Source organism: Streptomyces sp. Z26 (assembly GCF_003665095.1).
Lineage (GTDB): Bacteria > Actinomycetota > Actinomycetes > Streptomycetales > Streptomycetaceae > Streptomyces > Streptomyces phytohabitans.
On sequence record NZ_RCHV01000002.1, the window covers coordinates 569,808 to 685,150 of the forward strand.

The following is a 115,343-nucleotide window of genomic DNA, read 5'->3' on the forward strand; positions in this document are numbered from 1 at the left end:
CCGGATATTCCGGCGGGCGCTTCCGGTTCCTGCCCCGGAGCACAATTCGGTGTCCGTGAATGCCCGTTCCGGTGCCTCGTCGGGGGCGGGTGGGCATGCGGAAACGGGCACGGGGAGCGGGGGACGTGCCCGTTTCGACGCCCGGTCCGCACGTTCGCCGCCCGTACGGGGACCGTGGCACGTCTCCGGTGCGTGCCGGGACGAACTCCCGCGCAACGGACACCGTTCACCCTGCGGTCCCAGTGCGGGCACCCACGGTGACGCCCGCCCGGTGACGGAAATCGGCTCCGGTGGGACGACGGAACGGCGCACCCCGGACGGTCACCGCGACGGTGACACCCTCGGCCACCTCGGGCGACATGACGGATTTCCTCCGGATCGGGCCCTGTTCGCCCCGTTCCCGCCCTCCGCGCGCGCGGAGGGCAGGTACACGTACGGAGGGGAGGCACCTACGGGACGGGCGGGTGCCGCGCGGCCGGGCGCGCTCCGCGCGCGCGGAGGGCGAAGTGCCGGGCGGCCGCGTCCGGTCACCGGCTCCCGGCGGCCCGCACGCGCCGAGGGCGCGGCGGCGCGGGTCCCGCGATTCCGCTTGCGGCAGCGCGGCGGGTGGCGCGACCGGGCCGGCAGGAGACACCTCGACCCAATGGAATACGCGCGACGGGGAATTGGCGACGGTGACGCCGTACCGCAAAATCCATTCTGTGATACGCACCGCCGCGCACCCGGCGAATGTTCCGCACCGGGTATTCCCGGCACGTGCCGCCGCGCGCCGGAGCCGGACCGCGGTCACTGCCGCCCGGCACGTGCGACACGGGGCGTACGACCCGTTCCGGCGCAGGTCCGGGCACCTTCCGCCGTCCGCGGATATCGGCGCGAACACTCCCCGGCCGACCCGGGATCGGGCACCATGAGGCATGCTTCGCGAAGAGTGGCACGTGATCGGTCACGTGGCCGAGTTCCACGCCCGCGCCGGGGAATTCCTGCGCTCCCGGCCCGCCCGGCACAACACCGTGCTGACGGACGTCGAGAGACTTCGGGTACGCGGCGCACACCAGGAGGGCGGCGAAAGCGGCGTGTTCGGCGTTCTGGAGTCGGGCGGCGAGATCCGCGCGGCCTTCCACCCCACCCCGCGCGGTTACGTGGGCGCCACCCCGCTCACCCCCGGGCAGGCCGACGCCGCCGCCGCGCTCCTGCACCGCCTCGGCGCCACCCCGGCGGGCGTCGTCGCGGACCACGCGACGGCCGCCGCGTTCGCCCGCGCGTGGCAGGCGCGTACGGGCGCGGCGCCCGAGCCGTTCTGGCGTACGCACCTCTACCGCCTCGGCACGCTCACCCCGCCCCGCTCCCCCGCGCCGGGCCGGGGCCGCGCGGCGGGCGCGGCGGACCGGGAGCCCGGCGGGCACGTCGTGCGCTGGTGCCGGGCGTTCTGCGCCGAGGTCGGGGAGCGGGTCTCCCTCGACCTGATCGACGACGGCCGCTGGGCCGCGTCGCGTTTCGGGGACCGGCACTTCACGTTCTGGGAGACCCCGGAGGGCGTACCCGCCGCCATGGCGGCGACGACGGCGCCGACCGGCGGCATGGTCCGCGTGGACCCCGTCTACACCCCGCCGGAGCTACGGGGCCGTGGTTACGCGGCGGCCGTCACGACCGAGGTGAGCCGGGCCGCGCGGGAGGCGGGCGCGGCGGAGGTCGTGCTGTACGCGGACCCGGCCAACCCGGTGAGCAACGCCCTCTACCGGCGCCTCGGTTACACGCGCCTCGCGGACTTCAGCGGCTACCGCTTCCCCGCCACCTGACCCGCCGGTCCGTCCCGTTCGACCGTTCCGCTGTCCGGCCGTTCGGCGCGCGGTGGCGCACCTCCGGCCCCCGCGCGGGCCGCCTCCTACGGTCGGACCGCGCTGCGCCCTCTCCCCCGTGGCGTTCGCCAAGGCGGTGCGGGGGTTCGCGAGCGGCGCCACCGGGTCGGCGTTCGCCCGGCGCCTCCGCCGGGCAGCGCGCCCCCGGGCGACCACCCCGAGCGGGGCACCGGCCCCGGCCCGTCCCTCGGCGTCGACGCCACCACCTTCGGCCGCTGGCCCTCGCGGGGAACGCCTGGACGGGCGGGTGCGGGAGAGCCGGAGCGACGGGTGAACGGGCGTGCGCGGACAGGAGGTTCGGGGAGCCGGGCGGCGCGCGGGACCGTACGCCGTACGCGGCCGGACGGCGCGCTGCGTAGGCTCCCCCGCATGGACGGTGCGGAGGGTATGGACGGCGCGGGCGGGCTGCGGGAGCGGAAGAAGCGGCTGATGTACGGGCGGTTGTCGGACACGGCGATCGCGCTGTTCCTGGAGCGGGGCTTCGACCGGGTGACCGTCGCGGACGTCGCGGCGGCGGTCGACATCTCCAAGCCGACGCTGTTCCGGTACTTCCCCGCCAAGGAGGACCTGGTGCTGCACCGGTTCGCGGACCACGAGGGCGAGGCGGCCCGCGTGGTCGCGGGCCGCCCCGAGGGCCGCGCGCCGCTGGAGGCGCTGCGGCGGCACCTGTTGGACGGGCTGGACCGGCGCGACCCGGTGACCGGCCTCAACGACCACCCCGACGTCCTCGCCTTCCACCGGCTGCTGCACGCGACGCCGTCGCTCGTGGCGCGCCTGCACACGTACGGGGAACGGGACGAGGCCGCGCTCGCCGCCGCGCTCGCCCCCGCGTACGGCCCGGCGGGTGACGGGGAGCCGGACCCGGCGCTCCGGGCGCGACTGGCCGCTGGTCAGGTCGTCGCCGTCCAGCGGGTCCTCGCGTGGGAGAACTGGTCGCGGATCACCGGGGGCGGCAGCGCCGACGCCCGGTACGGGGCGGCCGTGGCCGCCGCCGAGGTGGCGTTCGCACAACTGGCGGCGGGACTGCCGGAGTTGGCCTGAGCACGGGGCGCGTCGACCCGCACAAACAAAACCAAGTCAAAAACGTTACCGGGTTGCATTATCGTGGCGGCATGCCACCCTCCGACCCGCTCCCCGCCCTGCCCGAGCCACCCGCCCCGCCGCTCGCGCCCGCCGCTCTCGACGACGCCCTCACCCGCGAACGCGCCCACCACGACACCTGCCGAGCCGCCCTGGACGCCATGGTCGCGGGCGCGCGCGAACAGGTCGTCGTCGGCGAGAACGCGTCCGCCTCCGGCGCCGACGCCGAAGTGCTCGGGTACCAACTGCGCAGCCAGGCCAAGGAGATGGCGGAGCTGCCCCCGGGCCCACTGTTCTTCGGGCGGCTCGACTTCGCCCCCGACCCGCGCGCGGCGGGCGACCACGCCGGGCAGGCGTACCACGTCGGCCGCATGCGCGTCGCCCGCGACCCGGCCGTACCCCCACTGGCCGTCGACTGGCGCGCGCCGGTCGCGCGCGCCTTCTACCAGGCGAGCGCCCGCGACCCGCGCGGCGTCGCCGTCCGGCGCCGCTTCGGCTGGGCGCCCGGCAGCCGGGGCGACTCGGCGGACCTGACCGCGCTGGAGGACGAGCACCTCGGCCGCGGCGAGACGCGTACGAGCGCGCTGCTGGCAGGCGAGATCGAGCGCCCCCGCGTCGGCCCCATGCGGGACATCGCCGCCACCATCCAGCCGGAGCAGGACGACCTCGTCCGCGCGGACCTGGCCGTCTCCCTCTGCGTGCAGGGCGCCCCCGGTACGGGCAAGACCGCCGTCGGGCTGCACCGCGTCGCGTACCTCCTCTACACCCACCACCAGCGCGTACGGCGCGGCGGCATGCTGATCCTCGGCCCCAACCGGGCCTTCCTCGCGTACATCGCCGCCGTGCTGCCCGCGCTCGGGGAGACGGGCGTACGGCAGGCCACCCTGCACGAGGAGATCGCCCGCCACCCCGTCACGGCGCGGGACGACGACACGGCCGCACGCGTCAAGCACGACGTGCGCATGGCGGAGGTCCTGCGTCGGGCGCTGTACGGGCGGGTGCACGCCGACGCGTCGGAGCCGTTGGTCGTGCCCGACGGGTCGTACCGGTGGCGGGTGCCCGCCGACGAGGTGGCGGCGCTCGTGCGGGACGTACGCGCCGAGGAACCGCCGTACGCCACCGGGCGCGAGCGCGTCCGTACCCGCCTCGTCCGCGCCGTACAGCGGCGGGCGGAGCACCGCGCCGGGCCGCGTACCGCCGCGTGGACGCGGCGGATCTCCCGGGCGCGGCCGGTCGCGGAGCTGCTCGACGCGGTCTGGCCCGACGCGGTGCCGGAGCAGGTGCTGGCTGAACTCCTGGCGGATCCCGGAGCGTTGGCGGTCGCGGCGGACGGACTGCTGGACGCCGACGAGCAGCGGGCCCTGCGGTGGGCCGCGCCGCCGCGCACGTACCGGTCGGCCCGCTGGTCGGCGGCGGACGCGGTGCTGCTCGACGAGGTGGCGGGGCTGGTCGAGCGGCCCGCCGGGTACGGGCACGTCGTGGTCGACGAGGCGCAGGACCTGTCGCCCATGGAGTGCCGGGCGGTGGCACGCCGTTCCCCGTTCGGTTCGCTGACCGTCCTCGGGGACCTCGCGCAGGGCACCACCCCGTGGGCGGCGCGGGACTGGCCGCGCTTCCTGGCCCACCTGGGGAAGCCGGACGCGGTGGTGGCACCGCTCAGCACGGGCTTCCGCGTGCCGGGCGCGGTCGCCGTACTCGCCAACGGCCTGCTGGGGCATCTCGGCGTGGACGTACCGCCCGCCCGTTCGCTGCGCCGTGACGGGGAGGCGCGGATCGAGCCGGTCGACGACGTGGCCGAGGCGACGGTCGCGGCGGTGAACTCGGCGCTGGCACGCGCCGGTTCGGTCGCCGTCGTGGCCGCCGACGACACGGCGCCGGAGCTGCGCGCGGCGCTGCGCGCGGCGGGCGTGGACGCCCACGGCCCCGACTCCGCCGGGGCCCGCGTCACCGTGGTGCCCGCCTCGGCGGTGAAGGGGCTGGAGTACGACCACGTGGTGGTGGCCGAACCGGCGGCGATCGTACGGGCCGAACCCCGGGGCCTCAACCGTCTCTACGTGGCGCTCACCCGGGCCGTCTCCCGCCTGCACGTCGTCCACGCCGAGCCGCTGCCCCCGGCGCTCGACCCCGGGCCCGGCTCCGGCTTCGGCTCCGGCTCCGGCTCCGGCTCCGGCTCCGGCTTCGCAGGGTGAACGGGCGTGCGCGGGACGGGGGTTCGGGCGCCTCGGCGGTGGTTCAGGCGGCGCGGCGACGGCGGGCGGGGTCGGCGAGCACGGCGGCGCCGTAGCCGGTGTCCTCGGGGTTGAGGTCCGTGCCGGGGGCCACGACGCGGTCGACCCGGTCGAGCACGTCGGCGTCGAGGACGAGGTCGGCCGCGCTCAGCTGGCTGTGCAGGTGGGCGGCGGTACGGGGCCCGACGACCGCCGCGGTGACCGCCGGGTGGGTGGTCACGAAGGCCAACGCCAGCTGGATGAGCGTCAGTCCGGCCTCGGCGGCGACGGCGGCCAGCTCGGTGGCGGCGTCCAGCTTGGCCTGGTTGCCGGGGATCTCCAGGTCGTAGTGGGCGGTGGTGGTACGGAACGGCATCGTGCGGGTGCGGTGGCTGGACGTGTCGGCGGCGCCCCGGTGCCAGCGCCCGGACAGCCAGCCCCCGGCGAGCGGGCTCCAGGCGAGGACGCCCATGCCGTACGTCTCGCAGGTGGGCAGCACGTCGGCCTCGACGCCGCGCGCGAGCAGCGAGTACGGGGGCTGTTCGCAGACGAAGCGCTCGCGGCCGCGCCGTTCGGCGGTCCACTGGGCCCGGACGAGGGAGGACGGGGGGAACGTGGAGGAGCCCGCGTAGCGGATCTTGCCCGCGCGGACGAGGTCGGTGAGGGCGCCGAGGGTCTCGTCCGGGTCGGTGGCGGGGTCCGGGCGGTGCACCTGGTAGAGGTCGATGTGGTCGGCGCCCAGGCGGCGGAGGCTGTCCTCGCAGGCCCGGATGATCCAACGGCGGGACGCGCCGCGCTCGTTGGGGCCGGGGCCCATGGGGCTGGACACCTTGGTGGCGAGGACGACGTCGTCGCGGCGTCCGGCGATGGCCTTGCCGACGAGGGTCTCGGACTCGCCGTCGGAGTAGACGTCGGCGGTGTCGACGAGGTTGACGCCCGCGTCGAGCGCGGTGCGGACGAGGGCGACGCAGTCGCCGGGGTCGGTGTTGCCCCACTTCCCGAGCATCATGGTGCCCAGGCAGAGGTTGCTGACCTGTACTCCGGTGGTTCCGAGCGTGCGGTAGCGCATGGCGGCGGTCCTTCCGAGGGGTGGGGCGAGGGGTGGAGGAGGGCGGAGCGGCCGGGGCGTACGGGCACACGGGTGCCTGCTACCGTTCCGGCATCCGACAGGCGGAGTCGGCTCCGCTTCTCCGGACGATAAGCGGAGCCGGCTCCGGATAGCAAGCGGTGCGGCGCCGCGAGCCGCCCCGCCCCGGACCGCCCCGGGAACCGCGAGGACCGCAGGAGGGCACCCCGTATGACCGCACCGTCCCCCCGTCCGGCCCGCGCCGACGCGCGCGCCAACGAGGACAAGCTCCTCGCCGCCGCCGCGACGGCCTTCGCGCGGGACGGCGCCGACGCCACCCTGAAGCAGATCGCGAAGGACGCGGGCGTCGGCATCGGCACCCTCTACCGGCGCTTCCCCACCCGCGAGCAACTGGTCGACGCCACCTACCGCTACGAGACCGCACGCCTCGCCGCCCGCGCCACGCCCCTCCTCGCCGAACTGCCCGCCGACCGGGCCCTGCGTGCGTGGATGTCCGAGGTCCTGGACTACCTCGCGGCCAAGCACGGCATGGCGGGGACGCTCCAGACCCTGCTGCGCGGCGACGCGCGGCTCGGCTCCCTGACCCGCGAGCAACTGACCGCCGCCGTCGAGGAGTTCCGCGTCGCGGGCGCCGAACAGGGCACCGTGCGCGGGGACGTGCCCGCCGAGGACGTCCTGGCCGCCCTGGCGGGCGTCACCCTCACCGCCGGTACGCGGGCCCAACGGGCTCAGGCGGAACGGCTGTTGGACCTCGTCCTGGACGGCGTGACCCGTACGGACAGCTGGCGCGGCACCCGGGAACGACCGTGACCACCACCGGCGACGGCGCGCGCGTACGGGATCGTCACAGGGCGGCCTAGACCACCGGGATCCGCTCCGGCCGCTCCGCCGGGTGGAACGCGGAGTCGCGGACCGGCCCGCCCGGCGGGCGCACGCGCTTCCGTCCGCCCGCCGCACCCGCTCGCCGTACGGTCGACGGCTGGGACCGACCGCGCAGGGCTGACCGTACGGCGGACGGTGCGGCGCACCCCGGGACGGGCGCGTACGGCCGCGTCCCGGGGGTCGGTGTCGCCGCCGCGCCTACGCGTCGGCGCCGTCCGCCGCCATGCTCTCCGCGAGGCTGCGCGGGCGCATGTCGGTCCAGTTGGCCTCGATGTGATCGAGGCACTCCTGGCGCGGCGCCGGTCCGTGCGCGACGGTCCAGCCCTCGGGGACGTCCGCGAAGTCGGGCCACAGGCTGTGCTGGCCCTCGTCGTTGACGAGTACGGAGTAGGTGCCGTCGGGGTTCTCGAACGGGTTCGTCACGGTGCTTCCTCGTGTTCTCTCGCGGTGTGGTGCGGGCGGTCGGGTGGGTCAGGGGGTCAGCCGGTGCCGCGCAGGGCTCCGGCGCGGTCGACCAGCGCGCCGAGCGCGCGGAACCAGGTCTCGGCCAGGTCCCGTACGGCCTCCTCCGGCAGTACGCCGGGCGCGAAGGTCCAGTGGGCGGACAGTTCGGGGCCGCCGGGGCGGTCCTCGGTCAGGGAGTTGACGGTCAGGGCGTGGGACAGCGGCATGTCCGGGTCGGCTTCGAGGTCCGCGGCGTCCGCCTCGGGGGCGTACGACCAGTCGGTGGCCTCCGGGACGCCGAACCGGCCCATGTAGTTGAACTCGATCTGCGGCGTGCCCAGTCGGGCCAGTCGCGCGCCCGCCTCCGGGTTGAGGTGGCGCAGCAGGCCGTGCCCGACACCGGCGTCGGGCAGGGCGGAGAGCCGTTCCCGTACGCGTTCCAGGGCCGTGTCCAGGGCGGGTCCGCCCGCGAACGCGTCGGCCAGGTCCAGCGGCCCGGGGTCGAGCCGTACGGGGACGACGCTGGTGAACCAGCCGACCGTACGCGACAGGTCCGCGTCACCCGCCAACTCCGCCTCGCGGCCGTGGCCTTCGAGGTCCACGAGCACCGAACGGCCGCCCGTGGCCGGGCCGTCGGGCGCGTCCGCGCCGTCCGCCGGGCCCGCCTCCGTACGCCGTCGGCGCCAGTCGGCGACGGCCAGCGCGAGGGCGGTGAGCAGCACGTCGTTGACGGTCGCCCCGTACGCGCTCGGCACCCGGCTGAGCAGTGGCGCCGTACGGTCGGCCGGGAGCGTCAGCGACACGTGCCGGGAGGCGGCGGTGACGTCGACGGACGGGTCGAGGGGGCGGGTCAGGGGCAGCGGGTCGGCGTCGGCCAACATCCGTGTCCACAGCGGGAGTTCGTCCTCGCGGGCCGGGTCGAGGGCGCGTTCCGCGAGCGTCGTGGACCAGCGCCGGAACGACAGGCCGACGGGGGCGAGGGACGGTTCCCGGCCCCCGGACACGTCGCGCCAGGCGGCGGCCAGGTCGGGCAGCAGCACCCGCCAGGACACGCCGTCCACCACGAGGTGGTGGATCAGCAGCAGCAGCCGCCCGGGCCGGTCGCGTCCCCGGTCGAACCAGACGCCGCGGATCATGGCGCCCGCGTCCGGGTCGAGGCCGCGTTGCGCCTCGCGGGCGTGCGCGGCGACGGTCTCCCACAGGGCGGCCTCGTCGGCGTCGGCCGCGTCGACCCGTACGAGCCACGCCGCCGGGTCGAGCGTACCCACGGCGGGCACGTGCAGCGCCCAACCCGCTCGCCCGTCACGGCCGGCCGCGGCGCCGTCGGCGGCCGAAGCGGACCGGTCGAGGCGGGCGCGGAGCAGGTCGTGCCGGTCGGTGACGGCGCGCAGCACGGTCCGCAGCGCGGCCTCGTCCACCTCGGCGGGCGTCTGCACGAACGCCGCCTGGTGGTATCCGGCGATCGGGCCGCCCTGCTCGCGCAGCGCGTGCATGATCGGCGTCAGCGGGACCGTGCCCGTGCCGTCGTCGTGCGCCGGTGCCGCCGCGGCCGGGTCCACCTCGGTGGCGACCTCGGCCAGCGCGGCGACCGTACGCCGCTGGAACACCTGGCGCGGTGTCACCCGCAGGCCCGCCGCGCGGGCCCGGCTGACCAGCTGCATGGCGACGATGCTGTCCCCGCCGAGGGCGAAGAAGTCGTCGTCGGCGCCGGTCGCGGGCAGGCCCAGCGCCTCCGCGAAGAGGTCGGCCAGGGCGCGTTCCACGCCGTCGGCCGGGGCGCGTCCGCCCGCGAGGGTGAACTCCGGCGCGGGCAGCGCCTTCCGGTCGAGCTTGCCGTTGGAGAGCAGCGGCAGCCCGTCCAGGACGACGACGGCCGCCGGGACCATGTAGTCGGGCAGCAGGGACGCGGCGTGGGCGCGGAGCGCGGCCGGGTCGGCGCCGGAACCCTCGGAGACCTGGGCTCCCTCGGCGTCCTCCGCCGGGACGACGTACGCCGCGAGCTGCCGTACGCGCGGCCGGTCCTCGCGGGCCACGACCACCACCTGGCCGACCGCCGGGTGGCTGTCCAACGCGGCCTCGATCTCGGCCAGTTCGACGCGGAAACCGCGGATCTTCACCTGGTCGTCGGTGCGCCCGCGCAGGTCGATCCGCCCGTCCCGGGTCCAGCGCGCCAGGTCGCCCGTACGGTACATGCGGGTGCCGGGCGGCCCGTACGGGTCGGCCGTGAACCGTTCGGCGGTCAGCGCGGGCCGCTCCAGGTAGCCGCGCGCCAGACCGTCACCGGCGAGGTACAACTCGCCGGTGACGCCCGGCGGTACGGGCCGCAGCGCCGCGTCCAGCACGTACGCGCGGGCGTTGCCCACGGGGCGGCCGACCAGCGGCCGGGCGCTGTCGGCGACGCGGGCGGCGAGGGCGTCGACGGTGGCCTCGGTGGGGCCGTAGAGGTTGTACGCGTCGGTGGACCGCAGTCGGGACAGCTCGGCCCACAGCGAGTCCGGTACGGCCTCGCCACCGACGCCGACGGCCGCCAGCGGGCAGTCGCCGTCCGCGAGCAGCCCGGTGTCCGCCATGCGCGCCAGGAACGACGGCGTGACCTCGATGAAGTCCAGCTCGCGCGTACGGATCGCCGCCGCCGCCAGCTCCGGGTCGCGGCGGGTGTCGTCGTCCAGGACGTGCAGCGCGTGCCCGTCGAGCAGCCACAGCTGCGGCTGCCAGGACGCGTCGAACGAGAACGACCAGGCGTGCCCGACCCGCAGGTGGCGGCGGCCCGTGCGGGCCTTCGCCGGGTCGTGCAGGTCGCGCCGGTGGCTGTGGAAGAGGTTGACGACGCTCGCGTGGGCGACGAGGACGCCCTTGGGGCGGCCGGTGGAGCCGGACGTGTAGATGACGTACGCCGGGTGCCTCGGGTCGGGGCCCGTGGCCAGGTCGTCGCCGGACCGGGCGGCGAGCTGGTCGGCGGTGCCGGGTCCGTCCAGCAGCAGGCGCGGCACACCGTACGGTCCGTCCTCGGCCGGGAGCGCGTCCGCGAGCGCCCGCGTGGTGACGGCCAGCACGGGGCGGGCGTCGTCCAGCATGGCGCGTACGCGCTCGGCGGGCAGGTCGGCGTCCACGGGCAGGTACGCGGCGCCCGCCTTGAGGACGGCGAGCATCGCCGTCAGGAAGTCCGCCGTGCGCGGCAGCGCCAGCGCGACGAGGCGTTCCGGGCCCGCGCCGCGCTCGGCCAGCAGCCGGGCGAGGCGGTTGGCGCGCGCGTTCAGCTCCGCGAACGTCCAGGTCACGTCGCCCGCCACCACCGCCACCGCGTCCGGGCTCTCCGCCGCCCGCGCCTCGAACAGGGCCGGTACGGTCGCGGGCGCGCCGGGTGCGACGGGCAGCGCGGTGTCGTTCCAGCCGTGCAGGGCGGCGTGCCGGTCCCGCTGCGTGAGGGTGTCGACGCGCCCCACCGGCTGCGCCGTGTCGGCGGCCATCGCCTCGAAGACGCGCACCATCGCGGCGGTGATCCGCTCGGCGTCGACCCGGTCGAACAGGTCCGTGCGGTACTCGGCGGTCAGCCGCAGCCGTTCCTCCGGCTCGACGGCCCACGTGAACGGGTAGTGCGTGGAGTCCAAATGCTCCCGTACGGCGGCGCGCAGCCGCGCGTCGGACCGGGCGCCGTCCGACGCGCCGGGCACGTCCGGGGTCAGGGGCACGTCGGGGTACGACTCGAACACCACGAGCGTGTCGAAGAGTTCACCGAGCCCGGCCCGGCGCTGGATGTCCGCCAGCCCGAGGTGCTGGTGCGCCAGCAGCCGCGACTGCTCGTCCTGGAGGCGGTCCAGGAAGGCGGCGAGCGGCTCCCGTTCGTCGATCCGGACCCGTACGGGCACGGTGTTGATGAACAGGCCGATCATCGACTCCACACCGGCCAGCTCCGGCGGGCGGCCGGAGACCGTCGCGCCGAACACCACGTCGTGGCGGCCGGTGAGCCGGGACAGGACGACGCTCCACGCCGCCTGGACGAGGGAGTTGACGGTCAGCCCACGGGACCGGGCGAGGCCGGTGAGGGCGTCGGTCAGCTCCGGCGTCAGCCGGGTGGTGAGCGTGGCGGGCACCGCCGGGGCCCGGTTGGGGTCGGCGGGCACGAGGTGGACGGGCTCCTCCAGCCCGTCCAGCGCCTCCGCCCAGGCGGCGGCGGACGCCTCCCGGTCCTGGCGGGCGAGCCAGGCGAGGTAGTCGCGGAAGGGCGGCGCGGCGGGCGGCGTCTCGCCCGCGTACAGCGCGGACAGCTCGCCCATCAGCCGGGGCACGGACCAGCCGTCCAGCAGCAGGTGCTGGTGCGACAGCACCAGCCGGTGCCGCTCCGGCCCGAACCGCACCAGCGCCAGCCGCAGCAGCGGCGGGGCGGCCGGGTCGAACCGGCGGCGCTCCTGCTCCAGGCAGCGGAGCCAGCGGCGTTCGCGTACGGCGTCGGGGGCGGCCTCCGTGCCGTCGGGGCCGTACGCCTCGGAGTCCGCACCGTCCACCGGGTCCGTCAGGTCCAGCTCGCGCCACGGCAGCGCGGCCGTGCGCGGGACGAGGGCGACGGGACGGCCGGACGACAGGTACCGGAAGGCGGCCCGCAGGTTGGCGTGCCGGTCCAGCAGGGCCTGCCCGGCGCGGCGCAGCCGGGCGGCGTCCACGGGGCCTTCGAGGTCGTACGCCACCTGCACGGTGTAGACGTCCGGGCTGTCGGCGCCCGAGTCGAACGAGGCGTGGAACAGCAGCCCCGACTGGAGCGGCGACAGGGGCAGCACCTCGGTGGCGCCGAGGGCGGCCAGTTCGGCGCGTTCGTCGTCCGTGGGCGTGAACAGGGCTTCCGTACCGGGCGCGTGGGACGGTCCGTCCCCGTCCAGGACACCCGCGACGGCGGCGAGCCCGGCCGGGCCCTTGTGCCGGAACACGTCGCGCGGCGTGACCGCCAGCCCGGCGGCGCGGGCGCGCGCGACGAGCTGCATGGCGACGATGCTGTCCCCGCCGAGGGCGAAGAAGTCGTCGTCGGCGCCGACGCGTTCGAGGCCGAGGACGTCCGCGAACAGGTCGCAGAACAGCTGCTCGTGGGGTGTGCGGGGGGCGGTGTCGCCGGTCTCGGCGGCGAAGTCCGGGGCGGGGAGGGCCTTACGGTCCAGCTTGCCGTTGGCCGTCAACGGCAACGCGTCCAGGACCACCACGGCGGCCGGGACCATGTGCTCCGGCAGCACCCCACCCACATGCGCACGCAACGCCCCGGAGTCCGGGGCCTGTTCGGGCGCCGGGACCACATACGCCACCAACCGACCGTCACGGGCGATCACCGACGCGTGGGCCACGGAGTCGTGCGCGGTCAGAACGGTCTCGATCTCACCCGGCTCCACACGGAAACCACGCACCTTCACCTGATCGTCCGTACGACCCAGATACTCCAACGTGCCATCCGCGTTCCACCGCGCCAGGTCACCCGTGCGATACATCCGCTCACCCGGCGCCCCGAACGGATCAGCCGTGAACCGCTCCGCCGTCAACCCCGGCCGCGACAGGTACCCACGGGCCAACTGCACACCCGCCACATACAGTTCACCCGCCACACCCACCGGCACCGGACACAAGCCAGCGTCCAACACATACGTGCGCGTGTTCCACACCGGACGACCGATCGACACCCGCTCCACACCCGCCGCCACCTCGACAGCGGTCACATCCACCGACACCTCCGTCGGCCCGTACAAGTTGTGCAACCCCACACCCGGCAACACCTCATGCACCCGCCCGGCCACCGCCACCGGCAACGCCTCACCACTGCACACCACACGCCGCAGACCGACGCACTCACCCGTGGTCGGTTCGTCGAGGAAGGCGCGCAGCATGGACGGTACGAAGTGGGCGGTGGTGACGCCCTGTTCGCGGATGAGTCGGGCGAGGTACGCGGCGTCCTTGTGACCCTCCGGCTTCGCCAGGACCAGCGAGGCGCCGGTGATCAGGGGCCAGAAGAACTCCCACACGCTGACGTCGAAGCTGGCAGGCGTCTTCTGCAACACCCGATCCGACGCGGCGAGTTGATACGTGTCCTGCATCCACAACAACCGGTTCACGATCCCGCCATGCGGCACCACCACACCCTTCGGCGTACCCGTCGAACCCGACGTGTAGATCACATACGCCGCACCCAACACGTCATACGCAGCAGGCAACTCACCCTCAGGCCCCTCCGGAAGCCCACCCTCGACCACACACACCACACCCGCGTCACGCAACATCCACGCACGACGCTCCACCGGATACCCCGGATCAACCGGCAGATACGCGGCCCCCGCACGATGCACCGCGAGCAACGCCACCACCAACTCCACCGAACGCGGCAACACCACCCCCACCACGCACCCCGCACCCACACCAGCCCCAGCCAACACCCGCGCCGAACGCTCCACCCACGCATCCAACTCCGCATACGACAACGCCTGATCCTCAAAGACCACCGCCACCGCATCCGGCGTACGCGACACCTGCGCACGGAACAACTCCGGCAACGTCGTCGCAGGCACCTCACGCCCCGTCGCGTTCCACTCCCCCACCACCACAGAACGCTCCGCGTCCCCCAACACCACCAGATCCCGCACCACACCATCCGGCGCCACCACCACCTGCCCCAACAACCCGACCAGACGGGCTGCGAGGCGTTCGACGGTCTCGTGGTCGAAGAGGTCGGCGCTGTACTCGATCCAGCTCTCGATGCCCTCGCCCTCGCCCTGTTCGACGAAGTCGAAGCTCAGGTCGAACTTGGCGTTCTGCTGGCCGAGCGGTTCGCGCGCGGCGTGCAGACCGGGGAACTCCGGTGCGGCGCCCGGGGAGTCGAGGTGGACGACCATGACCTGGAAGAGGGGGTGGCGGGCCAGCGAACGTGTCGGGTTGGCCGCTTCCACCAGCCGCTCGAACGGCAGGTCCTGGTGCTCGTACGCGGCGAGGTCGGTGTCGCGTACGCGTGTCAGCAGCTCCGCGAACGTCGGGTCGCCGGACACGTCGGTGCGCAGCACCAACGTGTTCACGAAGAACCCGACCAGGTCCTCCAGTTGCTCGTCGGAGCGGCCGGAGATGGGCGCGCCGAGCGGGATGTCGTCGCCCGCGCCCAGCCGGTGCAGCAAAGTCGCCGTCGCCGCCTGGAAGACCATGAACATGCTGACGCCGTGCTCGTGGGCCAGCGCGCGCAGGCCGCGCGTCAGCTCGGCGTCGAGGGTGAACCCGACGGCGCCGCCCCGGCGGGTGCTCTCCTGCGGGCGCGACCGGTCGGTGGGAAGCGCCAGCTCCTCCGGCAGCCCGGCGAGTGTCCGCTGCCAGTAAGCGAGTTGACGTGCCTGCGGTCCGTCGTCGTCCGCGCCGTCCCCTCCGGTACCTTCCCCGGCACCGGCAGGGGCGGCGCCGCCGAGCAGCTGGTGCTGCCAGCGCGCGTAGTCCGCGTACTGCACGGGCAGCGGCGCCCACTCCGGCGCCTCGCCCGCGCGGCGCGCGCGGTAAGCCGTGGACAGGTCCCGCCACAGCGGCCCCTCGGACCACTCGTCGGTGGCGATGTGGTGGACGACGAGCAGCAGCACGTGCTCGTCCGCCGCCAGCGTGAACAGGTGGGCGCGCAGGGGCACTTCGGTGTCGAGCGCGAACCCGGCACCGGTGGCCTCCGCCAGCCGTGCGGGCAGCTGCTCGGCGGTGACCCGTTCGTACCGTACGAGGTCACCGATCTCCGCCGGGTCCCGTACGACCTGGTGGGCGCGGCCGTCGCGTTCGGGGAAGACCGTGCGCAGGCTCTCGTGCCGTGTGACGAGGTCGCGCAGGGCGGCGGCCAGCGCGTCGCGGTCCAGGTCGCCGGTGAGGCGCCAGGCGGCGGGGATGTTGTACGTGCCGTCGGGGCCGTCGATGCGGTCGAGCAGCCACAGGCGCTGCTGGGCGAACGACAGCGGGAGCGTGTCGGGGCGTTCGCCCGCGGCCAGTACGGGCAGGGCTCCGCCGTCGGCGGACCGTTGCGCGTCGGCCGCGCGCGCGGCGAGGCGTACGGCGAGGCGCGCGGCCGTGGGAGCTTCGAAGACGTCCCGTACGGTCAGCTCGGCGCCGAACGCAGTACGGACGCGGCTGGCGAGGCGCATCGCGAGCAGCGAGTGGCCGCCGAGGGCGAAGAAGTCGTCGTCGGCGCCGACGCGTTCGAGGCCGAGGACGTTCGCGAGGAGTCCGCAGAGGATCTCCGTACGCGGGTCGTGGGGTGTGCGGGGGGCGGTGTCGCCGGTCTCGGCGGCGAAGTCGGGGGCGGGGAGGGCCTTACGGTCCAGCTTGCCGTTGGCCGTCAACGGCAACGCGTCGAGGACGACCACGGCGGCCGGGACCATGTGCTCCGGCAACACCCCACCCACATGCCCACGCAACACCGCACTGTCCGGGGCCTGTTCGGGCGCCGGGACCACATACGCCACCAACCGACCCTCACGAGCCACCACGGACGCGTGGGCCACGGAACCGTGCGCGGTCAGAACGGTCTCGATCTCACCCGGCTCCACACGGAAACCGCGCACCTTCACCTGATCATCCGTACGGCCCAGGTACTCCAACGTGCCATCCGCGTTCCACCGCGCCAGGTCACCCGTGCGATACATCCGCTCACCCGGCGCCCCGAACGGATCAGCCGTGAACCGCTCCGCCGTCAACCCCGGCCGCGACAGGTACCCACGGGCCAACTGCACACCCGCCACATACAGTTCACCCACCACACCCACCGGCACCGGACACAAGCCAGCGTCCAACACATACGTGCGCGTGTTCCACACCGGACGACCGATCGACACCCGCTCCACACCCGCCGCCACCTCGACAGCGGTCACATCCACCGACGCCTCCGTCGGCCCGTACAAGTTGTGCAACCCCACACCCGGCAACACCTCATGCACCCGCCCGGCCACCGCCACCGGCAACGCCTCACCACTGCACACCACACGCCGCAGGCTGGAGCAGTGGGCGGCGGTGGGCTCCTCCAGGAAGAGCTGGAGCATGGAGGGCACGAAGTGCACCGTGGTGACGGCCTGTTCGCGGATGAGTGCGGCCAGATAGGCCGGGTCCTTGTGGCCTTCGGGCCGGGCGAGTACGAGTCCCGCGCCGGTGATCAGGGGCCAGAAGAACTCCCACACGCTGACGTCGAAGCTGGCAGGCGTCTTCTGCAACACCCGATCCGACGCGGCGAGTTGATACGTGTCCTGCATCCACAACAACCGGTTCACGATCCCCCGATGCGGCACCACCACACCCTTCGGCGTCCCCGTCGAACCCGACGTGTAGATCACATACGCCGCACCCAACACGTCGTACGAGCCAGGGAGTTCACCCTCAGGCCCCTCCGGAAGCCCACCCTCGACCACACACACCACACCCGCGTCACGCAACATCCACGCACGACGCTCCACCGGATACCCCGGATCAACCGGCAGATACGCGGCCCCCGCACGATGCACCGCGAGCAACGCCACCACCAACTCCACCGAACGCGGCAACACCACCCCCACCACGCACCCCGCACCCACACCAGCCCCAGCCAACACCCGCGCCGAACGCTCCACCCACGCATCCAACTCCGCATACGACAACGCCTGATCCTCAAAGACCACCGCCACCGCATCCGGCGTACGCGACACCTGCGCACGGAACAACTCCGGCAACGTCGTCGCAGGCACCTCACGCCCCGTCGCGTTCCACTCCCCCACCACCACAGAACGCTCCGCGTCCCCCAACACCACCAGATCCCGCACCACACCATCCGGCGCCACCACCACCTGCCCCAACAACCCGACGAGACGCGACACCAGTCGCTCCGCCGTGGTGTCGTCGCACAGGTCGGTGGCGTACTCCAGGAGGAGCACCAGTCGGTCGTGGCCCGGTTCGTCGACGAAGGTGAAGTGGAGGTCGAACTTGGCCATGCCGGTGTCCATGTCGAACCACTCGGTCGGCAGGTCGATCACGTCGGGGTCGCCGTCGGGCCGGTAGTGGTAGCCGATCATGACCTGGAACAGCGGGTTGCGGCCCGCGCGCCGTACGGGGTTGACGGCCTCGACGACCTGGTCGAACGGCAGGTCCTGGTGGGCGAACGCCTCCAGGGCCGATTCCCGTACGCGCGCGAGGAGTTCACGGAACGTCGGGTCGCCGGACACGTCGGTGCGCAGCACCAACGTGTTCACGAAGAACCCGACCAGGTCGCCGAGCGCGTCGTCCGTGCGGCCCGCGATGGGCGCGCCGAGCGGGATGTCGTCGCCCGCGCCGAGCCGGTGCAGCAAAGTCGCCGTCGCCGCCTGGAAGACCATGAACATGCTGGTGCCGGTGGCCGTCGCCAGGTCGCGGAGCGCCTGCCCGGTGCCGTCGGGCAGCTCCACGCGGACCTTCGCGCTGCGGCCGGTGGCGTCGGCCTCGCGCGGGCGGGTCCGGTCGACGGGCAGCGGCAGTTCCTCGGGGAGGTCGCGCAACGCGTGGGTCCAGTAGGCGAGTTGCTCGTCACCGACCTGCGCCAGCAGGGTGTCCTGCCACAGGGTGTAGTCGGCGTACTGCACGGGCAGCGGCGCCCACCGCGGCGCCTCGCCCGCGCACCGGGCGCGGTAGGCGGTGCCGAGGTCCGTGAGGAACGGGCGGTCGGACCACTCGTCGGTGGCGACGTGGTGCAGGACGAGCGCCACGACGTGGTCGTCCGCGTCGACACGGAACACCTCGCAGCGCAGCGGGAGTTCACGCGTCAGGTCGAACGGGCGGCGCTGCGCCCCGGCGACCAGGCGGCGCAGCGCGGCGTCCGTGCCGCCCTCGTCCGACTCGTCCCCGGGACCGGCGACCTCCGTGACCGTGAACTCCGGTTCCGCCTCCTCGGCCGGGACGATCCGCTGGTACGGCTGCCCGTCGGCGTCCGGCAGCAGGGTGCGCAGCACCTCGTGCCGCCCGGCCACGTCCCGTACGGCGGCGCGCAGCGCGTCCGTGTCGAGCGGGCCGCGCAGCCGTACGACCAGCGGGAAGTTGTACGCGACGCCGCTGCCGGTGATCCGTTCGACGAGCCGCAGACGGCGCTGTGCCGCCGACAGCGGTACGCGCGGGGGCCGTTCGGCGGCGGCGGTCACGGCGGGTCGGGCGGGGCGGCCCGAGTCGGCGCGCGCGGCGAGGAGTTCGGGCGTGGGCGCCTCGAACAGGTCGCGGATGGCCAGCTCGGCGCCCAGTTCCGTACGGGCCCGGCTGATGAGCCGGGTGGCGAGCAGGGAGTGGCCGCCGAGGTCGAAGAAGCCGCCCTCGGCGCCGACTTCGGGCAGTCCGAGCACCTCCGCGAAGAGGCGGCAGAGCACCTCCTCCTCCGGGGTGCGCGGCCCGCGTCCGGTGCTGCCGGTGGCGACGGCGGGCACCGCGTCGGGCAGGGCCCGGACGTCCAGTTTGCCGTTGGCGTTCATGGGCAGCGCGTCGAGGGTGACGAACGCGGTGGGCACCATGTAGTCGGGCAGCCGCTGCCGCAGATCGTCGCGGACGTCGCGGACGAGGGCGTCGGCCGCGCGCGCGGCGGTGGGCGTGTTGGCGTACGGGGCGGTGCCGCCGCCGGGCCGGTAGAGCCCCGCCGTACGTCCGACGGGCTCGGTGCCACGGGTGAACACGGCGTCGTAGCGGCCGGTTTCGGGCGCGTACGTGGTGAGGGCGCGGTAGCCGTGCGCGGCGGCGAGCGCGTGCAGGTCCTCCGGGTCGACCCCGTCACCGCCGTCACGGCCGTCGAAGGCGTCGCCGGGTGCGGGCAGGTGGCCCGTGGACAGGGCGTGGAGCGCGGCGAGTTCGCCGGTCGTACGGGCGTCGGGGACGCCGTCGACGCGCAGCGCGTCGGGTCGTTCGGCGCCGAGGAGGGCGGCGAGGGCGTCCGTACCGGCCCACGGCTCGGCCCGTACGCCGGACAGGTCGCGCGCGGCGGCCGTGGTGAAGCCCTCACCGTCCGGCTCGCCGTCGTCCCCCGCGCGCAGCAGCACGGCGTCGTAGCGGTGCCGGGTCAGCTCGTTGTGGTGCTGCCCGCGCTTGGTGCGCAGGTCGACGCCGTACCCGTGGGCGTCCGCGAGGGCGGTGAAGTAGTCGGGGTCGACGAGGAGTTCCTTCTCCAGCCGCAGCCCCCGTTCGGCCGCCGCGCGTACGGCGTCCGCGTCGGCGCCGTCCCCGGCGCGGGCCAGCTGGATCGCCGCGTGGAAGGCGGGCGCCAGGCGCGGGTTGCGGACGTCCCCGACGAACAGCGCGCCGCCCGGCCGCAGCAGCCGCATGGCGCCGGTGACGACCTCGGTGAGGTAGTCGGCGCTGGGGAAGTACTGGATGACGGAGTTGATGACGACCGTGTCGAAGAAGTCCTCGGGCAGCCCGTCCGTCTCGTGGGCGGCGCGGCAGCGCAGCTCGACCTTCGCGGCGAGCGCGGGGTCGCGGCGCAGGTCGTCGCCGATCTTGCGGATGACGGGCGCGGCGAAGTCCGTCGCCCAGTACGCCTCCACCCGCGGCGCGAGGCGGGACAGCAGCAGGCCGGAGCCGACGCCGATCTCCAGCACGCGGCGCGGGCGCAGCTCGGTGATGCGGGCGACGGTCCGCTCGCGCCAGTCGCTCATCTCCGCGAACGGGATGGGCTGCCCGTCGTAGCTGCTGTCCCAGCCCGCGTAGTCCTCGGTGAAGACGGCGGTGCTGATCCGCTCGTACTCGTCGGAGTACACCTCCTGCCACTCACCGACGTGCGCGGTCTCGGCCGACTCGCGTTCCGCGCCGGTGTGTTCGGCGGGTACGACGTAGCCGACGAGGCGCTGCGTGCCGGGAGTGGCCGGGTCGTCGCGGGCGATGACGGCGGCCTGCGCGACGCGTTCGTGCGCGGTGAGGGCGGTCTCGATCTCGCCGAGTTCGACGCGGTGGCCGCGCACCTTGACCTGGTCGTCGGTGCGGCCGAGGAAGTCGAGGTTGCCGTCGGCGCGGCGGCGTACGAGGTCCCCGGTGCGGTACATGCGCTCGCCGGGCTCGCCGTACGGGTCCGCGACGAAGCGTTCGGCGGTCAGCCCGGGGCGGTCCAGGTAGCCGCGGGCGAGGCCGATCCCGGCGATGTACAGCTCGCCGGGCACCCCGTCGGGCACGGGCCGCAGCCAGGCGTCGAGGAGGTGCGCGCGGGTGCCGCGGATGGGGCGGCCGACGGTGGGGGTGGCGCTGTCGAGGGTGCCGCCGCCGAGGGTGTTGATGGTGTACTCGGTCGGCCCGTACAGGTTGTAGCCGAGCGTGCCGTCCGCGTCCCGCAGCCGCTGCCACACCGTCTCGGACACGGCCTCGCCGCCGAGCAGCACCAGCGGCGGCCGGTGGCCCTCCAGCAGGCCCTGCTCGATGAGCACGTGGGCGTACGTGGGCGTGACGTTGACGACGTCCACGCGGTGCGCCTCGCAGTACGCGACGAGGGCGTCCGCGTCGCGGCGCAGCTCCTCGTCGCAGACGTGCACCTCGTGGCCCTCGACGAGCCAGAGCAGCTCCTCCCACGACATGTCGAACGCGAACGACACGGTGTGCGCGACGCGCAGCCGTCGTCCGCCCGCGGCGGCGATCGCGGGTTCGAAGATCTCCCGCTGGTGGTTGAGCTGCATGTTGGTCAGGCCGCGGTAGGGCGTGACGACGCCCTTGGGGCGGCCGGTGGAGCCGGAGGTGTAGATGACGTACGCCGGGTGCTCCAAGCTGAAGCGCGGGCGTTCCGCCTCGGTGACGGGCCCGGCGGGCAGCGCGTCGAGGGCGGCGGCGGTCTCCGGGGCGTCGAGGCGTACGCGCGGGGTGTCCGGCGCGGCGTCCGCGAGGCGCGCGGCGACGGCGTCGGTGGTCAGCAGCAGCCGGGGGCGGGCGTCACCGAGGGTGGCGGCGAGGCGGTCGTCGGGGTGGTCCAGCTCCAGCGGCAGGTACGCGGCGCCGGTGCGGAGCACGGCGAACAGCGCGGCGACCGTGTCGAGGGAGCGCGGCAGGGCGAGCGCGACGGTCCGCTCGGGGCCCGCGCCACGGGCCAGCAGCAGCCGCGCGAGGCGGTTGATACGGGCGTCGAGCTGCGCGTACGTCCAGGTGTCCCCGCCGCAGACGAGCGCGGTGGTGCCGGGGGTGCGTACGGCCTGCGCGGCCAGCAGGTCCGCGACGGTCTCCGTCGGTTCGGGTACGCGGCTGTCGGCGGCGGCGCCCGCCAGCTCGGCGCGTTCGGCGGGCAGCAGCGGGTCGAGGCGGCCGACGGGGGCGGCGAGGTCGCGGGTGAGCCGGTCCACGAGCAGCGTGAAGCGGTCGAGGAGGGCGCGGGCCCGGTCGCCGTCCACGACGTCCGGCCGGTGGGCGAGGGTGACGCGGACGCTGCGGCCCGGGGTGACGACGAGGTTGACGGGGTAGTGGGTGGCGTCGACGTTGGCGACGGCGGTGGCGCCGTAGCGGTCGCTCAGCTCCCCGAGGCGTTCGTCGGTGTCGCTGTTGCGCAGCACGAAGAGGGTGTCGAACAGCCGCCGGTGGCCGGTCTCGGCCTGGAGGACGCCGAGGCCCAGGTACTCGTACGGCATGACCTCCAGCCGTTCGTCCTGGACGCGCCGCAGCAGGTCGAGCACGGGCTCGGCCGGGTCGTACGCGACGCGCGCCGGGACGGTGTTGAGGAACATGCCGATGACGTGCTCTATGTCCGGGACCTCGCTGGGGCGGCCCGCGACGGTCGTGCCGAAGACGACGTCGGTACGGCCGGTGGCGGTGGCCAGCGCGAGGCCCCAGGCGGCGGTCAGCACGGTGTTGAGGGTCAGGCCGTGGCCGCGCGCGGTGTCCCGCAGCCGCTCGCCGACGTCGCCGGGGAGCGTGACGTCCAGGTGCGTGGGGATGTCGGGTTCCAGGCCCTGGTCGGCGGCGGCCAGCAGGGTGGGCTCGGCGAGGCCGTCGAGGGCGCCGCGCCACACGCGGGTGGCCTCGGCGGTGTCCTGGGTGTCGAGCCAGCCGAGGTAGTCGCGATACGAGCCGGGGGCGGGCAGCCCGGCGGGGTCGCCGTCGGACGCGTACAGCGCGAACAGCTGGTCGAGGAAGAGCCAGGCGGACCAGCCGTCCCAGAGCAGCAGGTGGCGGCCGACGACGAGCCGGTCGCCGCGCGCGGCGCCGAGGCGTACGAGCAGCACGCGGAACAGCAGCGGGCGGGTGAGGTCGAAGCGGCGGGAGCGTTCGGCCTCCGTCAACTCGGCCAGGCGGGCGTCCTGTTCGGCGGTGGGCAGCCCGGACAGGTCGACCTCCTCCAGGGGCACCTCCGGGTCGCGGACGATGAACTGCACGGGCTGCCGCAGCCCGGCGCTGGTGAACCCGGCGCGCAGGCTGGGGTGCCGGTCGAGGAGTACGCGGGCGGCGGCGCGCAGCCGGTCCGCGTCGAGGGGCGCGGCGAAGTCGAACGACTCGTGCACGGTGTAGACGTCGATCGCGCCGTCGTCGTACGTCGAGTGGAAGAACAGCCCTTCCTGGAGCGGGGCGAGCGGCCAGATGTCCTCGACGGGGCCGGGGCTCAGCTCGTGGACGCGCGCGGTCTCCTCGGCGGTGAGGGCGAACTCCGCTCGGGGCGCGGCCTGTTCGGCCGCCGGTCCGCTGTCGGCGGCCCGCGCGGCGACGGCCAGCGCGGCGGGGGTGCGGTGCCGGAACACGTCGCGGGGGCTCAGGTCGAGGCCCGCGCGGCGGGCGCGGCTGGAGACGCCGATGGAGCTGATGCTGTCGCCGCCGAGGAGGAAGAAGTCGTCGTCCGCGCCGACGTCCGGCAGCTTGAGCACGGCGGCGAAGATGCCGGTCAGGGCCTCCTCGCGGGCGTCGCGCGGGGCGCGCGCGGCGGCCCGTTCGGCGTGCGCGGCGGGCAGCGCGGCGCGGTCGAGCTTGCCGCTGGGGGTCAGCGGCAGGCGGTCCAGGACGACGTACGCGGCGGGCACCATCGGCGCGGGCAGCGCCTCGGTGAGCGCGGCGCGGAGGGTCGCGGCGTCGGGCCCGGAGCCCGTTGCCGCGCGCGGTCCGGCCTCCGGTACGGCGTCCGTTCCGGCGTCGGGCGGGGTCACGGGCGCGGGGACGACGTACGCCGTGAGGGCGCCGTCCACGGCGGTGACGGCGGCCTGGGCGACGTCGGCGCGGGCGGTCAACGCGGCCTCGATCTCGCCGAGTTCGATGCGGTTGCCGCGGATCTTGACCTGCCGGTCGGTGCGGCCCAGGTACTCCAGGGTGCCGTCGGCGCGGCGGGCGACGAGGTCGCCGGTGCGGTACATGCGCGTGCCGGGTTCACCGTACGGGTCGGCCACGAACCGTTCGGCGGTGAGCGCCGGGCGGGCGTGGTAGCCGCGCGCCAGCTGGACGCCGGTGAGGTACAGCTCGCCGGGGACGCCGTCGGGTACGGGCCGCAGGCAGGTGTCGAGGACGCGCAGGCCGGTGTTCCAGACGGGGCGGCCCAGCGGCACGGTGGTGCCGGGCGCGCCGTCGTACGGGTGGTGGGTGACGTCGACGGCGGCCTCGGTCGGCCCGTAGAGGTTGTGCGGCGGCACCCCCGTCAGCTCCGTCCAGCGGGCGGCGACGGCGGCGGGCAGCGCCTCGCCGCTGGTGAACACGCGACGCAGCGGCGCCGCCCACGCGGGGTCGGCGGTGACCTCGTCGGTGCCGAGGAACGCCTCCAGCATCGACGGCACGAAGTGCAGGGTGGTGACGGCCTGTTCGCGGACGAGCCCGGCGAGGTACGCGGGGTCGCGGTGCCCGTCGGGGCGGGCGAGGACGACGGCGGCGCCGGTGGTGAGCGGCCAGAAGAACTCCCAGACGCTGACGTCGAAGCTGGACGGCGTCTTCTGGAGCACCCGGTCGTCCGCCGCGAGCCCGTACTCGCCCTGCATCCACGCCAGCCGGTTGAGGACGGCGCGGTGGCTGACGACGACGCCCTTGGGGCGGCCGGTGGAGCCGGAGGTGTAGATGAGGTAGGCGGGGTCGTCGGGGTGCGCGGCGGCCGGGCCGACGGCGGCGTCCCGTACGGGCCGGTCCGCCGCGGGCTCGGCCGGTACGGGCTCGTCCCGCGCCGGTTCGTCCGCGTACAGCAGCGCCCCGGGCTCCACGCCCGGCAGCAGCCCGGCGGCGTCCACGGTGGTGACGACCGTACGGGCGCCGGAGTCGGTGAGCATGTGCGCGAGGCGGTCGGCCGGGTAGTCGGTGTCCAACGGCAGGTACGCGGCGCCGGACTTCAGGACGCCGAGCAGCGCCGCCATCAGGTGCGGCCCGCGCGGCACGGCCACGCCGACGAACGCGCCGGGCCCGGCGCCGCGCGCCCGCAGCCGTTCGGCCAACTCGTCGGCCCTGGCGTCGAGTTCGCGGTAGGTGACCGCCTCGCCCGCGTACACGGCGGCGGTGGCGTCGGGCGTACGGGCGGCCTGCGCGGCGCAGGCGGCGGCGAGGGTCGTGCCGGGCACCTCGCGGCGTTCGCCCGTCGGGTGGGCGCGGTCCAGCTCGTCGGGCGAGAGGAGCGCGACGGCGGCGGCGGGCACGGTGGTGTCGGCGGCGAGCGCGTGCAGGACGCGCGTCAGCCGGTCCGCGACGCGGCGTACGCGCTCCGCGTCGAGGCGCCGCGTGTGGTACTTGAGGCGCAGGTCGAGCCTGCGCTGCGGCTTGACGATCAGGGCCAGCGGATAGTGCACGGCGTCGTGGAACTCGTGCCCGGTGATCCGTACGGCGTCGGCGTCCCGGTCCGCGTCCCCGTCCCCGCCAGCCGCCGCGTCCGGGTAGTTCTCGAACACGACGAGCGTGTCGAAGAGTTCACCCATGCCCGCGAGCCCGGAGACGCGCTGGATCTCGGCGAGCCCGAGGTGCTGGTGGTCCAACAGGCGTGCCTGTTCGTCCTGGAGGCGGCGCAGCAGTGTGCCCAGCGAGTCGCCCGGCTGCCAACGGAAGCGCGTCGGAAGGGTGTTGATGAACAGGCCGATCATCGACTCGACGCCCTCGACCTCGGCGTCTCGCCCGGAGACGGTCGTACCGAACACCACGTCCTGACTGCCCGTCAGGGCGCCGGTCAGCAGTCCCCACGCGGCCTGGACGACGGTCCCCAGCGTGACGCCCTGTTCACGGGCGCGGGCGGCGAGCCGCGCGGTGACGCGCTCGGACAGCTCGACGCGTACCTGCGCGGGCGCGAACGGCGCGTCGCCGGAGTCGTCCGGCGTGCCGGGCGCCTCCCCGACCAGCCGCGTCGGCTCCTCCGTACCGGCGAGCGCCGCGCGCCACGCCGCGCGGGCGGCGTCGCGGTCGGCGGCGGCCAGGTGCCGCAGGTAGCCGCGGTACGGCGCGGGCGCGGGGGGCAGCGCGGGTACGGCGGCGGGCCGGGCCGCGGTGCCGCGTTCGACGGCGTAGCAGGCCAGCAGCTCGCGGTGGAGGACCGGCAGGGACCAGCCGTCCGCGACGATGTGGTGGAACGTCAGCAGCAGCCGCGCCCGGTCCGTACCGAGCCGGACGAGCGCGTAGCGCAGCAGCGGCGGGCGGGCCAGGTCGAAGCCGCGGGCGCGCTCGTCGGCGGCGACGGCGTCCGCGAGGCGGGGCCGGGCACCGGCGTCCTGCGCGGCGAGGTCCACCTCGCGCCACGGCAGCCGGAGACCGTCGGCCACCAGCTGGAAGGTGCGCCCGTCGGACAGCCGCCGGAAGCAGGCGCGCAGCGGCGCGTGCCGCTCCAGCACGCGCTCGGCGGCGCGCCGCAGCGCCTCGCCGTCGACCGGGCCGGTGAGTTCGAGCGCCTGCTGCACGACGTACGCGTCGTCGCCGGAGCCGTCGACCACGGCGTGGAACGCGAAGCCCTCCTGGAGGGGGCTGAGCGGCAGCACCTCCGCGACGGTGAGGGCGGGTCCGCCGGGCGGGGCGGCGAGTTCGGCGCGTTCGGCGTCGGTGAGGTCGACGAGCGGCGCGTCGTCGTCGGCGCGTTCGTCCGCGCCGTCGCCGGTGCCGGGCGCGTCGCCGGGTCCCGCGGCCTCCGCGAGGGCGGCGGCCGTACGGTGCCGGAACACGTCGCGCGTGGTGAGCCGCAGGCCCGCGTCCCGGAGGCGTACGAGCAGCCGGATGGCGCTGATGCTGTCGCCGCCGAGGGCGAAGAAGTCGTCGTCGACGGTGACGGTCCGTACGCCCAGCACGTCCGCGTACGCCGCGCACAGCAGCTCCTCGCGGGCGTCGCGCGGGGCGCGGCCCTCGCTGAGGGCGCCGTAGTCGGGCACGGGCAGCGCGGCGGAGTCGAGCTTGCCGCTGGGGGTGACCGGGAGGCGGTCCAGGGGGACGAGCGCGGCGGGCACCATGTACTCCGGCAGCCGCTCGGCGGTGTGCGCGCGCAGGGTGCGCAGCAGGGCGCCGACGTCGCGGAAGGGCGCGGGCCGGTTGGCGTGCGCGGCGGTGCCGGACGGGCGGTAGAGCGGGGCGTACGCGGTGCCCTCGGGTGCGAACACCACGTCGAGGGCGCCGTCGTCCGCGGCGCCGTCCCAGGTGACGGCCGTCGTCAGGCCGTGCCGGGCGCCGAGCGCGTGCAGCTCCTCGGGGTCGGGCGCGGCGGCGGGTCCGGCGGTGCGGCCCGTACGGCTGCTGTCGTCGAGGGCGTCGAGCGCCGAAAGGTCCTCCGCGAGGCGGGCGTTGGGCACCCCGGTGACGCGGAGCGGCGCGGTGCGGCCCGCGAGCAGCGCGTCGAGGGCGCCGCCGGGGCGCGTGCCGTCCTCGGCGTCGTCGAGCGCGGTCCAGGCGACCTCGTCGGCGTACGGCGCGGAGGCGTCGGCGGGCACGGGGGCTTCGGCGGCCGGGGCGGCCTCGCCCTCGGACGGTCCGGTGGCGTCGCGCTTGCGCAGGACCACGTCGTAGCGGTAGCGGGTCAGCTCGTTGTGGTGCGTGCCGCGCTTGACGCGGACGTCCGCGTCGAATCCGTCGAGGGCCGCGAAGTAGTCCGGGTCCAGGAGGAGTTCGCCCTCCCAGGCGACGGAGCGGTCCACGGCGGCCCGCAGCGCCTGCTTGTCGTCGGGCCCGGTGGCGCGGCAGGTCTCCACCGCGGCGCGGAGGCAGCGCAGCAGCCGCGCGTTCCGTACGTCGCCGACGAACACCCGGCCGCCGGGCGCGAGGAGCCGTCCGGCGGCGCGCAGCACGTCGGTGAGGTAGTCGGCGCCGGGGAAGTACTGGGCGACGGAGTTGATGACGACCGTGTCGAACCAGCCCTCCGGCAGGCCCGTCGTGTCGTGCGCGGGCTGCGCCCGCAGCTCCACGCGCGCGGCCAGCTCCGGCACCGTACGCACCTGGGCGCGCAGGGCCCGTACGGCCTCCTCGGACAGGTCGGTGCCCCAGTAGGCGGTGCAGTGGGGGGCGACGCGGGACAGGATCAGGCCGCTGCCGACGCCGATCTCCAGCACGCGCCCGGGGGCGAGTTCACCGATGCGGGCGACGGTGGCGTCCCGCCACTCGCGCATCTCCGCGACGGGCAGCGGCAGGCCGTCGTACATGCTGTTCCAGCCCGCGAAGTTCTCCCGCAGGCCGGTCGCGGCGCCGTCGTTCGGCTGCCCGTCGGCGGGGGCGGAGCCCTCCGTGCCGGCGGCGGCGTAGAGCAGTTCGTGCAGGTCCTTCCACCCCTGGAGCCGCTCGCCACCGTCGCCGCCGTCCGCCGGGTTCGCCGCGTCCCCCGCGCCCGCGTCGAGCGCGGGCACCACGTACGCCGCCAGCCGCCGGTCCCCCGGCGCGTCCTCGCGTACGACGACTGCGGCCTGGTCCACGGCCGGGTGGCCGCGCAGCACGGACTCGATCTCGCCGGGCTCGATGCGGAAGCCGCGGATCTTCACCTGCGCGTCGGCGCGCCCCAGGAACTCCAGTCGCCCGTCGGTCCTCCAGCGCACCAGGTCGCCGGTGCGGTAGAGCCGCTCCCCCGGCGCGGCGGCGAGCGCGTCCGGGGCGGCGACGAACCGTTCGGCGGTCAGCGCGGGCTGCCCCAGGTAGCCGCGGGCGAGCCCGGCGCCGCCGAGGTACAGCTCGCCGGGGACGCCCGCCGGTACGGGCCGCAGCCGGGAGTCCAGGACGTACGCGCGGGTGCCGGGGTCGGGCACGCCGATGGGCACGAGGGTGCCCGCCGGGGTGTCCGGGTCGCACAGGCCCAGCGTGGAGTTGGTGGTGGCCTCGGTGGGGCCGTACGCGTTGAACATCATGCGCCCGCGCGCGTACCGGCCGACCAGCTCCGGCGAGACGCGCTCGGTGCCCGCCAGCAGCGTGGCGGGCGGGAGTTCGACGTCCTCGGGCATGGCGGCGAGCAGCGCGGGCGGCAGGATCATGAACGTGATGCCGTGCGCGTGCGCGTACTCCGCGAGGGGCGCGCCCGGCACCCGCCGCTCGGACGGCACGACGACGAGGCGGCCGCCGGAGAGCAGGCCGAGGCAGAGGTCCCAGAACGCCACGTCGAAGCTGGGCGACGCGAACTGGAGCACCCGGCTGTGCGGGCCGATGCCGAACCGTTCACTCTGGGTCGCGACCAGCTTGGCGACGCCCGCGTGCGACAGCACGACGCCCTTGGGGCGGCCGGTGGAACCGGAGGTGTAGATCACGTACGCGGCGTTGCCGGTGGTCAGCGCGCCACGGTCGGCGGCTCCCGGGTCGTGCGCCGGGCCGTCCGCCAACTCCCGTACGGTGTCGGGCCCGTCGAGGACCAGCACGTCCGTGCCGTCGTGCGTGGGGACATCCGCGGCGGCCTCGGCGGTGGTGACGAGGCAGACGGGCCGGGCATCGGCCAGCATGTACGCGACGCGGTCCGGCGGGTAGTCGGTGTCCAGCGGCAAGTAGGCGGCGCCGGACTTGAGGACGGCGACCTCCGCGACGATCAGGTCCGCGGAGCGCGGCACGGCCAGTGCGACGACACGCTCCGGACCGGCGCCACGGGCGATCAGGGCGTGCGCCAACCGGTTGGCGCGGGCGTCGAGTTCGGCGTACGTGAGGCGCACGTCGTCGTGCACGAGCGCGACGGCGCCGGGCCGCTCCCGTACCCGCTCGGCGAACATCGCGGGCCAGGTCAGCGCCGGTACGTCGTGCGCGGTGTCGTTCCAGGCGGTGACGGTGCGGTGGTGCTCCTCGGCGTCCAGCAGGGCGAGTTCACCGACGGGGGCGTCCGGGCGGGCGACGCCGTCGGTGAGGAGCGCGGCGTAGTGCCCGGCCATCCGGTGGGCGGTGTCCTCGGTGAACAGGTCGGCGGCGGCGGTGACCGTCACCGCGTCGGGCGTGGCGCGCAGGACGACGTCCAGGGGGTGCGGCCAGTCGACGGAGACGGCCTCCGCCCCGGCGTCGGCGTCGGCGTCCGGTGCCCGGTCCGCCCGCGCGGTGAACGCCGTGTTCGCCAGCAGCCCGCCGCCGCGTGTCGGTTCGGCGCCCGACTCCCGTACGAGCAGGGCCGGTTCGGCGCGGTGCGCGACCGCCGCCGCGTACGCCCGCCCGGTGCTCCGCACGAGCGCGGCGAACTCCGTACCAGCGTCGAGACGCACCCGTACCGGCAGCCCGTCGTGCACGACGGTGACGTCGTCCGCGCCGCCGTAGCGGTGCAGCAGCGCGACGTACGCGGCGAGGCGCGTCACCTCGTCGCAGGTGGCGGCGGGGTCGAGGGCCCGGGTGACCGTACGGAGCGCGCCCGTGGGCCGCAGCGGATACGGGAGGTCGGCGGGGAGCACGGTCTCCTGGGGCGACGGTGCGAGGCACCGGCGCCAGAAGGCCGTCAACTCGTCGAGACCCGACACGCGTTCATCGATACCGGACACAACTCTCCCCGCGGGTGCGTAACCGGCTCAGCCGGAGGACCGCAGGTCATAGTAAGGTAAGGATTACCTTACAAAAAGTCCCCGTCCAGGCGGCCCGGGGCCGCACCCCACCCGGCTGCCTATGCTCAAGGCCCGCCGCACCCCAGGGAGTCAGCAGTTGAAGGCAGCACCCGTGGCCGGGCGCGGGAGTCGCGGACGACTCCGCCCGGCCCTCCTCGTCGCGCTGCTCGGCGCCGTCCTCGGCGTGCTCTGTCTGCTGTCGCTCGCCCTCGGCGCCGCCAGCATCCCGCCCGACCAGGTGGTGCGCGCGCTGCTCGGGGACCCGCCGAGCCGCCTGGTGGAGAACGTGGTGTGGTCGGCCCGCGTCCCCCGTACCGCGCTCGGCCTGGCCGCGGGCGCCGCCCTCGGCCTGTCGGGCGCGCTCATGCAGGCCCTCACCCGCAACCCGCTGGCGGACCCCGGCATCCTCGGCGTCAGCGCCGGGGCGTCGTTCGCGCTGGTGCTGGCCGTCGGGGTGTTCGGGCTCGGCTCGTTCTACGGGTACGTGTGGTTCGCGTTCGCCGGGGCCCTCGCCGCGAGCGTCGTGGTGTACCTGCTGGGGCGGCTCGGCCGCTCCGGGCTGACGCCCGTCAAACTCGCCCTCGGCGGCATCGCCGTCACGTCCCTGCTGACGTCGCTGACCAGCGGTATCGCGCTCACCGACCCGGAGGCGCTGGACCGCTTCCGGTTCTTCGCGGCGGGCACGATGGCCGACCAGGACGCGGGCGCGGTGCTGCGCGTCCTGCCGTTCCTGGGCGTGGGCGCGCTGTTGGCGCTGGCCTGCGCCCCCGCCCTGAACAGCCTGGCGCTCGGTGACGACGTCGCGGCCTCGCACGGGCGGCGGTTGGGACTCGTACGGCTCCAGGGCGTCGCCGCCGTGACGCTTCTCACGGGCGCGGCGGTCGCCGTGATCGGGCCGATCGTCTTCATCGGGCTGATCGTCCCGCACATCGCCCGGGTGCTGGCGCAGGCCGCGGGCATCGGACCCGACCAGCGGTGGCTGCTGCCGCTGTCGGCGCTCCTCGCGCCGAGCCTGCTGCTGGCCGCGGACATCCTCGGGCGGGTGGTGGCACGGCCGTCGGAGGTGCAGGCGGGCGTGGTGGTGGCGTTCGTCGGGGGCCCGTTCTTCATCGCTATGGTGCGGCGCCGGCAGCTGGCGGAGGTGTGAGCGTGACGACACGTACGGACGACGCCGTCGGCCCGCGCGCGGGCCGCGGCACCCTCGCCACCGAGCTCGCCGAGTCCCCGGCGCCACCGGCCGCGCGCGGCTTCCGCACGTACCGGCTGCGCGTACCGCCCGTCTCCGGGGTGTTCCGCCCACGGCTGGTGGCGGTGTGCGGGGCGTTGGCGGCGGCGGTGTTCCTCGCGTTCTGCTGGGGGCTGTCGTTCGGGGACTTCCCCATCGCGCTCCCGGACGTCGTACGCGCCCTCACCGGCTCCGGCGACCCCGGCACGGTCCTCGTCGTCCGCGAACTCCGGCTGCCGCGCGCCCTCGTGGGGCTGCTGGCCGGGGCCGCGTTCGGCGTCTCGGGCGCCCTCTTCCAGACCCTCACCCGCAACCCGCTGGCCAGCCCCGACATGATCGGTTTGACGCAGGGCGCGGGCCTGGCCGTGGTCGCGGGCATCGTGCTGGGCTGGGACGGCGGCCTCGGCACCCAGGCGCTGGGCCTGCTGGGGGCGTTGGCGGCGGCGGTCGCCGTGTACACGTTGGCGTGGCGGCGCGGCACCACCAGCTACCGCATCATCCTCGTCGGCATCGGCGTCGCCTGGATCTGCACCAGCGCCACCGACTACCTGGTGGCCCGGGGCGGCCGGTTCCAGGCGCAGGCCGCGCTCGGCTGGCTCGTCGGGAACCTCAACGGCCGTACGTGGGCGCACGTCACCCCGCTCGCCGTCGCGCTCGGCGTCCTGCTGCCCGCCGCGCTGCTGCTGGGCCGGGTGCTGCGCACCCTGCAACTCGGCGACGACGTCGCGCGCGGCCTGGGCACGCGCGTGCAGGCGGTGCACCTCGCGGTGCTGCTCACGGGCGTCGGGCTGGTGGCGTTCGGTACGGCCGCCGCCGGGCCGGTCGCGTTCGTGGCGCTCGCCGCACCGCAGATCGCGCAGCGGCTGGCGGGCACCGCCTGGCCGCCCGCGCTGGCGGCGGGCCTGACGGGCGCGCTGCTCGTGCTGGGCTCCGACCTGATCGCCCGGACCCTCATCCCCGACACGGAACTCCCGGTCGGCATCGTCTCCGGTGTGCTCGGCGCCCCGGTCCTGCTCTGGTTGCTCGTCCGCGCCAACCGCGCGGGTTCAGGAGGCTGAATCGCATGTCGGCTGATTCCACGTCGGCCCCCGCCGGGACCGCCCCCGCCGGGACGGCGGCCACGGAGGCCGTGTTCGCCGGGGCACCGGCTCCCGCCGCGCCCGCCGCACCCGTCACGGAGGCGGCAGCCGGTGACGCGGCGGACGGGTCCTCCCCCCACCCGGACCTGCGGGCGCACGGGTTGCGTCTCGCATACGACGGGAAACCGGTCGTGGACGGCCTCGACCTGGCCGTGCCACCGGGCCGGATCACCGCCATCGTCGGCGCGAACGCCTGCGGCAAGTCCACCCTGCTGCGGGCGCTCGCCCGGCTGCTGACGCCGCGCGCGGGCGCCGTACGACTGGACGGGCGTGCCCTCCAGGCCGTACCGGCCCGCGAGTTGGCCCGGCGCCTCGGCATCCTGCCGCAGGGGCCGGTGGCGCCGGAGGGGCTGACCGTCATCGACCTGGTGAACCGCGGGCGTTCACCGCACCAGACGTGGTGGCGGCAGTGGTCGCGGGCCGACGAGGAGGCCGTGCACGGCGCGTTGGCCGCGACGGGCATGACGGAGCTGGCGCACCGGCCGGTGGACGAGCTGTCCGGCGGGCAGCGCCAGCGGGCGTGGATCGCGATGGCCGTGGCGCAGGGCACGCCCGTACTGCTGCTGGACGAGCCGACGACGTACCTGGACCTGGCGCACCAGATCGACGTGCTCGACCTGATCACGGACCTCAACCGGAGCGAGGAACGCACCGTCGTGATGGTGCTGCACGACCTCAACCAGGCGTGCCGGTACGCGGATCACGTCATCGCGATGAAGCGCGGGCGGATCGTCGCGGAGGGCGCGCCCGCCGAGGTGATCACGGCGGAGACCGTCGAGGACGTGTTCTCGCTGCGCTGCCGGGTCGGCACGGACCCGGTGAGCGGCACCCCGCTGGTCCTCCCGATGGGGCGGCACCACGGCGCGGCCGCCGCCCCGGAGGGGGCGACGGCCGCGGAGTCGGCGGACGTGCGGCTGGCGGACGTACGGCTTACGGACGGGCCGTGAGGTATCCGCCCATGGTGCGGAACCAGTCGGTGGCCGCGTGCTCCACGCCGTCGTCCGTGCGCACGCGCCGCACCAGCAGGCCGGGCGACTGCCCGCGCCGCGCGTCCGCGCCCGCGACGATCACCACGCCGTCGCCCTCGGGGATGAAGATCCGCCCCGGCGTGCCGCCGTAACGCGCCTCGGACACCGCGGCCTCGACGATCCGTATCCGCTGACCGCGGTGGTACGTGAACGCGTTCGGGTACGGGTCGCTCTGCGCGCGCACCAGACGGTCCAGGTCCTCGGCGGGCCAGGTCCAGTCGATGCGGCTGTCCTCGGCGGACCGCTTGTGGAAGAACGTGGCACGGCTGCGGTCCTGCGGCAGCCAGCGGGCGCGGCCGGAGGCGATCAGGTCGAGCGACTCGTGCACGACCGGTGTGATGAGGTCCACAGTCCGGTGGAACAGGTCGGTGACGGTGTCCTTCGGGCCGACGGGGACGGCGCGTTGGAGCAGGACGTCGCCCGCGTCGAGCGCGGCGTTCATGCGGTGCGCCGTGACACCGACCTCGCGTTCGCCGTTGATCAGCGCCCAGATGAGGGGCGAGAAGCCGCCGTAGGCGGGGAGGAGGGAGTCGTGCACGTTGAGCGTGCCGTGCGGCGGGAGGTCGTAGACCGACTCGGGGAGCAGCGTGCGCCAGTTGTTGGCGACGATGATGTCCGGCTCGGACTCCCGCAGGGCGGTGAGGAGTTCGGCGTCGTCGGGCCTGTTCCGCAGGAGCACCGGGACGTCGTGCTTGGCGGCCAGGTCGGCCACCGAGTCGTCCCAGATCTTCTCGTACGCGTGGTCGCTCTTGGGGTGCGTCACGGCCATGACCACCTCGTGATCGGACTCCAGCAGGGCCTGGAGGGTGCGGTGCCCCCAGGTCTGATATCCGAACATGACGACCCGCATAATCGATCCTCTCCTCGGGGGCTACGTTGCAAGGTAAGCCTAACCTTATCTATCCTCAGGGGCGCCGAGGGGAAGGAAAGTTGCGGTGAACTCACTGCACGACACGCCTGAGACCATCCATGACGTGCTCGGGATCGGCTTCGGGCCGTCCAATCTGGCACTCGCGATCGCCATCGAGGAGCACAACGCACAGGCCGCGCCGGAGGAGCGGCTCCACGCCCGCTTCCTGGAACGCCAGCCGTCGCTGGGCTGGCACCGGGGCATGCTCATCGACGACGCCACCATGCAGGTGTCGTTCCTGAAGGACCTGGTCACCATGCGGAACCCGGCCAGCGACTTCAGCTTCCTGTGCTTCCTCCAGGAACGCGGCAGGCTGGTGGACTTCCTGAACGCGAAGACGCTGTTCCCGCTGCGGATAGAGTTCCACGAGTACTTCGAGTGGGCCGCCGCGCGCATCGCCCACCAGGTGTCGTACTCCTCCGAGGTCGTGTCCGTCGACCCGGTCACCGGGGAGGACGGCGAGATCCGCTGGTTCGACGTCGTCAGCCGGGACCCGGCCGACCCCGCCCGGACCGTCGTCCACCGCGCGCGGAACGTGTCGGTGGCCGTCGGCCTGGAGCCGCACCTGCCGCCGGGCACCGCGCTGTCGGACCGTGTGTGGCACAACAGCCAACTGCTGCCCCGCGTCGAGGCGTTGGCCGGCTCGGGCGCGCCCGTGGGCCGGGTCCTGGTGCTGGGCGCCGGGCAGAGCGCCGCAGAGGCGGTCGACTACCTGCACCGGTCGTTCCCGGACGCGGAGGTGTGCGCCGTCTTCGCGAAGTACGGCTACACCCCCGCCGACGACAGCCCGTTCGCCAACCGGATCTTCGACCCGGAGGCCGTGGACGTCTACTACCGCTCCGCGCCGGACGTGAAGCAGTCCCTGCTCGACTACCACCGGAGCACCAACTACTCGGTGGTCGACATGGACCTCATCGAGTCGCTCTACACGACCATGTACCGCGAGAAGGTGCAGGGCCGCGAGCGCATGCGCATCCGGAACGTCTCCCGCATCCGCGACGTCGTCGAGGACGACGGGCGGCTGTCGGTCAGCGTCGAGTACCTGCCGACCGGCGAACGCGAGTCGCTGGAGGCCGACGTCCTCGTCCACGCCACCGGCTACCGCCCGCGCGACATCGGCGACCTGCTGGGCGAGGCCGCGAAGCTCTGCCTGCGGGACGAGGGCGGCGCCGTACGGATGGGACGCGACCACCGCGTCGACACCGCGCCCGGCACCTCCGCCGGGATCTACCTCCAGGGCGCCACCGAGCACACCCACGGGATCACGTCGTCGCTGCTGTCGACCACGGCCGTGCGCGCCGGCGAGATCCTCGACTCCCTGCTCGCCCGGCACACCAGCGGTGAGCCCGTACGGACCGGCGGGTGAGCGCCGAACGGCCCGCGGGGCAGGGCGGTCCGGCCACGACGCAGGAACGGCCCGCGCCGGAGGCACCGCCGGGCGCGGCGGAACGGTCCGCCGCGGAGCGGCGGTCCGCGCCGGGGACACGGCCCGCCGTCACCGGCCGGGACGTGCTCCGGGCGGCCGTCGGGGAACAGCGGCGCGGCGTGGCCGTCGGCGCGCTCCTCGGCTCGGGGCACCAGGTCGGCGAGGCGCTGGTGCCCGTCCTCATCGGCGTGGTGATCGACCGCGCCGTGGCGGGTACGGACGCGGGCGCGCTCGCGCGCTGGCTGGTCGTCCTCGCGGTGGTGTACGCGGCGCTGGCGCTGAGCTTCCGCTTCGGCGCCTGGTCCGGTGAACGGGCCGCCGTACGCGCCGACCACGACCTGCGCGTCGCCCTCGTACGGCGCGTGCTGGAGCCCGGCGGCGGCGCCGAGGAGGGGAGGCTGCCGGGGGCCCTGGCGAACATCACCACCGAGGACGCCCGGCGCGTAGGCGCCGTCAACATGGCGCTGATGCTGGGCATTTCGGCGCTCACCGGCATCCTCGTCTGCTCGGTGGCGCTGCTGCGCACGTCCGTGCCGCTCGGCCTGGTCGTACTCCTCGGCACGCCCGTGCTCCTGTGGCTCGGGCACCTGCTCAGCAAGCCGCTGGAGTCCCGGAGCGAGGCCGAGCAGGAGCGGGCGGCGCACGCGTCGGCCGTCGCCGCCGACCTGGTCTCCGGCCTCCGCGTGCTCAAAGGCATCGGCGGCGAGTCGGCGGCCCTCGACCGCTACCGCGCCACCAGCCGCGACTCGCTGCGCGCCACCCTGCGGGCGACGCGCGCGCAGGCGTTCCAGAACGGCATGGTGCTCGCGCTGACCGGCTGCCTGATCGCCGCCGTCGCGTTGCTCGGCGGGCGGCTCGCCGCCGAGGGAACCATCAGCCTGGGGCAGTTGGTCGCGGCGGTCGGCCTCACGCTGTTCCTCCTCGGCCCCCTGGAGGTGCTCGCCTCGGTCAACGCCGAGATGGCGCAGGGCCGCGCCTCCGCGAACCGGGTCGCCGAGGTGCTGGCCACCCCGTACGCCGTACGGGCGGGCGGGGCCACGCTGCCCCGGCCGGTGCGCGGGGCCGTACGGCTGCGCGGGCTGCGGCACGGCGGTCTGGACGGCGTCGACCTCGACGTGGAGCCGGGCGAGCTGCTGGGCGTGGTCGCCACGGACCCGGCGCACGCGGCGGCGCTGCTGCGCTGCCTGGGGCGGCACACCGACCCGGAGGAGGGCGACGTGGAGCTGGACGGCGTGCCCCTGCGGGAGTTGGACCCGGGCGAGCTGCGGACGGCCGTCCTGGTGGCGGAGCACGACGCGGACCTCTTCGAGGGGACCGTGCGCGGGAACGTCGCGGGAGCGGCGGACGGCACGGGCGGTGCTTCGTGCACGGACGGTGCTTCCGGCACGGGCGGTCCGGGCGCGGACGGGTCAGGCGCGGGCGGTGCTTCGGGCCGTCCCGGCGTGGAGATCGACGCGGCGATGGAGGCCGCCGGGGTCACCCAGGACCTCGGGGCGCTGCCGCACGGCGAGCGTACGGCCGTCACCGAGCGCGGCCAGTCCCTGTCCGGTGGGCAGCGCCAACGGGTCGCGCTGGCACGCGCGTTGGCCGCCGACCGGCCGGTGCTGGTCGTGCACGACCCGACCACGGCGGTCGACGCCGTGACGGAGGCGCGGATCGCCACCGGCATCCGGCACGTGCGCAAGGGCCGTACGACCGTCCTGGTCACGACCAGCCCGGCGCTGCTCGCGGTCACCGACCGCGTGGTGCTGCTGGACGACGGCGGCCGGGTCGCGGACACGGCGCCGCACGCGGACCTCGTACGCCGCCACGAGACGTACCGCGCGGCGGTGCTGGCATGAGCGACCACAGCGCGGACGGCGGCGACGGCCGCGGCACCGCCCGGAAGGCGAACGGCATGACGGACACGCACCACGGGGACGGCACCACGGACACGTACGAGGCGGACACGTACGGCGCGGACGGCGTCGCGGACGGCCGGGAGCTGCTGCCCACGGCCACCGCCGCCCGTACCCGCGCCGTCGTACGGCGGCTGCTGCGGCCCCACCGGGCGCTGGCCTACGGCGGGTTCGCCGCGATGGTCGCGGCGACGGCGGTGGGCCTGCTCGTACAGCCCCTGCTCGGGCGGATCGTGGACGTGGTCGCGGAGGGGCGCTCCCCCGACGCGATCACGTGGCCGGTGGTGCTGCTCGTCGTGGTCGCCCTGGTCCAGGGCGGCACCACGACGCTCGGGCTGGCGCTCGTCTCACAGCTCGGGGAGACCGTACTGGCGCGGCTGCGCGAGCAGTTCGTCGACCGCGCCCTCCGACTCCCCCTGGAACGCGTCGAACGCGCGGGCGCGGGCGACCTCACGGCACGCGTCACGGGCGACGTCGCGCGCGTCGGCGAGGCCGTCCGTACGGCACTGCCCGAACTGGCCCGCTCCTTCCTCGCCATCGGGCTGACGCTGGTGGCGATGGCCGCGCTCGACTGGCGCTTCCTGGTGGCCGCGCTGCTGGCGGTGCCGATCCAGGCGTACACCGCGCGCTGGTACGTACGCCACGCCGTGCCGCTCTACGCCTCGCAGCGGATCGCCACGGGCGCCCAGCAGCAGCTGTTGCTGGACACCATCTCGGGGGCGGGCACCGTACGGGCGTTCCGGCTGGAGGAGGAGCACACGGCGCGGGTCACGGAGCGCTCGTCGGCCGCGGTGGGCCTGACGATGCGCGGGGTGGGCCTGGTGCTGCGCTTCTACAACCAGCTGCACATCGCGGAGTTCACCGGCCTCGCGGCGGTCCTCGGCACCGGCTACGTACTGGTACGGGACGACGCCGTGTCGATCGGCACGGCGACGGCCGCGGCGCTCTACTTCCACAGCCTCTTCACCCCGGTGAACGCCGCGCTGGTGCTGCTGGACGACGCGCAGTCCGCGACCGCCTCCCTGTCGCGCCTGATCGGTGTCGCGGACGAGGCACCGGACGACGACGCGTCGCGGGACGCCTCGCCGGGAGAGAGGGAAACGGCCGACGACACCGCGCCCGCCGTCACCGCGTCCGCCGTCACGCACGCGTACGAGCCCGGCCGCCCCGTCCTCCACTCCGTGGACCTCACCATCGGCGCCGGGGAACGCGTCGCCCTCGTCGGTCCGACCGGCGCGGGCAAGACGACGCTCGCCAAGCTCGTCGCGGGCATCCACGAACCGGACGCGGGGACCGTACGGCTGGCGCCCGGCACCCGTACGGCGCCGCGTCCGGCGGGGACGCTGCCGGTCGCCCTCGTCACGCAGGAGACCCACGTCTTCGCCGGGCCGCTCGCCGATGACCTGCGGCTGGCCCGCCCCGACGCCGACGGCGCCGCGCTGCGCGCCGCCCTCGACACGGTGGGCGCCCTGGACTGGGCGGAGGCCCTGCCCGACGGGCTCGACACCGTCGTCGGTGAGGGCGGCCACCGGCTCACGCCCGCGCAGGTGCAGCAACTCGCCCTGGCCCGCCTGGTGTTGGCCGACCCGCCGGTGGCCGTGCTCGACGAGGCGACCGCCGAGGCGGGCAGCACAGGCGCGCGCGCCCTGGAGCGGGCCGCCGCCCGCGCCGTGGAGGGCCGCGCCGCGCTGGTCGTCGCCCACCGGCTGACGCAGGCCGCGACGGCGGACCGCGTCGTCGTGATGGACGGCGGGCGCATCGTGCAGGACGGTACGCACGACGCGCTGCGTGCGGCCGACGGCCCGTACGCCGAGCTGTGGGCCGCCTGGTCCGGCAGCCGCGCCGTCCCCGGCGCGTCCGACGACACCACCGGCACCACCGCGGCCGACGTCCCCGGCCCGCGCGGCACCCCCTGACGCCCGCCCCCCACGTACCCGACCCGCCCGCAACGACCCTGAAGGAACCCCTGATGCCCCGCTCATCCAGAGGCACCCGGCTCACGGCGGCCCTCGCCGCCGTGCTGGCGCTCCTCCTCACCGCCACGGCCTGCGGCTCCGGAGACGACGCCGACTCCGGCGCGGACTCGGGCTCCGCGAAGAACTCCGCCGAGGAGGGCGCCTTCCCGGTGTCCCTGAAGCACAAGTACGGCACCACCACCGTCAAGAGCGAGCCCAGGCGGATCGTCACGGTGGGCCTCACCGACCAGGACGCCGTACTGGCCCTCGGCAAGGTGCCCGTCGGCACGACCGAGTGGCTCGGCGCGTACGACGGCGCCGTCGGCCCCTGGGCGGCCGACAAGCTGGGCGACGCCGAGCCCCCGACCGTGCTGAAGGACACCGGCACGGGCCCGCAGGCGGAGAGGATAGCGGGGCTGCGCCCCGACCTGATCCTCGCCGTGTACGGGGGGCTGACCAAGAGCCAGTACGACACCCTGTCGAAGTTCGCGCCCGTGGTGGCGCAGCCGAAGCAGTACGAGGACTTCGGGGTGCCGTGGCAGGACCAGACGAAGATCATCGGTAAGGCGCTGGGGCAGGAGAAGCGGGCGGCGAAGCTCGTCGACGGCGCGCAGGCGCACTTCACCGAGGCCGTGAAGGAGCACCCGGAGTTCGCGAAGAAGCAGGGCGTGATGGCCACCCCGTACGACGGGATCTTCGCCTTCGGCGACCAGGACCCGCGCTCGCGCATCCTCACCGGGCTCGGCTTCGAGGTGCCGGCGGAGCTGGAGAAGGTCATCGGCGCGGAGTTCGGTGCCAACATCAGCAAGGAACGCACCGACCTGCTCGACACCGACGCCGTCGTGTGGATCGCCGGTGACCCGGCCAAGGACGAGGCGAAGCTGCGCAAGGACCCGCTGTACGGCGACCTGGCCGTGGCCAAGGACCGCCGCGAGGTGTACGTGGACGAGTCCAGCGACTACGGCAACTCCGTCTCGTTCGTGTCCGTGCTGAGCCTGCCGTACATGCTGGAACGCCTCGTGCCGCAGCTCGCCGCGGCCGTCGACGGCGACCCGGCGACGAAGGTGCCCGCCCCGAAGCCCTGACGGGCGGCCGACAGGCACGCGCCACGCACGCGCACGCGCAGACGCCACGCACACGGGCGCCCGGGTCACGGACCCGGGCGCCCGCTCGCGTCACCGGCCGCCCGCTGCGTGGAGCGGTGGCTCAGTCCTCCCGTTCCGGGTCCGGGGTCGGCGGCGCCGACGGTGCCGTGGCCGTCGCCCCGTGGTGGCGCAGGAAGGAGTCGACGAGGAAGTCGGTGAAGTCGCCGTCGACGGGCTCGCCGGTGACCAGCACGCGGTAGTACAGGGGGCCGACGAGCCGGTCCGACTCGGCCTCCAGGTCGAGTCCCGGCGGCAACTGCCCCCTGCGCACGGCCCGTTCCAGCGGCAGACGGTCCCGCTCGCGCTGCGCCTCGACATGGCGGGCGCGGAAGTCGCGGGCGAACGCCGGGTCGTGCTGCGCCTGGGCGATCAGCGCCCGGAACACCGCCCCGGCGTCGGAGCGTTCGAGGAACCAGACCAGCCCGTGCAGGCAGGCGCGCAGGTCCTCACCGACGTCGCCGAGGTCGGGCGGCGCCATGTCCTCGGCCACGTCCTGGAGGAAGGCGTCCACGAGGACGTCGGTCTTCGTGCTCCACCAGCGGTAGACGGTCTGCTTGGCGACCCCGGCCCGGGTGGCGATGCCCTCCATCGTGACGCCCGCGAAGCCCTTCTCGACGAGCAGGTCGTCGGCCGCGCGCAGTACCGCCGTACGCGCCTCCTCACTGCGGCCGTGCCGGTTGCCGTGGTGCCGCTTCGCCGGGCGGACCGCGAAGCCGTCCACGATGACGCCGTCGCCGGTCCTGTCCCCGGTGCCGTCCGCCGCGTCGTCGCCGGAACCGCCGCCGGAACCCTTCTCCGCACCGCTCCCGGCCACCGCCTTGCTGCGTGCCATGTCGCCTCCCGCGCCGAGGATAACGGCCGGGCGCGGAGCCCTGATCGGAGTGGACGGCACGCCTAGACAAGACGCAACGTCGCGTCTACTCTGGATCCATGACTTTCTCCCACACCCTCAGCGACCCCCGGGTCGAGACCGCCCTGACCCGGATGTTCGAGCTGGCGGAGCAGGACGACGCGGCCATGGCGCGCGCGGCGGCCCAACTGCCCGGCGGACTGATCCCGTTGACCCCACGACTGACCCCGCAGGAGTACGCGGACGCGGCGGCGGAGATCTACATGCCGGTCTCCGCCGCGGGCGGACGGCTGCTCTACAGCCTGGTCCGGGCCGTGCGACCCACCACGGTCGTCGAGTTCGGCACGTCGTTCGGGATATCGACGCTGCATCTGGCGGCGGCGGTGCGGGACAACGGCGCGGGGCACGTGGTCACGACGGAGCTGAGCGAGGAGAAGACGGCGGCGGCCCGCCGGACCTTCACCGAAACCGGCCTGGACGACGTGATCACGGTGCTGCGCGGGGACGCGCGGGAGACCCTGGCGGGGATCGAGGGGCCGGTGGGCCTGGTGCTCCTGGACGGCTGGAAGGACCTGTGCCTGCCCGTGCTGCGGCTGCTCGAACCGCATCTGCCGCCCGGCGCGCTCGTGGTGGCGGACGACGTGGACCAGGAGGCGCTGCGGCCGTATCTAGAGTACGTACGGGACAGGTCCCACGGATACGAGAGCGTGACCTTCCCCGTGGAGGACGGCATGGAGATCAGCACCCGGCTCTGAGAGCCGGGGCGCGAGGACGGCGGCCCCGGGTCGGGGCCCGGAGAGGAGGCGTACGGAGGCGGTGCGCGTACGGGTGGGGCGGTGCGCGTACGGGCGGCAGACGGCGGCCGGCGTGGGGCCTCGGGTCAGCCGGGCACGTCCATGCGCTGCGTGCCCAGCACCGACAGCAGCCGCAGGGCGTCCTCCGAGGGTGACCCCGGATCGGCGGTGTAGACGACGACCCGCTGGTCGCGGTCGGCTATGTCCAGCACGTCGCAGTTCACGGCGACCGTGCCGACCAGGGGGTGCCGGAAGGTCTTGCACAGGGTGGGCTCGGCACACACCTCGTGCGCGGCCCACAGCGCGTCGAACTCCTCGCTCCCCACACGGAGTTCGGCGACCAGCCCGGTCACCTCGGGATCGTCCGGATAGCGCGCCGCGACCGCACGCAGGTCCCGTACCACCGAGCGCTTGAACTCCTCCCCGTCCGACACCCCGTACAGCAGCCGCCCCTCGGGGTGCGGGCCGAGGAAGGCACGGCGGGCCAGGTTCCGGTCGCGGCGGGACAGCGCGGAGAAGTCCTCCATGAGCGCCGCGGCGAGCGCGTTCCAGGCGATCACCTCGTACGTGGCGGAGGTCACGAACGCCGCCGCGTACGGCAGCCGGTGCAGCAGGTCGGCGATGCTGCGCCGCACCTCCCGCGAGGGCCCGCCGCGCGGCCCCGGCGGGACACCGGCGAGGTGGTGGAGGTGTCCGCGTTCGGCGTCGGAGAGGCGCAGGGCGCGGGCGAGGCCCGACAGCACCTCGCGGGACGGACGCGGGGCGCGCGCCTGCTCCAGCCGCGTCAGGTACTCGGTGGAGATGAACGCCAACTGCGCCACCTCCTCCCGGCGCAGCCCCGGGGTACGGCGGCGCACCCCGGCGGGCAGCCCCACCTCGGCGGGGGTGATCCGTTCGCGTCTGCCGCGCAGGAAGTCCGCCAGCTCTCGTCTGTCCACGCGTCCAGTGTGCGCGGCGGCCGGGGCCCCAACCAGGTACAGCCGGTGCCTGGCTGGGCGCCGGGCCCGGCCACAGGCTCGACGGCATGGACCCCACACACCGACCGGACACCGGCTCCGGCACGCCGGCCCCCGGCACCGACCCGACCCGTACTCCCGCCACCGCCACCACCGGAACGGAGTCCCCCGTCATCTCCACCACCGCGGCCACCGGCGCCCCCGACCACACCACCGGCGTCCACCCCGACCCCCGCACCGCTCCCCACGCTCCCGGCACCGGTCTGCTCGCCGGGAAGGCGGCCTTCGTCAGCGGCGCCGGACGCGGCATCGGCGCCGCCGCCGCCCGCCTGTTCGCGCGGGACAGCGCCCGGGTGCTGCTGGCGGCCCGTACGGAGAGGCAACTCGCCTCCGTCACCGAGGAGATCCGCGCCGAGGGCGGCACCGCGCACCACGTGGTGTGCGACCTGGACGACCCGGCGAGCGTGCGCGCGGCCGTCGGGCGGACCGTGGAGCTGTACGGACGGCTCGACGTCGCCTTCAACAACGGCGCGACGAACGCGCCCCCGGGCCCGATGGACCAGACGCCGGAGGAGGACTTCGACCGCCTGTACTCGGTGAACCTCAAGAGCGTCTGGATCGCGATGACCGCCCAGGTCGAGGCGATCCGCGCGACCGCCGGGACCGGCGCCGTCGTCAACAACTCCAGCGTGGGCAGCCTCCGGGCCAACCCGCACCTGCCCGCGTACGGCGCCATGAAGCGCGCGGTCAACAGCCTCACCGAGTCCGCCGCCGCCACCTACGGCCCGGAGGGCATCCGCGTCAACGCGGTCGCCCCCGGCACCACCCTGACCGAGATGATCCGCGACTGGGAGGAGGCGTCGCCGGGCGTCATCGAGCGGCTCAACGCCGGTACGCCGCTGGGCCGTTCCGCCGAACCCGACGAGATAGCGCAGGCCGCCGCCTGGCTGCTGAGCGACCGCGCCTCGTACGTCACCGGCGTCGTCCTGCGGGTGGACGGCGGCGCCCTGTCCTGACCCCGCCGGGCCAGGGACGGGGCCGGGCCGGGGGCGGAACGGGCAGCCCCCGAGAAGGGGTGGGCGAGGCAGAAGGCGGCGCGCGGTCACGCGGTCACGCGCGGTCGTTCAGGGGCCGAACGCCGTCTCCCCCGCCCGTGGTCGGGTCGCGGTGTCCGGGGGACACGCACCCGCGTGCGGGTTCCCCGGGTGCGGACGCGCACTTCGGTGAGTGCTCGCATATGTCGGACGGACTCCGACTTATGAAGCATTCCTCATGACGAGAGCGCTCTCATGCACAAGTCTTGACGCCACTTCAGCCTTTGGCCAATGTAGTCGCACACAAGCGCCCCCACCTCCGTGTTTCCCCACACAACTGGAGATCCCGTGATATCGCGCAGATTGTTCCTGACAGCGACTGCCGGTGCCGCGACCGCCGCCACCTACCCCGCCTGGGGCAGCGTGCTCAGCCCCCACGCCCAGGCGGCCCCCGACACCTGTGAACTCGCCCTGGCGAACAAGTCGCTGGGCGGCACGGTGCACGCGTACGTCACCGGCCACGAGCAGGGCACCGACCGTTGGGTGCTGCTCAAGGTGGACGGCAGCGTCTACCGCCCCGAGTCCCCCTCCGCGCCGCAGACCCCGCTGCCGGTCGACTGCGCGATCCCGCTGCGCGGCCCCGGTGAGGACCCGGTCGTCGTGACGCTGCCGCAGATGTACGGCGCCCGCGTCTACTTCGTGCGCGACGACAAGCTCGACTTCTACCTCAACCCCGGCCCGTCGCTGGTGGAGCCCGCCTTCGCCACGAAGGAGGACCCGAACTACGGCCGCACGTGGTCGTTCTGCGAGTTCACCTTCAACCCGCAGCAGCTGTACTCCAACATCAGCTACGTGGACCTGGTGACGGCGCTGCCCATCGGCATCCGGCTGGAGGGCGACGGCACCCACGACGTGGCGCCGATGCCCGAGGGCGCCGTCGAGAAGATCGCCTCCGACCTCGCGGCGCAGACGGCGAAGGACGGTCAGCCGTGGGACCAGCTGGTCATCCGCGGCGACGGCGGCAAGGTGCTGCGCGTGATCTCCCCGCAGAACCTGATGGCCCCCTACTTCGACCGCCCGAACGAGATGCCCTTCCGCGACCTGTGGAACGGCTACATCGACCAGGTGTGGGACAAGTACCGCTCCACGGACCTGCGGATCGACCTCCAGGGCGGGCGCGGCGTGCGGGTCGGCCGGGTCAACGGCGACACCCTCACCTTCGACGGCGGCCACACCTTCTCGAAGCCCACCTCGAAGGACATCTTCACCTGCAACCACGGCCCGTTCACGAACAACCCGGGCGACTCGGACGACAAGAAGGGCCTCCTGGCGCGCCTCGCCGCGGGCTTCAACCGCAGCATCATGCTCAGCCACCCCGACCAGCCCAACGGCACCACGGCGGGCGACTACTACAAGGACGCGACGACCAACCACTGGTCCCGCATCGTCCACGCCAACTCGCCGATCGGGTACGCCTTCCCGTACGACGACGTGCGCCCGGAGGGCGAGCCGGACGTGTCGGGTGCCGCGCACGACGGCAACCCGCGGCGCTTCACGGTGGCGGTCGGCTCCTGACCGGCAGCCCCGGCCCGGGGCACGCGTCCGGAGGTCCGCGACCTCCGGTGAGCGGCCTGGGGTGAGCGGCCCGCGGCCGGGGCGTACGGAGGTTCCGGTTCACGGGAGGTGAGGCGCCCGTCGCGCGGCGGAGGTTCGGGGGACGCCCACACCCACGGTGCGGGGGATCGCCGGTGGCACACACCGGCGGTCCCCCGCACCGCCGTGTGCGGGAGACCCGCTGGAGCGCTCGGCGTCCCCGGTTCGCGGCCCGCGACGTACGGCCCCCGGCCCGCGTTCCACTTTCGGCCCGTGAGAGATCTCACGGGCCGCCAGGAGAGATTCTCATCGCCTTTTCACGGTCCGCCGCGCCGCACACGGCATGGTGAACCCATGGCTCCGCACGCACCTGTCTGTCCCAACTGCGGCCGCGTCCGCTGCATCTGCCGGGCGCGGCGCCCGGCCCCGTACGCGCTCCAGGCGCCCTCCGCGCTCTGCCACCCGTACGCGCACCGCCACCCGTAGCGCCGCCGCCCGCGCGTACGACGCGCGCCCCGCGTCCCACCCGCGCCGCCCGCCCGCGTACGCCGCCCGCCGCACCTGTCAGGGAGCCCCGTGTTCGTCGACCGGGTCCACGTACCCCCGGGGCTGGCCCCCGACGCCGCCGAACGCGCCCGGTGGCCGTTCGACGTGCCGTGCGTCGCGGAGCTGCTCGACCACGGGCTGTCGTTCCGGCGGCCGGTCACCCTGCTCGTGGGCGACAACGGTTCGGGCAAGTCGACGCTGGTCGAGGCGATCGCCGAGAGCTTCGGCCTGGACGCGTACGGTGGCCGCCTCGGCCGGTACCACGGGCGCCCCGACCCGTCGAAGACGGCGCTCGGGGAGGTCCTGCGGGCGGACACCACGGTGGCGGGTGCCCGCATGCTGGCCGGTCCCCGGCGCAGGAAGAAGGGGTTCTTCCTGCGGGCCGAGACGGCGTTCGACCTGACGGAGAACCTGGGCGGCGTTCCCGGCTACTGGCCGGAGGACACCCGTTCCCTGAGCCACGGCGAGGGTTTCCTGGCCATCTTCCGCTCGATGATGAACACTCCGGGCTTCTTCGTGATGGACGAGCCCGAGGCCGCGCTGTCGTTCACCTCCTCCCTCCAACTCGTCGCGCTCCTGCACGAGCTGGGCGAGTCGGGCGCGCAGGTGGTGTGCGCGACGCACTCCCCGATCCTCGCGTCCGTGCCCGGCGCCGACATCGTCGAGGTGGGCGAGCACGGCATGCGGCGCGTGGCGTGGGAGGAGCTGGCGCTGGTCGACCACTGGCGGCGCTACCTCGCGGACCCGCGGGCGTACCTGCGGCACCTGATCACGCCCTGACGTCCGACCCGACCCCCGGCCCGTGCTCTCCGTCCGGCGGGCGCGCGCCGGTGGGCCGCCCGTAGCCTGTGCGCATGTACGTCACACGCCTCTCGCGCCATGTGAACGCGCCCCGCGCGGCCGTCTACCGCGCCCTGCTCGACGCCGACTCCGTCGCGCGCTGGCGGGTGCCGGAGGGCATGCACGGTCAGGTGCACGAGTTCGACGCGCGGGAGGGCGGCACGTTCCGGGTGTCGCTGACGTACGACGCGCCCACCGGCACCGGCAAGTCGGCGGCGCACACGGACACGTACGGCGGCCGGTTCGTCACGCTGGTGCCGGACGAACTGGTCGTGGAGGAGTTCGCGTTCGAGTCGGCGGACCCCGCGCTGCGCAGCCCCATGACGATGACGACCGCGCTCAGCGACGCCGAGGGCGGCGGCACCGACGTCGTCCTGGAGCACGCGGGCGTCCCCGACGTGGTTCCCGAGGCCGACAACGAGACGGGCATGCGGATGGCCCTCGACAACCTCGCCGCGCTCGTCGAAGCGCGCTGACCCGCCGCGCGCACACCACGACCCGCACCCACCCGCCGCAACGCGCGCCCGTACGCCCCCTGTTCACCCCGTGTGGTGCGCCAGGGCCGCGTGCGGGTCGTGGTGTGCGCCGAGCGGCGTGTGGTCGATGTGCACGGTGGCGGCGGTGAGTCGGGGCACGGCGTGGATCAGCGCGTGTTCGGCGGCGACGGCTAGCGCGTGGGCGCGTACGACGGTCAGGTGCGGGTCGACGACGATGTCCGCCTCGGCGCGCAGCGCGTGCCCGATCCAGCGCAGCCGCACCTGCCCGGTGCCGCGTACGCCGGGCACCGCGCGCAGCGCGTCCTCCGCCGCGCCGACGAGGGCGGGGTCGACGGAGTCCATCAGCCGCCGGTAGATCTCGCGGGCCGCGTCCCGGAGCACGAAGAGGATGGCCACGGTGATCAGCAGCCCCACCACCGGGTCCGCCGCCCGCCAGCCGAGCGCCGCGCCGCCCGCGCCGAGCAGTACGGCCAGCGACGTGAAGCCGTCCGTACGGGCGTGCAGCCCGTCGGCGACGAGCGCGGCGGAGCCGATCCGGCGGCCGGTGCGGATGCGGTAACGGGCGACCCACTCGTTCCCCGCGAAGCCGACGAGCGCCGCCACGGAGACGGCCCACAGGTGGTCGACGTCGCGCGGGTGCAGGAGCCGGTCGAAGGCGGTGTACGCGGCGACGCACGCGGAGACCGCGATGACGACGACGATCACGATGCCCGCGAGGTCCTCGGCGCGACCGTACCCGTACGTGTAGCGGCGGTCGGCCGCCCGGCGGCCCACGACGAACGCGATGCCCAGCGGGATCGCGGTGAGGGCGTCGGCGACGTTGTGCACGGTGTCGCCCAGCAGCGCGACGGAGCCCGAGACGGCGACGACGACGGCCTGCGCGAGGGCCGTCACGCCGAGGACGGCGAGGGAGATCCAGAGCGTACGCATGCCCTCGCGCGAGGTCTCCAGCGCCGCGTCCGTCCGGTCGGCGGCCTGGTGGCCGTGCGGGGTGAGGAGGTGCCCGAGCCGGTGCCGCAGCCGGGCCGTACGGGTGCGGGGGCCGTGGCCGTGGTCGTGGTCGTGACCGGACTCGTGCGGGTGATCGTCGTGGTGGTGGCTCGCGTGGTGGCCTTCGTCGCGCTGTTCTCCGTGGGGGTGACCGGGTGCGCCGTTGCTCGGATTCGCCGCCATGCCGCACACCGTGGCACACCGATCCGATTGCGGCTACTGCCGTCGTACCCCCGCTGACCAGGTGCGATCCATGCGCAGCTACGCCTGCGGAGCGCCTGCGCGCCGCCCGCCGGGAGCCCTCGCCCGCGCGTACCCGGCGCCCGCTCCCGCCCTCACCCGAGAATCCTTCTTGGTAATGGTTTCCATTAACAATACAGTGGACCCATGCCGCCGGACCCGGCGCTGACCCCGAGGGAGCAGGAGCGACCCCGCATGGAACCGATGCCCGACGGCCTGCCCGTCGTCCTCGTCGCCGGAATGCACGCCGACGCCCGCGGGGAGGTGGTCGAGGGGCTGCTGCGGGACGTACCGGGCAGCGTCGCCCTGCACCACGACCTGTCGACGGCGGCCAGCGGGCGGGTGCGCCGCACCGTACGGGACGCCGTGGGCCCGGTGTCGTCCGGCGAGGCGCCGCTCGTCAACGACTGCGCGTGCTGCGCGCTCCGGGTCGATCTCGTACCGGAGTTGCTGACCCTGTCCGGCGACGGGACCACCCGGCTCGCCGTCGTCGAGCTGTGGGACTCCGTCGAGCCGCGGGCCATGGCGGAGATCGTCGTCGCGGACGGTGGCCCGGCGCTGCGGCTGGCGGGTGTGGTGACGGCCGTCGATCCGGCGCTCGTCCTGCCCTGCCTCGCCAACGGCGACGACCTCGCGGACGCGGGGCTCGCGGCGGCGGCGAGCGACCAGCGGACGGTCGGGGACACCTGGGCACGGCAGCTGGAGTACGCGACGGTGGTCGCCCTCGCCGGGCCCGGCACCGGCCCCGCCGGTGTCTCGGACGCCGAGGACCGGGCGCTGCTCGCGCAGCTGCATCCCACCGCCCGCTGGGCGCGGGCGGGTTCGGCGGAGCTGGTACGGCTCGCCACGGCCGGGTTCGACGTGGCGGCGGCCGCCGCGGCGCAGCACGTGTCGTGCGCGCGGCTGCCGCAGGACGCCGACGAGGCGGGCGTGACCACGGTCGTGTGGCGGCGGCGTCGGCCGTTCCACCCGGGGCGGCTGTACGCCGCGCTGGAGGAGCTGGCGTGCGCGGGCGTACGCAGCCGGGGGCGGTTCTGGCTCGCGGACCGGCCGGACACGCTGCTGTCCTGGGACGCCGCGGGCGGCGCGCTCGCCGTGGCCGCCGCCGGGCCGTGGCTGGCGGCGCTGCCCGAGGCCGCGTGGGAGCTGGTCGCCCCGGAACGCCGCGTCGCCGCCGCCCTGGACTGGCACCTGCCGCACGGGGACCGCTGCCAGCACCTGGTCTTCACCTCCCCCGCCCTCGACCGGCGGGGGCTGGAGGAGTTGCTGGACTCCTGCCTGCTGGACGACGCCGAGTACCTGGCGGGGCGCGACCGGTGGCGGCGGCTGCCCGACGCGTTCGACGGCCTGCTCGACCGCGTCTGACGGCGCGCGGTACGCGTGTGGGCGGGGGCTCGCTCGGCCCCCGCCCACGTACGACGGCTCCCCCGACACGGCCGCTCAGCGCGGCAGTTCGCGCAGGTACGCGCCGAACTTCTCCAGTCCGTCGATGTTGCGCGGCCCGCTGATGCCCTCGTTGTAGTCGAGGACGAAGAAGCGGTTCCGCTTCACGGCGGGCAGCTCCCGCGTGTGCGCGGACCTCTTCAGGAACTCGATCTTCTTCTTCGCGGGCTGGTCCCCGTAGTCGAGGATGATGACGACCTCCGGCTCCGCCTCCGCGACGGACTCCCAGTTGACCTGGGTCCAGCGCTCGTCGAGACCGGCGAAGACGTTCCGGCCGCCCGCCGCCTCGATGATGTCGTTCGGCGGGACCTGCTTCCCGGCGGTGAACGGCCGGTCGGTGCCGGAGTCGTAGAGGAAGACCGGTACGCGCGGGCCGTCCGGCGCCTTCTCCCGTACGGTCGCCGCGCGCCGCTTGAGGTCCCGTACCACCTCGTCGGCCTTCCGCTCGACGTGGAAGATGGCGCCGAGGCGTTCGAGGTCGGTGTAGAGGGCCTTGAACGGGGTCTGCCGCTCCGGGTGCCCGGGGTAGTTGTAGCAGCTCTCGGTGTGGAGGAAGCTCTGGATGCCGAGCTTGTCGAGGATCTCGGGGGTGATGCCCCGCTGGTCGCTGAAGCCGGAGTTCCAGCCCGCGACGACGAGGTCGGCGCGGGCGTCCACGACGAGTTCCTTGTTGAGCAGGTCGTCGCTGAGCATCTTCACCCGGGCGTAGTCGGCGGCCCAGGGCGATTCGCTGACGGGCGGGTTGGCGGGCGGCATCACGTAGCCGTGCACGCGGTCGGCCAGGCCGAGGCTGAACAGCTTGTCGGCGCTGCCGCCCTCGTACGCGACGGCGCGTTCCGGTGTGCGGTACGGGACGGGTTCGCCGCACCGCTTCACGGTGGTGCGGTCCGGTTCGGCGGAGTCGGAGGTGACGTCCGCGCCGCAGCCGGTCAGCAGGAGCGCGGCCGCGAGGGCCGGGGCGAGCACGGCGTGCCGCGGTGTGCGGGGCAGCGGTCCACGGGACGGTGCTCCGCGGGAGAGGTTTCTACGGGTCACGCGCATGGTGAGGTGGTGCCTTTCTGTTCGGGTGGGTCCGGCGACGGGTCGGGCTCCGGCGCGACGGCGCGGGCCGCCGCGTCCGGCGCGCCCAGCGCGTAGAGCAGCTGCGGGCCGCCGGTGAGCGGGTGCGTGACGACGCTCGCCGCGACGCCGAACACCTCCCGCACCAGCTCCGCCGTCAGCACCTCCGCCGGGGTGCCCGCGGCCACCAGTCGGCCGTGGGCGAGGACGCCGAGGCGGTCGCAGGCAGCGGCGGCCAGGTTGAGGTCGTGCAGCACGACGAGCACGGTCAGGCCCGACTCCCGCAGCAGGGAGAGGAGTTCGACCTGGTGGCGTACGTCGAGGTGGTTCGTCGGCTCGTCCAGCACGAGCACGTCCGGCTCCTGGACGAGCGCGCGGGCGGCGAGCACCCGCTGCCGTTCGCCGCCGGAGAGGGTGAGGACGCCGCGGTGGGCGAGGTGGCCTATGTCGAGCCGTTCCATCGCCCGCGCGCAGAGGGCGTGTTCGCGCGCGCTGAGGGGTTGGTTGCCGCGCAGGTACGGGGCGCGGCCGAGGGCGACGACCTCCTCGACGGTGAAGTCCAGGTCGACGCCGCCGTCCTGGGTGAGGGCGGCCACGGACCGGGCGGTACGGCGCAGGGGCAGCCCGGCCAGGTCGTCGCCGTCGAGGCGTACGGTGCCGGAGGCGGGGCGCAGCGCGCGGTAGACGCAGCGCAGCGCGGTGGACTTGCCGCTGCCGTTGGGGCCGACGAGGCCGACGACCCGGCCGCTGGGCACGTCCAGGGACAGGTCCCGTACGAGGGTCGCGCCGTCGGTCACGACGGTGAGCGCGTCGAGGGTCAGCTCCACGGCTGCCGCCCCTCCGCCGTACCGGCGCGCGGTGCGTTCACCACGTGCCTCCCAGTCGTACTCATCTCAACGACCTCCGAACAGGTAGCTCCTGCGGCGCATCAGGGCGATGAAGACCGGTACGCCGACGAGTGCGGTGAGGACGCCCAGCGGCAGTTCGCGGGGCGCGGCGAGGGTGCGGGCGCCCAGGTCGACCCAGACCATGAAGACCGCCCCGGCCAGCGGCGCGACGGCCAGTACGCGGGCGTGCGCCGCGCCCACCGCCATCCGGACGAGGTGCGGCATGACCAGCCCGACGAACGCGATGGCGCCGCTCACCGCGACCATCACGCCCGTCATGAGGGAGACCACCAGCAGCAACGCGCGGCGCTGCCGGTCGGGGGCGACGCCGAGGCTGGCGGCGGTCTCGTCGCCGAGGGCCAGTACGTCCAGCGCCCTGCCGTACCGGTGCAGCACCACCAGCCCCAGCAGCACCACCACGGCGACGAGCGGCAGCGCGCCCCAACTGGCGGCGCCGAAGCTGCCCATCGTCCAGTACAGGACCGTGCTGGTCGCCTCGCCGTCCGGCGCCGTGTAGACGATCACGCTCATCAGGGCCTGGAAGCCGAGCGACAGCGCGACGCCCGTCAGCACGAGCCGCAGCGGGGAGAGCACGCCGCGCGTGCTGGCGGCGGCGTACACGAGGACCGACGCGGCGAGCGCCCCCGCGAACGCGCCCGCCGACACCGCGTGCACGCCGAACGCGGCGAGCCCTCCGGTGACGGTCACGCCGACGGCGCCGACCGACGCGCCCGAGGAGACGCCGAGGACGAACGGGTCGGCCAGCGCGTTCCGTACGAGCGCCTGCACCGCGACGCCGACCGCGCTCAGGCCCGCCCCGACGAGTGCGGCGAGGAGGACGCGCGGGGTGCGGATCTGCCACACGATCTGGTACGTGGTCGTCTCGTCGGCCCCGATCCGGCCGCCGGTGACGGCCGCCCACAGGTAGCGGGCGGTGTCACCGGGCGCGACGGACGCCGGGCCCAGGCCGACGGCCACCACGACGGACAGCAGCAGCAGCGCCAGCAGGGCGGCGCAGGTGAGGGCGAGCCCGGCGCGGGTGGCGAGGAGACGTACGGGGGCGGCCGGGCCGACTCCCCCGCGGGGCACGGGAGTCGGGTCCGCGCGCCCGCCCGCCGGGGGCGCCGCCGCGGTCACGCCTCCCCCTCGGCGGCGGCACCCGTACGGTCGTCCGGGCCCGGGGCCGTACGGGACACCGGTACGGCGGCCACCAGCGCGGCGACGACGAGCGTGCCGAACACCAGGGCCGTGCCCGGGTACCCGGCCAGGCCGAGCCCCGCCCCGCCGAGCGCCGCGCCGACGAACACGCCGAGGCTCATGCCCGCCGCGTTGACGCTCAGGGCCGCCCCCCGGCGGTCGCCGCTGCGCCGCACGATGAGGCTCACCACGCAGGCGGCCACCACCGCGTGGCTGGCCGCGTGGAGCGACACGAGCGCGAGGGCGAGCGGCAGCCAGTGCGTGAAGTAGAACCCGGCGACGGACACCAGGGCGGCGACCAGCCCGAGGACGAGCAGCCGCTCGGTGCCGACGCGGGGTCGGGCGGCGTTGGTGAGCCGGCCGGTCAGCAGGTTGCTCACGAAGAACGAGCCGCCGCTGAGCGTCCACACGAAGGCGAAGGCGCCGGGGGCGAGGTCGAAACGGTCGTCGCAGAAGGCCGCCAGGTACGCGAGGTAGCCCATGAAGACCGCCGTCCGCAGCAGCGCGATGAGCAACAGCGGGACGACGCCGGGGAGTTGGCCGAGGGCGCGGAAGGACGCGAGGTAGCCGAGCCGCGTCCCGCCCTCCGCCTCGTCCCCGGCGACGTCCGCGTCCCCCGTACGGTCCCGGCCCCCCGTACGGTCCCGGTCCGCCGTACGGTCGCCGTCGCCCGTACGCCTGCCCCGCGCCGCGAACACGGCCGCCAGCAGCAGCGAACCGGCCGCCACCGCGAGCAGGTCGCCCTGCCAGCCCCAGAACGCGGCGGGCAGCGCCACGACGGGCGCGGCGAGCATCGCCGTCATGGACTGCGTCGCCGTGACGAGCGTCGCCGCCCGTCCGGCAGCGTTCCCCGACCCGTAGCGGTCGGCGGCGGCGGCCGTCAGCGCCGGGTTCAGCACGGCCGTACCGGCGCCGACCAGCAGGCAGAACGCCGCCAGCAGCACGAACTCCCCGCTCGCGCCGAGCGCCGACGCGCCGCCGAGCACGGCGAGCCCGCCCGCCGCCGCCCACTCCCGGGGGACCCGGTCGAGGAACGGCGCCAGCGCCGTACCGACCAGCAGCGCCGCCAGCCCGCCCAGCCCGCGCAGCCCGCCCATCGCGGCGACGCCGCTCCCGGCGCCGTCCGCGATGGGCACCAGGTACGTGCTGAAGACGGTGAACGGGAGCAGCCCCACCGCGGAGGCCAGCAGCACCGGCCACAGCGCGCGGGCCATCCGCAGGTCGCCGGGCGGCGCCTCCTCGTCCGCGCCCGCCTCGCGTACGTCCGTCGCCTTCCCCGTGCCCGTACCGGCGCCCGTGCCCGTACCGGTGCTCACGCGGCCCCCCGCGCCGCGCGGTACTGGTACAGGTACGTCTGCTCGGCGCTGAACTGCGAGAACGGGAACGGCTCCGCGTTCAGCGCCGTCACCCCCGAACCCAGGAACGCGCGGGCGACGGCCGCCCCGGTCTGCGCGTACACCAGCAGCGGTACGCCCTGCTCGCGGCAGTGCCCGAGGATCAGGTCGAACGTGCCGTTCCCCAGGGTCATCCCCGTCGCCACGACGGCGTCGGCCTCCCGCAGCACCTCGGTCATGTCGTCGGTGACCGTGTCGCCCCACTGCGTGGTGCGGAGGTTGAGGTCGCACGGCAGACAGACGCCGCCGCGCTCCCGTACGGCCGCCACCAGCGGGTTGACGACCCCGACCAGCGCGACGCGCGCGCCGGGGCGGATGTCCAGCAGGTCGACGATGGCGGCGTCGCGGGCCCGCGCGCGTACCTCCGGGGTGCCCGCGGGCAGCGCGACGGGGCGCGCTTCGGCGGCGTCGCGGTGCGGGCGTACGTGGTCGAGGTACGCGTCGAGCGCGGCGACCCGTACGGGCGCGGACTCGTGGCGCAGGAGCGAGCCGAGGGTGTGGCCGGAGGCGTCGGCGCAGACGTCCGGGACGAGTTCGCCCGCCTCGAAGGAGCAGGCGCCGAAGGAGCCGCCGACGCGGAGCAGCAGGTAGTGGTTGTGGTAGGTCGCCGTGCCACCGGCGAGGCGGGTGGTGTGGTAGAGCCAGAAGGCGCTGGTGACGGAGAGTCCGTCGGGGTCGGGGCCGTACGCGCCGGAACGTACGGCGGCGGTCAACTCGTCGACGCTCAGAGGCGGTTCGGCCGTCAGGGTACGGGCCGTGGCTTCGGGGGCGGGCATGTCGTGTGCTCTTTCCGTGAGTCGGGACGTCGGGGTCGGGGTCGGGGCCGGTGCGGGTTCGGTGGCCGGGTGGCGCGCGTCAGCCGTCGGTGCCGGTCGCGGTGGCCGCGGCGGGTCGTCCGGCGGCCCGGGGGTCCACGTCGGGCCAGCGGGCGGTGGACCACGGGTGCCGCAACTCCCGTAGCGACGCGACCTCGTGGGGCGCGAGCGTGTCGAGGTCGGGGGCCCGCCCGTGGTGCGCGTAGGCGCTGTCGACGTAGCGGTGGCCGGTGTCGGCCGCGACGAAGACGTGTACGCGGGAGTCGTCGCGGCGCAGCTCCCAACGGGCCGCGAGATGGGCGGCGCCGGTGGACAGTCCGGCGAAGATGCCGCTGTCGCGCAGGAGTCGGACGGCGCCGGAGAGGGCGCAGTCGAAGTTGACCCAGTGGACGCGGTCGTACAGCTCGTGCCGTACGTTCCCGAACTCGATCGCGCTGCCGATCCCCGCGATGATCATGTCCGGGTCCGCCACGTGCTCCGACCCGAACGTGACGCTGCCGAAGGGCTGTACGCCCACCAGCGCCACGTCCCGCCCCGCCTCCCGCAGGTAACCGGCGAGCGCCCCGGTCGACGCGCCCGAGCCGACCCCGCCGACGAGCGTCAGCGGCTGCCCGTACGGCAGTTCGCGGTCGAGAGTGCGGGCGACCTCGCGGTAGCCGTAGCGGTGGATGCCGTCGTGGTACTGGCGCATCCAGTGGTACGTCGGGTGCTCCGCGAGGATCTCCGCGATCCGGCGTACGCGCGCCTCCTGGTCGAGCCGCAGGTCCTGTGACGGCGCGACCTGTTCGAGGGTGGCGCCGAGGATCTCCAACTGCACGCGCAGCGTGCGGTCGACGGTCGTGGAGCCGACGATGTGGCACTTCATGCCGTAGCGGTGGCAGGCGAGGGCGAGGGCGTGCGCGTAGATGCCGCTGGAGCTGTCGACGAGGGTGTCGCCGGGGCGTACGGCGCCGGTGTCGAGCAGGTGCCGTACGGCGCCCAGCGCGGACCAGACCTTCATCGTCTCGAACCGCAGACAGACCAGGTCGGGCCGCAGGGCGACGAGCGCGGGCCGCTTCACGGCCTCGGCTATGTGCGTGTGCATGTGTCTTCCCGTCCGTCTCCGCGTCAGACCGCTGCTCTGCGGCGGTGGCGCCGGCACTGGCACCGGCGGGACCGGTCGGTGGCGCGCGGTGGGGCGTGGTCGTGCACGGGTTCTCCTCAGGACGGGGCGGGAAGGGGGCGGCGGCGCGAGAGGGGCCGAGGGAAAGGGCGCGGCTCGGGCTTGCCTCGGGCAGCGTAGCCTAGATAGAAATGATTATCACTTCAATCTGGGAGAGAGGGATCACGTGCAGCTGGCCACGGAGACCGGACGCGGACTCGCCTCACGGCACGCGTCGGCGGGCGCGACACCGGACACGGGAACGGGAACGAACACGGGCGCGGGAACGGGCACCACCGCGGGCCACGGCACGGGAACCGGCTCGGGAGTCGGCTCCGCCTTCGGCACCTTCGGCGAACTGCTCCAGGGCGAACTCCCCGAGCAGGACGGGGACTTCCTGGTGACCCTGCCCATCGCCCGCTGGACGATGGCGGCCTTCCACTGGGACCCCGAAGCCGGTGAACTGGCCGTACGCCCCGCGCACAAGACGAAGGCCCTGCGCCTCGCCCGCATGATCCTGGCCGAGGAACGGCTGCCCGCCGCGGGAGTGCTCACCGTCAGCAGCGTCATCCCGGAGGGCAAGGGCCTGGCCAGCTCCTCGGCCGACCTCGTCGCCACCGCGCGCGCGGTGGGCCACGCGCTGGGCACCCCGATGCCCGCCGCGCGCGTCGAACGGCTCCTCGCCCGCGTCGAACCCACCGACGGCGTGCTCTACCCGGCGGTCGTCGCGTTCCACCACCGTTCCGTACGCCTGCGGTCCGTCCTCGGCAGGCTGCCCGCGATGGGCGTCGTCGGGATCGACGAGGGCGGCGCGGTCGACACGGTCGCGTTCAACCGCCTCCCGAAGCCGTACACCCGGGCCGACCGCCACGAGTACGCGCACCTGCTGGACCGCCTCGCCACCGCCGTCCGCACCCGCGACCTCGCGGAGGTGGGACGCGTCGCGACACGGAGCGCGCTGAAGAACCAACTCCTGCGCCACAAAGCCGCGTTGGACCCGATGCGCCGCATCTGCCGCGAGGTCGGCGGCCTGGGCGTGGCCGTCGGCCACAGCGGTACGACGCTGGGCGTCCTCCTCGACGCGAACGACCCGTCGTACCCCCACCGCGCCACGGCGGCAGCCCAGGCGTGCGCGGAGCTGACCCCGGCGACGACACCGGGCGGCGGCCCGACCCTCTACCGCACCCTGACGTTCACCAGCTGACCCCGCACGCCTGTCCCCACACGAGAGAGTCCGAGCCGTCCTGCCCTGCGCCGTATTCCCGCCCCCGACCAGCCTGTTGCCGCACCTTCTCCGTATGAGAGCCTCAGGGGCGTTCGACTCGCAGCCACACCTCGACAACAAGGAGTGACAATGGCCCACGGGGGACATCGGTGGCGGCTCACAGTGCCGACCGACGACGACTCGCTGAGGCAGGAGCGGCTGACCTGGAACCTGCATGACAGGTTGCGGGAGGCCGAGGGTGTCTCCGTCACGTTCGCCGATGAAGACCGACCCTCGAGTCCCGGACACAAGGGCGGAGGCGTCGGAGAGGTCGCGCTCTGGGCCGCTACGACCGCCGCTGTCGCCCGCCCGGCGTCGCAGGTCCTGATCACTCTGATCACCGAGTGGTGCGCCAAGGAGCGCCACCGCCAGGTCGAGGTCACCGTCGAGAACGCCTCCGTCACGATCACCGGCCGACCTGACGAGGCCCAGGAGCGGATGGTCCGGGAGTTCCTGGACCGGGTGGAGGGCGACGAGAACGGCCAGTCGGGGGCAGACCCCGAGTGACCCGGCTGACCAAACGCTGTGCTCTGCTGATCGGCACCGAGCACTACGACGACGGCGGTTTCCATCCGCTGCCCTGCACACGGGCGGACGTGTGGGGCATGCGTCAGGTCTTGCAGCACCGCAGCATCGGCGGCTTCGGCCTCATTCAGACCGAGACCGATCTGACAGCGGACGACATGCAGCAGGCCATCAGCGAGTTCCTGTCGGATCGCAAGCCGGACGAACTGGCACTGGTGTACATATCCGGGCACGGCAAACGGGACGACGGCGAGTTCCGCTTCGTGGCCAAGGACACCGAGTACGCCAGGACCGCGGAGACGGGCGTAAGCGCCGGCTACGTCAATGAGCGGCTGGAGGAGTGCGTCGCTCCTCAGAAGATCGTGATGATCGACTGCTGTCGCAGCGGTGGTTTCGCCATCGGACTGCGTACCTCACACCGCAATACCTCCGAACCGATCGCGAAGTCCGGCGAGTCGGCCCCACTGACCAGCAGGGGAGTCTACGTACTGTCCTCCTCCCGGGCGGGCGAGCTCTCATTCGGCGGCACGGTCACGGAGACGGAGGTGCAACCGTCCGTCTTCACGACCGAGGTCATCGAGGCCCTGCGTACAGGGAAGGTCAGCAAGGACAGCGGCGGCAGCGTGACCGTGTCCGACCTCTTCCACTACGTCAACCGACGCATGCGCGCCCAGGGCGCCAACCAGATCCCCGTGCACTCCGCGCTCGGCGTGGACGACCGCATCGTGATCGCGGACTCGCCGCTGGGCAGCGCTCCGGTGCTCGTCCCGGTGAGCGGACGCCCCGCGCCGCCGCGAACCACGGGCCCCGCGCCCGCCGCGACCCCCAAGTCGGGCGACTCGCAACCGACATGGACCGACCTCCTCGACTACTACCGCGACTGCGTCCTCTCCGACGACACCGAGACGCCGCTGCTGGAGGTACGCGTCGACAGTCCTTCGTACGCGTGCCTGTCCGGAGCGGAAAGGTTGCTCACCGGCGAGGTGGAGGACGACGGGTGCGTGGCTGTTCCCCCGGAAGCGGACTCTCTCGTTCAATCAGCCACTGCTCAGAACGCCGAACTCTGGGCGGGTTACCCGGCCGTCGTCCTGACCGGGCCACGCGGTCGACGCCCGTGGCGGCATCCCCGGTTCGCGCCGCTGCTGATCCGCCGGGTCGAGATCGTACGGGAGGACGGCGCGGCACGGCTCAAACCGTACGGGCCGGTGCAGCCGCATCCGCAGTTGGCCAGGGACTGGTTGGGTGACGAGGAGGCCGCACAACTCGCGGAGACCTACCAGCCCACCTGGCACCGCGGGCAGCACGAACGTATGGCAGTCGACGTGGGCAACCTCCTCACCCAGGAGTTCGAGCTGCCCTGCGTGCAGGAACTCCGGCCAGACGAACTCGCCGGCCCCATCGACATCCATACACCGGGCCATGGCGCGCGGAACACGGCGGTGCTCTTCACCGCCCTACCCGAGACCGCCTTCACCAAGCAGTTACTCAAGGACTTCGCGGACATCGCGAAGATGACCGAACGGATACCGGAGACAGCACTCGCCGCCCTAGCGCCGGACGCGTCGGAACGCGGCCACGCGCATGCTTTGGCAGACCCCGCACCCGGCTCTGTGGTCACCCCGCTGTCCTGCAACGAAGCGCAGGCCGAGGTCCTGCGTTCCGCGCTGACGCGCCGCCTGACCGTGGCCACCGGTCCGCCCGGCACCGGCAAGAGCCAACTGGTCGCCAATCTCGTGGCCAGTGCAGTCGCCGCCGGCCAGACCGTGCTCGTGGCCTCCACCAACAACGATGCCGTGGACGAGGTCTGGCGACGATGCGAGAGTCTGGTCCCCGGTAGCGTGGTGCGCACCGGCTCGTCGAATTACGCCGAGCAGGAAGCGGGCGCCCTGCACACCCTGCGCACAATGTCGGCGGCGGCCTCCAACGTGACCACGGCGGCCATGGACCTCGGCATCGCGTCCGACCGGCTGGCCCGCGTACGCGTGGATCACGCCAGGGCTGCCGGGACGGAGCGGGCACTGCGCGAGGCGGGTGCGGCACGAGAACAGAGCGCCGAACAGCTGGGGCAGTCCGTCGCAGGACTCCTGGACCTGCTGGACAGCGCCACCCGACGCGGCCGCCTCCGGCGACCCGCTAAGCCCGGCCGCCTCGCAGGCACAGCACGCAAGCTCGCCCACAGACATTTTCTCGGGCAGTGGTCGCGCAACCGCTTCCTCCGACGGACCGGCCTCGGCGCCTACGAGGGCGACACGGTCGACGGCTGTCTCGCACTCGCGGAATTCCTGGCCGCGCGGGAGACCTGGGACCGCCTGCACCCGCAGGCGGCGGGCGTGGACGACGTCGTACTGACCACGGCGCTCCGCGACGCGGAGAGCGCGGTGCGGAGTGCGTCGGGTCGGCTCCTGGACAGCTCGGTACGCACCCACGCACGCAACGGTCGTCAGCGCATCCTCGCCCTGCTGCGTGCCCGGGACGACGGCCGGACCAGCGACTGGTCAGCGCTCCGCGACGTCCTCGGGAGAGCCCACGGACGGAAGGAGGCTCCCGCAGTGGCGGGCTGGGCCGTGACGAGCCTGTCCGCACGGCGCTTTCCCCGAGATCCCGCGCTCTTCGACCTCGTCGTGATCGACGAGGCGAGCCAGTGCGCCATACCGCACGTCGTGCCCCTGCTGTTTCGGGCAAGGCGCGCGCTGGTCATCGGCGACGCCATGCAGTTGACGCACATCGTCAAGACCGGTCCGGAGCATGAGGCACTCATTCGGCGGCGCACCGGGTTGCGAGCGGACTGGTTGGAGAAGCACCGTCTCGCCTACCGGCGGCACTCCGCCTTCCACGCGGCCGAACGATCCGCCGGAGGGACGCTCCTGCTCGACGAACACTTCCGCTGCCATCCTGACATCGCGGCCGTCTCCAACGAGCTCTTCTACGACGGCGAACTGACCGTACTCACGGACACCCGCGTACGGCCTTCTCTGAACCGCCCCGCCCTCATCTGGTCCCACGTCCCGGGTAAGGCCGGTCGACCCCGGCACGGCAGTTCCTGGGTGAACGACGACGAGATCCGGAAGGTGAACGCCAGTGTGCGCTACCTGCTGGAGCAGTTGCCCGACGAGGCGACCATCGGCATCGTCACGCCCTTCAAAGCGCAGGCGGACGCGCTCCGCGAGCAGTTGGGCCACTACGACCAGGAACGTCTGCGCGTCGGCACCGTGCACACCTTTCAGGGTGGCGAGCGCGACGTCATGGTGTTCTCGTTGGTCGCGGCGGACGGGATGCACCCGGGGGCGGTCAGCTGGGTGTCCCGGCAGGTCAATCTCTGGAACGTCGCCATCACCCGGGCTCGTACCCACCTCATCGTGGTGGGCGACCGTGAGCGGTGGAGTCGGCAGGAGGGGACGGCCTCCGCACTGCTGGAAGCCGCGACGGCAGGTGCTCCCCGTTCCGGTGCGGCCGACGGCGACGAGCTGACCAAGCGTCTCTACCAGCGCTTGGCGGGCGACCCGTCAACGACCGTCGTGCTCGGGGAAAATGTGGCCGGACACCCGGTGGATGCCCTACTCAAGGACGCTGACGGCGCCGCGCGCGGCGCCGTGCTGCTCGACCATGGGGTGGGGGAGCACGGGGACGCGGCCCGTCACCTGCGGCTGATGCTGCATCGGAGAACGCTCCTGGACGACGGCCCGCGGGGACTCGCAGCCACGCGCTGTCCGGCCTGGAGGCTGTACGACACCGGGCCGGCTGACGATCTGTGAGCCGCATGCTGGACCCCCGTCCCCGGTCCCCCGGGCCCGGTTCCGGGGCCGCGCCCGGCGGGGATACGGTCGGTGGTCATGGACTGGCTCGAACGTGCCGCGCGGTTGAAGCAGTGGACCCGGGGCGGCGTACGCGCGCCGCACAAGCCGCTGTTGCTGCTCTACGCCCTCGGCCGGTACCAGCGGGACGCGGAGGGCGAGCTGCGCTACAGCGCGGTGGAGGGGGAGCTTCAGCGGCTGCTCGACGAGTACGGGCCGCCGCACCGTACGACGCCCGCGTACCCCTTCCACCACCTCGTCAGCGACGGCGTGTGGGAGGTGCGCAGCGACCGTGGCCCCGGGAGCCCGGGGACGGGCCTCCGCGACCTGCGGGAGTCCGGGGCGACCGGTCGGCTGGCGCCGGATCTGCGGGACGCGTTGCGGCGCGAGCCGGAGTTGCTGCCGCGGATGGCGCGGTCGCTGCTCGACCTGCACTTCCCGCCGTCGTGCCACGGCGAGTTGTGCGAGGTCGTCGGCCTGGACCTCGACCCGGTGGAGTACGTGGCGCTGTCCCCCGCCCAGCGGCAGCGGGATCGGCGGATGCGGGACCTGGTGCTGGCCGCGTACGCGTACCGGTGCGCGTTCTGCGGCTACGACGGCCGCCTCGACACGGTGCCGGTCGGGCTGGAGGCGGCGCACGTGCGGTGGTGGGCCCTCGACGGGCCGGACGAGGTGGAGAACGGGCTGTGCCTGTGCTCCCTCCACCACAAGCTGTTCGACAAGGGCGTCCTCGGCCTCGACGACGACCTGCGGGTGCTCGTGTCGCAGCGTTTCGCCGGGCGGGGCGCCGCCGCCCGCGACCAGGTGGAGGCGCTGGCCGGACGGCCGGTCCTCGGTCCCGTGCCGGGCGCGCTGCCCGTCGCGGCGGAGTACCGCGCGTGGCACGCCGTACAGGTCTTCCGTGGCGCGGCGCGCGCCACCGCACCGGCCTGACCGGCGGCACCCGCCCGCGGCCCCCGTGACGCGCCGCTCGGTGGCGGACGCGCGTGTCCGGCTCCCCGTGTCGCGGGCGGCCGGTGACTACCGTGGTGCGGCATGGAAGGTGAGCACGAGGTCGAGCCCGTCCGTATCCGTATCGAGCTGTCCGGGCCCGGGGACGTGGGCGAGGACACCCGCGACCTCTGCGCGTGGCTGCGCCGGACGCTCAACTCCCGCGAGCACGCGAGCGTACGGCTCCTGCCGGACCCGACCGGCGGGGCCGATCCGACCGACGGGGCCGCGGCGGACGCCCGTACGGAGGCGGACGGGGCGGCGTACGGGCCGGTGGAGGGCATCGACCTGGCGCTGGGCCACGGTTTCGCCGCCCTCAACCTCGCCATGTCGTACGCGTCCTGGCGCGCCGCCCGGCCCACCTCCCCCGCCGTGACGCTGACCGGCCGCCACGGGTCCGTCACCGTGCACGACGGTTCGGCCGAGGACATCCGCCGGATCGTCACCGCGCTGGAGGGGAACGCTGCCACCGGAGGCGGCCACCGCCCCTGACGCCGGGCGGGGTCGCGTCCGCGTCACGTACGCCCCGCCCGTACGTCGGCCCCCGGCGTACGGGGAGACGTACGGGCCGGGGGCCGGGGAGGGGCGCGGCTCAGTCCGTGGTCGCGCGGCTGAAGAGACGCGGCGCCTCCTGCACGAACTCGCGGATCTCCTCCTCCGTGAACCGGAGCGCGGGCAGGTCGGGCCGCTTGCTGTCGCGCAGCGCCCAGCCGCCGCCGCTCAGCGCGGCCACCTCCACGCAGATCTCCGTCTGACTGGCGCACGGCCTGGCCCACGTGGCACCGCTCAGGTCCTCGCCGTACAGGTCTTCGTCCAGATCCCTCATCGTCCTGCCTCTCCGTGTTTCTCCGCAGAGTCCCGGGCGTCCGGCTGGTCGTACCGCACATCCCGAAGCCGGTGCGCTCGCACGTGGCTCGTGCCCGGTCTGAGGAGATTCCCCGTGCATGGGTTCCCTCCCGAACACGAATTCCCCTTCTTCAGGGGGGAGTTGTGCGCGAAGTCACACAGACACCCCACAGATGGGGACGCGCGGAACCCCGTCCGCGCCTGTCCGGCACGCCCGATTCCCCGCCGCTCCCCCGCGGCTCCCCCCGGGCGCGTCCGCGTGCGCGTGCGCCCCGTCCGGACAGACGGCGGACGGGCCGGAAAGGTTCACGCGCGCGGGCCCCGCGTCGTGCGGGTCAGGTGTCGCGTACGGGTCCGGCGTCGTACGGGCCCGGCCGCGTGGGCCGCGCGCACGCGTCCGCCCCGGCGGCGTCCCGTCCGCGAGAGGACGGGACGCCGCCGGGGCGGGGGTGGCGGGCGGTGCCGCCGGGGCAGGGTGAGGGTCAGGTCAGCGGCTCCACCCAGACGTCGCGGAAGCGCACCTTGTTGCCGTGGTCCTGGAGGCGGATGGCACCCGCCGCGGCCGACTCGGCGTCGCCGCCGCCGGTCGGGCCGTCCACGGCCACGTCGTCGTGGACGGTCTCGCCGTTCCAGACGACGGTCACCCGGGCGTCCTCGGTCTTGGTCCCGTCACCGTCGAAGCGGGCGGCGCGGAACGTCACGTCGTACGTCTGCCAGGTCTCCGGCGCCGTCGCCGCGTTGTGGTCGGCGGCCTTCTTCTGGTAGAGCGCCGCGGCCTCGTCGTCGGCGAGCTGCTCCTTGCCGTACGAGTCGAGGATCTGCAACTCGTAGCGGTCCTGGAGGTAGACGCCGCTGTTGCCGCGGTCCTGGCCGGTCACGTCGTCGGGCAGTTGCGGCACGCGGAACTCGACGTGCAGCGTGAAGTCCTCGAAGTGCCGCTTCGTGCGCAGGTCCCCGCAGCACACCTCCATGGACTTCTCGGCGCTGTGCGGCCATTCGGCGCTCCGGCCGTCGGTGTGCTGCCACGCGTCGGAGACACTGCCGCCGGAGAACAGGTCGATCCGGGCGCCCGGTGTGCGCACCTCGACGGCGTCGAGGTTGACGTGGCCGCTGTCCCCCTCCCCCACGGCGTACGTGAGGGTGTTGCGGCCCGCCTTCAGGTCGAGGCGTTCCGTCTTCGTCGACCAGCGGTTCCAGCCGCCGGTGTCCACGAGCGAAGTCTGCTTCGCGGGGCCGCCGTTGACGCTGACGCCGACGGTCTTGGTGCCGGTGAACGGATCGGGGCCGTTGGCGTAGCGCAGGCCCACGTCGTACGCGCCCGCCTTGTCGACCTCGACGTCCAGGGTGGCGGTGGCGCCCTTCTCGCCGAAGCCGTCGACGAAGCCGCCGCCGGTGTAGCCCGCGTGCTCGGTGTCGATGCCCGCGCCGCCGGAGAGGCGGGCGGACTCGGCGTCGTACGAGGTGACCGGCTCCTCGCCGCCGCCGGGCTTGGCGTTGAGCGTGTACCACGCCTCGGTGGACCACAGTTCCTCGCCGCCGTCGGCGGAGAACGGCCGCGGCGACCGTACGTGCACGACGCGATCCGTCTTGAGGCCCGGGATGGTGAGCGTCACCTTGCGGCGGTCCTCGGAGAGTTCCGCCGAACTGACGGGCAGGGACTCCTCGTCGACCTTCGGGCCGCCGTAGTCGGGCGTCGGTACGTACCGCCACTGCTCCACGGAGTAGGCGCCGTCGGCCAGTCGGGCGGCGGTCTCCTCCGACAGGGGCTTGGTGTAGGTGAGTTCGAAGCCGTCGGCGGTGGCGCGCATCTTCTCGATGTCGAAGGCCGTCCTGCCGTTGGGCGTGAGCTTCTGGAGGCCGAAGCGGAGCTTGCCCGCCTGCCCCCAGTTGCCGTCGGCGCCGAGGCCGCCCGCGTAGATCGCCCCGTCGGGGCCGGTGCTGATGCGGGTGATGCCCGCCTCCAGGCCCTGCGTGTGGCGGAAGACCGCGCCCTGGTACTCGCCGTCGACCTTCTCCAGGTCGGCGCGCTGGAGGCCGCCGTACGTGACGTCGCCGAAGACCATCTGCCCGGCGAACGGGCCGTCCTTCAACTGCATCGGCGTGCTCGGCGAGTTGGCGATCTCGTTCTGCGGCAGCCACAGCACCGGCTTGGTGACGGGCTGGTCGTCGAACGGGCCGTGCGGGTTGGTGTAGTGGTTGAAGAAGCGGTCCTGCTTGACGTGCACCAGCTTGGACGCCGGGAGCCAGCCGCCCTGGTTGTCGTTGACGAAGAGGTCGCCCTCGGGGCCGCGGCCGATGCCGTTCGGTGTACGGAGGCCGCCCGCGAGGTACGTGACCTCGCCGCTGTCCTTGTCGACCTTGACGGTGGTGCCGCGGTCGGCGGCGGGCTGCGGATCCGTGGTGGCGCCGCCGTAGTTGATGGCGACGGACAGGTTCAGGTAGAAGGCGCCGTCGGCGTAGTCGAGGCCGAAGGCGAACTCGTGGAAGTTGCCGCTGTACGGCCACTCCGCGACCTTGCGCTTCTCGTCGACGGTGTCGTCGCCGTTCGTGTCGGTCAACTCGGTGAGCTGGTGCTTCTCCGAGACGTACAGCTTGCCGTCCACGTACTTGACGCCCATCGGCTCCCGGAGGCCGTCCGCGACCTTCTTGTACGTGACCTTGTCGGGGCCGGTGTCGCCGGTGACGTTGTCGAGGAGGTACACCTCTCCCCGCGTCTGCTCGCTGCCGCCCCAGGTGGTGATCGCGAGCCGGTCGTCGGGCAGCCAGTCCATCGCGGACACCTGCGGTTCGAAGCCCTCGGGGCGCAGGTCGGTGAGGGTGTAGCCGGGGTTCACGTCGGTGAGGGGCAGGCCGTCGCCGGGCGAGTCGGACGTACCCTCGCACTCCTTGCGGCCGGGCGCGGTGACCCGTACGACTCCGGCGTCGGTGCTGAGCACGGACTCCGGCACGGTGACGAAGCCGTCGGCGCCGGGCGGCTTCCACTGGAGGGTGACCTGCTGCTCGCCGCCCGCGTCGAAGTGCTCGACGCGCAGCGAGCGGTAACCGGCGTCGAGGGTGATCTCCCCGTCCTTGGGTTCGGCGCCGTGCAGGCCGTCGTGGTCGATGACCTGTTGGCCGCCGACGGTGAGGCGGGAGCCGTCGTCGCTGATGAGGCGGAAGGCGTAGGTGCCGCTCTCGGGGACGTTCAGGTTGCCGGTGATCTCCGAGACGAAGTTGTCGCTGAAGCCGAAGCCGTCGGTGGAGGTCCAGTCGGCGGTCGGGATGAGCTTGTCGACGTTCGGGGTCTGGGCGGGCTTCAGTGCGCACAGTTCACTGAGCGGGGTCTGGACGTCGAACACCCGGAGGGTGACTCCGGGTTCCTGCGGGGGCAGATCCGCGAACGGGCGCGGGTCTTCGGTGTCCTCGGCGGCGGCGGGCGTGGTCAGGCCGCCGACGAGGAGCGCGGTGAGCATCAGTCCGGCGGCCTTGCGGGGGCCGCGGCGTCTGAGGCGGGGTCCGGGCTGGGGGCGTGGCTTCACTCTTCCTCCTGCGTGCGTCAGGTGTGGCTACGCAGACTGCTTGGCAAAGCGACGCTCAGCGTAGGGACTTTGCATGCCCTCGTCCATGCTTTGTCCACAAAGAGGAAAAACCCGTTTCCCGCGTCCGCCGTACGGCGATCCCTCCCGCGACGGGCGGGCCGGGCGACCGTACGAGTCGGGGTGAGCGGCTAGCGTGCGCCCGACTCGGCCTCGACACGGTCGAGTTGGGCGGCGAGCAGGACGTCGAACGCGGCGTGCCGCTCGCCGCCGAGCGGGCGCAGTTCGCGGGCGAAGCGGGAGACGGCGGGGAACCGTTCGGGGTCGGCGCCGAGCACGGCGACGCGGAACAACTCCCCACCCTGCTCGCGCTCCTGGGGAGTGAGCGTGTCCGCGGCGGCCTCGGCGGCGACGAGGGCGGAGAAGAGCACCGCGACGCGGTGGTAGTGGTCCGGGACGGCCTCGTCGGGCAGGCCCGAGGCGCGGAGCGCCTGGAGCAACTCCTCCATGACGAGCCGGGCGCCGTCGCCGCTGGACGCGTAACGCCCCCAGACCACGGCGAGTTGGGGGTGCTCACCGAACGCCTCCCGCAGCCGCGCGGCCAGCGCGACGACGCGCTGCCGCCAGTCGCCCTCGGGCCGGTGGTCCGCCATGGCGGACGCGAGGACGCGGTCCGCGACGGCGCGCAGCAGGTCGGTCTTGTTGCGGAAGTGGCGGTAGAGGCTGGAGGAGTCCGTGCCGAGGGAGGCCGCCAGCCTGCGCACGCTGAACGCCTCGGCGTCGCCCGTACGCAGCGACTCCGCCGCCGCGTCCAGGATCTCGTCGGTGGTCCAACGCCTGCGACCGGTCATCGGGTCCCCTCTCGTGGAGGTCCAGGCTAGCCCATGCACTTGGCGTTGCACGCACCGCGTGCATAATGGGTGCACGTGGGGGGTGGACGGGGACGCCGGACGCGTCCGGGCGCCGCGCGCCCGCACCACGGGACGTACGGAAGGACGGATGCCGTGACGGACACAGCGGAGACCGGGAACACCGGGGGCACGGGGAGGGACGGGACCGCCGGGCGGTCCGAGGCCACGGCGGGGCTGGACACCGCGCGCCTCGACGCCGCCCTGGAGGAGGTCCGACGCGCCGGGGTGCCGGGCCTGTTCGCCGAGGTACGGGACGGCGACCGCGTCTGGCGCGGCGCTGCCGGGGTGGCCGACGTGGCTACGGGGCGCCCCGTGACGCCCGACATGCGCAGCCGCGTCGGCAGCGTCACCAAGACGTTCACCGCCGCCGCCGTCCTCCAACTGGTCGACGACGGGCGGGTGGACCTGGACGCGCCCGTCGCCCGCCACCTGCCGGACCTCGTCCCCGGGGAGCGGGGCGACGCGATCACCGTACGGATGCTGCTCGACCACACCAGCGGCCTCGCGGAGTACCTCCCGTACGCCTACCCGTCCCTGCGGCCGTTCCCCTCGCTCCCCGACACCCGCCCGGACAGCCTGGACGACCACCGGTTCACCCGGTTCGACCCCGTGGAGCTGATCGCGCTGGGCGTCGGCGCGCCCGCCACCGGCGCACCGGGCGCCACCCCCGGCGTGTACTCCAACACCAACTACCTGCTGCTCGGAGAGTTGCTGACCCGGGTGACCGGCACGCCCGCGCGGGAGCACATCACCCGGCACGTCATCGCGCGCGCCGGGCTCCGCGACACCGTGCTGCCCGTGGGCACGCGCCTCGACGGGCCGCACCCGCGCATGTACGAGGCGTGGTTCGGCATGATCGACCCGCCGCGCGACTACAGCGTGTTCGACATGTCGTGGGTGGGCCCGGCCGCCGCGCTGGTGTCGACCACCGCCGACCTGAACCGCTTCTACGCGGCGCTGCTCGGCGGCCGGATCGTCGGCCCGGAGTCGCTGGCGCGGATGCGGCGCACCGTGCCGGTGGTCTCGCAGGAGGGCACGGTGATCCCGTACGGCCTGGGACTGCACCCGGCGGAGGCACCGGGGCGGGCGACGTTCTGGGGGCACGGCGGCACGGTCTGGGGCGCGGGCGCGTTCTCGATGACGCGTGCCGACGGCGGGCGGCAGGTGACCGTACTGCTGAACCTCCAGCGGTGGAACGCGCTCGACGCCTCCGGCAGGCCGGTGCCGCACCCGGTCGACGGGGCGCTCGCGGAGTTCCAGCGGCTGGCGATGTACGGCTGACCGGGGCGGGCGCGGGGACGCGCGGGACGGTGGCCGGGCCCGCGCCCGACCACCGCCTCACCCGGTTACGCCGTCACGCCGTCGCGAACGGCGTGGTGTCCCGCCACTGCTCCACGGCGGGCCCCAAGTGGTCCGCCAGCACCGGCAGTCGGGGTACGAGCGTGAGGCACGCGAGGACCCGCAGCATCCCGACGGCGTCCACGAAACGCAGCACGTCGCGGTCGAGCGGCCGTACGCCGTGCCGTTCCGCGCCCCGGTCGTAGGCGGCGGCGAGGTCCGGCCCGAGGGACGCCACGTCCCACTCGACGGGGCCGAGCGTGATCAGCTCGAAGTCCGCGTAACGGTCGCCGTCGGCGCCGTGGAAGATGTTCGCGGGCGGGCAGTCGCCGTGCACCGGCTGGAGCTCCACCCCCGGGAACCGCTCCTCGAACGCCGCCCGCGACCGTACGAGCGGCTCCAGCACGCGCCACTCGTCGCGGGCCCGCGCCAGGTCGGCGGGGGTGAGGGGACCGGGGTCGTCGGCCAGCAGCGCGAGGGCTCCGGTCACGAACTCCGGTTCGGCGGCGGACAGATACGACAGCGGGCCCGGGTACGCGCGCAGGGCGGCGTGCAGCCCGGCGGTCAGCTCGCAGTTGGCCGCGTAGTCGGGTTCGCGGTCGGCGTCCTCCGCCACGTACTCCCAGAAGGTCATCGAGAAGCCATCCCGCCGTACGGGCTCCGGCGGGACGAGGGGGCTCGGCGCGATCACCGGCGTGCCCTGGTCCGCGAGCCACCGCGTGACGTCGAGTTCCGTCCGCTGGCGGCGGGCCAGGACGTCGGGGTCGGTGGTGTGGGGCAGGACGGTGGGCACCCGTACGACCACCGGCGAGGGCGCCAGGTGGACGACGACGGAGAACATGTCGTGCAGCACCCGGGCGTCGGCCACGTCGAGCCCCAGCCCGCGTCCGGCGGCGACGGCCGCGTCTACCGCGGTGGCGGTGCGCCGGGCGAGCTGCTGCGATGTCAGGTAGTCGGTCACCGCCTGATCGTCCCAGCCCGGGGGCGGGGACGTGACGGCGGCCCGCCGGGGCGCGTACGGCGACGGCGGGGAGGCACCGGCGAGGGTACGGGGGACGGGCCGGGAAGGAATGCGACCCCGTGAGGAGGGTTCGGGCCCGTGACGGGGCACGTTCTCCGCAGGTCGCGGCGTGCGTACGCGCCCCCGCGACCGATCCGCCCGGCCGACGCGTCCGGCTCCCCGGCCCGTACGGGCCGACCGCCGGACCGCCCTGAACGGAGAGTGACCGATGACCAGGACCGAGTGCCCGTACCGCCTCGACCCCTCCGGCGCCCACATCCAGCGCGAGGCCGCGACGCTGCGCGCACGCGGCCACGCGACCCGCGTGCTGCTGCCCGGCGACATCCCCGCCTGGTCCGTCACCGACCTCGGGCTCATCCGGCGGCTGCTGGCGCGGCCGGACATCTCCAAGGACGCGTACCGGCACTGGCCCGCGTACGTCGAGGGCCGGATACCGGAGGGCTGGCCGCTGCGCATCTGGGTCGACGCCCGCAACGCCCTCAGTGCCTACGGCGCGGAGCACGCCCGGCTGCGTACGCCGCTCACCAGGGCGTTCACCGCCCGGCGGGTACGCGCCCTCGCCCCGCGGATCGAGACGCTCACCCACGCGCTGCTGGACGACATGGAAGCGGCGGCAGCGGCGGGCGGCTCCGGGGACGCGGACACCGTGGACCTGCGCGCGCTGCTCGCCTGGCGGCTGCCGCTGCTCGTCGTCAACGCGCTCCTCGGCGTCCCCGAGGACATGCACGACGACTTCCGCGACACCTTCGACACCACCTTCGCCACGAACCTCGGCGAGGACGAGGTGCGGCAGGCGGGCGAACGGGCCTTCGGACTGGCGCAGGAGCTGGTACGGCGCAAGCGGCTGACCCCGGCGGACGACGTGACGTCCACCCTGGTGCGGGCGCACGACGAAGGGACGCTCACCGAGCGGGAGTTGGTCGACAGCCTGCTCCTGCTGATCGGCGCCGGGCACGAGACGACCGTGAACCTCCTCGACACGGCGGCCGTCAACCTGCTGTCCCACCCCGACCAGCTCGCTGCCGCCGTCTCCGGCCGCGTCGGCTGGGACCAGGTGGTGGAGGAGAGCCTGCGCCACCAGGCGCCGATCGCCACGATCCTCATGCGGTTCCCCGTCGAGGACGTGCACGACGAGGAGACCGGGCTGACCTTCGCGCGCGGCGACGCGCTCGCGATCAACTTCGCGTCCGCGGGCCGCGACGGCGGCGTGCACGGCGCGGACGCCGACACGTTCGACGTCACCCGTGGCACGTCCCGTAAGCACGTCGCCTTCGGGCACGGCGTCCACTACTGCCTGGGCGCCGAACTCGCCCGTCTCGAGGGCCGGATCGCGCTCCCCGCCCTCTTCACCCGCTTCCCGGACCTCGCCCTGGCCGTACCACCGGAGGAGCTGCGCCCGCTGCCCAGCTTCATCTCCAACGGGCACCAGTCGGTGCCCGTACGGCTGGGCGGCGGACGCGGCTGAACGGCGGGGTCTCAGCGGACGTCGGTTCAGCGGACGTCGGTGAGGGTCGCGAAGACGACGACGTTGTCGGCGTAGTAGTGCTTCGCCGCGTCGAACGTGCCGCCGCAGGTGATCAGGCGGAGCCCGGCGTGGTCGAGGTTGCGGTAGACCTCGACGGTCGGGAAGCGCTTCTTCGGGTAGCGCTCCGTACGGTCGACGCGGAACACCGCCGTACGGCCGTCCGCGCGCTCCACCTCGATCTCCGCGTCCTTCGCCAGCTTCCCCAACTCGTAGAAGACGGACGGCTTCCCGTTCCAGGTGACGTGCCCCGCGACGACGGCGGGGCCACGGGCGCCCGGGGTCGTGCCGGGGGTGTACCAACCGGCCTTCGCCGGGTCGCGGGGCGTCTCCATGACGTGCTGGGCGTCCTGACCCAGCCCTTCGAGCGGCGAGTCGACGTCCAGGGCGGGGACCCGCAACCGCTCCGGGCGGGAGGCGGGCAGCGGGTCGGCGGCCTCGCGGGGCGGGGCGGCGCCGGTGCCTTCCGGCGGGGCGTCGGGGGCCGGGGCGTCGGGGGCGGGGGCGCCGCTCTCGGCGGCGCCGCCGTCGGACGGCGCGGACGCGGCCGGGGGGTCCGGGGGCGCGGCGGCGTCCTGCTCGCCGGACCGGCCCAGCGCGAACGCCAGCGCGCCCGCGCCCAGCAGCGCGAGGACGAGCGCGGCGGCGAGCAGGGCCCGCCGCCGCGCCGTGGGGTCGGCCATCACTGCCTCAGCGGCCGCCGTCGACGCGGGCCCGCTCCGTACGGCGGGCCAGCAGCGCGACACCGCCCGCGGCGAGCAGACCGGCGCCGCCCGCGGCGGCCAGGTACGGCGAGCCCATGCCCTCCTCCTGCGGGGTGGCGCCGCCGCCGGTCTCGACGCCGCCGACCGGCATGGAGCCGACCGCGGCGCCCTTGATCATGCCGCAGTTGGCGGGGGCGGTGGCCTCCTGCGGGAGCTTCGGGTCCAGCTCGCTCTTGCCCTTGTTGAAGTCGTACTTGCCGTTGCCGTTGGTGTCGATGCCGTGCTGCACCAGGTGCAGGTCCTTGATGTGGTCGACGACCTTCTGCGAGACCTCGATGGTCCGCGAGTACGAGAGCTTGCCGTCCTTGTCGGCCGTCGGCATGCGGTCGACGGCGAGGCCGCTGTCCTTGGACGTGTCGCCCTTGGTGGTGAGCGAAATGTTGATGTCGCCGTACGAGGGCAGGCCCTCGGCGGTGGAGACGACGCCGTCGCCGTTCTTGTCGGCGTCCGCCGACGGGCAGTGGAAGTCGTGGCCGTCGGTCGAACCGTGCAGGTGCTGCGCGTGCGGCGCCCCCGGGACCAGGCCCTCGGACTCTATCTTGACGGTCAGCTCGTTGCCCTTGATGTCGAGCAGCGCGGTGCCGGACGACTTCGAGTCGTTGAGCTGCTGGAGGTCGATCTGGTGGGCGCCGCCCGCGGCGGACGCCGGCGCCGCGGCGGCGAGCGTGAGCACTGCGGGCAGGGCGGCGAAGGCGGCCAGGCGGTTGAGGCATAGGGGCATCAGACGTCATCTCCTCGTGACCGGGCCTCTCCCTGACGGGCGGCCCGGCAAGGCGGTCCGGGCGCGGGCCGGAGGCGTCGAGCCGCCCGACGTGCCGGTAGCGGCGGCCCCGAACGCGACCCGCACCAGGGATTCGGTACGGGGGCCACCCCAGATTGGTACGGGTTTTCGAGCCCCGCGCGCGGGGGCGCAACGGGACGGGGTGCGGGTGCGTACGGGACGGGTGCGCGGAACGGGGTGCGGGGCGCGCGTACGGGCGGCGGGGGGTTCGCGACCGTATGCCCGCCGACGTGCGGAAAGTCTCATGTCCAGTCTCCGGACAGCGAGTTGACCTTGTTCGACGCGCGTGGTCTACTCCGCTCCATGACCGACACCGCTGTGCGCCTGTGGCGACGGGTCCATATGGACCTCGTCCGCTATCCGGGCTGCGTGTGTCGCCCGTCCCGCTGATCCGCCTGACTTCCGCGCCCCTCACGCCGCGTACCGCGCGGTCGGCGCTCCTCGCGTGTCCGTGATCGACTTCCCGGGATGGTTCTCATGACCTCACCTGTCCGTACGCCTGCCTCCGCCGCCACGGCGGTGCCCGCCCCCGCCTCCCCCGCCGACGCCCCGGTGCCCGCCCCGCCCACCGAGAAGGAACTGCTGGCCTTCGCGCGGGCCGCGGCCGCCGACGCGGAGCTGGTCGCCTCGCTGCCGCTCGACCCGGAGGGCCGCACGTGGCTGCGGCTGGAGGGCCCGGCCGGTTCGGAGGCGTGGCTGATCAGCTGGCCGCCCGGCACCGGGACGGGTTGGCACGACCACGGGGGTTCGCGTGGCGCGTTCGCGGCCGCCGCGGGCACCCTGCGGGAGGCGTCGCTCGCGGTGCGGCTGCCGACCGAGGGGTGGAAGACCCTCGAACTCGCCGACGGCGTCGACCGCGCCCGGGAGTTGACCGACGGCGCGGGCCGCGCCTTCGGCCCGCACCACGTGCACGAGGTGCTGAACCCCTCGGACTCCGAGCACGCCGTCTCCGTCCACGCGTACTACCCGCCGCTGCCCCTGATGCGCCGCTACAGCCGTACGGGCGCGGTGCTCCGCGTGGAGCAGGTCGAACTCCCCGAGGACTGGGGCTGAGCGGGGAACGCCCGGCGCCGGTCGGGATCGACGCGCTGCTGGAGACCGTACGCGCCGGGCTGGACCGCGTGACCCCGGAGGGGGCCGCGGCGGCGGCCGGGCGCGGCGCGCTGCTCGTGGACATCCGCTACGCGGAGCTGCGGGACCGTGACGGGCTGATCCCGGGCGCGCTGGTCGTCGAGCGGAACGAACTGGAGTGGCGGCTCGACCCGTTCGGCAGCCACCGGCTCCCCGAGGCGGTCGGCCACGACGTGGAGGTCGTGGTCGTGTGCAACGAGGGCTACGCGTCGTCGCTGGCCGCCGAGTCGCTGCGGCGGCTCGGCCTGCACCGGGCGACGGATCTCGACGGCGGCTTCCAGGCGTGGCGGGCGGCGGGCCTGCCCGTGACACCTCCGGCGGCCTGACGGCGGAGGCCGCACGCGCACGGCGGTTCCGTACGGGTGGGCGCACGGGTCGTCCCCGGGAAACGGGACGAGGTGGCGCGGGACGTGGCGGCTCCCAGGCGCTACGTTGCCCCCGTCGCGTCCTCCGCGCCGGACCGCCGGCACCGGCGTGGGCGCGCCCCAGGAAGGGACTCCCGCCATGTCCGTCACCCGCGTCCAGCACTTCGCCGTGTCCCTCGACGGCTTCGCCACCGGCGAGGGGCAGACCCGCGAGGCGCCGTTCGGCCACGCCGGGGAGCGGCTGCACGAGTGGATGTTCACCACCCGCTGGGGCCGTACGGCGCAGGGCCTGCCCGGCGGTACGGGCGGCGCCGACGACGCGTTCCTCCGGCTGTTCACGCCCGGGGTGGGCGCGGAGATCATGGGCGCCGGGAAGTTCGGCCATCCCGGCTGGCAGGACGACCCGGAGTGGCGGGGGCCGTGGGGCCCCAACCCCCCTTTCCACACACCGGTGTTCGTGCTCACGCACCACACCCGGCCACCGCTCGCGATGGAGGGCGGCACCACGTACCACTTCCTCGACGCCACCCCCGCCGAGGCGCTCGCCACCGCGCGCGGGGCGGCGGGCGGCCTGGACGTACGGATCGGGGGCGGGCCGACCGTGGTCCGCGACTTCGTGCGGGCCGGGCTCGTCGACCACCTGCACGTCGTGGTGGTGCCGATCGTGCTCGGCCGGGGCGTACGGCTCTGGGACGGCCTGGAGGGGCTGGAGCACGACTACGACGTCGAGTCCGTCGCCACGCCGAGCGGGGTCGCGCACGTGACGTTCGCCCGCAGGGACGCGGAGGTGTGACGGACGGGCCCGTGGCGCGCCACGGCGGATCGCGACGCGCCGCGGCCGTCCGGTCAGCCGCCGTAGTCCTGGATGCGGCGGCCGTGCCCCTGGTCGATCAACTCCGGTAGCCGCGCGCCGAGTTCGGCGGTGATCGCGGGCACGTCGAGGGTGAGCAGCCGCCGGTCCCGCATGAGGACGCGGCCGTCCACGATCGTCGTCCGTACGTCGGCGGAGCGCGCGCTGTGCACCAGGGCCGCCGCCGGGTCGTGCACCGGCTGGACGTGCGGGCCGGTCAGGTCGACCAGTACGAGGTCGGCCCGGCGGCCGGGCGCGAGCGCGCCGACGCTGTCGCCGAGGCCGACGGCGCGCGCGCTCTGCGTCGTGGCGTGGTCGAGGGCCTGGCGCGCGGTCAGCCAACGGGGGTCGCCCGTCGCGGACTTCTGGGTCAGCGCGGTGAGGGCCATGCTCTCCCACACGTCGAGCGAGTTGTTCGACGCGGCCCCGTCCGTGGCCAGCCCGACCGGGACGCCGATGTCCGCGAGCTGCCGCAGGGGCGTGGTGTCCCAGCCGAACTTCAGGTAGCCGCGCGGGGCCGTCGCCACCGCGACGCGCCCCTCGGCCCGCGCGAGCACCGGCAGGTCCTCCTCGGTGATGCCGGTGCCGTGGGCGAGGAGCACGTCGGTGCCGAGCAGTCCGGCGCGTTCCAGTACGCCGACGGGTGTACGGCCGTGCCGCACCAGGCTGTTGACGGTCTGCGCGCGGTTCTCGGCGGCGTGGAGGTGCACCGGTAAGCCGTGCTCGTGGGCGAGTTCGGCGGTGGCGGCGAGGTCGGCGTCGTCGACGGTGTACGGGGCGTGCGGGGCGAGCGCGGTGGTGATCCGGCCGTGGGCGCCGCCGCGCCAGCGGAGGGCGAAGTCCAGGGAGCGGTCGCGGCCTTCGGGCCCCTGTGAGGAGAAGTACGCCCAGCCGAGGTGGGCGCGCAGCCCACTGCGTACGGTCGCCTCGGCCACGTGGTCCATCGCGAAGTAGTGGTCGGCGAAGGTGGTGACTCCGGCGCTGATCATCTCGGCGCAGGCGAGCAGGGTACCGAGGGTGACGTCGCGGTCGGTGAGGTTGCTCTCGACGGGCCAGATCCGGTCGTTGAACCACTCCTCGATCGGCAGGTCCTCGGCGAGTCCGCGGAAGACGGTCATCGCCGCGTGCGTGTGGCAGTTGACGAGGCCGGGCATCGCCAACTGCCCGTCCCCGTCGATCCGTTCGGCGGCGGGCAGGTCGGCCGCCGCGGCGGCGGTGGTGACGTCCGCGATCAGGCCGTCGCGTACGACGACGGCGGCGTCCTCCGCGAAGCCGATGCCGCCCGCCGCGTCGTGCACCAGCGCGGTGCACCCCGTCACGACGAGGTCCGCGGGCGGCTCGTCCGTACGGGCGTCACCGGCGGTGGTCTCGGGCATGGCGTCCTCCGTGGGTCGGTTCACGGGCCGGTCGCGGACCGGGACCCGTGGGTTCGGGTCGTGGTCGGTACGTGGGTCGGCGTGCGTCGGTACGTGCTCGGTGCGCGCGTACGGCCGGGCTCGGTACGTGGCCCCCGCGCGGTGGTCCGTACGCGGGTGCGCCACGCGCGGGGGCGTGCGCGTGCCGTACGTCGTGCGGTACGTGGTGCCGTGCGGTGGGTGGTCCCGTACGTGTCGCGGGCCGGGCCGTCCGGGCCGTGCGGCCGACGCCCCTCGGACGGTGTGCCCGCCCGGTCGCCGGAGCGGTCCGCGCGGGCCCGTTCGGGTACGCCGGTCGGGCGGTCCCCCGCGCACACCGGTACCCACCGCCCGGCGCGCGCACGCCCGAGGGCCAGCCTGCCCCAGATCCGCGCCGCGCGGGGCCCGTTGGGCGCGAGTCGCCCGAACTCGCCGGTGGCGGGCCCGTATCACGCCCGGAAACGGAGTCGGACCAGGGCGTAGGAAAGGCATGCAGGGGTCGAAGTGTCGGCACATGTGCGACCCGAGTATTTACAACGTTGCAACGCGCTCCTACAGTCCTTCACGTACCACCCGGGTCGTGCACTCCTCGTTCCTCCACCCCACACAGGAGAGAGCATGCCGATGCGCCCGAACTTCCTTCCCAGACCCCGTCGCGGTCCCCTGGTGCTCCTGCTCGTGGCCCTGTTGGCCGCGCTGGTGAGCGTCGGAACGCCCTCCGCCGAGGCGGGACCACCGGCCACCGGCGCCGACACCGCCGCCACCGGCACCCCGCTGCGGAACGACACCGGCCTCTACCCGCGCGCCGTACGCCTCGCCCACAACGGCGACGCCAACGGCCGCGTCCTCGCCTCCGTCGTCGCCTTCCGCGGCGGTGACGGCATCGCGCCGATCCACGAGAGCACCGACGGCGGCGCCACGTTCACCGAGGTCGGCGCGGTGGCCGACCCCGAGGCCGCGGGCGGCCAGGGCCTGTGCTGCGGCACGCTCTACGAACTCCCCAGCCAGGTCGGTGACTTGCGCGCCGGAACGCTGCTCTGGTCCGCCTCGGTCGGCCAGGACGAGCCGGACCGCAGGATGGCGCTGCGGGTGTTCCGCAGCGACGACGTGGGCCGCACCTGGTCGTACCTCTCCACGATCGCCACCGCGGCCAACGACCGGGGGCTCTGGGAGCCGGAGTTCTCCGTCGACGCGTCGGGCGCGCTCGTCGCGCACTGGTCCGACGAGACCGACCCGGCGCACAGCCAGAAGCTCGTCGCCGCCCGCACCACCGACGGCGTCACCTGGACCGGTCACCACGACACCCTCGCCAGCACCCTCGCGTCGGACCGGCCGGGGATGCCCGTCGTACGGCGGCTGCCCGACGGCACGTACTTCATGATCTTCGAGATCTGCACGCCCGGCGGCCAGTACCAGTGCGTCGTCCACCACCGCACCTCGGCCGACGGATGGGACTGGGGCGACCCGGCGTACCTCGGCATCCGGCCGGAGAGCGCGGACGGCAAGTACTTCCGGCACGCGCCGACCATCGCCTGGGCCCCCGAGGCGGGCAACCCGCGCGGGAAGCTGCTGCTCGTCGGGCAGGCCCTGTTCAACGCCGACGGGAGCCGCGCGGCGGGCACCGGCCGTACGGTGCTGACGAACAGCGAGGGCGGCGCGGGCCCGTGGCGGGAGATCGCCGCTCCCGTGGCCGTGGGCACGCAGGAGATCGACTACTGCCCCAACTACAGTTCCGCGCTGCTGCCTTCGGCGGACGGCGGGCAGCTGCTGGAGATCGCGACGGACTGGGACGGCGGGGTCTGCAAGCCGTACTACGCCACCGGCCCGTCCTGACCCGTACGGTTCCACCCGTCCGTTCGCGACGCCGCCCGCTCCCCTCGCCGGGGGCGGGCGGTCCGGCGTACGGACGTCCGGTGCCGGACGTCTGGCACGGGTCACGCATGGAACGCCGCCGCGAGGGGACCCCGGACCGGGCGACGCGCGCGCGGGCGGAACCCCGCGCGCCCCCGGAAGGCGGGAGGCACGGCCGTGGGCCTGCACGGTGGCGAACGACGGGCACGAGCGACGCGACGGGCCCCGGAGGCACGGCGGGAACGAGGGCCGCGGCGGGAACGGGAGGCCCCGCGCGACGGCATCCGCGGGGTGCTGCGGTCCTGGCCGGTGTACCGGCAGCTCACGGGCCGCGACCCGCTCGGCCGGGGCGCGGCGGTGACCTCCCCGGCCACGGCCCGGTTGCGGCCCCGTACGGAGACGGCGGACCGGGTGGTGCCGTCGGTCTGCCCGTACTGCGCGGTGGGCTGCGGCCAGCGGGTGTACGTGAAGGACGACGAGGTCGTGCAGATCGAGGGCGACCCCGACTCCCCCGTCAGCCGGGGGCGGCTGTGCCCGAAGGGCTCGGCGACGCTCCAGCTGACCACCGGCTCGGCCCGCCGCCACCAGGTGCTGTACCGGCGCCCGTACGGCACGGACTGGGAGCCGCTGGACCTGGAGACGGCCATGGACATGGTCGCCGACCGGGTCGTCGAGACGCGCCGCCGCACCTGGGAGTGGGAGAGCGACGGGCTGCGCACGGCGCGGACGCTGGGCATCGCCAGCCTGGGCGGGGCGACGCTGGACAACGAGGAGAACTACCTCATCAAGAAGCTGCTCACCGGCCTCGGCGTGGTGCAGGTGGAGAACCAGGCGCGGGTGTGCCACAGCTCCACGGTCGCCGGGCTGGGCACGTCGTTCGGGCGGGGCGGCGCGACGACGTTCATGCAGGACCAGCAGCACTCGGACTGCATCGTCATCCAGGGCTCCAACTACGCGGAGGCGCACCCCGTCGGCTTCCAGTGGGTGATGGAGGCGAAGGCGCGCGGCGCGTACGTCATCCACGTCGACCCGCGTTTCACCCGTACGAGTGCGCTGGCGGATCTGCACGTGCCGATCCGGGCGGGCACGGACATCGCGTTCCTCGGCGGGATCATCCGCCACGTGCTGGCGGAGGGGAAGGACTTCCGGGAGTACGTGCTCGCGTACACCAACGCCGCGACCCTCGTCGGCGAGGACTTCCGGGACACCGAGGACCTGGCCGGGGTGTTCTCCGGGCTGGACGAGGAGGGGCACCACTACGACCCGGTGAGCTGGCAGTACGCGGGCACGGACGTGCAGGCGTCGGCGGGCGAGCGGGACGCGCGGTACGAGCGGCGCGTCGAGGAGGCGGAGGGCGGTGGGGGCGACGGCGACGGGGACGGGGCCGACACCGGGACGCGCCGCCGCCTGCGCGCCTCCGGCGGCTCCGAGGCGCACGGGGCGGGCGGCCCGCAGGAGAAGGCGGCGCCGCCGCGGGACGAGACGCTGCGGCACCCGCGCTGCGTGTACCAGATCCTCAAGCGGCACTACGCCCGCTACACCCCCGAGGCGGTGGAGCGGATCTGCGGCGTGCCGCAGGACGCGTTCCGCCGGGTGTGCGACGCGCTGACGTCCAACTCCGGCCGGGAGCGCACCAGTTCGTTCGCGTACGCGGTGGGCTGGACGCAGCACTCCGTCGGCGCGCAGTACATCCGGGCCGCCTGCGTCCTGCAACTCCTCCTCGGCAACATCGGCCGCCCCGGCGGCGGCATCCAGGCGCTGCGCGGGCACGCCTCCATCCAGGGCTCCAGCGACATCCCCACGCTGTTCAACCTGCTGCCGGGCTACCTGCCGATGCCGCACGCCCACGCGCACGAGAACCTGGACCGCTTCGTCGCGGGCAGCCGTACGGACAAGGGCTACTGGGGCGAGATGCGCGCCTACTTCGTCAGCCTCCTCAAGTCCTACTACGGCGACGCCGCCACCCCCGCGAACGACTTCTGCTTCGACCACCTCCCGCGCCTCACCGGCTCCCACAGCACGTACGAGACCGTCATGGCGCAGCTCGACGGCGACTGCCAGGGCTACTTCCTGATGGGCGAGAACCCGGCCGTGGGCTCCGCCAACACCCGGCTCCAACGGTTGGGCATGGCGGCGCTGAAGTGGCTGGTGGTACGGGACTTCTCGCTCATCGAGTCCGCGACGTGGTGGCGGGACGGGCCGGAGATCGAGTCCGGCGAGCTGCGTACGGAGGACGTCGGCACGGAGGTGTTCTTCTTCCCCGCCGCCGCGCACACCGAGAAGTCCGGCTCCTTCACCAACACCAACCGCTGGCTCCAGTGGCACCACGCCGCCGTCGAGCCGGACGGGGACGCGCGCAGCGACCTGTGGTTCACGTACCACCTGGGGCGGCGGATCAAGGAGCGGCTGGCGGCGTCCGAGGACCCGATGGACCGCGCCGTACAGGACCTGACCTGGGACTACCCGGAGGAGGGCCCGCTACGGGAGCCGGTGGCGTCCGCCGTCCTCGCGGAGATCAACGGGCACGGCCCGGACGGCACGCCCCTCTCCTCGTACACGCAGCTGCGCGACGACGGCTCGACGCGCTGCGGCTGCTGGATCTACTGCGGCGTCTACGCGGACGGCGTCAACCAGGCCGCGCGCCGCAAGCCGCACACCGAACAGGACTGGGTCGCGGCGGAATGGGCGTGGGCGTGGCCCGCGAACCGCCGCATCCTCTACAACCGCGCGTCGGCCGCGCCGGACGGCACGCCGTGGAGCGCCCGGAAGGCGTACGTGTGGTGGCGGCCCGACGAGCCGGCGGAGGCGAACGGCGGTACGGGCGCGGGCCGTTGGACCGGCCACGACGTGCCGGACTTCGTCCCGGACCGGCACCCGCGGTACGTACCGCCCGACGACGCGACCGGGCCCGACGCGCTGCGCGGCGACGACCCGTTCATCATGCAGGCGGACGGCAAGGGCTGGCTCTACACCCCGGCGGGTCTGGTGGACGGGCCGCTGCCGACGCACTACGAGCCGCAGGACTCGCCGTTCCCCAACGCGCTCTACCCGGACCGACCGCGTTCCCCCGTACGGCAGTTGCTGCCGCGCGAGGGCAACCGCTACCACCCCAGCGGCGACGAACCGGGCGCGGGCGTCTACCCGTACGTGGTCACCACCCACCGCCTCACCGAGCACTTCACGGCGGGCGGCATGAGCCGCTGGTCGCCGTATCTCGGGGAACTGCAACCGGAGTTCTTCTGCGAGGTCTCCCCCGCCCTCGCCGCCGAACGCGGCCTGCGGCACGCGGACTGGGCCACCGTCGTGACCGCGCGGAACGCGGTGGAGGCACGCGTCGTCGTCACCGAACGCATCGTGCCGCTGACCGTCCACGGACGCACGGTGCACCAGATCGGGCTGCCGTTCCACTGGGGCCCGAACGGGGTCGTCACCGGCGACGCCGCCAACGAGCTGGTCGCCATGGCCCTCGACCCCAACGCCCACATCCAGGAGGACAAGGCGCTGACCGCCGACATCCGCCCCGGCCGCCGCCCGCGCGGCCCCGACCTGCGGCGCATGGTGGCCGACTACCGCCGCAGGGCGGGCATCACCGAGACGACGGGCACGGGGACACGGGCGGAGACGGGAGCAGGGACAGGAACGACGGGCGAGGCAGCGGGGACGACGACGGAGGGACGGGCATGACGCACGCACACGCACCGTACGACGACGACCGGCCCCTCAGCCGCCTGCTCAGCGGCCCCGAACCCGACCCCGCAGGCGACGCCGGGCACCCCGAACCCCCGCCCCGCGTCGGCTTCTTCACCGACACGTCCGTCTGCATCGGCTGCAAGGCGTGCGAGGTGGCGTGCAAGGAGTGGAACGCCCTCCCCGAGGACGGGCTGAAGCTCAGCGGCATGTCGTACGACAACACGCAGGAGTTGGGCGCCTCCACGTGGCGGCACGTCGCGTTCGTCGAGCAGACGCGCCCGGCCCCCGTACCCGCGCCGGACGGCCGTACGGAACTCCCCCTCGCGGGCGACGGCGGCGGGAGCGGTGCGGACCCGGGCGGTGAGGGCGGGGGCATGCGCTGGCTCATGTCGTCCGACGTGTGCAAGCACTGCACGCACGCCGCCTGCCTGGACGTGTGCCCCACGGGCTCGCTGTTCCGCACGGAGTTCGGCACGGTCGTCGTGCAGGAGGACATCTGCAACGGCTGCGGCTACTGCGTACCGGCCTGCCCGTACGGCGTCATCGAGCAACGCCCGTCCGACGGCCGCGCGTTCAAGTGCACCCTGTGTTACGACCGCCTCGGCGCGGGCCAGGAACCGGCGTGCGCGAAGGCGTGCCCGACGGAGTCCATCCAGTTCGGCCCGCTGGACGAACTCCGCGAACGCGCCGCGCTCCGCGTCGACCAGCTGCACGAGGCGGGCGTGGGCGAGGCCCGGCTGTACGGCCACGACCCGGAGGACGGCGTGGGCGGCGACGGCGCGTTCTTCCTGCTGCTGGACGAGCCGGAGGTGTACGGGCTGCCGCCGGACCCCGTCGTCACGACGCGGGACCTGCCCGCGATGTGGAAGCACGCGGGCGCGGCGGCCCTCGCCCTGGCGGGCGGCCTGGCGCTGTCGTTCGCGCTGCCGGGGCGGAGGGGATCGCGATGAACGGGCCGGAGGCGTACGGGCGGAACGGGCACGGGTCCGGGTCCGGGTCCGGTGGTCGCCACCGGCGCGGCGGGCGGCGGCGCGGCGAGGAACTGATGGTGCCGCGCGCCGAGTTCCAGAGCTACTACGGCAAGCCGGTCATCAAGGCACCCTCGTGGTCCGCCCGCGACATCGCCGGATACTTCTTCCTCGGCGGCCTCGCGGGCGCGGGCTCCGTACTCGCCGCCGGGGCGCACGCCACCGGCCGCCCGGTCACGGCGCGCGCGATGAAGCTGTCCTCGCTGGGCGCGGTGTCGCTCGCCACCGCCGCGCTGATCAACGACCTCGGCCGCCCGTCCCGCTTCCCGCACATGCTGCGGGTGCTGAAGCCGACGTCCCCGATGAGCGTCGGGTCGTGGCTGCTGGCCGCGTACGGGCCCGCCGCCGGTGCCGCCGCGCTGTGCGGCGCGACGGGGCGCCTGCCGCGTACGGGCGCGGCGGCGACAGCGGCGGCGTGCGCGCTCGGCCCGGTCGTCGCCACGTACACGGCGGTCCTGGCGGCCGACACCGCCGTACCGGCCTGGCACGGCGCGCACCGCGAACTCCCGTACCTCTTCGCGGCGTCCGCGACCGCCGCCGCGTCCGGCATGGCACTGGCCGCCGGGCCCGTACGCGAGAACGGGCCCGCCCGGTACGCCGCCGCCCTGGCCGCCGCCGCCGACCTCGCCGCCGCGAAGGCGGCCGAGCGGCGGCTCGGACCGGTGGCGGAGACGCTGCGCACGGGCCGCGCGGGCGGCCTCCTGCGTACGGCGCGGGCGCTCACCCTCGCGGGCGCGGCGGGCGCGGCCACGCTGTCGGGGCGCAGCCGCGCGGCGGCAGCCGCCAGCGGCGTGGCGCTGCTGGCGGGGTCGGCGTGCACCCGCTTCGGGGTGTTCGCGGCGGGCATCGCCTCGGCGGAGGACCCGGCGTACACGGTGGGCCCGCAACGGGAGCGGCTACGCGCGGAGGCGGGGGCGGGGGCGGGGGCGGGGGCGGGGGCGGAAGCCTGACGCGGCCCGGACGGGGGCCTGGCTCAGCCCCGTACGGCGTGCGCGACGAACGCGGCCCACGCACGGGTCGACACCTCGACGCGCGGCAGGGCCACGTCCTTGGAGTCCCGCACGTACACGGCGACCGCGTCCCGCGCCCACTCCACACAGCTGTCGCCTTCGGACCCGCTGTAGCTGCTCTTGGACCAGACCAACTCGGCGTTCATACTCATGGCACTCCTCCCAACGGGCCGACACACTCTCGGTGTTGGGAGCTTCCCCCGTACCCGCGCATGTCAGACGCGCACCGCGCGCGCAATGAACGCGGACCACGCACCCGGCGACACCTCAACGCACGGAACGGTCACATCCTTGGAGTCGCGCACGTACACAACAGCCGTGCTCCGCGCCCACTCCACACAGTCGTCGCCTTGAGAACCGCTGTAGCTGCTCTTGAACCAGCTGAGCTGTGCGTCGTTACTCATAGTGCTCCTCGCATCCGCTTCAGCAGGCTCAGGGAATCCACCGGGGTGAGAGCCTGCGAGCGAAGTTTTGCATACCGCATGTGCAGCCAACTGAGGGCTTTTTCATCCGAGATGAGCTGGCCGCTTTCCTGCCCTTCGGAGTACCCGAACCACTGGTGCTCCGGGGTCTCCACGAGCCGCAACGGGCCGTCGGTACCAGCGTGTTCGGGCTGCACGAGAGACATGATCTGAAGCTCCACGTTGTAGAGCCCCGCGCACTCGATCAGTTGGTCCAGCAGTCCTGCCGTGACCTCGTCGCCGCCCGTACGCCGTTCCAGCACCGCCTGCTCGATGATGAAGCTCAGGTTCACCGGTTCCTTCCGGTGGAGCAGCTCCTGTCGGTCCATGCGCGCGGCGACTCGCTGGTCGAGCTGTTCGTCGGTCGGCATCGGGGGCACGGCACGCATCACCGCCCGCGCGTACGCCTCCGTCTGCAACAGGCCCGGTACGACCCGGCATTCGTACGTGTACAGGCTGCGCGCCCGCGTCTCCAGCTTCGCCCACTGGCGGAACCACGACGCGAGTCCCGGTTGCCGCGAGAGGTGTTTCGCCGCCTCGCGCAGTGTGCCGAACGCGTCGAACTCGGCCTCCGCCCGTTCGACGAACTGGCGCGGTGGGAACCGGCGGCCCTGTTCGATCGCCGCGCAGGTGCTGACGGCGTAGCCCGACCTGGGTCCCCACTCCTCCTGAGTGAGACCCGCGCGGCGGCGGAACGCCTGGACGACCGCGCCGAAAGTCTTGAGACTGTCGGAGCGTTCGGGTTCGCCGCGCGCGTCGCCCGTCCCCGTGTCGTCGTCAGCCGCGTGGTCACCAGCCCTGTGGTCCTCGGCCGTGACGTCGCCGCCTCCGGCGTCGTCCGGCTCCGCGTCGACGTGTCCGGCGACGTGTTCAGCGGTCAATTCGGGCCACCTCCGGGCGAGTTCGCGCACAGCAACTCACCCAGGGTGACCATGCGCGCTCCGACTGTCCACCCTCCGCGCCCCTACGCTCGCACAGCGTAGGGGCGCGGGATCTGGAGGAGTGCCGGTCGCGTACGCCAACGTGCGACGCATGCCTCTTCACCCGCCCTCCCCGGCACACTGCCCGATCCATCCGCCGACCATTACGGAGCGTGTGTTCACCCAGACGTTTCCCGCCACGCGCCAAGGCGCCCGTCTGGCGCGACTGCGCGCGTCGGACGCGCTCGCCGGGTGGGATCTCCCGCCGGGGAGCGCGCCGTCCGACACCGTGGCGTCCGTCGTCGCGGAACTCGCCAACAACGCCGTCCTCCACGGGCACGTACCGGGGCGGGACTTCGCGCTGACCCTGACCCACCGCGCCCCGGCGGACGGTCCGCGCGGCGAGGACGCCCCGTACAGCGTGCTGGTCGAGGTGGCGGACACGCGCGCCGAGGCCGTACCGCCCAGCGCCGTACCGCGCGCTCCCGGCCCGGACGCCGAGTCGGGGCGGGGGCTGCTGCTGGTCGCGGCGCTCGCCGCCGACTGGGGCGTACGGGGGCGCGACGCGGCGCCGCCGGGGAAGACGGTGTGGGCGCGGTGCGACTTCCGACCTGGCCACCGCCCCGCCCCGAACGGGACGTGCGTAACCACGGCGGAACGTGGAACCCGGCGCGCATGAACGCGTCAGCGACACTCGTCCCCCTCGCCGTCAACCGCGACTACCTGGTCGGCATCGCCCCCCTGGTGATCGGCATCGTCATCGTCGTGGGGTTGATCCTCGCCGTACGGCAGGGCATGCGCCTGCGGCAGAGCGGCGACATGCGCCCGTCGTCCCCCTCCCCCACTCCCGCGCCCGCGGAGCCCGTCGTCAGCGAGGAGTCCCGGCTGCGCCCGGACGAGATGCCGCGCGACGGCAGGCGGCGGCTGCCGCACGAGGTCCGGGACCAGGGCGTCACGGGCAGCGACGACCAGTCGCCCCCGCCGCCCTGGCGCGAGGGCGGCAGCGGCAGCTTCGGCAGCGGCGGGCTGCGCTGACGGGAGGGGGTACGACGTGGGCGGCGACGGACGGCTCCGCGCGTACGGGGCCAGGCGGCGCTTCGACCGTACGGCCGAGCCGCGCGGCGACCACGACGCCGGTGCCGCGTACGGCCACGGCCCGGACGCGCGTCCCGACGCGGCCTCGCTCCCGTGCTTCGTCGTACAGCTCCACGACGCCCGCAGGACGCACTTCGACTTCCGGCTGGAGGTCGACGGGGTGCTGGTGTCGTGGGCGGTGCCGAGGGGCCCGTCGACCGACCCGCGCGACAAGCGGCTGGCGGTGCCGACGGAGGACCACCCGCTGGAGTACCGCGAGTTCGAGGGGGTCATCGCGGAGGGCGAGTACGGCGCGGGCACGGTGCTCGTCTGGGACGAGGGCACGTACACGCCGCTGACCGCCGAGCGCCGCAGGAACCCCCTCCCGTTCGCCGAGGCGCTGCGCGCGGGGCACGTGTCGTTCCGCCTCGACGGCGCGAAGCTGCACGGCGTGTGGGCCCTGACCCGCTTCCGTGGCGGGACGGGTGGCGGGGACGGGGACCGGGCGGCGTGGCTGCTCGTGAAGGAACGCGGCGGGCGGGGCCGTACGGCGCGGCGCGGCGGCTCGCCGGACCCCGTACGCGCCAGGTCGACCCGTACGGGCCGCACGCTGCGCCAGGTCGCGGCGGAGGCCGGGTGACGGCGGCGGGGGACGGGTGGGGCCCGTCGGCCCCCGGAAGCACCGTCGGAACGGCCTGAACGTCGGACGGTGGCCCGCGCCCGTTCCGCGTGACCGCTCTCACCTGGGAGGACGAGGGGCGGCGGGGGACGTACTCGTGAGTGAGTAGGGACGGCGGTCGGCGGCGAGGACGACGGGCGGGGGGCGCGCGGAAAGCCTGGAGAGGTTCCCGAGACACGGATACGGAGACCTCTTCCATGGCGACTCTCCTGTACCGATTGGGCCGTTGGGCCTTCCGGCGGCGACGTGCCGTCGGCCTGCTGTGGGTCGCGGCCCTGGCGGCCGTCCTCCTCGGCGCGGTCCACGCCGCCGAGGCGCCGGAGGACCCGGCCGAGATGCCCGGCATCGAGTCGCAGAAGGCGTTCGACCTGATCAACGAGCGGTTCCCGGACAGCGAGGCGGAGGGCGCCGCCGCCCGGGTCGTCCTCGTCGCGGAGGACGGCCAGAAGGTGACGGCGGCCGAGAACCGCGCCGCCGTCGAACGCTTCGTGGCCGACGCGGCGGACGTGCCGCAGGTGGCCTCGGTGACGGACCCGTTCGCGGAACGGGGGGGTGAGCGAGGACGGCTCGACCGCGTACGCCACCGTCACGTACGAGGTGAAGGACGACGACGTCGGCGACCCCGGCCGGGCCGGGCTGGAGGCGGCGGTCGACGGGGCGCGGGCGGGCTGGCCGTCGGAACGGCCGGTTCCGCCGTGGTGTTCGCCGGGCTGACCGTGGTCATCGCGCTGGCCGGGCTGTCGGTGGTGGGCGTGCCGATGCTGACGAAGACGGGGCTCGGCGCGGCGGGCGCGGTCGTCACGGGCGTACTGGTCGCGCTGACGCTCGTCCCCGCGCTGCTCGGCTTCTGGCCGGAGGCGGTCCTACGTCAGCCCGCTGACCGTACGCACCCACGTGCAGCGCGCGAAGACGAAGCTGGGCGCGCGGGACCGCGCCCAACTCGTCGTCCTCGCCTACCGGTCGGGGCTCGCGCGGCCCCCGCGCTGAGGCCGCGCGGCCCCGCGCTTCAGGGCGTCACGGCTTCAGCACGACCTTCACCGCGCCGTCCGTCTTCTGTTGGAACATCTCGTACGCCTCCGGCGTCCGCTCCAGCGGCATGTGGTGCGTGGCGAACGTGTCGACGCCGAGGACGTCCCGGTCGTCGAGGAGCGGGAGGATGTCCGGCACCCAGTGCTTCACGTTGGCCTGGCCCATGCGCAGCTGGATCTGCTTGTCGAACATGGTCAGCATGGGCATCGGGTCGGCCGCGCCCCCGTACACGCCGGACACCGAGACGGTGCCGCCGCGCCGCACCATGTCGATGGCGGTGTAGAGCGCGGCGAGCCGGTCGACGCCCGCCTTCGCCATCATCCGCTCGGCCACCCGGCCGGGCAGCATGTTGCTCATCGCCTGGAGCACCTTGGCCGAGGGGCTGCCGTGGGCCTCCGCGCCGACCGCGTCGATGACGGCGTCCGGGCCGCGCCCGCCGGTGCGTTCGCGTACGGCGGCGGCCACGTCGTCGTGCAGCCGCAGGTCGTACACCTCGACGCCGCGCTCCTGCGCGCGCGCCAGCCGGGCCGGTTCCAGGTCGACGCCGATGACGGTCTCGACGCCCCGGTGCAGGGCGATACGGCAGGCCATGTCGCCGATCGGGCCGAGGCCGAGGACGGCGAGGGTGCCGCCCTCGGGGACGTCCGCGTACGCGACGGCCTGCCAGGCGGTGGGGAGGACGTCGGACAGGAAGAGGTACCGGTCGTCGGAGACGCCGTCGGGCACCTTCACCGGGCCGTAGTGCGCCTGCGGCACCCGCAGGTACTCGGCCTGCGCGCCGGGCACGGCCCCGTACAGCTTGGTGTAGCCGAACAGCCGCGCGCCCATGCCCTCGTCGCGGACCTGCGTGGTCTCGCACTGCGTCTGGAGGCCCCGGTCGCACATGAAGCAGCTGCCGCACGCGATCTGGAACGGCACCACCACCCGGTCGCCGGGCGTCAGCCCGGTGACGGCGCTGCCGACCTCCTCGACGACGCCCATCGGTTCGTGCCCGAGGATGTCGCCGGGGGTCATCAGGGGCCCTAGGACCTCGTAGAGGTGCAGGTCGGAGCCGCACAGGCCGGTCGACGTGACCCGTATGACGGCGTCCGTCGGCTCCTGTACGACGGGGTCGGGCACCTCGTCCACCCGTACGTCGCGCTTGCCGTGCCATACCGCTGCCTTCACCGCGCCCACCTCCGTGTTCGGTTCCGTTCTTCGCGTGGGCCCGCCGGGTACCCCGCCGCCGGGCCCGCCACGCGGTCCCGTGCCGTACGGGTCGGCCGCGCCCGTACGCCTCGCGGGTCGGACCCCGTACGGGTCAGGGCTGCGCCCGCAGGCGCGTCGCCGTCTCGCGCAGGCGCCCGCCGCCCGGCAGGCGCGGTGTCAGCGGCGGCGTGTCCATGCCGTCCCCGGCGCGCAGGCCGCGCAGGAACTCGCCGAGCGCCTCCTCGGAGGTGTGCCGGGGCCGCCAGCCCAGCTCCTCGCGGGCCCGCGCCGTGTCCATCAGCGGCAGCCGCAGCACCGCGTCGAACAGCTCCGGCGAGGCGGGCACCAGCCGCGTCCGCCACGCCGCGCGCAGCCCCGCCCGCAGGGGCGCGGCGGGCAGCCGTACGGTGCGCGCCCCGAACATCCGCGCCAGCAGGTCCGCGTCCACGACGGGGTCGGCCGCCAGGTTGAACGGCCCGCGCACGGTGCTGGTGACCGCCGCCCGTACGGCCTCCGCCGCGTCGTCCGTGTGCAGCACCTGCATCCGCAGGCCGGGCAGGTCCGGCACCACCGGCAGTCGGCCGGGTCGTACGAGCCCGCGCGGCAGCAACGGCCCGGCGAACAGCCTTCGTTGCTCGGTGGCGGCCTCGCGCTTGAAGAGGAAGCCGGGGCGCAGCCGCACCACACGCACCCACGGGTACTGGCGCTCGAACGTGTCCAGGCAGCGTTCCAGGTACGCCTTCTCCCGGCAGTACGCGGCCTCCGGCCAGCCGTGGGTGGGCCAACTCTCGTCCACGGGGCGGTTCTTGGGGCCGGGCGAGTACGCGCCGACGGACGACGCGTGGATCAGCGCGGGCACGGCGGCGTCGGCCGCTGCCTCGAAGACGCGCAGGCTGCCCAGCACGTTGTTCCGCCAGGTCAGCGCGGGCCGGTGGGTCGGCTGGAACAGCCAGGCCAGTTGGACGACGGCGTCCGCCGTACGGAACAGCTCACCCAGCCTCCGTTCCCGCAGCACGTCCGCCGTGACCCACGTGGTCTTCGGCGGGCGCCAGCCGGGGGCGCGGCGGGCGATGCCGAGGACGCGGCCCACGCGGGGGTCGTCGGCGAGGGCGGTGACGACGCTGCTGCCGAAGTTCCCGCTCGCGCCGACCACGGCGACGGTCAGCCCGTCCGCCCCGCCGGTGCGCGGCCCGGCGGCGTCGATCACCTCGTCGGGGTCGGCCCAGCCGCCGACGTCCGGGTCGTACGGCTCGGCGCCGAACCGGCGGGAGCGGCGGTACGGGTCGTGCGGTACGTCCGCCGCGTGGGGCGTGTCCGGCCGCGGCGTGTACGGCTCCTCGCCGGGTCCGGCGTCCCTGTCCCGCATCCCTGCACCTCCCGCTCTCGGCACCGCGCCGCCTCCGCGGCGGCCGGGCGCGCGGGCGCTCCGGCCGGGAGGCTCGCGGCCGGGTACCCGTCGGTACCGGGAGGAAACGGATCATCCGCCGGACCCGCCCGGTCCGGGGAGGGTGGCGGCGCGGGCGGGTGCGGCGGTTCACCGGGGGCGGCGGGACGCGGCGCGCGTACCGGCCGTACGGCTGCCACACTCGGACGCATGGTGAGGTTCGGATACACGTTGATGACCGAGCAGTCGGGGCCCCGGGCCCTCGTACGCCACGCCCCCCTGGCGGAACGCGCGGGGTTCGACTTCGAGGTGATGAGCGACCACTTCTCGCCCTGGCTGGACGCGCAGGGGCACTCCCCGTACGCCTGGAGCGTGCTGGGCGCCGTCACGCAGGTGACGGAACGGGTCGAGCTGATGACGTACGTGACGGCGCCGATCATGCGCTACCACCCGGCCGTCGTCGCGCAGAAGGCGGCGACCGTCGCGCTGCTCTCCGACGGGCGGTTCACCCTGGGCCTGGGCGCCGGGGAGAACCTGAACGAGCACGTCGTGGGCCGCGGTTGGCCCCCGGCCAACGTGCGGCACGAGATGCTGTCGGAGGCCGTGGACATCATCGGCGCCCTCTTCGACGGCGGCTACGTCAACCACGTCGGACGGCACTACCGCGTCGACTCCGCGAAGCTCTGGGACCTGCCCGAGACGCGCGTGCCGATCGCGGTGGCGGTCTCCGGCGCGCAGTCGGTGGGGAAGTTCGCGCCGGTCGCGGACGCCATGATCGCCACCGACCCGGACGCCGAGCTGACCACCGGCTGGGAACGCGCGGGTGGCGGCGGGCGCCGGATCGGCCAGATCCCGGTGTGCTGGGACCCGGACCGGGACACGGCGGTGCAGCGGGCGCACGAGCAGTTCCGCTGGTTCGCGGGCGGCTGGAAGGTCAACGCGGAGCTGCCGGGCCCGGCCGGGTTCGCGGCGGCGACGCGGTCCGTACGGCGTGAGGACGTCGCGGCGGGCATCCCCTGCGGGCCGGACGTCGGGGGCATCGTGGCGGCAGTCTCCGAGTTCTGGAAGGCGGGATTCACCGACATCGCCCTCGTCCAGGTCGGCGGCGACCGGCACCAGGACGGCTTCCTCGACTGCGCCGAGCACGAACTGCTGCCCGCCCTGCGCGAGGCCGCCCCCGACACCGTCTGAGGGCCCGCCTAGGCTGGCGGCTCAGTGCGCCTCCGGAGGGGAGGCCACCGGGCGAGGGGCAAGGACATGCGGGACCGTACGTGGGAGGAGTTCGCCACGCAGCTGGCGGGGGTGGCCCGCGACCTGCTGGCCCAGGAGTCCGTGCAGGACACCCTGGACCGGATCGCGGAGCACTGCGTGGAGCTGGTCGACGGCTGCGAGACCGCGGGCATCCTGTCGCTGGAGGGCTCCGGCGTGCACACCCTCTCCGCGACCAGCAGCCTGGTCTACGAGTCGGACCGGCTCCAGGAGAAGTCCGGCGAGGGCCCCTGCTTCGACGCGGCCCGCACCGGGGAGGCGGTGCTGCGCATCCGCGACATGACGACGTGGACGGAGCACTGGCCCGTGTACACGCCGCGCGCGCGGGAGTTGGGCATCGGCAGCATGATGGGCTTCCTGCTCTACACCCGTACGGACACCCTCGGCGCGCTCAACGTGTACTCCACCCGCCCCGACGCGTTCACCGAGGCGTCCGAGCACGTCGGCTGGCTGCTCGCCTCGCACGCGGCGGTGGCGTTCTCCAGCGCCCGTACGCACGAGCAGCTCCAGACCGCGATGGGGTCCCGGCACACGATCGGGGCGGCCGTCGGGGTGGTGATGGAGCGCTACGGCATCACGGAGGACCAGGCGTTCGCGGTGCTGACGAAGAGTTCCCAGGACCACAACACCAAGCTGCGGGACGTGGCGCGGACGGTGACGGAGACGGGCAAGGTGCCGGGGGCGAAGTGAGCGGCGTACGGGGCCGCGACGGCGCGGACGGGCGTACGGAGGCACGTACGGACGGGCGCGGCGCGGCGGGCGGGGGCGCGCAGGAGCGGGTGCGGCGCCACCTCGACGCGCTCGTCGCCTCCGGCGCGGAGACCGGCGTGCAGGTCGCCGTCCACCATCACGGCAGGCTGATCGTCGACGCCGTGGCCGGTACGGGTGAGCCGGACGGTACGGGCACCGGCCAGCCGCTCACCTCCACCACCCCCGTCCTCAGCTTCTCCACGGGCAAGAACGTGTCGGCCGTGCTCGCGCACCTGCTCGTCGCGCGCGGACTGCTCGGCTACGACAGCCCGGTGACCGACCTGTGGCCGGAGTACGGCGCGCGCGGCAAGGCGACGACGACGCTGCGGCACGTCCTCACCCACACCGCCGGACTGCCCGCCATGCCGGGCGACATCACCCCCGCCGAACTCCCCGACTGGCCCCGGGTGTGCGCGGCGCTCGCCGCCGCCGAACCGCGCTGGCGGCCCGGGTCCGCGATGGGCTACCACGCGTACACGTTCGGGCACCTCGTCGGTGAGCTGGCCCGCCGCGCGACCGGGCGGCCGCCCTCCGTACTGCTGCGCGACTGGATCGCGGTGCCGCTCGGCCTCACCGGACAGCTCTGGTTCGGCGTGCCCGCCGCCGCGCTGCCGCGCCTGGCGCGTGTCGGGCAGGACGCCCGGCAGTGGCCGCCCGCCCCGGAGGGCGGCGCCGCGCCTCCCCTCGCCGCCTGGGAGAGCCGCCCGAGCGCGGCGCTCGGCAACGACGAACGGTTCCTGCGCGCGGACGTCCCCTCCGTGGCGAGCGCTTCCGCGCTCGCGCTCGCCACGGTCCTCGACGCGCTGCTGCGGGGCACGCTCGTGGGCGCCGCGCAGCGGGCGGAACTGGCCGCGCCCGCGTTCGAGGGCGTGGACCGCGTCTTCGGCACCCCGGCGCGGATGGCGCTGGGCTTCCCGCTGGGCAGGCTGGGCGCCACGGCGGAGACGGGCGCCACGGCGGAGACGGGTGCCACGGCGGAGACGGGTGCCACGGCGTTCGGCTGGCCGGGCGGGGGCGGGAGCTACGCGTACGCCGACCCGGCGCGCGGCATCGCGTTCGCGCTGACGAAGACCCGGCTGTCGCCGGACTTCGCCACGGCGCTGTCGGTGCTCGCGCTCCTCGACGACCTCCTCGCCGACGCCTAGGCGGCGCGGGTCATGAGGTGGGGGCGCGCGGTCAGCGCCGTTCCCCGTCCCTCCGGTGGGCCCGTTCGGCGGCGGCCTCGTGCGCGGCGCGCAGCAGCCGTACGGCCGTCGCCGTCGTACGTTCCCCCGGGTTGGTGATCGCCACCCAGCCCTGCGCCCGGTACACGGGGTGAGGCAGGACGGTGTCGGTGGCCGTGTGGTCGCGCGGCAGGGGCTCGGCGCGCGGGTCCTCGCCGGTCAGCGCGGTGAACTCGGCCCGTCCGACACGGATGTTGAGGCGGCTGCGGTCCGCGGCGTCGAGGCCGGAGCGGGTGTCGCCGGGGTAGTCCTTCGTCACGCAGGTCGCGTACGGCTGCTCGCGCCGCGGGACGCGGCCGTCGGGCGCGTAGTAGAAGAAGTGGTCGCCCCAGGCGATCTCGGGGAAGGCGCTGCCCTCGGCGGGGGCGAGTTCGAGGACGCCGTCGAAGGCGCGGACGGTGCGCAGGAGGTGTTCCATACTCATGGTTCGAGCGTGGGGTTGAAGTGCTTGCGGAGGGTTGCCGGGTGGACATCGCCGAGGTCGTCGCGGCCACCGGCTGGTCGGCGCAGCAGATCCGCGACCTGGAGGCCGCCGGGGTCGTCCCCCGCGCGGAGCGGGCGCCCAACGGCTACCGCCGGTTCACCGCCGCGCACGTACGGGACCTGCGCGCGTACCGGCAGCTCGCGTACGCGGTCGGGCCGGTCGACGCCCGCCGGGCCCTGCGCGGGATCCGTACGCTGCCGCCGGCGGAGGCGGTGGCGCTGCTGTCCGCGTTCCACGTGCGGCTCGCCCGGGAGCGCGAGCAGGCCCTCGCGGCCCGTGCCGCGTTGGCGGCCGTGAGCGGCGAGGCGGCGACCGACGCGCCACCCGTCGAGGCGGACGCGATGACGATCACGGAGCTGGCGCGGGCGCTGGGCGTGAACGCGTCCGCGCTGCGCTTCTGGGAACGGGAGGGCCTGGTCGCGCCGGAACGGATCGCCACGTCCGCCGGCACGGCGCGCCGCTACCCGCTCGCCGCGATCCGCGAGGCCCGGATCACGGTGGCGCTCCGCGCGGCCGGGTACCGCGTCCCGGAGGTACGGGAGGCGGTCACGGCCCTGCGGGAGCTGCGCGAGGTGGGCGCGTCCCTCGCCGCGCTCGACGCGCGGCTCGCGGCCGTGGGGCGGCGCACCCTGGCCCTGCTGGCCGTGGGCGCGGTCCTGGCGGAGATCGTCGACTCCCGTACGGGGCAGGGGAGTTGACGCGGGCGGGGCGGGGCACCGGACGGCGCCCCGCCCCGCCCGCCCGTCACGGCAGCAGTTCGACGTAGCCCTCCGTGCCGTGCACGCGCACCCGCTGCCCGTCCCGGATCAGCCGGGTCGCGCCCTCCACGGCGACGACGGCGGGCAGCCCGTACTCCCGGGCGATCACCGCGCCGTGCGTCATCTGGCCGCCGACCTCCGTGACGAGGCCCGCGATCCCGACGAACAGCGGCGACCAGCTCGGGTCCGTGAACGGCGTGACCAGGATGTCGCCCGCGCGCAGGTCGGCCTCCGCGAGGTCGCGTACGACGCGGGCCCGCCCCTCGACCGTGCCGACGGACACCGGCAGGCCGGTCAGCGCGCCGTCGGGCACGTCGTCACGCCGGTAGGCGCCGGTGACGGCCTCCCCGTCGGAGGTGAGGACGCGGGGCGGGGTCAGCGCCTCGTACGCGCGGAACTCCTCCCGGCGGCGCCGGACCAGCCCGGCGGGCACGCGGTGCGTGCGCGCCGCCTCGTGGAGTTCCCCGAAGGTGAGGTGGAAGGCGTCCTCATCCGCGTCCAGCACCCCGGCCCGTACGAGACGGGCGGCCTCGGCCAGCAGGGCCCGCTTGTAGACGGCGTAGCGGCTGACGATGGCGTACTTCGGGTACTCGCGGTAGCCGATGAAGGTGCGGACCCGGTCGATCATCCGCTCCGTCTCGGCCGCCTTCCGCTCCCCGTCGGGCAGGGCACGCAGCCGCGCCAGCACCTCGTCCTCCTTCGCCGCCGCCTTCCGCGCGCCCTCCTCGAAGCGCCGCCGGGCGGCGCCCGGTGCGAAGTTCCGTACGTTGTCGAGGACGAGCGGTACGAGCGTGCCGGGGCGCTCGCCCCAGCGCGGCCGGGTGAGGTCGATCTCGCCGACGCAGCGCATGCCGTACCGGTCGAGGTACGCCGCGAGGGCGTCGCGCGCCCCGGCGCCGCCCGCCACCCCGGCCAGGCCGTCGAGGAAGGCGGCGCGGCCCAGGGAGGCGAGGCCGGGGGTGTCCCGCAGGTACGCGACCACCTCCGGGTGCGGGCGGACCGCGTCCGCGACGTCGAGGAGGGCGAGCCCCATCTCCGAGGTGACGTTGCCGGGGGCGGACAGCGTGAGGGTGTCGGCGGCGTTCCGCTCGCCCAGCCACTCCTCCAGCCGGTCGTTGAGCCACCAGGTGGCCTCCATGCCCGCCATGACCGCCTGGATGCTCAACGGGTCGCCGAGGAGCCGCTTGTGCTCCGCGAAGGCGTCCAGCAGGAAGGCGAACAGCTCCGGCCCGGACCGCGTACGGACGTCCTCCTCCAGCGCGGCGAGCGCGGCCCGGCTGTCCGCGACCAGCCCGGTGACGACGGCCGGGTCGGTCGGGACGGACGAGCGCGTACCGCCCAACGGGTGCGCGGGCGGCATCGCGTCGGGGCGCGAGGGGACCCAGCCGTCGCGGGCGAGCACGGTCTCCAGCGCGTCCCGGATCAGCGGGTCGCCCTTGCCCATGACCTCCAGCAGCGTGTCCCGGCTCGCGGGCGAGGCCAGCCGTGCGGTCACGTCGACGAACAGCCGCCCGCCCGCCGTGCGCATCGGCGCCATGGACGTCAGCTGCCACACGGAGAGCCCCAGGGGCCGCATGGCGTCGGTCATCATCTGCCCGTGGCCGACGGACACGTACACGCGGTTGCCGTCCTCGCCCGCCTCCGGCTCGGGCACCGGGAACAGCGTGGTGATCGGACGGCTCTGGACGATGTGGAACTCCCCGTCCACCAGGCACCATTCGATGTCCTGCGGGCGCCCGAAGCACGCCTCGATCCGCCGCCCCGTACGGACCAGCTCCCGCGCCTGCCCGTCCGTCAGGGCCGCCTCGCCGCGCAGTTCCGGCGCGACCGGCTCCTCGCGCGTACCGCCGCCGGGGAGGGCGCGCAGGGCGCGTTCCTTGGGCGCGACGGAACGGGCGACCACCTCGCCGTCGCGGACCTTGAGGACGTCCGGGTCGACGAGGCCGGAGACCAGGGCCTCGCCGAGGCCGAGACCGGCGTCGACGGTCGCCACGCGCCGGTCGCCGGTGACGGGGTCGGCCGTGAAGAGGACGCCGGACGCGTGCGGGACGACCATCCGCTGCACGACCACGCCCATGGCGACCGCGCGGTGGTCGATGCCGTGGCGGCGGCGGTAGACGACGGCGCGCTCGGTGAACAGCGAGGCCCAGCAGCGGCGTACGTGCCGCAGGACGGCGTCCGCGCCGACCACGTTCAGGTACGTGTCCTGCTGGCCCGCGAAGGACGCCGTCGGCAGGTCCTCGGCCGTGGCGCTGGACCGTACGGCGAAGGCGGGCGCCGGGCCGTCCGCGCCGGGGTGGGCGCCGGGCTCCCCGCCGTACCGCGCGACGGCGCCGGTGACGGCCGCCGCCAGGTCGGCGGGGACGGGGGTCTCCTCGACGGTGCGGCGGATCTCGGCGCTGAGGGTACGGACCGCCGCGCCGTCGGCATCCCCCCGCTCCCCCGGCTCCGGGCGGGACAGCCGGTCGAGCAGTTCCCCGAGCCCCGGTGCCCCCGCCGCGAGCCGCCGGAACGCGTCCGTCGTCACGCAGAAGCCGGGCGGCACGCGGACGCCCTCGATCCGCGCGAGCGTGCCCAGGTGCGCGCCCTTGCCGCCGACGAGCGCCGCCCGCGTCGCGTCGACCTCCTCGATGCCCCGCACGTACGTCCCGCTCATCGCGCCCCCTCCGCGGCGGCCCGCCGGGCCACCGTTCCCCGCCCTGGTCCGACGTCTCCGCGTCCCCCGTACACCGACCGCACCACACGCACCCCGTACTCCGTTTCCGCAGGTCATGGCTTTGGCCGCTGATTGTGCGCCAGCCGGGGGGCCTTGCCGCAAGCCCCCCTGTGCGCTATACGTTGAGAGTGGCGAGGAGAGCTTTTCTCCTCGCCTTCGTCGTGGGTGCGGGTCGGCCCACGGGCCGCCGGTGGGCGGGGCCTCTACAGTCCTGTAGATTCTGGCAGCGGCACCGGACGCGGCGCCCCGACCACCGCCACCCGTACGCGAGTCGGGGCGCGTACGCCACCACCGCGCGCCGTGTCGGCACCCGCCGCGCGCCCGCGTACGGCGGCGGCACGCCGACGGGTCGCCGTCCACCGCCGACCCCGCGTCAGGAAGCCCGATGCCGCCAGCCCCCGAACTCCCGTTACGCGCGCACGCAGCGCCGCCGACCCTGCCCGAGCGGTGCCGCCGCGTCACCGGGTCCGACTGGTTCGGCCTGTGCGGCTTCGCCCTGATCCTCGGCAACGCCGCGCTGCTCGGCGTGGAGACGTACGCGGGTGTACAGGGGCGCTGGCACGCCGAGTTGAAGGCCGTCGAGCACCTGTTCCTCGCGGTGTTCACCGTCGAGATCGCCGTCCGGATGGCGGCCTGCGCGGATCGGCCACGGGAGTTCCTCCGCGACCCGTGGAACGTCTTCGACCTCGCCGTGGTCCTCTTCGCGTACCTGCCGTTCGCCCGCGAGAACGCCACCGTGCTGCGCCTGCTGCGGCTGGCGCGGGTGCTGCGCGCCGCCCGCTTCCTGCCACAGCTGCGCGTCGTACTCGTCGCGGTCGGCAAGAGCCTGCCGGGGACGCTCAGTTTCGCCCTCGTCGGCGCGCTGCTGCTGTACCTCTACGCCATGATGGGCTGGGTCTTCTTCGCGGCCGAGGACCCCGAGCACTACGGTTCGCTGAGCCGGGCCGGGCTGACCCTCTTCCTGCTGATGACGCTCGACGGGCTGGGCGACGCGGTCCGTACGGGACTGGAGATCTCCCGCTGGAGCATCGTCTACTACGCGTCGTACGTGCTGCTCAGTTCCTTCGTCCTGGTGAACCTCCTCATCGGTGTCGTGCTCAACTCCCTCGACGAGGCACGCAGATCGGAGGAAGCGCACCAGCGGGCGGTCGGCGCGGCAGGGCCCACGGAGGCCGAGTTGCGCGAGAGGATCGAGACCGCGCGCCGTGCCCTGGACGACCTGGAGGGGAGCCTCACACCCGGCGGAAGGCCGTAGCGGCACGGGCCGCGGGCGCGGGGGCAGGCACGACGAAGGTACGGGGCTCAGGCACGGGGCACGGTCGACGGCCGTGGGGGAAGCGATGCCCGCGAGGGCGAGGGGAATGGGGCACGGGTGAGGTTACGGGAACGACTGCGGTACTGGTTCGACGGCACCATGGACCGCGGGACACCGGCGCTGATCGGCTGGTTGGGCCTGGCGTCGCTGGCGCTGGTCACCGTCGTGACCACCCTGGTGGTGCTCCTGACCGACGAGGACACCGAGGCGCACGGCGGCTGGCCGGGCGTGGTGTGGATGAGCGTACTGCGCACCCTCGACCCCGGCACCATGGGCGGGGACACCGGACGGCCGGTGTTCCTGGGGCTGATGCTCACCGTGACCCTCGGCGGGATCTTCATCGTCAGCGCGCTGATCGGCGTGCTGACGGCCGGACTGAACAGGCGCATCGAGCGGCTGCGCAAGGGGCGTTCGCGGCTCTTCGAGCACGGGCACACCATCGTGCTCGGCTGGTCGGAGCAGGTGTTCACGGTGGTCGCGGAGCTGGTCGAGGCCAACCAGAGCCAGCGGCGGTCGTGCGTCGTGGTCCTCGCGGACCACGACAAGGTCGACATGGAGGACCAGATCCGGGCCCGCGTCCCCGACACCGGCCGCACCCGCGTGGTCTGCCGCTCCGGCAACCCGCTGCGCCCCGCCGACCTGGAGCTGGTCAGCCCCGACACCAGCAAGTCGATCATGGTGCTGCCGCCCACCGGGCCGGAGGCGGACACCATGGTCATCAAGACGCTGCTGGTCCTCAACCACCGGACCTGGCGCGGCAACCGCCCGCACGTCGTCGCCGCGGTGCAGGATTCGGACAACCTCGCCGCCGCCCGCCTCGCCGCGGGCAGCCACGGCCTGGTCATCGACGCGGACGACATCGCCGTACGGCTGATAGTGCAGTCCCACCGGCAGACCGGACTGTCCACCGTCTGCAACGAGTTGCTCAGCTTCTTCGGCAACGAGATCTACATCCGCCGCGAACCCTCCCTGCACGGCCTCCGCTACGGCGACATCCTCAACCGCTACGACCTCGGCGTCCCCCTCGGCCTCCACACCCACGACGGTCGTGTGCTGGTCAACCCGGCCATGGACACCGTCCTGGACGCTGCGGACGGCGTCATCGTCATCGCCGAGGACGACCTGCTGGTGCGGCTCGCGCACACCGCGCCGCCCGTCCACGAGGAGGCCATCGCGTCCCTGCCGGGGCAGCCTCGTACGGCGGACCGCACGCTGCTGATCGGCTGGAACTCGCGCGTCGCCAAGATCATCCAACTGCTCGACAGCTTCGCGAAGTCCGGGTCGGCGCTGCACATCGCCGCACCCCGGCGACCGTACGGCGACACGGGACCGGACGCGGGTCCGGACGCGGTGCCGCTGCCGGTGCCGGGAGCGCGCGCCGGCACGGACGCGGGCGCGGGTGCGGGTACGGGCGCGGGTGCGGGCGCGGGCGCGGCTCTCGCCACGGCGGTCGACACGGGACTCGGCACCGGCGGCGGGCTGGCGGCCGCGTACGAGAACCTGACCGTCAGCCACGTACGCTGCGACCCGACCAGCCGCCGCGCCCTCGAAGCCCTCGACCCCGGCGGCTACCAGCACATCCTGGTGCTCTCCGACGACAGCAGCGACCCCGAACAGGCCGACAACCGCACGCTGGTGACGCTGCTGCACCTGCGGGACATCGAGGAGCGGCTGGGCGACCCGTACTCGATCGTCACGGAGATGAACGACGACAGCAACCGCGAGGTCGCCCAGGTCACCAAGGCCGACGACTTCATCGTCAGCTCGAAGCTGATCAGCCTGATGCTGACGCAGCTGACGGAGAACCGGCACCTGTACGCGGTCATGATCGACCTCTTCGACCCGGCCGGTTCCGAGATCTACCTCAAGCCCGCCGACCGCTACCTCCTCCCCGACGTCGAGGCGAACTTCGCCACCGTCGTCGAGGCCGCCCGGCGGCGCGGCGAGAGCGCGATCGGCTACCGGCTGGGCAGCCACGCGGACGAGCCCGTCTCGTTCGGCGTCCGTCTCAACCCGTCCCGTACGGCGCCGCTGCGCCTCGGCCCGGCGGACCACGTCATCGTGCTGGCGGAGGAGGAGTGACGCGCGGGGCGTACGGAAGCCGCCCACGGCACCGTCCGAACCGCCCACGGCACCGTCCGAACCGCCCACGGCACTCCGCGGCCGAGGGTCCGCCCGCGTGCGCGACGTCGTGCGGCCCCTGGCGCACCGCCTCCTCACCCGCCTGACGGCGGGGCTCAGTGCAGCGCGCCCTCCGCGCTGCGGATGTCGGCCGTCGTACTGATCGCCGCCGTGACGACGGCGCCCAGCCCGGCGGCGACGTCCCGTACGGACATCGACGGCTGCCCGGTGCCCGCGACCTGGTGCGGCGCGTACGGCACGTGCACGAACCCGCCGCGCAGCGAAGGGAGTTCGGTCGCGATGAGATGGGCGAGACCGTAGAAGACGTGGTTGCAGACGAACGTACCCGCCGTGTGCGACACCGACGCGGGCAGCCCGGCGGCCCGTACGGCGGCGACGCACGCCTTCACCGGGAGCGACGCGAAGTACGCGGCCGGGGCGCCGGGCACCACGGGCCGGTCCAGCGGCTGGCGCCCGGCGTTGTCGGGGATCCGGGCGTCGTCCAGGTTGAGGGCGACGCGTTCGACCGTCAGGTCGGGGCGGCCCCCGGCCTGGCCGACGCAGACCACGAGGTGCGGCGCGTACGCGGCGACGGCCTCCCGCAGCTCGTCGATCGCGGTGCCGAAGACGCAGCTCAGCCGTACGGCCGCCAGCTCCGCCCAAGGGGGCGGCTCGGCGGCGAGCAGCTGGGCGGCGTCCCACGAGGGGTTCGACGTCTCGCCGCCGAACGGCTCGAAGCCGGTGACCAGGACGCGGGTGAACGGGCCGTCCGCGACGGCGAACACCTCGGCGTCCGGGTCGGGCCGGGAGCCGGGCGCGGGGTCCGGCGCGGGGCGGTCGGTCGGGGTCGCGGGCATGGGCGCCTCCGTACGGCGGTGCGGGTGGTGCGGGCGACAGCGGGGCAGGCGCGGGTCGACGCGGATCGGCGCGGACCAGCCGGGGTCAGAAGGCGAAGAAGTAGATGATCGCGATGTTGCAGCCGAGCATCGCGGCGGCCGTCGGCGCCTGGGCCTTGATCGGCCCGTACTGGTCCTTGAGTTCGAGCAGCGCCGCCGGGACGAGGTTGAAGTTCGCGGCCATCGGCGTCACCAGCGTGCCGCAGAAGCCCGCGAGCATGCCGACGGCCATGACGCCCGCCGGGCTGCCGTCCATCTGCACGAGGAGCACCGGCCAGCCGACGGCCGCGGTCATCACGGGGAAGGCGGCGAAGGCGTTGCCCATGATGATCGTGAAGACCGCCATCCCGACGCAGTAGAGCGCCACCGCCGCCAGCCGCTGCCCGTCGGGCAGCACCTCCTCGGTGATCCGGCCGACCTGCGTACCGACCCCGGCCGTCTGGAAGATCGCCCCGAGCACCGCCAGCAGCTGCGGCAGCAGCAGCGCCCAGCCCATCGACTCCAGCAGCGAACGCCCCGCGTGCACCGGTACGGACGGGCTGCGTTCCCGCAGCACCCACATGCCGACGCCGAGCGCGATGAGCGCGCCGATGCCGAGTCCGAGGATGGTCTCGCTGCCGTCCTCCAGCACGGGTTCGCCGCCGATGCTCCACTTCGCCACGAGGACGGAGCAGACGACGGCGACGAGCGGGATGGTGAGCGCGGGCACGAACAGCCGGTTGCCCCAGCGTGCGGCCAGTTCCGTACGTTCCCGGTCGTCCGTCGTACGGGGCACGCCCTTGCCGGTGAAGCCGAAGCCGCCGAGGCAGATCATCACGAGCACCGCGACGCCCAGCGGCTCGGCCGGCGCGGACCCGTCCGCGACCCAGCTGCTGTAGACGAAGGCGACGCCGAGCAGGCCCCAGAAGGCGGCGGAACCGTGCCGCTTGGGGTTGGTACGGTCGCCCGCCATCTGGGCGGCCATGATCAGGAAGACCGCCCCGACCAGCCAGAAGAACCACTCGGACCGGATCATTCCGCACCCTCCCCCGTCGTGCCGGAGGCACGGTCGGCGCCCCGCCCGGTGTCCGTTCCCGTCCGCGTCGCGGCGTCCTTCGTGAGCGAGATCCGGGCCGCGTCGCGCGCCGCGTGCCCCGCCCCGTTCCCCGTCCCGTGCGCGGCTTCGTACGCGGCGAGTTCGCGTTCGAGCGTCCCGTCCAGGCGCAGCAGCCGCGCCCCGTGGACCAGGAACGCGCAGACCGCCGTCGGCACCGCCCACAGCGCGAGCGACAGCGGTTCGAGGTGGGTGTCGTACGTACTGTTGACGAAGCCGGTGATCAGCAGGATCGAGCCGATCGCCAGGAAGCAGTCCTCCCCGAAGAACAGCCCGACGGTGTCGGCCCCGGAGGAGTGCGACCGCACCTTCTCGCGTACGGGCTCGGGCAGCGGGCGGCCGCCGTTCCGGCGTTCGGCGGCGGCCTCGGCCATGGGCGCGATCATCGGCCGTACGCTCTGCGCGGGTCCGCCGATGCTCTGGAGGCCGAAAGCCGCCGTGAGCTGGCGCAGCGCGAGGTACAGCATGAGGAAACGGCCCGTCGTCAGGCCGCCCAGCTTCCCGATGAGCGTACGGGCCTGCTGCTGGAGGCCGTTGCGCTCCAGCAGGCCGATCACGGGCAGCGTGATGGCGAAGATCGTCACGGACCGGCTGGACGCGAAGCCGTCCCCGAAGGCCCGCAGGATCTCCGCGGGCGACAGCTCGCCGAGCAGGCCGGTGGCGATCCCGGCCACCCCGACCACGAGCAGCGGATTGCGTCGCGTGGCGAATCCCAGGACCACCACGACGACTCCGAGCAGCACCACCATGCGCTGTCCCCCTCCCTGGCGCGGGCTCCCTGGCGCGGGACGCCTCCGTACGGCGTGTGGAGCGAATTGCCGGGAGCGTAGGGGATCGTTCAACGATCCCACAAGAGTGTGCGCCGCACGGATCGGAGCGGCGCAGGTGACGGGCTCGCGCGGACGCGCGGTGACGCAGCGGTGACGGGTGCCGTACGGCCGGGGTGAGGCGAACGCGTGCGGGCTCACGCGGGCGGGACGGGGGTCAGCGCGCCGCCGACTCCGGCTCCGCCGGGTACGCCTCGACCAACTGCCGCCGGGAGTCCTCCAGATAGAACCCCAGCATCCGTTCGGCGCCCTCCGCGTCGCCCGCGTCGAGGGCGTCGAGGATCTGCCGGTTGCGGGAGAGGTACGGCTCGTAGAAGCGCCGCGGGTCGGCCATCACGTGGAAGGCCAGGCGGAGTTCGGCCAGCACGCCGCGCATCATGTCGTCCACGCGGACGCTCCCGGCGAGGCCCGCGACGGCCTGGTGGAAGCGGATGTTGGCCGTGCCCAGCTCCTGCCAGTCGGCCCTGGCGGCGGCTCGCTCGCCCGTCTCGACCGCGGCCCGCACGTCGTCGAGGACGTACGGCGGGGCGCCGAGACCCCGTACCGCAGCGCACTCCACGAGGCGCCGCGCGCGGTAGATGTCCTGGATGTCGGCCACGTCGAGGACCCGTACGAACGTGCCGCGGTTCAGCCGGTGCACCAGCAGCCGTTCGTGCGTGAGCAGCCGGAACGACTCGCGCAGCGTGTTGCGCGAGACCCCCAGCGCGCCGCCGATGCGCTCCTCGGAGAGGCGTACCCCCGGCCGGAACAGACCCTCGGTGATCCGTCCGCGCAGGATCGCCGCGACGCGTTCCGCCGTGCTCGTACGGCCCAGCAGCGCGCGGTCGGCGGCGAGTTCGGCCAGCTCGGAGGCGAGGCCGGTGGCGTCGGCGGGGGTCATGCGGCACAGTCAAACCCAGATCCGGAAGCGGGACAACACCGGCCTTGCCGGATCGTTCAACAATCGCCTACGTTGGAAGCGATGAACGGGACCATCGACCTCAACGCGGATCTCGGCGAGGGCTTCGGCCGCTGGCACCTCACCGACGACGACGCGCTGCTCGCCTCCGTCACCAGCGCCAACGTCGCCTGCGGCTTCCACGCGGGCGACCCCGTCACGATGCGCCGCGTCTGCGCGGGCGCCGCGGAGCACGGCGTACGCGTCGGCGCCCAGGTCTCGTACCGCGACCTGGCCGGTTTCGGCCGCCGCGCGATGGACGTACCGGCGGACGAGCTGGCCGCCGAGGTCGCGTACCAGATCGGCGCCCTCGACCTCTTCGCCCGCGCCGCCGGCACCCGCGTCGCGTACGTCAAGCCGCACGGCGCGCTCTACCACCGCACCGCCCACGACCCCGAGCAGGCCGCGGCGGTCGTGGCGGGCGTACGGCTGGCGGGCACACCGCTGCCGCTGCTCGGCCCGCCCGGCTCCGCACTGCACGCGGCGGCGGAGGCGGCCGAACTGCCCGTCGTCGTCGAGGCGTTCGCGGACCGCGGGTACCGCGCGGACGGCACGCTCGTACCGCGCGGCGAACCGGGCGCGGTCCTCACCGGCACCGACGAGGTGCTGGCCCGCTCCGTCGGGCTCGCCCGGGACGGGCGCGTCACGGCGGTGGACGGCACGGAGGTGCGGGTGCGTGCTCGCTCGCTGTGCCTGCACGGGGACACCCCGGGCGCGGTCGAACTGGCCCGGCGCGTACGGGAGGAACTGGTCGCGGCCGGGGTCACCGTCGGGGCCTTCGCATGACGGGCGGCGGCTCGGACGGGCGGACGGCCGCCGCAACCGCTGCGACCGGCGCGTCCGCCGGGTCCGAGGCACCCGCCGCGACCACCACGCTCGCCGTGACCACCGCGCCCGCCGTGACCGTGCTGCCCGTCGGGCGACACGGGTTGCTGGTCGAACTGCCCACGTCCGCCGCCGCCGAGGCCCTGCACGCCGAACTGCTGCGCCGCCGCGCCGCCGGCACCCTCCCGCCCGTACGGGAGATCGTGCCCGGCGCCCGCACCGTGCTCCTCGACGGACTCACCGAACCGGGGCGCCTGGCCGCCGAGTTGCCCCACTGGCACGTGCCGCCGCCGGAGCGCGCGGAGGAGTCGGCGGTGCGCGTCCCGGTGCGGTACGACGGGCCGGACCTGGCGGACGTCGCCGCGCTGTGGGGCGTCTCCGTCGAGGAAGCCGTACGGGTCCACGCCGACACCGCGTACCGCGTCGCGTTCTGCGGCTTCGCCCCCGGCTTCGGCTATCTGACCGGGCTGGACGAGCGGCACCACGTGCCGCGCCGCGACAGCCCCCGTACGCGCGTCCCGGCGGGTGCGGTCGGGCTGGCGGGCGCGTACGCGGGCGTGTACCCGCGCCCCTCCCCCGGTGGCTGGCAGCTGATCGGCACCGCCGTGGACACCGTCCTGTGGGACCCGGACCGCGAGCCCGCGGCACTCCTCTCGCCCGGTACGCGCGTCCGCTTCGTCCCGGTCGAGGGGTGACCGCGCCATGACCCCGCCACCCATCGCCGGACCGGCGACCACGGACACCGGCCCGGCCGAGGACACCGGCCCGGACACGGACCCGGACGTGGCGGCACGCGACGAGGAAGGGAACCGGGTGCGGGACAGGGGCGGGGCGGAGACGGACGCGCCGGGCCCGTACGACGGGAGCCCCGCGCACGCGGGCGCGGGCGGCGCGCGTACGGGCCCCGCCCTGGAGGTCGTACGCGCCGGGGCGCTCACCACCGTGCAGGATCTCGGGCGCCCCGGCCACGCGCACCTCGGCGTCCCGCGCTCCGGCGCACTCGACGAACCCGCGCACCGGCTCGCGAACCGCCTGCTGCACAACCCCGTCACCGCCGCCACCCTGGAGACCACGGTGACCGGCTGCGCGGTACGCGCGCTCGCCCCGCTCGTCGCCGTCGTCACAGGCGCCCCCTGCCCGGTCACCGTCGCGGGCCGCCCCGCGCCCTGGGGCCGTCCCGTACGGGTGCCCGCCGGAGCCGAGCTGGAGGCGGGCCCCGTGACGTACGGCGTCCGGGGCTACGTGGGGTTCGCGGGCGGAGTCGACGCCGATCCGGTCCTGGGCAGCCGCGCCACCGACCTGCTCTCCGGCCTCGGCCCGGCCCCGCTGCGCGACGGCGACCGGCTGCGCCTCGGTACGCCGTACGGCGCGCGGGGGGCGTACGCCGACGTGGTGGCCGCACCGTGGCAGGCGCCCCCGCACACGCTGGTGCTGCCGGTCGTACCCGGCCCGCGCGCCGACTGGTTCACCGCCGCCGCCCTGCACACGCTGACCAGCGGCGACTACCGCGTCTCCGCCACCGGCAACCGCATCGGCCTCCGCCTGGACGGCCCCCCGCTGGAACGCGCGCACGACGGCGAACTCCCCAGCGAGGGCATGGCACTCGGCGCGATCCAGGTGCCGCCCGACGGCCGCCCCGTGGTCTTCCTCGCCGACCACCCGGTGACGGGCGGCTATCCGGTGATCGGCGTCGTCCCGGAGGACGCCCTCGCCGCCGCAGCCCAGGCACCCCCGGGCACCCCGGTCCGCTTCGTCCCGGCACGACCGTAGCCCGACTCCCTACGCGGCAGCGGGGACGCGAGAACCGGTGCCGGTGCGTCGGCCAGGTACGGGGGCCGGACCGGTCGGTGACGCGCTGAGGGGGGAAGTCGCGGGCGGCCAGCCAGATGGTGAGGTCGAAGGCGATCCCGCCGGTGTCGGTCTCGGTGACGACGGCGTGTTCCCGGCGGGTGGTGTCGCGGCGGACGATCTCGTAGCCGCCGTCGCCCCGCACCGTGACCGAGGCGGACCAAGCCGGGGCGTCCTCGTCGGGCCGGATGACGACGAAGGTGGTGGCCGAGTCGTCGAGATCCTCCAGCAGCACGAACAGCGCGTCCTCGGACGGATCGTCGATGTGGTCGCCGCTCTCGCTGCCGGCTCGGTAGTAGGCAGCGCCCATCGGCCCCCGTCTCCCGTCGAGTCGCTGGTCCGAGCGGCCAGGATGACACGCGGCACCGACACTTCCCGCGGCCGTCGCCGTCGTCCGTCGCGAGCGGCGAGGGGCACGTCCCACCTGGTCCCCGTACGGCCAACCGCTGTCCGCCGGGCCGGGGTTGACGACGTTCGCGGTGATCCCGATGGTCAGGCCGACGACACTGCCCGTACCGTGCGTGCCCGCTGCCACGGCTCCCGAGCGCGCGCCGAGCGGGGCCGGGGCAGCGCCTCACGCGGGTGGCGGTGGCGTGCACCCCGGCCGGTACCGTGGCGGCGTGCCGCGCGGCAGGTCGCGCGGCGGGTCAGGCGGGGCACGGCGGTGGGGGTACGGGCCCGTATCGGCCACCGCAGCGGGAGTCGTACGGAACGGGAGCTGCCGGAGGTGGACGCGGTCGTCGAGGCGGGGTTGCTGGTGGCCGCCGGGGTGCTGGCGGGACTGGTGGGTACGGCCGGGGGCATCACGTCCCTCGTCTCGTACCCGGCGCTGCTCGCCGTCGGCGTACCCGCCCTCGCGGCGAACGTCGCCAACATCGTCGCGGGAGTGGCCTGTTGGCCGGGCGCGGCACTCGCCTCCCGGCCGGAGCTGGCCGGGCGCGGGCCGTGGCTGCGGCGCTGGACGCCGGTCGCCGCCGCCGGAGGGGTGACCGGGGCGGCGCTGCTGCTGTCGACGTCGCCGGGGGTCTTCGCGCGGGTGGTGCCGTTCCTCGTCGCCGCGGGCTCGTTCACCCTGCTCGCACAGCCCCGGCTGTCCGCGCGCCTCCGGCAGCGCGGGGCCCGTACCGGTGGGCCGGCGCTGCCGGTCGGGCTGGTCGCCGTGTCCCTCTACAACGGCTACTTCGGTGCCGGTGCCGGAGTGATCACGCTCGCCCTCGTGCTCGTGACCGTGGACGGCGACCTGCCGCGGGCCAACGCCCTGAAGAACATGCTCATCGGCGCGGGCGCCGTCGTGTCCGCGACCGCCCTGGTGTGGTTCGGGCCGGTCGACTGGGCCGTCGTCGTCCCCCTCGCCGTCGGCATGTTCTCCGGGGCGGTCCTCGGACCGCGCGTCACGCGGCGGCTGCCACCGGCCGTACTGCGCTGGGCCGTCGCGCTCCTCGGCCTGGGCCTGGCCGTGGAGCTGCTGGTACGACCGGCGGCGTGACGCCCGTACCCTGCCGCGCGGTACGTTCCGCCGTACGGCGCTCAGGGGCGGCTGTCAGGGATGGCGGTCAGGGGCGGCGGGCGGCCCAGACGGCGCGTTCGGTACGTACGGTGAGGTCGTCGCGGCGCAGCAGCCCGTACGGGCTGTCGGTGTCGAGCAGGCGGTCCAGCGCGGCGAGGTCCTCGGCCGGGAGGGCATCGGCCACACCGGCGCGGAGTCGGCGCAGGCCACCGAGGGCGTAGCGGCCGATCACCTCGTTGCCGGAACCGTCGATGTCGACCCGGACGGTACGGCTGCCCTCGACGTCGAACCCGGCGGCGGTCAGCAGCGGACCCCAGTCGGCGCCCCGGTGCGACAGGTGCTCGGCGTGGAGGCGGTCGCTCACCTCGTGGAGGCGTTCCTCCAGGCCGGGGCGGTCGGCGGGGGCGTCCGCGGGCAGGAAGCGGGGGAAGCCGTCCAGCTCGACCACGGCGAACAGGCCGCCGGGCGCGAGCAGTTCCCGTACGGCGCGCAGGGCGCGGGGCGGGTCGGCCATGTGGTGCATCGACGCGGACGCCCAGACGAGGTCCGGAGCGCCGAGGTCGGGCCACGTGGCGTCGAGGTCGGCCTCGACGGTGCGGACGCGTTCCCCCAGACCCTGCGCGTCCGCCCGTTCCCGCAGGCGGCGGAGGTGTACGGGTGAGGAGTCGACGGCGGTGACATGCGCCTCGGGGTAGCGGGCGAGGAGGGCGAAGGTGCCCGTACCGGTGCCGCAGCCGAGATCGACGACGCGGCGCGGGGGTGCGGCCAGCGGCAGCCAGTCGGTGATGTCGGCGATGTGCTCGGCGAGGACCTCGGCGTCGAGGTCGAGGATCTCGACCTGATCCTGGTCCTGCGGGTCCTGGTCAGCGTGGTGGTGGTGATCCTGGTGGCCGCCGTGGTCGTGGCCGGGGTGGTGGTGCGGGTGGCCGGGGTGGTCCGTGTGCGGGGGTACGTGGGTCATGCGGCCACGCTAGAGCCGACTTGCGCAAGCAGCACGCCACGTCCCGGCTTACGCAAGACGATGGCCGCGCGCACTGCCGTACGCGCAAGGCGCGACGGCTCGGCCCCGCGTGCCCGCGCCTCTCAGTCCGGCTTGCGCCACACGGAGACGTGCTTCGTGGCGTGCTCGGTGAAGGGCGTTCCGTCCCAGTCCGCGACGCGGCGCTCCCGTTCGAGCCCGGCGATGCGGGCCATCAGGTCCAGCTCCGCGGGCCAGGCGTAACGGTGCCGGGAGCTGCCCCGGCGGTAACGCACCTCGGCCGCCCCGTCTCCGTCCTCGCGGGTGAAGTGGTGGGAGACGAGGAGCTGTTCCGCCAGGTCGAACGTGTCGAAGCCGAGGTGCCGTTCGGACACGTCGAAGGGAACGGCGACCTGGCCGGGCGGCAGGAACCGCAGCGGCGGTACGCCCAGTTCGATGACGAACCGACCGCCGGGCGCCAAGTGGCGTGCGGCGTTGCGGAAGCACTCGACCTGCTCGTCCTGGGTGAGGAGGTTGGAGATGGTGTTGTAGACGAGGTACACGAGGGTGAACTCCCCGGGTACGCGGGTCGTCGCCATGTCCCCGATCGTCACCGGGAGCGCGTCCGCGGCGATCTTGCGGCGCAGGACGGCGGCCATGTCCTCGGAGAGTTCGATGCCTGCGACAGGGACTCCGCGTTCCCGGAGCGGTACGCCGACGCGTCCCGTACCGATGGCGAACTCCAGGGCGCGGCCGTTCCCGGCGAGCCCGGCGAGGAAGTCGAGGGTCGGTCCGAGGACGGCGGCCGAGGACATCTCGGTCTCCTCGGCGTCGTAGCGGTCGGCGGTCTCACGGGTCCACAGCTCGCTGCTCGTCACGGGCGGACACTCTGCCGGGCGCGGCGCGGCCTGTCGACGCAATTACGGACCGCTGGCCGCGGGGGCACAGGCCGCCGGGCGCGGGCCGGTGCGTGCGGGTCGGTACGTGCGGTTCTCGGGCGAGGCACCCGCTCCGCGCGCGAGCAGCCGTACGCCCCCTCCGCGTGGACCGTTCCCGCGCCCTCCCTACTCCCCGTTCGCCGTGTCGGTGTCGCCGCGCTGGTGGCCGCGGCGGGCGTCACGGTCGAAGATCCCGAGGAGTTCGCAGGGTCCCCCCTCGGCCCCGATGGCGTGCGGCAGCATCGTCGGGAACTCCGCCGCCTGGTTGGCCTCCACCCGGAACCGCCGGTGGCCCAGCATCAGCACCGCGGTGCCGGACAGGACGACCAGCCACTCGCGTCCGGGGTGGGCGCGCATGCGCGAGGGGTTGTCGGGCGGCGGCTCGGTCATGCGCTGGCGCATGACCGTCATCCCCGGCTCCGCCCTGATGGGCCAGCTCATGCGGCTGTGGGCGGAGTCGATGATCGGGCTGGTGACGACGTCGTCGGAGGCGGTCTCGACGAGCTGGTCGAGGGTCGTGTCCAGGGCTCGGGCGAGGGTGACGAGGCTGTCGAGGGCGAGGCGGCGCTGACCGTTCTCGATACGGCTGAGCGTGGACTGGCTGAGGCGGGCGCGCGTCGCCAGCTCCTCCAGGGACCAGCCCTGCGCGACGCGCAGGGCCCGGATGCGCTTGCGTACCAGGCTGTCCAGATCGCCATCGGTTTGCGTCATAGGCAACATCGTATGCCCTGGATGCAAGACGCGCCTACCGTCGTGCGTACGGACCCCGACCCACCGGGGCCACCCGCGCGGAGCGAGCACCGCTCACGCGGCTGACACCTCCCGAAGGGAGCCGGAACGATGCCCCGCACCCCCTCCGCACACGGAACCGACTCACACGCCGCCGCCGTCCACACGACCACCTCGGACCACCCGGACGCCTCCGTCCCCGGGGGCATCTCCGTACACCCCGGCAACCCGGACGGAACCACCGCACCTCCGGCCGGGTCCGCCACCGACCCGGTCGGGAACGACACCCTGCCGCACGGGACGGTCGACGCGGTGGTGATCGGCGGCGGCGCCGCGGGCCTCAACGGCGCGCTGATGCTTGCCCGTTCACGCCGCTCCGTCGTCGTGGTGGACGGCGGCGCCCCGCGCAACGCACCCGCCGACAGCGTCCACGGACTGCTCGGGCTGGACGGCGTGCCGCCCGCCGAACTGCTGGCGAGGGGCCGGGACGAGGTACGTCGCTACGGCGGTCTGGTCGTCCACGGCCAGGTCGTCTCGGCCGAACCGGCCCCGCGGACTGGCGCCGTCGGTGCTGACGGCACCGCCGCCACCAGGGCGGGCGCCGGACACGAACCGGCGGATCGCGCCGACGACCCCCTGTTCACCGTCGCTCTCGCCGACGGCCGCACCCTGACGGCACGCCGCCTGCTGGTCGCCACCGGGCTCCGGGACGTACTGCCCGACGTCCCCGGTCTCGCGGAGCACTGGGGGCACGGCGTCGTGCACTGCCCGTACTGCCACGGCTGGGAGGTCCGCGACGAGCCCATCGGCGTACTCGCCACGGGACCGGCCTCCGTCCACCACGCACTGCTGTTCCGCCAACTGACCGACGATCTCGTGTACTTCACCCGCGGCACCGTGCTGGACGACAACACCCGCGCGAAGTTCGCCGCCCGTGGCGTCCGGGTCGTCGACGCACCCGTCGAGGAGGTCGTACGGGCCGACGGCGGCGGCATCGCCGGAGTACGCCTGGCCGACGGGCAGTTCGTCGCCCGTAGCGTCCTGGCCGTCGCGACCACGCTGTGGGCGCGCACAGAAGGGCTGGACGGGCTGGGGCTGCCGATGGAGGACGTGCCCGGCGGTATGGGACGCCGCTTCGCCGCCGCTGCGGCGGGCGTCACCGAGGTGCCCGGCGTATGGGTCGCGGGCAACGCCACCGACGTCACCGCCCAGGTCGGCGCCTCCGCCGCGGCGGGTGCCCTGGCCGGGGCCCATATCAATGCCGCGCTGGCCACCGCCGACACCGACGCGGCCCTCACCGCGCCCTCTGCCGCTACGGCGCCCGGCACCACTCCCGCGCCCGTGCCCGCCATCTGAGCCCGGCCCACCAGGCCGGACCTGCGGCCCGGCGCACTCCGACCCCGACACTCAGCCACCCCGCCCGGCCGCCCCACAGGGGGCGGCAGACGCGGGCCGTCACCC

The 115,343-nt window shown here is 74.4% G+C and carries 80 protein-coding genes and 3 pseudogenes; 48 read left to right on the top strand and 35 right to left on the bottom strand.

Annotated elements, in window-relative coordinates; genetic code table 11:
- The first annotated feature begins 914 nt into the window (after window positions 1-914).
- The 3 genes from D7M15_RS02570 to D7M15_RS02580 all read left to right on the top strand — a co-directional run bounded on the left by D7M15_RS02570 (window position 915) and on the right by D7M15_RS02580 (window position 5,125).
- Window positions 915-1,796: a GNAT family N-acetyltransferase gene (locus tag D7M15_RS02570; protein WP_121515994.1), complete on the top strand. Its 882-nt coding sequence runs from the start codon at window positions 915-917 to the stop codon at window positions 1,794-1,796.
- 447 nt (window positions 1,797-2,243) lie between these two features.
- On the top strand, window positions 2,244-2,897 hold the full coding sequence (locus D7M15_RS02575) for a TetR family transcriptional regulator (protein WP_121520113.1): 654 nt from the start codon (window positions 2,244-2,246) through the stop codon (window positions 2,895-2,897).
- A gap of 71 nt (window positions 2,898-2,968) precedes the next feature.
- Complete coding sequence (locus tag D7M15_RS02580) at window positions 2,969-5,125, top strand: ATP-binding domain-containing protein (RefSeq protein ID WP_121515995.1); 2,157 nt, start codon at window positions 2,969-2,971, stop codon at window positions 5,123-5,125.
- Between the two features lie 43 nt (window positions 5,126-5,168).
- On the opposite strand, the gene D7M15_RS02585 is transcribed toward D7M15_RS02580, so the two are convergent.
- Window positions 5,169-6,212: an aldo/keto reductase gene (locus tag D7M15_RS02585; RefSeq protein ID WP_121515996.1), complete on the bottom strand. Its 1,044-nt coding sequence runs from the start codon at window positions 6,210-6,212 to the stop codon at window positions 5,169-5,171.
- Window positions 6,213-6,440: 228 nt separating this feature from the next.
- On the opposite strand from D7M15_RS02585, the gene D7M15_RS02590 reads away from it, so the two are divergent.
- Window positions 6,441-7,040: a TetR/AcrR family transcriptional regulator gene (locus D7M15_RS02590; protein WP_121515997.1), complete on the top strand. Its 600-nt coding sequence runs from the start codon at window positions 6,441-6,443 to the stop codon at window positions 7,038-7,040.
- Window positions 7,041-7,310: 270 nt separating this feature from the next.
- On the opposite strand, the gene D7M15_RS02595 is transcribed toward D7M15_RS02590, so the two are convergent.
- Complete coding sequence (locus D7M15_RS02595) at window positions 7,311-7,535, bottom strand: MbtH family protein (protein WP_121515998.1); 225 nt, start codon at window positions 7,533-7,535, stop codon at window positions 7,311-7,313.
- A gap of 56 nt (window positions 7,536-7,591) precedes the next feature.
- Entirely contained in the window at window positions 7,592-30,283 is a 22,692-nt protein-coding gene (locus D7M15_RS02600) for a non-ribosomal peptide synthase/polyketide synthase (RefSeq protein ID WP_121520114.1), read from the bottom strand.
- A gap of 178 nt (window positions 30,284-30,461) precedes the next feature.
- On the opposite strand from D7M15_RS02600, the gene D7M15_RS02605 reads away from it, so the two are divergent.
- The 3 genes from D7M15_RS02605 (at window position 30,462) to D7M15_RS02615 (ending at window position 33,675) form a co-directional block, all read left to right on the top strand.
- The gene (locus tag D7M15_RS02605) at window positions 30,462-31,511 is read left to right on the top strand and encodes an iron chelate uptake ABC transporter family permease subunit (protein ID WP_240649099.1); all 1,050 of its coding nucleotides are present in this window, start codon (window positions 30,462-30,464) and stop codon (window positions 31,509-31,511) included.
- Between the two features lie 116 nt (window positions 31,512-31,627).
- Window positions 31,628-32,647 (top strand): iron chelate uptake ABC transporter family permease subunit, encoded by a 1,020-nt coding sequence (locus D7M15_RS02610; RefSeq protein WP_240649557.1) that lies wholly within the window; start codon window positions 31,628-31,630, stop codon window positions 32,645-32,647.
- A 5-nt stretch (window positions 32,648-32,652) separates the two neighbouring features.
- The gene (locus tag D7M15_RS02615) at window positions 32,653-33,675 is read left to right on the top strand and encodes an ABC transporter ATP-binding protein (protein WP_121516001.1); all 1,023 of its coding nucleotides are present in this window, start codon (window positions 32,653-32,655) and stop codon (window positions 33,673-33,675) included.
- Here the strand turns inward: D7M15_RS02615 and D7M15_RS02620 are convergent.
- Window positions 33,659-34,606, bottom strand: coding sequence for a methionyl-tRNA formyltransferase (locus tag D7M15_RS02620; RefSeq protein ID WP_121516002.1), 948 nt, complete (start codon window positions 34,604-34,606; stop codon window positions 33,659-33,661). The genes D7M15_RS02615 and D7M15_RS02620 overlap by 17 nt on opposite strands.
- Window positions 34,607-34,691: 85 nt before the next feature.
- Here D7M15_RS02620 and D7M15_RS02625 point away from each other — a divergent pair, with 85 nt between their 5' ends.
- From D7M15_RS02625 to D7M15_RS02640, 4 genes are all read left to right on the top strand, one after another.
- Window positions 34,692-36,032, top strand: a complete 1,341-nt coding sequence (locus D7M15_RS02625; RefSeq protein ID WP_121516003.1) for a SidA/IucD/PvdA family monooxygenase — start codon at window positions 34,692-34,694, stop codon at window positions 36,030-36,032.
- A 143-nt stretch (window positions 36,033-36,175) separates the two neighbouring features.
- A complete protein-coding gene (locus D7M15_RS02630; RefSeq protein ID WP_121520115.1) occupies window positions 36,176-37,933 on the top strand; it encodes an ABC transporter ATP-binding protein in 1,758 nt (585 codons plus the stop codon).
- On the top strand, window positions 37,930-39,906 hold the full coding sequence (locus tag D7M15_RS02635) for an ABC transporter ATP-binding protein (protein ID WP_240649100.1): 1,977 nt from the start codon (window positions 37,930-37,932) through the stop codon (window positions 39,904-39,906). Before D7M15_RS02630 ends, D7M15_RS02635 begins: the two co-directional genes overlap by 4 nt.
- Window positions 39,907-39,959: 53 nt before the next feature.
- A complete protein-coding gene (locus D7M15_RS02640; protein ID WP_121520117.1) occupies window positions 39,960-41,030 on the top strand; it encodes an iron-siderophore ABC transporter substrate-binding protein in 1,071 nt (356 codons plus the stop codon).
- Window positions 41,031-41,151: 121 nt separating this feature from the next.
- Here the strand turns inward: D7M15_RS02640 and D7M15_RS02645 are convergent, their stop codons facing one another.
- A complete protein-coding gene (locus D7M15_RS02645; RefSeq protein WP_121516004.1) occupies window positions 41,152-41,922 on the bottom strand; it encodes a TetR/AcrR family transcriptional regulator in 771 nt (256 codons plus the stop codon).
- Between the two features lie 98 nt (window positions 41,923-42,020).
- Between D7M15_RS02645 and D7M15_RS02650 the strand changes: the two genes are divergently transcribed.
- Complete coding sequence (locus D7M15_RS02650; RefSeq protein WP_121516005.1) at window positions 42,021-42,695, top strand: class I SAM-dependent methyltransferase; 675 nt, start codon at window positions 42,021-42,023, stop codon at window positions 42,693-42,695.
- Window positions 42,696-42,820: 125 nt separating this feature from the next.
- On the opposite strand, the gene D7M15_RS02655 is transcribed toward D7M15_RS02650, so the two are convergent.
- Window positions 42,821-43,672, bottom strand: coding sequence for a helix-turn-helix transcriptional regulator (locus D7M15_RS02655; RefSeq protein WP_121516006.1), 852 nt, complete (start codon window positions 43,670-43,672; stop codon window positions 42,821-42,823).
- Between the two features lie 86 nt (window positions 43,673-43,758).
- Here D7M15_RS02655 and D7M15_RS02660 point away from each other — a divergent pair, with 86 nt between their 5' ends.
- The 4 genes from D7M15_RS02660 to D7M15_RS02675 all read left to right on the top strand — a co-directional run bounded on the left by D7M15_RS02660 (window position 43,759) and on the right by D7M15_RS02675 (window position 48,179).
- Window positions 43,759-44,706: a glucose 1-dehydrogenase gene (locus tag D7M15_RS02660; RefSeq protein ID WP_121516007.1), complete on the top strand. Its 948-nt coding sequence runs from the start codon at window positions 43,759-43,761 to the stop codon at window positions 44,704-44,706.
- 366 nt (window positions 44,707-45,072) lie between these two features.
- Window positions 45,073-46,299, top strand: a complete 1,227-nt coding sequence (locus tag D7M15_RS02665; protein ID WP_121516008.1) for a glycoside hydrolase family 64 protein — start codon at window positions 45,073-45,075, stop codon at window positions 46,297-46,299.
- A gap of 594 nt (window positions 46,300-46,893) precedes the next feature.
- Window positions 46,894-47,643 carry an AAA family ATPase gene (locus D7M15_RS02670; protein ID WP_121516009.1) on the top strand — a complete coding sequence of 250 codons (750 nt, stop codon included), beginning with the start codon at window positions 46,894-46,896 and terminating at the stop codon, window positions 47,641-47,643.
- Between the two features lie 74 nt (window positions 47,644-47,717).
- Window positions 47,718-48,179 carry an SRPBCC family protein gene (locus D7M15_RS02675; RefSeq protein WP_121516010.1) on the top strand — a complete coding sequence of 154 codons (462 nt, stop codon included), beginning with the start codon at window positions 47,718-47,720 and terminating at the stop codon, window positions 48,177-48,179.
- Between the two features lie 63 nt (window positions 48,180-48,242).
- On the opposite strand, the gene D7M15_RS02680 is transcribed toward D7M15_RS02675, so the two are convergent.
- A complete protein-coding gene (locus D7M15_RS02680) occupies window positions 48,243-49,373 on the bottom strand; it encodes a cation diffusion facilitator family transporter (protein ID WP_121520118.1) in 1,131 nt (376 codons plus the stop codon).
- A 261-nt stretch (window positions 49,374-49,634) separates the two neighbouring features.
- Between D7M15_RS02680 and D7M15_RS02685 the strand changes: the two genes are divergently transcribed.
- The gene (locus D7M15_RS02685; protein WP_121520119.1) at window positions 49,635-50,795 is read left to right on the top strand and encodes a GTP-binding protein; all 1,161 of its coding nucleotides are present in this window, start codon (window positions 49,635-49,637) and stop codon (window positions 50,793-50,795) included.
- 75 nt (window positions 50,796-50,870) lie between these two features.
- Here D7M15_RS02685 and D7M15_RS02690 read toward each other — a convergent pair whose 3' ends face one another.
- The 6 genes from D7M15_RS02690 to D7M15_RS02715 all read right to left on the bottom strand — a co-directional run bounded on the left by D7M15_RS02690 (window position 50,871) and on the right by D7M15_RS02715 (window position 57,309).
- Complete coding sequence (locus D7M15_RS02690) at window positions 50,871-51,863, bottom strand: ABC transporter substrate-binding protein (protein WP_240649558.1); 993 nt, start codon at window positions 51,861-51,863, stop codon at window positions 50,871-50,873.
- 41 nt (window positions 51,864-51,904) lie between these two features.
- Window positions 51,905-52,759 (bottom strand): ABC transporter ATP-binding protein, encoded by an 855-nt coding sequence (locus D7M15_RS02695; RefSeq protein WP_121516012.1) that lies wholly within the window; start codon window positions 52,757-52,759, stop codon window positions 51,905-51,907.
- 66 nt (window positions 52,760-52,825) lie between these two features.
- A complete protein-coding gene (locus tag D7M15_RS02700; protein WP_240649559.1) occupies window positions 52,826-53,827 on the bottom strand; it encodes an iron ABC transporter permease in 1,002 nt (333 codons plus the stop codon).
- A 125-nt stretch (window positions 53,828-53,952) separates the two neighbouring features.
- Window positions 53,953-55,332, bottom strand: coding sequence for an MFS transporter (locus D7M15_RS02705; protein WP_240649101.1), 1,380 nt, complete (start codon window positions 55,330-55,332; stop codon window positions 53,953-53,955).
- Window positions 55,329-56,186 (bottom strand): DUF364 domain-containing protein, encoded by an 858-nt coding sequence (locus D7M15_RS02710; protein WP_121516013.1) that lies wholly within the window; start codon window positions 56,184-56,186, stop codon window positions 55,329-55,331. Before D7M15_RS02710 ends, D7M15_RS02705 begins: the two co-directional genes overlap by 4 nt.
- Window positions 56,187-56,265: 79 nt before the next feature.
- Complete coding sequence (locus D7M15_RS02715; RefSeq protein WP_121516014.1) at window positions 56,266-57,309, bottom strand: pyridoxal-phosphate dependent enzyme; 1,044 nt, start codon at window positions 57,307-57,309, stop codon at window positions 56,266-56,268.
- A 244-nt stretch (window positions 57,310-57,553) separates the two neighbouring features.
- On the opposite strand from D7M15_RS02715, the gene D7M15_RS02720 reads away from it, so the two are divergent.
- The 5 genes from D7M15_RS02720 to D7M15_RS02740 all read left to right on the top strand — a co-directional run bounded on the left by D7M15_RS02720 (window position 57,554) and on the right by D7M15_RS02740 (window position 64,428).
- Window positions 57,554-58,570, top strand: a complete 1,017-nt coding sequence (locus tag D7M15_RS02720; RefSeq protein WP_240649102.1) for a kinase — start codon at window positions 57,554-57,556, stop codon at window positions 58,568-58,570.
- Between the two features lie 150 nt (window positions 58,571-58,720).
- Window positions 58,721-59,137 (top strand): hypothetical protein, encoded by a 417-nt coding sequence (locus D7M15_RS02725; RefSeq protein ID WP_121516016.1) that lies wholly within the window; start codon window positions 58,721-58,723, stop codon window positions 59,135-59,137.
- Window positions 59,134-62,907, top strand: a complete 3,774-nt coding sequence (locus D7M15_RS02730) for an AAA domain-containing protein (protein ID WP_121516017.1) — start codon at window positions 59,134-59,136, stop codon at window positions 62,905-62,907. Before D7M15_RS02725 ends, D7M15_RS02730 begins: the two co-directional genes overlap by 4 nt.
- Window positions 62,908-62,985: 78 nt before the next feature.
- A complete protein-coding gene (locus D7M15_RS02735; protein ID WP_121516018.1) occupies window positions 62,986-63,879 on the top strand; it encodes a phosphorothioated DNA-binding restriction endonuclease in 894 nt (297 codons plus the stop codon).
- Between the two features lie 102 nt (window positions 63,880-63,981).
- Entirely contained in the window at window positions 63,982-64,428 is a 447-nt protein-coding gene (locus D7M15_RS02740; protein ID WP_121516019.1) for a hypothetical protein, read from the top strand.
- A 100-nt stretch (window positions 64,429-64,528) separates the two neighbouring features.
- On the opposite strand, the gene D7M15_RS02745 is transcribed toward D7M15_RS02740, so the two are convergent.
- The 3 genes from D7M15_RS02745 to D7M15_RS02755 all read right to left on the bottom strand — a co-directional run bounded on the left by D7M15_RS02745 (window position 64,529) and on the right by D7M15_RS02755 (window position 69,148).
- Window positions 64,529-64,762, bottom strand: coding sequence for a DUF397 domain-containing protein (locus tag D7M15_RS02745; protein WP_121516020.1), 234 nt, complete (start codon window positions 64,760-64,762; stop codon window positions 64,529-64,531).
- 502 nt (window positions 64,763-65,264) lie between these two features.
- Complete coding sequence (locus tag D7M15_RS02750; RefSeq protein ID WP_121520122.1) at window positions 65,265-68,234, bottom strand: family 16 glycoside hydrolase; 2,970 nt, start codon at window positions 68,232-68,234, stop codon at window positions 65,265-65,267.
- Window positions 68,235-68,488: 254 nt separating this feature from the next.
- Complete coding sequence (locus D7M15_RS02755) at window positions 68,489-69,148, bottom strand: TetR/AcrR family transcriptional regulator (protein WP_121516021.1); 660 nt, start codon at window positions 69,146-69,148, stop codon at window positions 68,489-68,491.
- 234 nt (window positions 69,149-69,382) lie between these two features.
- On the opposite strand from D7M15_RS02755, the gene D7M15_RS02760 reads away from it, so the two are divergent.
- Window positions 69,383-70,489: a serine hydrolase domain-containing protein gene (locus D7M15_RS02760; RefSeq protein ID WP_121520123.1), complete on the top strand. Its 1,107-nt coding sequence runs from the start codon at window positions 69,383-69,385 to the stop codon at window positions 70,487-70,489.
- 73 nt (window positions 70,490-70,562) lie between these two features.
- Here D7M15_RS02760 and D7M15_RS02765 read toward each other — a convergent pair whose 3' ends face one another.
- Window positions 70,563-71,507: a phosphotransferase gene (locus D7M15_RS02765; RefSeq protein ID WP_121516022.1), complete on the bottom strand. Its 945-nt coding sequence runs from the start codon at window positions 71,505-71,507 to the stop codon at window positions 70,563-70,565.
- A 268-nt stretch (window positions 71,508-71,775) separates the two neighbouring features.
- Here D7M15_RS02765 and D7M15_RS02770 point away from each other — a divergent pair, with 268 nt between their 5' ends.
- Entirely contained in the window at window positions 71,776-73,032 is a 1,257-nt protein-coding gene (locus D7M15_RS02770) for a cytochrome P450 (RefSeq protein ID WP_121516023.1), read from the top strand.
- Window positions 73,033-73,058: 26 nt separating this feature from the next.
- On the opposite strand, the gene D7M15_RS02775 is transcribed toward D7M15_RS02770, so the two are convergent.
- Both D7M15_RS02775 and D7M15_RS02780 read right to left on the bottom strand, forming a co-directional pair.
- Entirely contained in the window at window positions 73,059-73,772 is a 714-nt protein-coding gene (locus D7M15_RS02775; protein WP_121520124.1) for a class F sortase, read from the bottom strand.
- A 7-nt stretch (window positions 73,773-73,779) separates the two neighbouring features.
- Entirely contained in the window at window positions 73,780-74,574 is a 795-nt protein-coding gene (locus D7M15_RS02780; RefSeq protein ID WP_121516024.1) for a hypothetical protein, read from the bottom strand.
- A gap of 363 nt (window positions 74,575-74,937) precedes the next feature.
- Between D7M15_RS02780 and D7M15_RS29480 the strand changes: the two genes are divergently transcribed.
- The 4 genes from D7M15_RS29480 (at window position 74,938) to D7M15_RS02795 (ending at window position 76,923) form a co-directional block, all read left to right on the top strand.
- Complete coding sequence (locus tag D7M15_RS29480; protein ID WP_346428828.1) at window positions 74,938-75,024, top strand: putative leader peptide; 87 nt, start codon at window positions 74,938-74,940, stop codon at window positions 75,022-75,024.
- A gap of 87 nt (window positions 75,025-75,111) precedes the next feature.
- Window positions 75,112-75,687: a cysteine dioxygenase gene (locus tag D7M15_RS02785; protein ID WP_121516025.1), complete on the top strand. Its 576-nt coding sequence runs from the start codon at window positions 75,112-75,114 to the stop codon at window positions 75,685-75,687.
- Window positions 75,678-76,091, top strand: coding sequence for a rhodanese-like domain-containing protein (locus tag D7M15_RS02790; protein WP_121520125.1), 414 nt, complete (start codon window positions 75,678-75,680; stop codon window positions 76,089-76,091). The genes D7M15_RS02785 and D7M15_RS02790 overlap by 10 nt, the downstream gene beginning before the upstream one ends.
- Window positions 76,092-76,269: 178 nt before the next feature.
- Complete coding sequence (locus D7M15_RS02795) at window positions 76,270-76,923, top strand: dihydrofolate reductase family protein (protein WP_121516026.1); 654 nt, start codon at window positions 76,270-76,272, stop codon at window positions 76,921-76,923.
- Between the two features lie 53 nt (window positions 76,924-76,976).
- Here the strand turns inward: D7M15_RS02795 and D7M15_RS02800 are convergent, their stop codons facing one another.
- Window positions 76,977-78,356: an amidohydrolase gene (locus D7M15_RS02800; RefSeq protein ID WP_121520126.1), complete on the bottom strand. Its 1,380-nt coding sequence runs from the start codon at window positions 78,354-78,356 to the stop codon at window positions 76,977-76,979.
- A gap of 636 nt (window positions 78,357-78,992) precedes the next feature.
- On the opposite strand from D7M15_RS02800, the gene D7M15_RS02805 reads away from it, so the two are divergent.
- The 4 genes from D7M15_RS02805 (at window position 78,993) to nrfD (ending at window position 85,893) form a co-directional block, all read left to right on the top strand.
- A complete protein-coding gene (locus tag D7M15_RS02805; protein ID WP_121516027.1) occupies window positions 78,993-80,207 on the top strand; it encodes a sialidase family protein in 1,215 nt (404 codons plus the stop codon).
- Window positions 80,208-80,507: 300 nt separating this feature from the next.
- A complete protein-coding gene (fdh, locus tag D7M15_RS02810) occupies window positions 80,508-83,909 on the top strand; it encodes a formate dehydrogenase (RefSeq protein ID WP_121520127.1) in 3,402 nt (1,133 codons plus the stop codon).
- Complete coding sequence (locus tag D7M15_RS02815) at window positions 83,906-84,865, top strand: 4Fe-4S dicluster domain-containing protein (protein WP_121516028.1); 960 nt, start codon at window positions 83,906-83,908, stop codon at window positions 84,863-84,865. Before fdh ends, D7M15_RS02815 begins: the two co-directional genes overlap by 4 nt.
- A gap of 95 nt (window positions 84,866-84,960) precedes the next feature.
- Window positions 84,961-85,893, top strand: a complete 933-nt coding sequence (gene nrfD / locus D7M15_RS02820) for an NrfD/PsrC family molybdoenzyme membrane anchor subunit (RefSeq protein ID WP_121520128.1) — start codon at window positions 84,961-84,963, stop codon at window positions 85,891-85,893.
- Between the two features lie 23 nt (window positions 85,894-85,916).
- On the opposite strand, the gene D7M15_RS02825 is transcribed toward nrfD, so the two are convergent.
- The 3 genes from D7M15_RS02825 to D7M15_RS02835 form a co-directional block, all read right to left on the bottom strand.
- Window positions 85,917-86,105, bottom strand: a complete 189-nt coding sequence (locus D7M15_RS02825) for a DUF397 domain-containing protein (RefSeq protein ID WP_121516029.1) — start codon at window positions 86,103-86,105, stop codon at window positions 85,917-85,919.
- A gap of 63 nt (window positions 86,106-86,168) precedes the next feature.
- The gene (locus D7M15_RS02830) at window positions 86,169-86,357 is read right to left on the bottom strand and encodes a DUF397 domain-containing protein (RefSeq protein WP_121516030.1); all 189 of its coding nucleotides are present in this window, start codon (window positions 86,355-86,357) and stop codon (window positions 86,169-86,171) included.
- Complete coding sequence (locus D7M15_RS02835; protein WP_121520129.1) at window positions 86,354-87,295, bottom strand: helix-turn-helix transcriptional regulator; 942 nt, start codon at window positions 87,293-87,295, stop codon at window positions 86,354-86,356. The genes D7M15_RS02830 and D7M15_RS02835 overlap by 4 nt, the downstream gene beginning before the upstream one ends.
- Before the next feature lie 214 nt (window positions 87,296-87,509).
- Here D7M15_RS02835 and D7M15_RS02840 point away from each other — a divergent pair, with 214 nt between their 5' ends.
- The 5 genes and pseudogenes from D7M15_RS02840 to D7M15_RS02860 all read left to right on the top strand — a co-directional run.
- Window positions 87,510-88,013, top strand: coding sequence for an ATP-binding protein (locus D7M15_RS02840; RefSeq protein WP_240649103.1), 504 nt, complete (start codon window positions 87,510-87,512; stop codon window positions 88,011-88,013).
- Window positions 88,010-88,369: a DUF6479 family protein gene (locus tag D7M15_RS02845; protein ID WP_121516031.1), complete on the top strand. Its 360-nt coding sequence runs from the start codon at window positions 88,010-88,012 to the stop codon at window positions 88,367-88,369. Before D7M15_RS02840 ends, D7M15_RS02845 begins: the two co-directional genes overlap by 4 nt.
- 16 nt (window positions 88,370-88,385) lie before the next feature.
- The gene (locus tag D7M15_RS02850; RefSeq protein ID WP_121516032.1) at window positions 88,386-89,048 is read left to right on the top strand and encodes a DNA polymerase ligase N-terminal domain-containing protein; all 663 of its coding nucleotides are present in this window, start codon (window positions 88,386-88,388) and stop codon (window positions 89,046-89,048) included.
- A gap of 236 nt (window positions 89,049-89,284) precedes the next feature.
- Window positions 89,285-89,953 (top strand): annotated as a pseudogene (locus tag D7M15_RS02855) (MMPL family transporter); the annotation flags it as partial.
- Window positions 89,952-90,074 (top strand): annotated as a pseudogene (locus tag D7M15_RS02860) (LuxR C-terminal-related transcriptional regulator); the annotation flags it as partial. The pseudogenes D7M15_RS02855 and D7M15_RS02860, both read left to right, overlap by 2 nt.
- Before the next feature lie 27 nt (window positions 90,075-90,101).
- Here the strand turns inward: D7M15_RS02860 and D7M15_RS02865 are convergent.
- Together D7M15_RS02865 and D7M15_RS02870 are read right to left on the bottom strand one after the other, a co-directional pair.
- The gene (locus D7M15_RS02865) at window positions 90,102-91,283 is read right to left on the bottom strand and encodes a zinc-dependent alcohol dehydrogenase (protein WP_121520130.1); all 1,182 of its coding nucleotides are present in this window, start codon (window positions 91,281-91,283) and stop codon (window positions 90,102-90,104) included.
- A gap of 133 nt (window positions 91,284-91,416) precedes the next feature.
- Window positions 91,417-92,670, bottom strand: a complete 1,254-nt coding sequence (locus D7M15_RS02870; RefSeq protein WP_121516033.1) for an NAD-dependent epimerase/dehydratase family protein — start codon at window positions 92,668-92,670, stop codon at window positions 91,417-91,419.
- Window positions 92,671-92,898: 228 nt separating this feature from the next.
- On the opposite strand from D7M15_RS02870, the gene D7M15_RS02875 reads away from it, so the two are divergent.
- From D7M15_RS02875 to D7M15_RS02885, 3 genes are all read left to right on the top strand, one after another.
- On the top strand, window positions 92,899-93,879 hold the full coding sequence (locus D7M15_RS02875) for a TIGR03557 family F420-dependent LLM class oxidoreductase (RefSeq protein WP_206337309.1): 981 nt from the start codon (window positions 92,899-92,901) through the stop codon (window positions 93,877-93,879).
- 66 nt (window positions 93,880-93,945) lie between these two features.
- On the top strand, window positions 93,946-94,647 hold the full coding sequence (locus D7M15_RS02880; protein WP_121516034.1) for a GAF and ANTAR domain-containing protein: 702 nt from the start codon (window positions 93,946-93,948) through the stop codon (window positions 94,645-94,647).
- Window positions 94,644-95,852 carry a serine hydrolase domain-containing protein gene (locus tag D7M15_RS02885; protein ID WP_121516035.1) on the top strand — a complete coding sequence of 403 codons (1,209 nt, stop codon included), beginning with the start codon at window positions 94,644-94,646 and terminating at the stop codon, window positions 95,850-95,852. Before D7M15_RS02880 ends, D7M15_RS02885 begins: the two co-directional genes overlap by 4 nt.
- Window positions 95,853-95,883: 31 nt before the next feature.
- Here D7M15_RS02885 and D7M15_RS02890 read toward each other — a convergent pair whose 3' ends face one another.
- Window positions 95,884-96,348 (bottom strand): DUF6194 family protein, encoded by a 465-nt coding sequence (locus D7M15_RS02890; protein WP_121516036.1) that lies wholly within the window; start codon window positions 96,346-96,348, stop codon window positions 95,884-95,886.
- A 47-nt stretch (window positions 96,349-96,395) separates the two neighbouring features.
- Between D7M15_RS02890 and D7M15_RS02895 the strand changes: the two genes are divergently transcribed.
- Entirely contained in the window at window positions 96,396-97,112 is a 717-nt protein-coding gene (locus D7M15_RS02895) for a MerR family transcriptional regulator (RefSeq protein ID WP_121516037.1), read from the top strand.
- Between the two features lie 46 nt (window positions 97,113-97,158).
- On the opposite strand, the gene rph is transcribed toward D7M15_RS02895, so the two are convergent.
- Entirely contained in the window at window positions 97,159-99,828 is a 2,670-nt protein-coding gene (gene rph / locus D7M15_RS02900; RefSeq protein WP_121516038.1) for a rifamycin-inactivating phosphotransferase, read from the bottom strand.
- Window positions 99,829-100,273: 445 nt separating this feature from the next.
- Between rph and D7M15_RS02905 the strand changes: the two genes are divergently transcribed.
- Both D7M15_RS02905 and D7M15_RS29330 read left to right on the top strand, forming a co-directional pair.
- The gene (locus tag D7M15_RS02905; protein ID WP_121516039.1) at window positions 100,274-101,143 is read left to right on the top strand and encodes an ion transporter; all 870 of its coding nucleotides are present in this window, start codon (window positions 100,274-100,276) and stop codon (window positions 101,141-101,143) included.
- 117 nt (window positions 101,144-101,260) lie between these two features.
- Window positions 101,261-103,285 (top strand): potassium transporter TrkA, encoded by a 2,025-nt coding sequence (locus D7M15_RS29330; RefSeq protein ID WP_276314416.1) that lies wholly within the window; start codon window positions 101,261-101,263, stop codon window positions 103,283-103,285.
- 155 nt (window positions 103,286-103,440) lie between these two features.
- Here the strand turns inward: D7M15_RS29330 and pcp are convergent, their stop codons facing one another.
- The 4 genes from pcp to D7M15_RS02930 all read right to left on the bottom strand — a co-directional run bounded on the left by pcp (window position 103,441) and on the right by D7M15_RS02930 (window position 107,020).
- The gene (pcp, locus tag D7M15_RS02915; RefSeq protein ID WP_121516041.1) at window positions 103,441-104,181 is read right to left on the bottom strand and encodes a pyroglutamyl-peptidase I; all 741 of its coding nucleotides are present in this window, start codon (window positions 104,179-104,181) and stop codon (window positions 103,441-103,443) included.
- A gap of 85 nt (window positions 104,182-104,266) precedes the next feature.
- Window positions 104,267-105,235, bottom strand: a complete 969-nt coding sequence (locus D7M15_RS02920; protein WP_121516042.1) for a DUF979 domain-containing protein — start codon at window positions 105,233-105,235, stop codon at window positions 104,267-104,269.
- A complete protein-coding gene (locus tag D7M15_RS02925; protein WP_121516043.1) occupies window positions 105,232-106,062 on the bottom strand; it encodes a DUF969 domain-containing protein in 831 nt (276 codons plus the stop codon). Before D7M15_RS02925 ends, D7M15_RS02920 begins: the two co-directional genes overlap by 4 nt.
- A 235-nt stretch (window positions 106,063-106,297) precedes the next feature.
- Complete coding sequence (locus D7M15_RS02930; RefSeq protein ID WP_121516044.1) at window positions 106,298-107,020, bottom strand: GntR family transcriptional regulator; 723 nt, start codon at window positions 107,018-107,020, stop codon at window positions 106,298-106,300.
- An 81-nt stretch (window positions 107,021-107,101) separates the two neighbouring features.
- Here D7M15_RS02930 and D7M15_RS02935 point away from each other — a divergent pair, with 81 nt between their 5' ends.
- The 3 genes from D7M15_RS02935 (at window position 107,102) to D7M15_RS02945 (ending at window position 109,672) form a co-directional block, all read left to right on the top strand.
- Window positions 107,102-107,863, top strand: a complete 762-nt coding sequence (locus D7M15_RS02935) for a 5-oxoprolinase subunit PxpA (RefSeq protein ID WP_121516045.1) — start codon at window positions 107,102-107,104, stop codon at window positions 107,861-107,863.
- A gap of 113 nt (window positions 107,864-107,976) precedes the next feature.
- Window positions 107,977-108,597: an allophanate hydrolase subunit 1 gene (locus D7M15_RS02940; RefSeq protein WP_240649560.1), complete on the top strand. Its 621-nt coding sequence runs from the start codon at window positions 107,977-107,979 to the stop codon at window positions 108,595-108,597.
- A 7-nt stretch (window positions 108,598-108,604) separates the two neighbouring features.
- Complete coding sequence (locus D7M15_RS02945; RefSeq protein ID WP_121516047.1) at window positions 108,605-109,672, top strand: biotin-dependent carboxyltransferase family protein; 1,068 nt, start codon at window positions 108,605-108,607, stop codon at window positions 109,670-109,672.
- Between the two features lie 91 nt (window positions 109,673-109,763).
- On the opposite strand, the pseudogene D7M15_RS28855 reads toward D7M15_RS02945, so the two are convergent.
- A pseudogene (locus D7M15_RS28855) lies at window positions 109,764-110,060 on the bottom strand (hypothetical protein); the annotation flags it as partial.
- A 354-nt stretch (window positions 110,061-110,414) separates the two neighbouring features.
- Between D7M15_RS28855 and D7M15_RS02955 the strand changes: the two are divergent.
- Window positions 110,415-111,236, top strand: a complete 822-nt coding sequence (locus D7M15_RS02955) for a sulfite exporter TauE/SafE family protein (protein ID WP_206337310.1) — start codon at window positions 110,415-110,417, stop codon at window positions 111,234-111,236.
- 67 nt (window positions 111,237-111,303) lie between these two features.
- On the opposite strand, the gene D7M15_RS02960 is transcribed toward D7M15_RS02955, so the two are convergent.
- The 3 genes from D7M15_RS02960 to D7M15_RS02970 form a co-directional block, all read right to left on the bottom strand.
- Window positions 111,304-112,218 carry a class I SAM-dependent methyltransferase gene (locus D7M15_RS02960; protein ID WP_121516049.1) on the bottom strand — a complete coding sequence of 305 codons (915 nt, stop codon included), beginning with the start codon at window positions 112,216-112,218 and terminating at the stop codon, window positions 111,304-111,306.
- A 122-nt stretch (window positions 112,219-112,340) separates the two neighbouring features.
- Window positions 112,341-113,093 (bottom strand): class I SAM-dependent methyltransferase, encoded by a 753-nt coding sequence (locus D7M15_RS02965; protein ID WP_165906187.1) that lies wholly within the window; start codon window positions 113,091-113,093, stop codon window positions 112,341-112,343.
- 186 nt (window positions 113,094-113,279) lie between these two features.
- On the bottom strand, window positions 113,280-113,873 hold the full coding sequence (locus D7M15_RS02970; protein WP_121516051.1) for a helix-turn-helix transcriptional regulator: 594 nt from the start codon (window positions 113,871-113,873) through the stop codon (window positions 113,280-113,282).
- A 120-nt stretch (window positions 113,874-113,993) separates the two neighbouring features.
- Here D7M15_RS02970 and D7M15_RS02975 point away from each other — a divergent pair, with 120 nt between their 5' ends.
- Entirely contained in the window at window positions 113,994-115,238 is a 1,245-nt protein-coding gene (locus D7M15_RS02975) for an NAD(P)/FAD-dependent oxidoreductase (protein ID WP_121516052.1), read from the top strand.
- The last annotated feature ends 105 nt before the right edge of the window (window positions 115,239-115,343 follow it).

What these genes read in the sequence shown, in the direction of transcription:
- D7M15_RS02570 (WP_121515994.1), top strand. Translation starts at nt 915, where the DNA reads ATGCTTCGCGAAGAGTGGCACGTGATCGGTCACGTGGCCGAGTTCCAC.
- D7M15_RS02575 (WP_121520113.1), top strand. Translation starts at nt 2,244, where the DNA reads ATGGACGGCGCGGGCGGGCTGCGGGAGCGGAAGAAGCGGCTGATGTAC.
- D7M15_RS02580 (WP_121515995.1), top strand. Translation starts at nt 2,969, where the DNA reads ATGCCACCCTCCGACCCGCTCCCCGCCCTGCCCGAGCCACCCGCCCCG.
- D7M15_RS02585 (WP_121515996.1), bottom strand. Translation starts at nt 6,212, where the DNA reads ATGCGCTACCGCACGCTCGGAACCACCGGAGTACAGGTCAGCAACCTC.
- D7M15_RS02590 (WP_121515997.1), top strand. Translation starts at nt 6,441, where the DNA reads ATGACCGCACCGTCCCCCCGTCCGGCCCGCGCCGACGCGCGCGCCAAC.
- D7M15_RS02615 (WP_121516001.1), top strand. Translation starts at nt 32,653, where the DNA reads ATGTCGGCTGATTCCACGTCGGCCCCCGCCGGGACCGCCCCCGCCGGG.
- D7M15_RS02620 (WP_121516002.1), bottom strand. Translation starts at nt 34,606, where the DNA reads ATGCGGGTCGTCATGTTCGGATATCAGACCTGGGGGCACCGCACCCTC.
- D7M15_RS02635 (WP_240649100.1), top strand. Translation starts at nt 37,930, where the DNA reads ATGAGCGACCACAGCGCGGACGGCGGCGACGGCCGCGGCACCGCCCGG.
- D7M15_RS02640 (WP_121520117.1), top strand. Translation starts at nt 39,960, where the DNA reads ATGCCCCGCTCATCCAGAGGCACCCGGCTCACGGCGGCCCTCGCCGCC.
- D7M15_RS02645 (WP_121516004.1), bottom strand. Translation starts at nt 41,922, where the DNA reads ATGGCACGCAGCAAGGCGGTGGCCGGGAGCGGTGCGGAGAAGGGTTCC.
- D7M15_RS02650 (WP_121516005.1), top strand. Translation starts at nt 42,021, where the DNA reads ATGACTTTCTCCCACACCCTCAGCGACCCCCGGGTCGAGACCGCCCTG.
- D7M15_RS02660 (WP_121516007.1), top strand. Translation starts at nt 43,759, where the DNA reads ATGGACCCCACACACCGACCGGACACCGGCTCCGGCACGCCGGCCCCC.
- D7M15_RS02675 (WP_121516010.1), top strand. Translation starts at nt 47,718, where the DNA reads ATGTACGTCACACGCCTCTCGCGCCATGTGAACGCGCCCCGCGCGGCC.
- D7M15_RS02680 (WP_121520118.1), bottom strand. Translation starts at nt 49,373, where the DNA reads ATGGCGGCGAATCCGAGCAACGGCGCACCCGGTCACCCCCACGGAGAA.
- D7M15_RS02685 (WP_121520119.1), top strand. Translation starts at nt 49,635, where the DNA reads ATGCCCGACGGCCTGCCCGTCGTCCTCGTCGCCGGAATGCACGCCGAC.
- D7M15_RS02710 (WP_121516013.1), bottom strand. Translation starts at nt 56,186, where the DNA reads ATGCCCGCCCCCGAAGCCACGGCCCGTACCCTGACGGCCGAACCGCCT.
- D7M15_RS02715 (WP_121516014.1), bottom strand. Translation starts at nt 57,309, where the DNA reads ATGCACACGCACATAGCCGAGGCCGTGAAGCGGCCCGCGCTCGTCGCC.
- D7M15_RS02725 (WP_121516016.1), top strand. Translation starts at nt 58,721, where the DNA reads ATGGCCCACGGGGGACATCGGTGGCGGCTCACAGTGCCGACCGACGAC.
- D7M15_RS02735 (WP_121516018.1), top strand. Translation starts at nt 62,986, where the DNA reads ATGGACTGGCTCGAACGTGCCGCGCGGTTGAAGCAGTGGACCCGGGGC.
- D7M15_RS02740 (WP_121516019.1), top strand. Translation starts at nt 63,982, where the DNA reads ATGGAAGGTGAGCACGAGGTCGAGCCCGTCCGTATCCGTATCGAGCTG.
- D7M15_RS02745 (WP_121516020.1), bottom strand. Translation starts at nt 64,762, where the DNA reads ATGAGGGATCTGGACGAAGACCTGTACGGCGAGGACCTGAGCGGTGCC.
- D7M15_RS02750 (WP_121520122.1), bottom strand. Translation starts at nt 68,234, where the DNA reads ATGCTCACCGCGCTCCTCGTCGGCGGCCTGACCACGCCCGCCGCCGCC.
- D7M15_RS02755 (WP_121516021.1), bottom strand. Translation starts at nt 69,148, where the DNA reads ATGACCGGTCGCAGGCGTTGGACCACCGACGAGATCCTGGACGCGGCG.
- D7M15_RS02770 (WP_121516023.1), top strand. Translation starts at nt 71,776, where the DNA reads ATGACCAGGACCGAGTGCCCGTACCGCCTCGACCCCTCCGGCGCCCAC.
- D7M15_RS02775 (WP_121520124.1), bottom strand. Translation starts at nt 73,772, where the DNA reads ATGGCCGACCCCACGGCGCGGCGGCGGGCCCTGCTCGCCGCCGCGCTC.
- D7M15_RS02780 (WP_121516024.1), bottom strand. Translation starts at nt 74,574, where the DNA reads ATGCCCCTATGCCTCAACCGCCTGGCCGCCTTCGCCGCCCTGCCCGCA.
- D7M15_RS29480 (WP_346428828.1), top strand. Translation starts at nt 74,938, where the DNA reads ATGACCGACACCGCTGTGCGCCTGTGGCGACGGGTCCATATGGACCTC.
- D7M15_RS02785 (WP_121516025.1), top strand. Translation starts at nt 75,112, where the DNA reads ATGACCTCACCTGTCCGTACGCCTGCCTCCGCCGCCACGGCGGTGCCC.
- D7M15_RS02795 (WP_121516026.1), top strand. Translation starts at nt 76,270, where the DNA reads ATGTCCGTCACCCGCGTCCAGCACTTCGCCGTGTCCCTCGACGGCTTC.
- D7M15_RS02800 (WP_121520126.1), bottom strand. Translation starts at nt 78,356, where the DNA reads ATGCCCGAGACCACCGCCGGTGACGCCCGTACGGACGAGCCGCCCGCG.
- D7M15_RS02805 (WP_121516027.1), top strand. Translation starts at nt 78,993, where the DNA reads ATGCCGATGCGCCCGAACTTCCTTCCCAGACCCCGTCGCGGTCCCCTG.
- D7M15_RS02815 (WP_121516028.1), top strand. Translation starts at nt 83,906, where the DNA reads ATGACGCACGCACACGCACCGTACGACGACGACCGGCCCCTCAGCCGC.
- nrfD (WP_121520128.1), top strand. Translation starts at nt 84,961, where the DNA reads ATGGTGCCGCGCGCCGAGTTCCAGAGCTACTACGGCAAGCCGGTCATC.
- D7M15_RS02825 (WP_121516029.1), bottom strand. Translation starts at nt 86,105, where the DNA reads ATGAGTATGAACGCCGAGTTGGTCTGGTCCAAGAGCAGCTACAGCGGG.
- D7M15_RS02830 (WP_121516030.1), bottom strand. Translation starts at nt 86,357, where the DNA reads ATGAGTAACGACGCACAGCTCAGCTGGTTCAAGAGCAGCTACAGCGGT.
- D7M15_RS02845 (WP_121516031.1), top strand. Translation starts at nt 88,010, where the DNA reads ATGAACGCGTCAGCGACACTCGTCCCCCTCGCCGTCAACCGCGACTAC.
- D7M15_RS02870 (WP_121516033.1), bottom strand. Translation starts at nt 92,670, where the DNA reads ATGCGGGACAGGGACGCCGGACCCGGCGAGGAGCCGTACACGCCGCGG.
- D7M15_RS02875 (WP_206337309.1), top strand. Translation starts at nt 92,899, where the DNA reads ATGGTGAGGTTCGGATACACGTTGATGACCGAGCAGTCGGGGCCCCGG.
- D7M15_RS02880 (WP_121516034.1), top strand. Translation starts at nt 93,946, where the DNA reads ATGCGGGACCGTACGTGGGAGGAGTTCGCCACGCAGCTGGCGGGGGTG.
- D7M15_RS02890 (WP_121516036.1), bottom strand. Translation starts at nt 96,348, where the DNA reads ATGGAACACCTCCTGCGCACCGTCCGCGCCTTCGACGGCGTCCTCGAA.
- rph (WP_121516038.1), bottom strand. Translation starts at nt 99,828, where the DNA reads ATGAGCGGGACGTACGTGCGGGGCATCGAGGAGGTCGACGCGACGCGG.
- D7M15_RS02905 (WP_121516039.1), top strand. Translation starts at nt 100,274, where the DNA reads ATGCCGCCAGCCCCCGAACTCCCGTTACGCGCGCACGCAGCGCCGCCG.
- pcp (WP_121516041.1), bottom strand. Translation starts at nt 104,181, where the DNA reads ATGCCCGCGACCCCGACCGACCGCCCCGCGCCGGACCCCGCGCCCGGC.
- D7M15_RS02920 (WP_121516042.1), bottom strand. Translation starts at nt 105,235, where the DNA reads ATGATCCGGTCCGAGTGGTTCTTCTGGCTGGTCGGGGCGGTCTTCCTG.
- D7M15_RS02925 (WP_121516043.1), bottom strand. Translation starts at nt 106,062, where the DNA reads ATGGTGGTGCTGCTCGGAGTCGTCGTGGTGGTCCTGGGATTCGCCACG.
- D7M15_RS02930 (WP_121516044.1), bottom strand. Translation starts at nt 107,020, where the DNA reads ATGACCCCCGCCGACGCCACCGGCCTCGCCTCCGAGCTGGCCGAACTC.
- D7M15_RS02935 (WP_121516045.1), top strand. Translation starts at nt 107,102, where the DNA reads ATGAACGGGACCATCGACCTCAACGCGGATCTCGGCGAGGGCTTCGGC.
- D7M15_RS02945 (WP_121516047.1), top strand. Translation starts at nt 108,605, where the DNA reads ATGACCCCGCCACCCATCGCCGGACCGGCGACCACGGACACCGGCCCG.
- D7M15_RS02960 (WP_121516049.1), bottom strand. Translation starts at nt 112,218, where the DNA reads ATGACCCACGTACCCCCGCACACGGACCACCCCGGCCACCCGCACCAC.
- D7M15_RS02970 (WP_121516051.1), bottom strand. Translation starts at nt 113,873, where the DNA reads ATGTTGCCTATGACGCAAACCGATGGCGATCTGGACAGCCTGGTACGC.
- D7M15_RS02975 (WP_121516052.1), top strand. Translation starts at nt 113,994, where the DNA reads ATGCCCCGCACCCCCTCCGCACACGGAACCGACTCACACGCCGCCGCC.